General features: G+C 63.1%; 110 protein-coding genes and 1 pseudogene (1 of these 111 cut by a window edge). 51 read left to right on the top strand and 60 right to left on the bottom strand.

The annotated features are described in order from the left end of the window. Positions 1–179: the end of an aldo/keto reductase gene (locus L0U81_RS16580; protein ID WP_233804592.1), read on the top strand. 817 nt of this gene lie to the left of the window's left edge; only the last 179 of its 996 coding nucleotides appear in the window; the start codon falls outside the window, past its left edge; its stop codon occupies positions 177–179. 47 nt (positions 180–226) lie between these two features. On the opposite strand, the gene L0U81_RS16575 is transcribed toward L0U81_RS16580, so the two are convergent. Then, entirely contained in the window at positions 227–793 is a 567-nt protein-coding gene (locus L0U81_RS16575; protein WP_233804590.1) for a YbhB/YbcL family Raf kinase inhibitor-like protein, read from the bottom strand. Positions 794–1,276: 483 nt separating this feature from the next. On the opposite strand from L0U81_RS16575, the pseudogene L0U81_RS16570 reads away from it, so the two are divergent. Both L0U81_RS16570 and L0U81_RS16565 read left to right on the top strand, forming a co-directional pair. Beyond that, a pseudogene (locus L0U81_RS16570) lies at positions 1,277–1,627 on the top strand (type VI secretion system amidase effector protein Tae4); the annotation flags it as partial. Positions 1,628–1,674: 47 nt separating this feature from the next. Further along, positions 1,675–2,085, top strand: coding sequence for a type VI secretion system amidase immunity protein Tai4 (locus L0U81_RS16565; protein WP_267957231.1), 411 nt, complete (start codon positions 1,675–1,677; stop codon positions 2,083–2,085). Between the two features lie 262 nt (positions 2,086–2,347). Here the strand turns inward: L0U81_RS16565 and L0U81_RS16560 are convergent, their stop codons facing one another. The 4 genes from L0U81_RS16560 to L0U81_RS16545 all read right to left on the bottom strand — a co-directional run bounded on the left by L0U81_RS16560 (position 2,348) and on the right by L0U81_RS16545 (position 9,733). Beyond that, entirely contained in the window at positions 2,348–3,172 is an 825-nt protein-coding gene (locus L0U81_RS16560) for an ROK family protein (RefSeq protein WP_233804585.1), read from the bottom strand. 63 nt (positions 3,173–3,235) lie between these two features. Then, positions 3,236–4,855 (bottom strand): glucose-6-phosphate dehydrogenase, encoded by a 1,620-nt coding sequence (zwf, locus tag L0U81_RS16555; RefSeq protein ID WP_233804583.1) that lies wholly within the window; start codon positions 4,853–4,855, stop codon positions 3,236–3,238. A gap of 48 nt (positions 4,856–4,903) precedes the next feature. Beyond that, positions 4,904–7,711, bottom strand: coding sequence for an MGH1-like glycoside hydrolase domain-containing protein (locus L0U81_RS16550; protein ID WP_233804581.1), 2,808 nt, complete (start codon positions 7,709–7,711; stop codon positions 4,904–4,906). A 51-nt stretch (positions 7,712–7,762) separates the two neighbouring features. After that, positions 7,763–9,733: an amylo-alpha-1,6-glucosidase gene (locus tag L0U81_RS16545; protein ID WP_233804579.1), complete on the bottom strand. Its 1,971-nt coding sequence runs from the start codon at positions 9,731–9,733 to the stop codon at positions 7,763–7,765. A gap of 200 nt (positions 9,734–9,933) precedes the next feature. On the opposite strand from L0U81_RS16545, the gene L0U81_RS16540 reads away from it, so the two are divergent. Beyond that, entirely contained in the window at positions 9,934–10,254 is a 321-nt protein-coding gene (locus L0U81_RS16540) for a hypothetical protein (protein WP_233804577.1), read from the top strand. A gap of 99 nt (positions 10,255–10,353) precedes the next feature. Then, positions 10,354–12,501 carry a phosphocholine-specific phospholipase C gene (locus tag L0U81_RS16535; RefSeq protein WP_233804575.1) on the top strand — a complete coding sequence of 716 codons (2,148 nt, stop codon included), beginning with the start codon at positions 10,354–10,356 and terminating at the stop codon, positions 12,499–12,501. Positions 12,502–12,592: 91 nt separating this feature from the next. Here L0U81_RS16535 and L0U81_RS16530 read toward each other — a convergent pair whose 3' ends face one another. From L0U81_RS16530 to L0U81_RS16510, 5 genes are all read right to left on the bottom strand, one after another. Next, on the bottom strand, positions 12,593–13,510 hold the full coding sequence (locus L0U81_RS16530; RefSeq protein WP_233804574.1) for a dihydrodipicolinate synthase family protein: 918 nt from the start codon (positions 13,508–13,510) through the stop codon (positions 12,593–12,595). A 541-nt stretch (positions 13,511–14,051) separates the two neighbouring features. Continuing rightward, positions 14,052–14,507, bottom strand: coding sequence for a CBS domain-containing protein (locus tag L0U81_RS16525; protein WP_233804572.1), 456 nt, complete (start codon positions 14,505–14,507; stop codon positions 14,052–14,054). Positions 14,508–14,761: 254 nt separating this feature from the next. After that, a complete protein-coding gene (locus tag L0U81_RS16520; protein WP_233804570.1) occupies positions 14,762–15,112 on the bottom strand; it encodes a type II toxin-antitoxin system ChpB family toxin in 351 nt (116 codons plus the stop codon). Continuing rightward, on the bottom strand, positions 15,106–15,357 hold the full coding sequence (locus L0U81_RS16515; protein WP_233804568.1) for an AbrB/MazE/SpoVT family DNA-binding domain-containing protein: 252 nt from the start codon (positions 15,355–15,357) through the stop codon (positions 15,106–15,108). Before L0U81_RS16515 ends, L0U81_RS16520 begins: the two co-directional genes overlap by 7 nt. A gap of 411 nt (positions 15,358–15,768) precedes the next feature. Continuing rightward, positions 15,769–16,884 carry a succinylglutamate desuccinylase/aspartoacylase family protein gene (locus tag L0U81_RS16510; RefSeq protein ID WP_233804566.1) on the bottom strand — a complete coding sequence of 372 codons (1,116 nt, stop codon included), beginning with the start codon at positions 16,882–16,884 and terminating at the stop codon, positions 15,769–15,771. Between the two features lie 154 nt (positions 16,885–17,038). On the opposite strand from L0U81_RS16510, the gene L0U81_RS16505 reads away from it, so the two are divergent. Beyond that, positions 17,039–17,959 carry a LysR substrate-binding domain-containing protein gene (locus L0U81_RS16505; RefSeq protein ID WP_233804564.1) on the top strand — a complete coding sequence of 307 codons (921 nt, stop codon included), beginning with the start codon at positions 17,039–17,041 and terminating at the stop codon, positions 17,957–17,959. Between the two features lie 15 nt (positions 17,960–17,974). Here the strand turns inward: L0U81_RS16505 and lysA are convergent, their stop codons facing one another. Continuing rightward, positions 17,975–19,231, bottom strand: a complete 1,257-nt coding sequence (gene lysA / locus L0U81_RS16500) for a diaminopimelate decarboxylase (protein ID WP_233804562.1) — start codon at positions 19,229–19,231, stop codon at positions 17,975–17,977. A gap of 116 nt (positions 19,232–19,347) precedes the next feature. Between lysA and L0U81_RS16495 the strand changes: the two genes are divergently transcribed. Then, the gene (locus L0U81_RS16495; RefSeq protein ID WP_267957006.1) at positions 19,348–20,277 is read left to right on the top strand and encodes a LysR family transcriptional regulator; all 930 of its coding nucleotides are present in this window, start codon (positions 19,348–19,350) and stop codon (positions 20,275–20,277) included. A gap of 23 nt (positions 20,278–20,300) precedes the next feature. Here the strand turns inward: L0U81_RS16495 and L0U81_RS16490 are convergent, their stop codons facing one another. The 6 genes from L0U81_RS16490 to L0U81_RS16470 all read right to left on the bottom strand — a co-directional run bounded on the left by L0U81_RS16490 (position 20,301) and on the right by L0U81_RS16470 (position 25,670). After that, a complete protein-coding gene (locus L0U81_RS16490; protein WP_233804560.1) occupies positions 20,301–20,726 on the bottom strand; it encodes a rubredoxin in 426 nt (141 codons plus the stop codon). 5 nt (positions 20,727–20,731) lie between these two features. Next, entirely contained in the window at positions 20,732–20,857 is a 126-nt protein-coding gene (locus tag L0U81_RS33535) for a hypothetical protein (protein ID WP_267957005.1), read from the bottom strand. Between the two features lie 220 nt (positions 20,858–21,077). After that, positions 21,078–22,328 (bottom strand): aromatic ring-hydroxylating oxygenase subunit alpha, encoded by a 1,251-nt coding sequence (locus L0U81_RS16485; protein ID WP_233804559.1) that lies wholly within the window; start codon positions 22,326–22,328, stop codon positions 21,078–21,080. A 195-nt stretch (positions 22,329–22,523) separates the two neighbouring features. Further along, entirely contained in the window at positions 22,524–23,975 is a 1,452-nt protein-coding gene (locus tag L0U81_RS16480) for a glycosyltransferase family 2 protein (protein ID WP_233804557.1), read from the bottom strand. Then, on the bottom strand, positions 23,972–24,571 hold the full coding sequence (locus tag L0U81_RS16475) for a cytochrome b (RefSeq protein WP_233804556.1): 600 nt from the start codon (positions 24,569–24,571) through the stop codon (positions 23,972–23,974). Before L0U81_RS16475 ends, L0U81_RS16480 begins: the two co-directional genes overlap by 4 nt. A gap of 121 nt (positions 24,572–24,692) precedes the next feature. After that, on the bottom strand, positions 24,693–25,670 hold the full coding sequence (locus L0U81_RS16470; protein WP_233807778.1) for a LysR family transcriptional regulator: 978 nt from the start codon (positions 25,668–25,670) through the stop codon (positions 24,693–24,695). Positions 25,671–25,790: 120 nt separating this feature from the next. On the opposite strand from L0U81_RS16470, the gene L0U81_RS16465 reads away from it, so the two are divergent. Next, positions 25,791–26,774, top strand: a complete 984-nt coding sequence (locus L0U81_RS16465; RefSeq protein WP_233804554.1) for an aldo/keto reductase — start codon at positions 25,791–25,793, stop codon at positions 26,772–26,774. 6 nt (positions 26,775–26,780) lie between these two features. Here L0U81_RS16465 and L0U81_RS16460 read toward each other — a convergent pair whose 3' ends face one another. Next, complete coding sequence (locus L0U81_RS16460) at positions 26,781–27,461, bottom strand: TetR/AcrR family transcriptional regulator (RefSeq protein WP_233804552.1); 681 nt, start codon at positions 27,459–27,461, stop codon at positions 26,781–26,783. Positions 27,462–27,535: 74 nt separating this feature from the next. On the opposite strand from L0U81_RS16460, the gene L0U81_RS16455 reads away from it, so the two are divergent. Further along, positions 27,536–28,180, top strand: a complete 645-nt coding sequence (locus tag L0U81_RS16455) for a glutathione S-transferase C-terminal domain-containing protein (protein WP_233804550.1) — start codon at positions 27,536–27,538, stop codon at positions 28,178–28,180. Positions 28,181–28,189: 9 nt separating this feature from the next. Here the strand turns inward: L0U81_RS16455 and L0U81_RS16450 are convergent, their stop codons facing one another. Next, complete coding sequence (locus tag L0U81_RS16450) at positions 28,190–29,074, bottom strand: LysR family transcriptional regulator (protein WP_233804548.1); 885 nt, start codon at positions 29,072–29,074, stop codon at positions 28,190–28,192. A 122-nt stretch (positions 29,075–29,196) separates the two neighbouring features. Between L0U81_RS16450 and L0U81_RS16445 the strand changes: the two genes are divergently transcribed. Next, on the top strand, positions 29,197–29,481 hold the full coding sequence (locus L0U81_RS16445; RefSeq protein WP_233804547.1) for a hypothetical protein: 285 nt from the start codon (positions 29,197–29,199) through the stop codon (positions 29,479–29,481). Between the two features lie 230 nt (positions 29,482–29,711). Continuing rightward, positions 29,712–30,956, top strand: a complete 1,245-nt coding sequence (locus L0U81_RS16440; protein ID WP_233804545.1) for a multidrug effflux MFS transporter — start codon at positions 29,712–29,714, stop codon at positions 30,954–30,956. 32 nt (positions 30,957–30,988) lie between these two features. Here L0U81_RS16440 and L0U81_RS16435 read toward each other — a convergent pair whose 3' ends face one another. Further along, complete coding sequence (locus L0U81_RS16435; protein ID WP_233804543.1) at positions 30,989–31,708, bottom strand: SDR family oxidoreductase; 720 nt, start codon at positions 31,706–31,708, stop codon at positions 30,989–30,991. An 82-nt stretch (positions 31,709–31,790) separates the two neighbouring features. Between L0U81_RS16435 and L0U81_RS16430 the strand changes: the two genes are divergently transcribed. From L0U81_RS16430 to L0U81_RS16420, 3 genes are all read left to right on the top strand, one after another. Further along, positions 31,791–32,741, top strand: a complete 951-nt coding sequence (locus L0U81_RS16430) for a LysR family transcriptional regulator (protein ID WP_233804541.1) — start codon at positions 31,791–31,793, stop codon at positions 32,739–32,741. 70 nt (positions 32,742–32,811) lie between these two features. Continuing rightward, positions 32,812–33,216: a DUF3224 domain-containing protein gene (locus tag L0U81_RS16425; RefSeq protein ID WP_233804539.1), complete on the top strand. Its 405-nt coding sequence runs from the start codon at positions 32,812–32,814 to the stop codon at positions 33,214–33,216. A 310-nt stretch (positions 33,217–33,526) separates the two neighbouring features. Then, the gene (locus L0U81_RS16420; RefSeq protein WP_233804537.1) at positions 33,527–34,471 is read left to right on the top strand and encodes a cation transporter; all 945 of its coding nucleotides are present in this window, start codon (positions 33,527–33,529) and stop codon (positions 34,469–34,471) included. Here the strand turns inward: L0U81_RS16420 and L0U81_RS16415 are convergent, their stop codons facing one another. The 12 genes from L0U81_RS16415 to L0U81_RS16360 all read right to left on the bottom strand — a co-directional run bounded on the left by L0U81_RS16415 (position 34,472) and on the right by L0U81_RS16360 (position 45,000). Beyond that, on the bottom strand, positions 34,472–35,524 hold the full coding sequence (locus L0U81_RS16415) for a Tad domain-containing protein (protein ID WP_233804535.1): 1,053 nt from the start codon (positions 35,522–35,524) through the stop codon (positions 34,472–34,474). A gap of 8 nt (positions 35,525–35,532) precedes the next feature. After that, positions 35,533–36,006, bottom strand: a complete 474-nt coding sequence (locus L0U81_RS16410; protein WP_267957003.1) for a TadE/TadG family type IV pilus assembly protein — start codon at positions 36,004–36,006, stop codon at positions 35,533–35,535. Beyond that, positions 36,003–36,866, bottom strand: coding sequence for a tetratricopeptide repeat protein (locus tag L0U81_RS16405; RefSeq protein WP_233804534.1), 864 nt, complete (start codon positions 36,864–36,866; stop codon positions 36,003–36,005). Before L0U81_RS16405 ends, L0U81_RS16410 begins: the two co-directional genes overlap by 4 nt. Next, positions 36,863–37,813: a type II secretion system F family protein gene (locus tag L0U81_RS16400; protein ID WP_442793424.1), complete on the bottom strand. Its 951-nt coding sequence runs from the start codon at positions 37,811–37,813 to the stop codon at positions 36,863–36,865. The genes L0U81_RS16405 and L0U81_RS16400 overlap by 4 nt, the downstream gene beginning before the upstream one ends. Beyond that, complete coding sequence (locus tag L0U81_RS16395) at positions 37,810–38,787, bottom strand: type II secretion system F family protein (RefSeq protein ID WP_233804532.1); 978 nt, start codon at positions 38,785–38,787, stop codon at positions 37,810–37,812. Before L0U81_RS16395 ends, L0U81_RS16400 begins: the two co-directional genes overlap by 4 nt. After that, complete coding sequence (locus tag L0U81_RS16390) at positions 38,784–40,160, bottom strand: CpaF family protein (RefSeq protein WP_233804530.1); 1,377 nt, start codon at positions 40,158–40,160, stop codon at positions 38,784–38,786. Before L0U81_RS16390 ends, L0U81_RS16395 begins: the two co-directional genes overlap by 4 nt. Then, on the bottom strand, positions 40,160–41,362 hold the full coding sequence (locus tag L0U81_RS16385; protein ID WP_233804528.1) for an AAA family ATPase: 1,203 nt from the start codon (positions 41,360–41,362) through the stop codon (positions 40,160–40,162). Before L0U81_RS16385 ends, L0U81_RS16390 begins: the two co-directional genes overlap by 1 nt. Positions 41,363–41,385: 23 nt before the next feature. After that, positions 41,386–41,760, bottom strand: a complete 375-nt coding sequence (locus L0U81_RS16380) for a CpaD family pilus assembly lipoprotein (protein WP_233804526.1) — start codon at positions 41,758–41,760, stop codon at positions 41,386–41,388. Between the two features lie 18 nt (positions 41,761–41,778). Beyond that, complete coding sequence (locus L0U81_RS16375; protein ID WP_442793423.1) at positions 41,779–43,143, bottom strand: type II and III secretion system protein family protein; 1,365 nt, start codon at positions 43,141–43,143, stop codon at positions 41,779–41,781. Between the two features lie 49 nt (positions 43,144–43,192). Next, the gene (gene cpaB / locus L0U81_RS16370) at positions 43,193–44,200 is read right to left on the bottom strand and encodes a Flp pilus assembly protein CpaB (RefSeq protein ID WP_233804524.1); all 1,008 of its coding nucleotides are present in this window, start codon (positions 44,198–44,200) and stop codon (positions 43,193–43,195) included. 27 nt (positions 44,201–44,227) lie between these two features. Then, entirely contained in the window at positions 44,228–44,713 is a 486-nt protein-coding gene (locus L0U81_RS16365; protein WP_233804522.1) for an A24 family peptidase, read from the bottom strand. Between the two features lie 98 nt (positions 44,714–44,811). Continuing rightward, a complete protein-coding gene (locus L0U81_RS16360; RefSeq protein WP_233804520.1) occupies positions 44,812–45,000 on the bottom strand; it encodes a Flp family type IVb pilin in 189 nt (62 codons plus the stop codon). Between the two features lie 628 nt (positions 45,001–45,628). Between L0U81_RS16360 and L0U81_RS16355 the strand changes: the two genes are divergently transcribed. After that, positions 45,629–46,114: an adenosine-specific kinase gene (locus L0U81_RS16355; protein ID WP_233804518.1), complete on the top strand. Its 486-nt coding sequence runs from the start codon at positions 45,629–45,631 to the stop codon at positions 46,112–46,114. A gap of 22 nt (positions 46,115–46,136) precedes the next feature. Beyond that, positions 46,137–47,039, top strand: a complete 903-nt coding sequence (locus L0U81_RS16350; RefSeq protein ID WP_233804516.1) for an ATP adenylyltransferase family protein — start codon at positions 46,137–46,139, stop codon at positions 47,037–47,039. Positions 47,040–47,066: 27 nt separating this feature from the next. Here the strand turns inward: L0U81_RS16350 and L0U81_RS16345 are convergent, their stop codons facing one another. Further along, on the bottom strand, positions 47,067–48,719 hold the full coding sequence (locus L0U81_RS16345; RefSeq protein ID WP_233804514.1) for an FAD-dependent oxidoreductase: 1,653 nt from the start codon (positions 48,717–48,719) through the stop codon (positions 47,067–47,069). 260 nt (positions 48,720–48,979) lie between these two features. On the opposite strand from L0U81_RS16345, the gene L0U81_RS16340 reads away from it, so the two are divergent. Further along, positions 48,980–49,669, top strand: coding sequence for a DUF4410 domain-containing protein (locus L0U81_RS16340; protein ID WP_326489833.1), 690 nt, complete (start codon positions 48,980–48,982; stop codon positions 49,667–49,669). 26 nt (positions 49,670–49,695) lie between these two features. On the opposite strand, the gene L0U81_RS16335 is transcribed toward L0U81_RS16340, so the two are convergent. After that, positions 49,696–50,940 (bottom strand): NAD(P)/FAD-dependent oxidoreductase, encoded by a 1,245-nt coding sequence (locus L0U81_RS16335; RefSeq protein WP_233804512.1) that lies wholly within the window; start codon positions 50,938–50,940, stop codon positions 49,696–49,698. Between the two features lie 97 nt (positions 50,941–51,037). Further along, entirely contained in the window at positions 51,038–51,826 is a 789-nt protein-coding gene (locus L0U81_RS16330; RefSeq protein WP_233804510.1) for an ABC transporter substrate-binding protein, read from the bottom strand. Positions 51,827–52,064: 238 nt separating this feature from the next. Between L0U81_RS16330 and L0U81_RS16325 the strand changes: the two genes are divergently transcribed. Together L0U81_RS16325 and L0U81_RS16320 are read left to right on the top strand one after the other, a co-directional pair. Beyond that, positions 52,065–53,036, top strand: a complete 972-nt coding sequence (locus tag L0U81_RS16325; protein ID WP_233804508.1) for an ornithine cyclodeaminase family protein — start codon at positions 52,065–52,067, stop codon at positions 53,034–53,036. A 158-nt stretch (positions 53,037–53,194) separates the two neighbouring features. Then, complete coding sequence (locus L0U81_RS16320) at positions 53,195–53,839, top strand: helix-turn-helix transcriptional regulator (protein ID WP_233804506.1); 645 nt, start codon at positions 53,195–53,197, stop codon at positions 53,837–53,839. 87 nt (positions 53,840–53,926) lie between these two features. On the opposite strand, the gene L0U81_RS16315 is transcribed toward L0U81_RS16320, so the two are convergent. Continuing rightward, a complete protein-coding gene (locus L0U81_RS16315) occupies positions 53,927–56,116 on the bottom strand; it encodes a glycoside hydrolase family 28 protein (RefSeq protein ID WP_233804504.1) in 2,190 nt (729 codons plus the stop codon). A gap of 604 nt (positions 56,117–56,720) precedes the next feature. On the opposite strand from L0U81_RS16315, the gene L0U81_RS16310 reads away from it, so the two are divergent. Beyond that, positions 56,721–57,521 (top strand): helix-turn-helix transcriptional regulator, encoded by an 801-nt coding sequence (locus L0U81_RS16310; protein ID WP_233804502.1) that lies wholly within the window; start codon positions 56,721–56,723, stop codon positions 57,519–57,521. A 207-nt stretch (positions 57,522–57,728) separates the two neighbouring features. Here L0U81_RS16310 and L0U81_RS16305 read toward each other — a convergent pair whose 3' ends face one another. The 4 genes from L0U81_RS16305 to L0U81_RS16290 form a co-directional block, all read right to left on the bottom strand. Then, a complete protein-coding gene (locus L0U81_RS16305; protein ID WP_233804500.1) occupies positions 57,729–58,421 on the bottom strand; it encodes a CBS domain-containing protein in 693 nt (230 codons plus the stop codon). A 567-nt stretch (positions 58,422–58,988) separates the two neighbouring features. Continuing rightward, complete coding sequence (locus tag L0U81_RS16300) at positions 58,989–59,714, bottom strand: hypothetical protein (RefSeq protein WP_233804498.1); 726 nt, start codon at positions 59,712–59,714, stop codon at positions 58,989–58,991. 124 nt (positions 59,715–59,838) lie between these two features. Further along, a complete protein-coding gene (locus L0U81_RS16295) occupies positions 59,839–61,149 on the bottom strand; it encodes an MFS transporter (RefSeq protein ID WP_233804497.1) in 1,311 nt (436 codons plus the stop codon). A 32-nt stretch (positions 61,150–61,181) separates the two neighbouring features. Beyond that, complete coding sequence (locus L0U81_RS16290; RefSeq protein WP_233804495.1) at positions 61,182–62,276, bottom strand: tartrate dehydrogenase; 1,095 nt, start codon at positions 62,274–62,276, stop codon at positions 61,182–61,184. A gap of 124 nt (positions 62,277–62,400) precedes the next feature. Between L0U81_RS16290 and L0U81_RS16285 the strand changes: the two genes are divergently transcribed. From L0U81_RS16285 to L0U81_RS16245, 9 genes are all read left to right on the top strand, one after another. Then, the gene (locus L0U81_RS16285; protein WP_233804494.1) at positions 62,401–63,327 is read left to right on the top strand and encodes a LysR substrate-binding domain-containing protein; all 927 of its coding nucleotides are present in this window, start codon (positions 62,401–62,403) and stop codon (positions 63,325–63,327) included. A gap of 146 nt (positions 63,328–63,473) precedes the next feature. Continuing rightward, positions 63,474–64,772, top strand: a complete 1,299-nt coding sequence (locus tag L0U81_RS16280; RefSeq protein ID WP_233804492.1) for a TAXI family TRAP transporter solute-binding subunit — start codon at positions 63,474–63,476, stop codon at positions 64,770–64,772. A 237-nt stretch (positions 64,773–65,009) separates the two neighbouring features. Further along, positions 65,010–65,213, top strand: a complete 204-nt coding sequence (locus tag L0U81_RS16275) for a DUF3562 domain-containing protein (protein WP_233804490.1) — start codon at positions 65,010–65,012, stop codon at positions 65,211–65,213. Positions 65,214–65,357: 144 nt separating this feature from the next. After that, on the top strand, positions 65,358–65,819 hold the full coding sequence (locus L0U81_RS16270; RefSeq protein WP_233804488.1) for a GNAT family N-acetyltransferase: 462 nt from the start codon (positions 65,358–65,360) through the stop codon (positions 65,817–65,819). Positions 65,820–65,934: 115 nt separating this feature from the next. Continuing rightward, on the top strand, positions 65,935–66,231 hold the full coding sequence (locus L0U81_RS16265; RefSeq protein WP_233804487.1) for a hypothetical protein: 297 nt from the start codon (positions 65,935–65,937) through the stop codon (positions 66,229–66,231). A 103-nt stretch (positions 66,232–66,334) separates the two neighbouring features. Beyond that, positions 66,335–68,047 (top strand): acid phosphatase, encoded by a 1,713-nt coding sequence (locus L0U81_RS16260; RefSeq protein ID WP_233804485.1) that lies wholly within the window; start codon positions 66,335–66,337, stop codon positions 68,045–68,047. 180 nt (positions 68,048–68,227) lie between these two features. Further along, entirely contained in the window at positions 68,228–68,587 is a 360-nt protein-coding gene (locus L0U81_RS16255; RefSeq protein ID WP_233804483.1) for a DUF3564 domain-containing protein, read from the top strand. A gap of 322 nt (positions 68,588–68,909) precedes the next feature. Next, on the top strand, positions 68,910–69,659 hold the full coding sequence (locus tag L0U81_RS16250; RefSeq protein ID WP_233804481.1) for a DNA/RNA non-specific endonuclease: 750 nt from the start codon (positions 68,910–68,912) through the stop codon (positions 69,657–69,659). Then, complete coding sequence (locus L0U81_RS16245; protein ID WP_233804479.1) at positions 69,652–69,912, top strand: hypothetical protein; 261 nt, start codon at positions 69,652–69,654, stop codon at positions 69,910–69,912. Before L0U81_RS16250 ends, L0U81_RS16245 begins: the two co-directional genes overlap by 8 nt. 125 nt (positions 69,913–70,037) lie before the next feature. Here the strand turns inward: L0U81_RS16245 and L0U81_RS16240 are convergent, their stop codons facing one another. Then, positions 70,038–71,903, bottom strand: a complete 1,866-nt coding sequence (locus L0U81_RS16240; RefSeq protein ID WP_442793422.1) for a tannase/feruloyl esterase family alpha/beta hydrolase — start codon at positions 71,901–71,903, stop codon at positions 70,038–70,040. Between the two features lie 238 nt (positions 71,904–72,141). Further along, positions 72,142–72,597 carry a hypothetical protein gene (locus L0U81_RS16235; protein WP_233804477.1) on the bottom strand — a complete coding sequence of 152 codons (456 nt, stop codon included), beginning with the start codon at positions 72,595–72,597 and terminating at the stop codon, positions 72,142–72,144. A gap of 242 nt (positions 72,598–72,839) precedes the next feature. Here L0U81_RS16235 and L0U81_RS16230 point away from each other — a divergent pair, with 242 nt between their 5' ends. The 7 genes from L0U81_RS16230 (at position 72,840) to L0U81_RS16200 (ending at position 78,771) form a co-directional block, all read left to right on the top strand. Continuing rightward, positions 72,840–73,955, top strand: a complete 1,116-nt coding sequence (locus L0U81_RS16230) for a SpoIIE family protein phosphatase (protein WP_233807768.1) — start codon at positions 72,840–72,842, stop codon at positions 73,953–73,955. A gap of 12 nt (positions 73,956–73,967) precedes the next feature. Then, complete coding sequence (locus L0U81_RS16225) at positions 73,968–74,531, top strand: SiaB family protein kinase (protein WP_233804475.1); 564 nt, start codon at positions 73,968–73,970, stop codon at positions 74,529–74,531. A 19-nt stretch (positions 74,532–74,550) separates the two neighbouring features. Next, positions 74,551–74,946, top strand: a complete 396-nt coding sequence (locus L0U81_RS16220; protein WP_233804473.1) for a DUF1987 domain-containing protein — start codon at positions 74,551–74,553, stop codon at positions 74,944–74,946. A gap of 1 nt (position 74,947) precedes the next feature. Further along, positions 74,948–75,673 carry a GGDEF domain-containing protein gene (locus L0U81_RS16215; protein ID WP_233804471.1) on the top strand — a complete coding sequence of 242 codons (726 nt, stop codon included), beginning with the start codon at positions 74,948–74,950 and terminating at the stop codon, positions 75,671–75,673. Positions 75,674–75,684: 11 nt separating this feature from the next. Continuing rightward, positions 75,685–77,679: a putative bifunctional diguanylate cyclase/phosphodiesterase gene (locus tag L0U81_RS16210; RefSeq protein ID WP_233804469.1), complete on the top strand. Its 1,995-nt coding sequence runs from the start codon at positions 75,685–75,687 to the stop codon at positions 77,677–77,679. Between the two features lie 148 nt (positions 77,680–77,827). Next, on the top strand, positions 77,828–78,211 hold the full coding sequence (locus tag L0U81_RS16205) for a hypothetical protein (protein ID WP_233804468.1): 384 nt from the start codon (positions 77,828–77,830) through the stop codon (positions 78,209–78,211). 242 nt (positions 78,212–78,453) lie between these two features. Then, positions 78,454–78,771, top strand: a complete 318-nt coding sequence (locus L0U81_RS16200) for a hypothetical protein (RefSeq protein ID WP_233804466.1) — start codon at positions 78,454–78,456, stop codon at positions 78,769–78,771. On the opposite strand, the gene L0U81_RS16195 is transcribed toward L0U81_RS16200, so the two are convergent. Further along, the gene (locus L0U81_RS16195) at positions 78,768–79,475 is read right to left on the bottom strand and encodes a Crp/Fnr family transcriptional regulator (RefSeq protein ID WP_233804464.1); all 708 of its coding nucleotides are present in this window, start codon (positions 79,473–79,475) and stop codon (positions 78,768–78,770) included. The genes L0U81_RS16200 and L0U81_RS16195 overlap by 4 nt on opposite strands. 100 nt (positions 79,476–79,575) lie before the next feature. On the opposite strand from L0U81_RS16195, the gene L0U81_RS16190 reads away from it, so the two are divergent. Next, positions 79,576–80,115: an Mpo1 family 2-hydroxy fatty acid dioxygenase gene (locus L0U81_RS16190; RefSeq protein ID WP_233804462.1), complete on the top strand. Its 540-nt coding sequence runs from the start codon at positions 79,576–79,578 to the stop codon at positions 80,113–80,115. Positions 80,116–80,129: 14 nt separating this feature from the next. Here the strand turns inward: L0U81_RS16190 and rarD are convergent, their stop codons facing one another. Then, positions 80,130–81,026, bottom strand: coding sequence for an EamA family transporter RarD (gene rarD / locus L0U81_RS16185; RefSeq protein WP_233804461.1), 897 nt, complete (start codon positions 81,024–81,026; stop codon positions 80,130–80,132). A gap of 551 nt (positions 81,027–81,577) precedes the next feature. Here rarD and egtD point away from each other — a divergent pair. Further along, the gene (gene egtD, locus L0U81_RS16180; protein ID WP_233804459.1) at positions 81,578–82,561 is read left to right on the top strand and encodes an L-histidine N(alpha)-methyltransferase; all 984 of its coding nucleotides are present in this window, start codon (positions 81,578–81,580) and stop codon (positions 82,559–82,561) included. Positions 82,562–82,654: 93 nt separating this feature from the next. Here the strand turns inward: egtD and L0U81_RS16175 are convergent, their stop codons facing one another. Further along, positions 82,655–82,948: an acylphosphatase gene (locus L0U81_RS16175; RefSeq protein ID WP_233804458.1), complete on the bottom strand. Its 294-nt coding sequence runs from the start codon at positions 82,946–82,948 to the stop codon at positions 82,655–82,657. Positions 82,949–83,086: 138 nt separating this feature from the next. Here L0U81_RS16175 and hpnA point away from each other — a divergent pair, with 138 nt between their 5' ends. Continuing rightward, a complete protein-coding gene (gene hpnA / locus L0U81_RS16170) occupies positions 83,087–84,097 on the top strand; it encodes a hopanoid-associated sugar epimerase (RefSeq protein WP_233804456.1) in 1,011 nt (336 codons plus the stop codon). Positions 84,098–84,196: 99 nt separating this feature from the next. Then, positions 84,197–84,739: a hypothetical protein gene (locus L0U81_RS16165; protein WP_233804454.1), complete on the top strand. Its 543-nt coding sequence runs from the start codon at positions 84,197–84,199 to the stop codon at positions 84,737–84,739. A gap of 48 nt (positions 84,740–84,787) precedes the next feature. On the opposite strand, the gene L0U81_RS16160 is transcribed toward L0U81_RS16165, so the two are convergent. Beyond that, positions 84,788–85,960 carry a glycosyltransferase gene (locus L0U81_RS16160; RefSeq protein ID WP_233804452.1) on the bottom strand — a complete coding sequence of 391 codons (1,173 nt, stop codon included), beginning with the start codon at positions 85,958–85,960 and terminating at the stop codon, positions 84,788–84,790. Positions 85,961–85,966: 6 nt separating this feature from the next. Continuing rightward, a complete protein-coding gene (locus tag L0U81_RS16155) occupies positions 85,967–86,191 on the bottom strand; it encodes a hypothetical protein (RefSeq protein WP_233804450.1) in 225 nt (74 codons plus the stop codon). Between the two features lie 305 nt (positions 86,192–86,496). On the opposite strand from L0U81_RS16155, the gene ispH reads away from it, so the two are divergent. Together ispH and hpnH are read left to right on the top strand one after the other, a co-directional pair. After that, positions 86,497–87,441: a 4-hydroxy-3-methylbut-2-enyl diphosphate reductase gene (ispH, locus tag L0U81_RS16150; RefSeq protein WP_233804448.1), complete on the top strand. Its 945-nt coding sequence runs from the start codon at positions 86,497–86,499 to the stop codon at positions 87,439–87,441. A gap of 10 nt (positions 87,442–87,451) precedes the next feature. Beyond that, complete coding sequence (gene hpnH / locus L0U81_RS16145) at positions 87,452–88,606, top strand: adenosyl-hopene transferase HpnH (RefSeq protein ID WP_233804446.1); 1,155 nt, start codon at positions 87,452–87,454, stop codon at positions 88,604–88,606. 135 nt (positions 88,607–88,741) lie between these two features. Here the strand turns inward: hpnH and L0U81_RS16140 are convergent, their stop codons facing one another. Next, positions 88,742–89,344 (bottom strand): MlaC/ttg2D family ABC transporter substrate-binding protein, encoded by a 603-nt coding sequence (locus tag L0U81_RS16140; RefSeq protein ID WP_233804444.1) that lies wholly within the window; start codon positions 89,342–89,344, stop codon positions 88,742–88,744. 215 nt (positions 89,345–89,559) lie between these two features. Between L0U81_RS16140 and L0U81_RS16135 the strand changes: the two genes are divergently transcribed. Next, complete coding sequence (locus L0U81_RS16135) at positions 89,560–92,181, top strand: MMPL family transporter (RefSeq protein ID WP_233804443.1); 2,622 nt, start codon at positions 89,560–89,562, stop codon at positions 92,179–92,181. Further along, positions 92,178–93,203, top strand: a complete 1,026-nt coding sequence (locus tag L0U81_RS16130; RefSeq protein WP_233804441.1) for an MlaA family lipoprotein — start codon at positions 92,178–92,180, stop codon at positions 93,201–93,203. Before L0U81_RS16135 ends, L0U81_RS16130 begins: the two co-directional genes overlap by 4 nt. A gap of 145 nt (positions 93,204–93,348) precedes the next feature. Here L0U81_RS16130 and L0U81_RS16125 read toward each other — a convergent pair whose 3' ends face one another. The 8 genes from L0U81_RS16125 to L0U81_RS16090 all read right to left on the bottom strand — a co-directional run bounded on the left by L0U81_RS16125 (position 93,349) and on the right by L0U81_RS16090 (position 101,550). Continuing rightward, positions 93,349–93,849 (bottom strand): DUF3828 domain-containing protein, encoded by a 501-nt coding sequence (locus tag L0U81_RS16125; RefSeq protein ID WP_233804439.1) that lies wholly within the window; start codon positions 93,847–93,849, stop codon positions 93,349–93,351. 582 nt (positions 93,850–94,431) lie between these two features. Further along, on the bottom strand, positions 94,432–95,175 hold the full coding sequence (locus L0U81_RS16120) for a phosphorylase (protein WP_233804437.1): 744 nt from the start codon (positions 95,173–95,175) through the stop codon (positions 94,432–94,434). A 3-nt stretch (positions 95,176–95,178) separates the two neighbouring features. Beyond that, a complete protein-coding gene (gene shc / locus L0U81_RS16115; RefSeq protein ID WP_233804435.1) occupies positions 95,179–97,263 on the bottom strand; it encodes a squalene--hopene cyclase in 2,085 nt (694 codons plus the stop codon). Then, positions 97,260–98,528, bottom strand: a complete 1,269-nt coding sequence (gene hpnE, locus L0U81_RS16110; protein ID WP_233804433.1) for a hydroxysqualene dehydroxylase HpnE — start codon at positions 98,526–98,528, stop codon at positions 97,260–97,262. Before hpnE ends, shc begins: the two co-directional genes overlap by 4 nt. 4 nt (positions 98,529–98,532) lie before the next feature. Then, a complete protein-coding gene (gene hpnD / locus L0U81_RS16105; RefSeq protein ID WP_233804431.1) occupies positions 98,533–99,381 on the bottom strand; it encodes a presqualene diphosphate synthase HpnD in 849 nt (282 codons plus the stop codon). 240 nt (positions 99,382–99,621) lie between these two features. Further along, positions 99,622–100,572, bottom strand: a complete 951-nt coding sequence (locus L0U81_RS16100) for a sensor domain-containing diguanylate cyclase (protein ID WP_233804429.1) — start codon at positions 100,570–100,572, stop codon at positions 99,622–99,624. Continuing rightward, positions 100,569–101,192, bottom strand: coding sequence for a chemotaxis protein CheC (locus L0U81_RS16095; protein ID WP_233804427.1), 624 nt, complete (start codon positions 101,190–101,192; stop codon positions 100,569–100,571). The genes L0U81_RS16100 and L0U81_RS16095 overlap by 4 nt, the downstream gene beginning before the upstream one ends. Continuing rightward, positions 101,185–101,550 carry a response regulator gene (locus L0U81_RS16090; protein ID WP_233807766.1) on the bottom strand — a complete coding sequence of 122 codons (366 nt, stop codon included), beginning with the start codon at positions 101,548–101,550 and terminating at the stop codon, positions 101,185–101,187. The genes L0U81_RS16095 and L0U81_RS16090 overlap by 8 nt, the downstream gene beginning before the upstream one ends. A gap of 540 nt (positions 101,551–102,090) precedes the next feature. Here L0U81_RS16090 and L0U81_RS16085 point away from each other — a divergent pair. Both L0U81_RS16085 and L0U81_RS16080 read left to right on the top strand, forming a co-directional pair. Beyond that, a complete protein-coding gene (locus L0U81_RS16085) occupies positions 102,091–104,385 on the top strand; it encodes a hybrid sensor histidine kinase/response regulator (protein ID WP_233804425.1) in 2,295 nt (764 codons plus the stop codon). A 243-nt stretch (positions 104,386–104,628) separates the two neighbouring features. Then, positions 104,629–105,447, top strand: a complete 819-nt coding sequence (locus L0U81_RS16080) for a hypothetical protein (RefSeq protein WP_233804424.1) — start codon at positions 104,629–104,631, stop codon at positions 105,445–105,447. A 45-nt stretch (positions 105,448–105,492) separates the two neighbouring features. Here the strand turns inward: L0U81_RS16080 and L0U81_RS16075 are convergent, their stop codons facing one another. Together L0U81_RS16075 and L0U81_RS33530 are read right to left on the bottom strand one after the other, a co-directional pair. After that, positions 105,493–106,047 carry an NADPH-dependent FMN reductase gene (locus L0U81_RS16075; RefSeq protein ID WP_233804422.1) on the bottom strand — a complete coding sequence of 185 codons (555 nt, stop codon included), beginning with the start codon at positions 106,045–106,047 and terminating at the stop codon, positions 105,493–105,495. A gap of 350 nt (positions 106,048–106,397) precedes the next feature. Continuing rightward, positions 106,398–106,532, bottom strand: coding sequence for a hypothetical protein (locus tag L0U81_RS33530; protein WP_267957000.1), 135 nt, complete (start codon positions 106,530–106,532; stop codon positions 106,398–106,400). A gap of 440 nt (positions 106,533–106,972) precedes the next feature. Between L0U81_RS33530 and L0U81_RS16070 the strand changes: the two genes are divergently transcribed. From L0U81_RS16070 to L0U81_RS16060, 3 genes are all read left to right on the top strand, one after another. Then, positions 106,973–107,581 (top strand): RNA polymerase factor sigma-70, encoded by a 609-nt coding sequence (locus L0U81_RS16070; RefSeq protein ID WP_233804420.1) that lies wholly within the window; start codon positions 106,973–106,975, stop codon positions 107,579–107,581. Further along, the gene (locus tag L0U81_RS16065; protein ID WP_233804419.1) at positions 107,562–107,774 is read left to right on the top strand and encodes a zf-HC2 domain-containing protein; all 213 of its coding nucleotides are present in this window, start codon (positions 107,562–107,564) and stop codon (positions 107,772–107,774) included. Before L0U81_RS16070 ends, L0U81_RS16065 begins: the two co-directional genes overlap by 20 nt. A gap of 193 nt (positions 107,775–107,967) precedes the next feature. Continuing rightward, the gene (locus L0U81_RS16060) at positions 107,968–108,951 is read left to right on the top strand and encodes a sulfonate ABC transporter substrate-binding protein (protein WP_233804417.1); all 984 of its coding nucleotides are present in this window, start codon (positions 107,968–107,970) and stop codon (positions 108,949–108,951) included. Between the two features lie 54 nt (positions 108,952–109,005). Here the strand turns inward: L0U81_RS16060 and arsC are convergent, their stop codons facing one another. Further along, positions 109,006–109,365 (bottom strand): arsenate reductase (glutaredoxin), encoded by a 360-nt coding sequence (gene arsC, locus L0U81_RS16055; RefSeq protein WP_233804416.1) that lies wholly within the window; start codon positions 109,363–109,365, stop codon positions 109,006–109,008. Positions 109,366–110,082: 717 nt separating this feature from the next. Between arsC and parA the strand changes: the two genes are divergently transcribed. Further along, on the top strand, positions 110,083–110,745 hold the full coding sequence (parA, locus tag L0U81_RS16050) for a ParA family partition ATPase (RefSeq protein WP_013092840.1): 663 nt from the start codon (positions 110,083–110,085) through the stop codon (positions 110,743–110,745). Positions 110,746–110,769: 24 nt separating this feature from the next. Then, complete coding sequence (locus L0U81_RS16045) at positions 110,770–111,825, top strand: ParB/RepB/Spo0J family partition protein (protein ID WP_233804414.1); 1,056 nt, start codon at positions 110,770–110,772, stop codon at positions 111,823–111,825. Positions 111,826–111,883: 58 nt separating this feature from the next. Here the strand turns inward: L0U81_RS16045 and L0U81_RS16040 are convergent. Beyond that, on the bottom strand, positions 111,884–113,233 hold a 1,350-nt coding region (locus L0U81_RS16040), incomplete at its 5' end, for a replication initiation protein (RefSeq protein WP_233804412.1).

Genomic DNA, 113,233 nt, shown 5'->3' with positions numbered 1-113,233 from the left:
AGGTGTCGCTGGCGTGGGTGCTTGCGAATCCGCTGATCACATCCGCGATCATTGGCGCGAGCCGCGCGGAGCAGTTGAGCGATACGCTCGCGGCGGCCGAGTTCACGCTCGATGACGCGATCAAGACGAAGCTCGATGAAGCGAGCGTGCAGTATCGCTGGGGGGATGCGGCGCGCTAGGCGCCTTCCGGCTTGTCACGCGCGGTCGGCGTTCGGCCGCGCCTTTTTCAGCGTCCGTAGCGCAGCACCGTGCTCGTCGCGGCGAGCACGTGATCCTTGATCGCGGCGTGGAACGCGTCGCGCGTCAAGCCGGCCGGCAACGCGTCGGGCGGCAGATCGAGCGCATAGACCTGCGCGACATAGTGATGCGGCACCTCGCCGACCGGCGGACACGGTCCGAAATAGCCGGGACCGCCCGTGCGATTGGTGCCGGCAACGCTGCCCGGCGGCGCGGCCTCGCCCTCGGCGAGTCCGGTCGTGGTGGGTGCGATGCCGTACACGATCCAGTGCACGATGCCGAGGCCTTTCGCACCGTCCGGATCGAAGATCGTCACCGCGAAGCTTTTGGTGCCGGCCGGCGCGTTATGCCATTGCAGCGCCGGAGACGCGTTGCCGCCGCCGCAGTTGTTCGCGCTCGCCGCATGACTCGTGTTCAGCGTACCGCCATCGGCAAGTCCCGGCGACGACACCGCGAAGGCCTCGAGCGCGTATGCATGCGCGCTCGCGTAAGCGAGCAGCGCGCACGCGCTGACGGAGAGCAGGCGCCGCGCGAGGTTCAAGTGGATGCGAGTCATTGGGAGTCTCCGGGTTGGGAACCTTGCTGAGGGGTTAGCAAGGAGCGCGACAGTCACGCTCGCGATTCCTTCATTTAAAACGATTGCTGTATCGACTTCGTGTTTTGATTCATACAATAACTATAACCAGAAGATTGTTTTGAGATAGATCTCAATCGAAAATAGAGCACGACACAAGGCTCGGTTGACTCGCTTCCAAGTGAACCCTTGAAAGCGGACGGATGGGTATATGAACGGACAACTGAATTGTGGGAAAACCACGGCGTGGGCCGAAACTGTCATCGGCAAACGGGCAACAACGATCTTGCTGAAGCCAGAAATCCAGGATAGCAAATGACTCGACCTCATTTCACTGCTACGTGGGCCGCTTCGCAGCGAATTTACGACCCTGCAAATTCAGGTGACACAGTCGCAAAAGTAATTGGCGGGTACGTTGAGAAGAACATCAGAAACCCTGATCCCCAATAACGCTGGAGCAATACCTGCGCAGTACGGATGAGTTACATCTTGAACCACACAGGTTTGATTATTCCGAACATTCCAGGCCAGACAGTCTCAGGAGCAGATAAGCGTCAGTATTTTTTTCGTGTCAATAATCTCATTGCCTTCCTTCAGCAGCGGTGGGGGAAACCTGAAGTCGTCAAGTACCCGCCGTCGGGAGGCGGAACGCTTGCAGGCAGGAAGGGACTGATCCTTTTCGAAGTCTCGGGTTGGTCGGATGCTCAAGGACATGCGACTTTATTCAACGGCCGAGCCTGCTACGACCACTGCTATTTCAACGAACCGGAGGCGAAGTATCGCACTGACCGCGCGAACTTCTGGAGTCTGCCGTGAAGAGGGTTGGGGTTGGCATCCTAACTGCTTTTGCCCTCATCTTCAGTATGTCAGCTTGCTATGCGAAAGGTGATCAACCTGCAACTCCACAAGCTGGAGCACGTACCTATGCACAGAATTACAAAGACATGGTTCTGGCTACTTGTATAGCGAACGCATACGAGAATGACAAGGATGCTGCCATGGATGTTGGAAGCAGCGTCAGTGCATTGCGAGATTGGACTTTGTATGACTTGGAGACGGCTCCAGACGCGATCAAAAACTTGGTGGACAATTATCTGGCGCGAGATTATCAAAACCCGCTGGTCGAATCGGAAACTAAAGGTGTCCGCTTCGATTTCCTGAAGTGCCTGGACCTCTACCACAGTAAGGAATTGGACGAACAGGTCAAGCGATTGGTCATCAACCCCAAGCACACTTACAGGCAGGATAATCCATCGTCAGCAAAGTCGAAGTAAGTATGGGTACGCCCAGCGTTCAAGCGATCTGCTGCGGATCATGGCTCAGGCATCCGGCGGCGCCGTCGATGCGCGCAATGGGACTTCAACGGCACGCGGCCTGTTTCAACTGCTGCGCGCGCAAGTTAGACAAACCACGAAAGCACTGAGCGAGCTAATCAACCCACGCACTGCCTCCGAGTTTGCATCAGCCACTGTGCAAGCATTGCGACGCGACACTAAATCGCTTCGAGTCACCGCAACAGCAAGCTCGTCATCCCCCTCACTTCGGCTTAAACCTCCCCGTCTTCTGCGTCGCCTCCGGATACTGCCGCGTCTCGCGCACCGACAGCGGATGCCACAAGCGCGCGCCGCCCTCGATCCCCGCGTCGTTCGATACGGTCGCCACGTTCGCAGGCAACGCGAACTTGATACGCGCCGCATTGCCGCCGCCGATCCACAGCTTGTCGTAATTGACCAGCGAATCGAGAATGCCGATCACCTTCTCGACGCGCCGGTTCCACCGCTTGTTGCCGATCTGCTCGCGCGCGGCCTCGCCAATGTATTCGTCATAGGCGACGCCCTTCTTGCTGACCGGATGATGCGCGAGCTCCAGATGCGGCATCAACTCGCCATCGCGAAACATCGCGGTGCCCGCGCCGGTGCCGAGCGTCAGCACGAATTCGAGGCCGTGACCCTCGATCGCCGCGAAGCCCTGCACCTCGGCGTCGTTGATCATCCGCACCGGCAGGCCCCCCAGGCGCTGCGCAAGTGAATCCGCGAGCGCAATGTCGTGCCAGCCTTCGATGCCGAAGTGCGGCGCGGTCAGAATGCGGTTATCGCGCACCACACCCGGAAAACCGATCGAGATACAGCCAGGCGGCGCCTCTCCGACGAGCGGCGCAACGAGTTGCGCCAGCGCGTCCACCAACTGGTCCGGCGTGCACGGATGCGGCGTCGCGACGCGTACGCGCCCGGTTTTCATGTGCCCATCGGCGTCGATGATGGCGGCCTTCAGGCCGGTGCCGCCAACGTCGATCGCGAGAATGTTCTCGCTGCCGCCTTTCGGCGCGCTGCGCTTCACTGCGTTCTTCTTGCTGGTTGCCACGATGTCCCCCGATTGTGTTGAGGTGGTTGTGTTGCGCGTCTGCGTGCAGGTTCAAAGGCGCCGCTACGACTTGCTGCCGGGCGCTTTCCGCTGCAACGGCCGCCACGCGTGGCCATGGCGCGCGAGCAGCGCGTCGGCTTCGGCCGGCCCTTCGCTGCCGGCCGCATAACCGTGCACGGCGAGCGCGCCGCCGCTGCTGGGATGCAGCACGTCGTCGACCGCGCACCAGCACGTCTCGATGCTATCGGCGCGCTGGAACAGCGTCGCGTCGCCCAGCATACAGTCGTACAGCAGCGCCTCGTAACCGACGTTCGCGCGTTCCGCGAAGAAGTCGCCGTAGTCGAACGACGACTGCACCGGGCCGACCTCCATCACCGGCCCCGGCGTCTTCACGTTGAAATCGAAGCTCGTGCCGTGCGCGGGATCGATGCAAATGGTCAGCACGTTCGGCGTCAAGGCATCGACTTGCGTGTCGCGGAACAGGAGAAACGGCACCGGCTTCAGTTGCACCGAAATCTCGGTGTGGCGCGCGGCGAGCCGCTTACCGGTGCGTAGATAGAACGGCACACCGGCCCAGCGCCAGTTCTCGACGAACACGCGCGCCGCCGCGTAGGTTTCCGTCTTGCTGCCGGGGGCGACGTTGGGCTCCTCGCGATAGCCCACGCCTGCCGAGCCTTTTTCGTATTGGCCGAACACGACGTCGTCAGGCGTCAACGGCTGGATCGCGTTGAACAGGTCGGCCTTCCGGTTGCGCACGGCTTCGGCGTCGAACGAATTGGGCGGCTCCATCGCGACCACGCCGAGCAGCTGGAACAGGTGGTTCGGCACCATGTCGCGAAACGCGCCGGTCTGCTCGTAGAACTTGCCGCGCCCTTCGACGCCGATCGTTTCCGCCGCCGTGATCTGCACACAGTCGATGTACTCGCGCCGCCAGATCGGCTCGAAGAACGCATTCGCGAAGCGCACCGCGAGAATGCTCTGCACGGTGTCCTTGCCGAGAAAATGATCGATGCGGTACACCTGCGATTCCTGCGCATACGACAGGATGTGCGCGTTCAGATCGCGCGCCGATGCCAGATCGGCGCCGAACGGCTTCTCGATCACGAGGCGGCGAAAGCCGCCGTTTGCGCCGTCGCCTTCCTTCAGCAAGCTGGCCTTGCCGAGTCGCTCGGAGATCGGTTTGAAAAAACGCGCGCCGACCGCGAGGTAGAAAATCGCGTTGCCGTCTTTCGACTGATCGAGCTTCTGCTTCAGTTTCGCGAACGTGTCGTCGGATTCGAACTCGCCCGCCATGTATTCGAGGCGCTGCGCGATCCAGTTCCAGGCGTTGTCGTCGAGCTTGCCGGCGTGGAAGGTGCTGGCCTTGTCGGCGGCGAACTGCTGAAGCGACGTGTGCAGTTCGTCGATCCATTCGCGCGTTTCGCGTTCGCCGTGATTGATGCCGATGATCTTCATGCTGTCGTCGAGCAGGCCATCGACCGCGAGGTTGTAGAGCGCGGGCATCAGCAGACGTTGGGTCAGATCGCCGCCCGCGCCAAAGATCACGAGCGTGCATGGCGGTGCGGGTTTCTTGCCGGCCGGCGACGGCAACGGGTCGTGCGCGCTTGCGCTGACCTTGCAGCTCAGTGCGGGCGCGGCGTTGCGTTGATCGGAAGAAGCAGCAGGGTTCGGTGTAGTCGACATGGGATTCACTTGGACCTTGGTAAGCCGATAGAACGAACGTGGCGAGGCTTACTTCGTTGTGGCCGCGAGCGACGGTACCGGCTCTTTCTCTGCCGGCGACGTTACCGCGGATGCAGAAGCCGCCGCCACCGGAATCGGTGCTGGCGCGGGAGCCGGTTCCCCCGCCAGCGGCAGGTTGCCCGACGCCGCCATCGCGCGCGGCTGCAACAGCAACGCGACGAGCCCGGTCCAGCCGGTCTGATGCGATGCCCCGACCCCGCGCCCGTTGTCGCCATGGAAATACTCGTGAAACAGGATCAGATCCTGCGAATGCGGGTCCGACTGCAGCAGCGGATACGCGCCCATCACGGGCCGCTCGCCATCCTTGTTCTTCAGGAACAGCGTGGTCGCACGACGCGCGAGTTCGTCAGCGATTTCGCTTAACGAGAACTTCTGGCCCGAACCGGTCGGATATTCGACGCGGAAATCGTCGCCGTAGTAGCGATGAAACTCGTACAGCGATTCGATCAGCAGATAGTTGACCGGCATCCACACCGGCCCGCGCCAGTTCGAATTGCCGCCGAACACACGCGTATCGGATTCGGCCGGCAGATACTTCACGCTGAAGCTGTTGCCGTCGTGCTGGAACACGAACGGATGATCGCGATGGAAACGCGACAACGCTCGCACGCCATGATCGGAAAGAAATTCGCTTTCATCGAGCGCGCGCCGTAACAATGCCTTCATCCGGTGCCCGCGCAGCACCGACAGCAGCAGCGCGTTGCCCTTGCCGGGCTCGTTCCAGCGCGACACCAGCTTCGCGAGATCGGGCCGATGCTCGAGAAACCACACGAGGCGCTCGCGCAACGACGGCAGGCCACCGTGCAGACGTTCCTCGAGCACGTGCACGGCGAACAGCGGGATCAGTCCGACGATCGAGCGCACGCGCATCGGCAAGCTGCTGCCGTCGGGCAGGCGCAGCTTGTCGTAGAAAAACTCGTCCTCGCTGTCCCACAGGCCCGTGTCGCAGCCGTCCTCGCAACTGACTGCTTCCGCTATGTACAGGAAGTGCTCGAAGAACTTCACGCCGATATCGACGAACACGTGGTTCGCATACGCAAGTTCGAGCGCCATACGCATCAGGTCCAGCGCATACGCGGCCATCCATGCGGTGCCGTCGGCCTGGTCGATGTGGCCGCCGGTCGGCAGCGGCGACGAGCGATCGAAGATGCCGACGTTGTCGAGCCCGAGAAAGCCGCCCTGAAAAATGTTGTGGCCGTCGGCGTCCTTGCGGTTCACCCACCACGAGAAGTTCAGCAGCAGCTTGTGAAACACGAGTTCGAGGAAATCGCGGTCGGCCTTGCCGGTCAGCGCGCGATCGATCTCGTACACGCGCCACGCGGCCCATGCATGCACGGGCGGGTTCGCGTCGCTCAACGCCCATTCGTAGGCGGGCAACTGGCCGTTCGGATGCTGATAGCGGTCCTTCACGAGCAGCAGCAGTTGCTTCTTCGCGAACGCCGGATCGATCAGCGCGAACGCGGCCGCATGAAACGCGAGATCCCACGACGCGTACCACGGGTACTCCCACTTGTCCGGCATCGACACGATGTCCGCATTGCACAGGTGCCGCCAGTCCGTGTTGCGGCCGTGCTTGCGCGCGGCGGGCGGGCGCGGTTGCAGCGGATCGCCGTCGAGCCAACGCTGCACGTCGTACTGGTAGTACTGCTTTGACCACAGCATGCCGGCGAGCGCCTGACGTTGTACGAGGCGCGCATCGGGATCGGTGATCTCGTGTTGCAACGCACCATAGAATTCGTCGGCCTCGGCGATGCGGCGAGCGAACAGCGCGTCGGCATCGAATGGCGCTTCATCGCTCGCGGATTGTGGGCGCCAGCGCATATAGACGACCGCGTGCCCATGCGGCCCGAGTTCGAGCGCCGCATGCGCGGCGGCCTTGGTGCCCGCGTCGTGACGGATCGCGTTCGCGTCGCCGTGCACGAGGTAATCGTTGAAGCCGTCCTTGAATGGGCCCGCGCCGTCCGTGCCGAACAGCCGCTTCACGTTCGTGTCGTTCTCGCAGAACAGCCACGCGAGTTGCGGCGTGTCCTTCGACCACGCGGTCACGACGATCGGCTCGTGCACATGATGATGGCCAAGCAAACGCACGGCGCCGTCAGGATCGGTGCCTGCGACGAGCTTCGGCTTGTCCTTGTTCTCTTTCCACGACCACGAGTTGCGCGCCCAGATCTGCGGCAGCACGTCAATCGACGCCGCCTCGTCCGCGCGATTTTCGATCGTCACGCGCATCACGATGTCGTCGGGCGTGTGCTTCGCGTATTCGACCCGCACGTCGAAATAGCGCTGATCGTCGAACACGCCGGTGTCGAGTAGTTCGTACTCCGGCATACAGCAGCCGCGGCGCGCGTTTTCGTCGATCAGGTCCTGATAGGGATAGGCAGCATGCGGGTACTTGTACAGCATGCGCATGTACGAATGCGTGGGCGTGCCGTCCAGATAGAAGTACAGCTCCTTCACGTCCTCGCCATGATTGCCCTGCGAGTTGGTCAGGCCGAACAGGCGCTCCTTGATGATCGGATCCTTGCGATTCCACAGCACGAGCGACACGCACCAGCTGAGCCGGTCGTCGCCGAAACCGGCGATGCCGTCTTCGCCCCAGCGGTAGGCGCGGCTGCGCGCATGGTCGTGCGGAAAGGAGTCCCACGCGGTGCCATTGGCGCTGTAGTCCTCACGCACCGTGCCCCATTGGCGTTCGCTCAGATACGGCCCCCAGCGCTGCCAGTGGCCGCAGTCGGCCGAATGCAGCCGGGCACCTTCGATCGTGGCAAGCAGGTTGGCAGCGCGCAGCGGTGGCATGAGAACGTCCTTGCAACAGGCCTGGCGGTGGGACTCACATCGTAGCGCGGTTTACGCGCCGGTGCGCTCGAACCGGGCAAGCAGACTTTCGATGCGCAGCAATTCGCCGAGTGACCATGCCTGAAACGGCGTACCGGCGGGCGCGTGCGGCGCGTCGCCGTCGGCGATCTCGGACAGGTGGTCGAGGCCCGCGTGATCGAGATGCGCATAGAGCGGGCCAAGAAAACGCGCCCGCGCCTGCTTGAGATTATCCGCGCTCGCGCCGTTGACGCGCAGCCACGCTTCGACAAACGGGCCGATCAGCCACAACCACACGGTGCCCTGATGATAGGCGCCGTCGCGTGCGAGCCGCCCGCCGCCATAGTGACCGCGATAGGCTGGATCGGAGGGCGCGAGCGAGCGCAGGCCGAGCGGCGTCAGCAATTGCGCTTCGACCTGGTCCACCACCGCACGCGCCGCCGCGCCTTCGAGCAGCGGAAAAGGCAGCCCGCCGACCGCGAAGACCTGGTTCGGCCGGATCGAGCGATCGACCGTGCCCGGCACATGATCGACGTCGACGTTATCGAACAGCGCCTGCGTGGCCGGATCGACGAAGCGCTGTCGAAACGCGAGTGTCGCGCGCTCGGCAGCCTGCCGCCACTGCGGGTTCCATGCCGACGCGATGCGCAGCGCGTTGATCCACAGCGCCTGCACTTCGACCGGTTTGCCGATGCGCGGCGTGACGACCCAGTCGCCGACTTTCGCGTCCATCCACGTCAGTTGCACGCCGGGGATGCCGGCGCGCAGCAGGCCGTCGTCGGCGCTCGCGCCGATGTTGAAGCGCGTGCCGTTCGTGTAGCCGGTGAGGATCGTCTCAGCGGCTTGCTGCAGATGCGCGCGCGTATGCGCGCTTGCATGCGGCGTCGCCAGATAGTCGTGCACGGCGACGACGAACCATAGCGAGGCGTCGACCGAGTTGTATTCGGGCGCGTCGCCGTAGTCGGGAAAACGGTTCGGCAGCATGCTTTCGGACAGCGTGCCCGACCATTCGAGCAGGATCGCTTCGGCGTCGTCGAGACGGTTCGACGCGATCAGCAGGCCGCGCATCGCGATGAAGGTGTCGCGGCCCCAGTCGGTGAACCAGGGGAAGCCCGCGAGGATCGTGCGGCCTTCGTTGCGCGTGACGACGTAGGCGTCGGCCGAGCGTTGCAGGCGCGAGCCGAGCGCAGTGCGGCGTTGCTGTTCGGTGTGGGCGAGGTCGGTGGCGCGGGCGGCGGTTTGAGGTTTGTCGCACGCGCTTGCCGTTGCTGCCGCGCTCGACGCGCTCAGAATCATCGCCGCTTCGCCTTCAGCGAGATTGAAGCTGAACACGCCGGGCGTCGCGAGGTCTTCGCTGCAATCGAGGCCGCGCTCCTGCTCGCGCACGTAGCAGAAGTTGCGATACCAGTCGGGGGCATGCGTGTATGCGCCGTTCGTCGCCGCCCGCACGACCGGCAATCCGCCATACGGTTGCCAGCTCGCGCACGATTGATCGGCGCTGACCTGTGCGGAGAAGTTGAAGGCCGGATTCTCGTGGTGCAGCGCATGATAATCGCGGCCCGACAGCAGCGGCCTGACCTTCAGCACGGGCGCATCGGCGGCGCCGCCTTCGAGCCGCCAGCGCAACACCGTCTCGCACGTCGATTTGCTGACGAACACTTCAGCTATTACCGCCGCATCTGCATCGAGCTGAACGCGCCAGGTCGGCCACGGCGCGGTGTCGAAATCCGCAAGACGTCCGCGCAGATCCGGATAGATCACGTCGGGCCCATAGCGCTGCATGCTCAACGGGAACCGCTGGCCGCCCGCCTCGATCCACGCCTCGATGCCGTTGACGAGCACCATGCGCCCGCCGGGCGCGCGCGTCGCGGCGAGCAGCAACGCGTGATAGCGGCGCGTGCGCAGCGTGCCGACCGTGCCGGACGCAAAGCCACCGAAGCCGTCCGCTTCGAGCCATTCGTCTTCGAGCCGCGAAATGTCGCCAGGTGATTCGATGCGAGTCATTGAATCGTGCCCATGCGTGAACCATCAAGCAGAGACCATAGCGCAGATGGCATCGCCATGAACGTCGACCTTCCCATGACTTTCCATTTTCTTTCGATCAACTGACGTCTTGTCGAAAGTTATGCCATGCGCAAACGATTCACAATTATTTCTCGAAAGCAATGGAGACTGCATCCGCTTTCATCGAACCGGGTGCAGACATGAGAAGAACCAGGCGCATCGCGAGCGCCACATTGCTGGTGCTCGTCACGATAGCGTTGAACGGTTGCGGCGCGGACGACGCGGTGCCCGCGAGTAACACCTCGGCAACGGACCCCGTCGCGAACGACGCGGCGCCACATCCCGCGACGAAGGCAGCGGTGACTCCCGACGCTTCGGCGGCGTTCACGAATAACGCGGCAAGCGGCGCCGCTGCCACCCCCGACCCGATCACGCAGAACATGCAGACCAGCCTTGCGGCCGACAGCCAGCAGGTCGCGCCGGTCATGCACTATGCGCCCGGCGACAGCGCGAACAACTAGCCGGCGGCCCATCAGCAATCGCAACGCGTAACCGGCAACGAACCACCCCCAGGCGCGTTCACGCGCGCTATTCTTCCCCTCCGCAGAAGGTGATATTCGATGACATCAACTAGCCGTCGCCGTTTCCTGCAGACCGTGGCCTCATCCGCGGGCGCCGCCGCCGCGATGACCGCATTGCCCGAATCGATTCGCAACGCTCTCGCGGTGCCCGCGTTCTCGCGTACCGGCACGATCAGCGATGTCGAGCACATCGTCGTGTTCATGCAGGAGAACCGCTCGTTCGACCACTACTTCGGCCATCTGCGCGGCGTGCGCGGCTACAACGACCGCTTCCCGATTCCGCTGCCGAGCGGGCTGCCGGTGTGGAATCAGCCGTCGAAGGAAGACCCGACCACGCCGGTGCTGCCGTTCCATCTGAACACCGCGACGACGAGCGCGCAATGCGTCGGCGATCTCGATCACACGTGGTACAAGACTCAATACGCGATCGACGGCGGCCGCTACGACCAGTGGCCCGCCAACAAGACCGACATGACGATGGGCTACCACCTGCGTAGCGACATCCCGTTTCACTACGCGCTCGCCGACGCGTTCACGATCTGCGATGCGTACTTCTGCTCGCTGCCGGGACCGACGCACCCGAACCGCTGCTATCTGATGACCGGCACGGTCGACCCGACCGGCACGATGGGCGGTCCGCTGCTCGACAACAACGACTGGGTCGACGGCGACCGTCCGCCAAGCTATCAGCTGCTGTCGTGGACCACGTACCCGGAGCGTCTGCAGGCCGCGGGCATTTCGTGGCAGATCTATCAGCAGGGCACGACGGGCGTCGATCCGCTGAACGGCAATTACGGCACGAACGTGCTGCAGAACTTCACGAACTTCATCAACGCGCAGCCGGGTTCGCCGCTCTACGAGCGCGCGCAAACGGTGCGCACGATCGACGACCTGAAGGCCGACGTGCTCGCGAATCAATTGCCGCAAGTGTCGTGGCTGTGCCCGCCGGCCGCTTACTCGGAACATCCAAGCTACACGCCCGCGTACGGCGCCGAATACACGTCGAAGATTCTCGACGCCCTGACGTCGAACCCCGAGGTGTGGAGCAAGACCGTGCTCTTCGTCATGTACGACGAGAACGATGGATTCTTCGATCACCTGGTGCCCCCGCAACCGCCGACGACCGCCACGCAGGGCAAGTCGACGGTCACGACCGACGGCGAGATCCACAACGTCGTCAATCCGCTGCGCGGCGGCAACTACACCGCCGACGGCTATCCTTACGGCCTCGGCCCGCGCGTACCGATGACGATCGTCTCGCCGTGGACCAAAGGCGGCTTCGTGTGCTCGCAGGTGTTCGATCACACCTCGGTGATCCGCTTCATCGAGACGCGCTTCGGCGTGCATGAGCCGAATATCACGGCATGGCGTCGCGCGGTGTGCGGCGACCTGACCACCGCGTTCGACTTCCGCACGCCGGATGCGAAGATGCCGTCGCTGCCGGACACGAGCAACTACATGAGCATGGCCGATAACCAGTGCGCGACGCAGCCGAAGCCGACCGTCCCGACGACGCCGGTTCCAGTCGACGCGCAGGAAGCGGGCATCCGCTTCGCGCGCGCGTTGCCGTACGAACTGCACGTGAATGGCGCGGCGAACATGGGTAACAACACGTTCGAAATCACGATCGGCAACAGCGGCGAGCAGGGCGCGCACCTCTACGTGTACGCGACGAATCGCACCGATGGTCCGTGGCGCTACACGGTCGAAGCGGGCAAGTCGCTGAGCGATACCTTCGACCTGACTTCGACGAACGGCGGGTACGCGTTCGACGTGTTCGGCCCGAACGGCTTCGTGCGCAAGTTCGCGGGCAATACGCAGGCGAGCACGCAGAATGGGAACGGCGACGGTCACGGCAACGGCAAGCCGGCGCAGCCTGAAGTGACCGTGCAATACGACGTAGCGAATGGCAACGTGTTCCTGAAGTTCAGCAACAGCGGCGGCGGCATTGCGCATCTGACGGTAATCGACAACGCGTACGGCGCGCGCCCGCGCACCGTGCCCGTGCCGGCCCATGCGCATATCGACGAAGGCTGGGTGCTCGCGTCGAGTCATCACTGGTACGACCTGACGGTGACGAGCAGCGACGACGCGAGCTTCTCGCGCCGTTTCGCCGGTCACGTCGAAAACGGCCGGCCGAGTATCAGCGATCCGGCGGCGGTCGCGCCGGTGCTCGCGGCGAGCTGAGGTTGGCGCTTGCGGTTGTTGTCGTGAGACCGGTCTGATTCGGCATCCTGTTTCGCCTACGGGGCGGACAGGATGCCGATGTTGTTTCGGCTTAGAGACCGACGTCCGGCAGCGTCGGACGCGTAGCGAGCGCCTTCTCGACGATGCCTTTGACTTCGGCGAGCGTGTCGCCTTGCAGCGCGAGGCGCGGCGGACGAGTGACGGCGCTGCCGCGGCCGAGCAGTTCCTCGCACAGCTTGATGCATTGCACGAGGTCGGGGCGCGCGTCGAGGTGCAACAGCGGCATGAACCAGCGATACAGCGACAACGCCTCATCGAAACGCTTCTGCGTCGCAAGGCGGAACAGCGTCTCACCTTCCTTCGGGAACGCGTTCGACATGCCCGACACCCAGCCCTCCGCGCCGACCGCGATGCTTTCGACCACGACGTCGTCGAGGCCGGCGAACAGCACGAAACGATCGCCCACCGCGTTGCGCAGATCGATGAAGCGCCGCGTATCGCCCGACGAATCCTTGAAGCAGACGATGTTCTCGCAGTCCTGCAGCGCGATCAGCACGTCCGGCGTGACGTCGTTCTTGTAGATCGGCGGGTTGTTGTAGATCATCACCGGCAGGTCGGTGCTGGTCGCGACCGCGCGGAAATGCGCGGCGGTTTCATGCGGCTTCGCGGAATAGACGAGCGCCGGCATCACCATCACGCCGTCCACGCCGACGCGCGCCGCCTCGCGCACCGTCTGACGCGCGAACTCGGTCGTGAACTCGGCGACGCCCGCGATGACGGGCACCTTGCCACCGGCCGCGTCGCGCGCGGCCTCGATCACCTGCAGTTTCTCCGGCGTGCTCAGTGAGGTGTTCTCGCCGACCGTGCCGCAGACCACCAGACCCGACACGCCGTCCCTGACGAGATTGCTGACCACGCGGTGTGTCGCGTCGATGTCGAGCGAAAAATCCGGTTTGAACTGGGTGCTGACGGCGGGAAACACCCCGCTCCATTGGATAGCCTTGCTCACTTTGTCCGTCTCCTTCTGAAAGCCGGCCGCGCCGACACACGTTGAGTATGACGACGAGTATCGGCCTTTATCCGGGAGCGGGCTTGGGCTTTTTCGTGGCTGAAAGAGATTAAATCTGCACAAGCGGAGGGGCCCCGAAAGGCCGGCTCGGCAGTGATTCCCTATCTTGCGACAAGGCGATTGTGGCACGCGCGACTGACATCGCGCCGGGCTTTGAGGCGGCCTTGGATGCAGAGTCCGGCATAGCGGCGACGCGCACGGTGAGCAGCGTCAGCGCTGCGAAAACCATCAGATCGCGCTACTGAACCGCACCGGGTCCAGCGTCGCCAGTTCGAAGGATTCCCCCGTTTTCCTCTCCATAGCTCTAAAGCACACGCTGAACGGCGCGGGCAGAACTGGTGATGTCCTGGCCGAAGCCGGCCACCGTGTTGCAACCTGTCAACGAAAGCAAAGCGCCCACCATAAGAAACATCACTACACCACGGCCCAACATATTCACCTCACGCCTCATAAGACAATTGAATCCCAACACACGTTTTTCCTAAAGCTTCTCAACTGCACCTGGACCCACATCATTGGATCCCGACCCGTTTAGTACAGCGGCAAAAGCCTTCAGGATGTCGCGCCAACTGACGATCCCAACGGGCTTGAATGCGCTGTCGACAATCGGAATGCAGGAAATCGGATGGCTCAGAAACAACTGAATGGCCTCGGCGATATCTGCATCCGGCGGCAGGGTTATCGGTTTGCGGCTCATTATCTGATGCACACGCTTGCTTAGCGTACTTACGTCCCGATGTGTTTCTACCACGCTGTCAATGAACGGACTCAGAGCGCGCAGCAGATCGCGATCAGATACGACACCTTGCAACTCCCTGCCCTCGACGACGAGCAGGTGATGAAACCCGGCGCCGTTAAAAATCTCCTTGACCGTTTCGAGTGTGTCGTCGAAGCCCACGGTCACCAGGCGCTTCGTCATGATGTCTTCGACTTTCATGTGTGCGCTTTTTCCCTTCTTCAAGATCCGCAGTCGTGCGGAAAACGTCCGTGCAAAGTGCCTTGCGCTTAAAGTAAAGCGCTATCCAGTGCTGGCGAACGGCCCTATGGCCCAAGACAGCATCGCAGAGGTCGAAGACGTAGTCCTCGTCACGCATGCGTTGAACCGTTCTCATGGCCTGCCTCGTTCCCCTTTACTTGGTCCCGGCTTCCGACCGCGCGGGGCGCTTGTGCGCCGGGCTTTTTACGGTTTCCTTACTCGATAATCGTTTGAAGGCGGGCCAGCGCATCTTCGACCACTTCGACCGGTGCGCGCTCGATCTTGCGCGCACCGCGCGCTTCCAGATCGAGTGTGCGCACCATGTTCACGAGGGCAACGCCCTGCGTCTCGGTTCCCGAGCCAGAAAGCGGCACAGCGAATCCAGCGAAGCGCGCGAATTCGCCGCCCTGCGTGATCGGGGCAACCAGAGCCACACCCAAGGCGTTGAACGCGGCCGGAGAGAGCACGAGCGCCGGGCGAAAATCGCCTTGCTGCTCACGCCCAGCAGTCGGATTCAGGCTCACACGCACGATATCGCCACGCTCAAACTTGACCCGCCTCACCATGCCTCACGCCCCACGGGCTTGACTTCGCCCCACGCCGCCATGTCGGCCGGAAAAGGCGCTTTCGTGTCGCATTGGGCAACGAGATCGTCCAATGAATATTTGCGGCGGGCCGGAGTCAGCAAAACGCCATCCGGACGCACGTCCGCGTTCAGCGAACCGCCGACCGACGCATTGATCTGCTCAAGTAGCACGCTGGGAAGACGCACCGCCGCGCTGTTGCCCCATTTCTGAATCTTGAGTTCCATCGCCACCTCCTAATGTATATCCATTGTAGAAACATTTCGCGCGGGCGACAAGTTTTTTGTGTCTACAATGGATCTACTTCATATCACGCCGCGCACGATGAATGTGAGCTGCACCCGCTGAAGTCGCACAAGCGCTCCAGCCATCGCCTCGGCAGTCGGGAATGTCGATCCCGGCGATGCTTTCGGGCAGTTCGCAGCGGGGCGCGTCCAAGGCAAGAAACACGCACCGCGCACGACAGCCCTTCGTGGTGCTCCCTGGTAGCGGGATTTCTTCTCGCCGTGCCCCCGGCTTTGTGAGTACGTGATGGACCTCTAGCCGAGCGCTTTCCGTAACGCGCATGCCGCATGTAATGGCGAGCAACAGGATCAGTGCGTCGCGCTCGGGGAACCGGCTTGTCGCTTCGGTTACGCTCAGGCGCCCAGCAACACACCCGTCCTGATCGACCGCGTGCCCGTCACACGCCCGAGCGGCGCACCAGCCGTCACGAAACGGATCGCGCGCCGCATATACAACACCCCTTCGGTCTTGCTCGCGATGGTGGTCGTCTCGTCGGTCAGCGGATCGACGATATCGAACAGCGGCTGGCCGACCCGAATCGTGTCACCGATCTCCGCGCGGTGCACGAGAATCCCGCTCACCGGCGCATAGAACTGCTCGCTGCCCGCGAGCGGCGTCGCCGGCGACAGCAGCGGCGGCAACGGCTTCGCCTCGCCGCGAATCGCACCACGCCACACCAGGTAATCGACGAGCGCGTCGGCATCCTGCTGTGCGACTTCATACGACACGTCGCGCTGGCCGCGGCATTCGACCGTCACCGCGATCGAACCGTTCGGCACCGGCTTGCTCGCAGGCATCTGCTGCTGCAACGTCCACCACAGCAGGCTGTGCGTTTCGTCGAACGAGCCGCCGCCTGAATCCGTCGCGAGCAACGAAGCCTCTGCGCCGAGGTAGCGCGACAGCGGCTCGAACTCGGCCCACGCGGCCTCGCTCGTGTATACATGCATCGCCGCTTCGAGCGAGCAATGCAGATCGATCACGACGTCCGCGTCGAACGACAACTTCAGCAGCGCCAGTTGCAGCGACTCGAATTCGGTCCGCGGCTTCTGTTGCGCGAGTTCGGCTGCGACCAGTTCCCGCACGATCCGCCGATTTTCGTTCGCGTCGACGCCAAGCGCCTCTTTCGCATTCGCGACGAGCTTCGCGAACTGCACGAAATGCCGGTTGAAGTTCTTGCCGCTGCCGAGATCGAAGCGGCCAATGAACTGACCGAGCACGTACTGACCGAGTCCGATCGGATTCGACACCGGCACGAGCACGATTTCCGCATTCAGCGCGCCCGCTTGTTCGAGCTCCAGCAGGCGCCGCCTCAGCAGTACGGCGGTCAGCATCGCGGGCGTTTCGTCGGCGTGCAGCGACGCCTGGATATAGATCTTCTGCCCGCTATTGGCCGGGCCGAAATGAAACGACACCAACTCGCGGTGCGTGCCGATAGCCGGCGACAGAAGTGGAATCGATTGCCTGTTCATGAATTGAAAGCCGTAAAGATAACGTTGGGAACCTGGGTCAATTGCCGTAAGGATCAAAGTCGAAGTCAGCGGCATCGTAAGCGGCCATAGCGCCTCAAAGAAGTCCCATTCGAACTATCATGATCACTTTTACCGATCACCGGACCCCAAGGTCATGGCGTTGACGATTTCCCAGCTGCGCGCGTTCACGGCGGTCGCCGAGCATGGCAGCATTCGCGCGGCGTCTCGCGCGCTCGGCATCGCGCAGAGCGGCATCACGCAGCAGTTGCAGAACCTCGAAGCGATGCTCGGCGCGACGCTGTTCACGCGCACGAATCGCGGCATCGCGCTGACCGTGCTGGGCCAGCGGCTGCTGCTGCGGGCCGGCGCGATCCTCGGCGAATGCGAGCGCGCCGAAGAGGACGTGCGGCAGCTGCGCGGTGACTACGCTGGCGAGGTCACGTTCGGCATGACGACCGAGCCGCTCATCGACGCGTTCGCGCCGGTGCTGATGGAGTTTCGCGCGCGTTTCGAGCGCGTCGCCGTGCATCTGCGCACGGGCACGTCGCGCATGATGATTTCGTGGATCCGCGAAGGCACGCTCGATTTCGCAGTCGCGCTCGTGTCGAAACAGACCGACACCGCCGATCTGTCCGTCACGCCGCTCTATCCGTCCGACCCGGTGATCGTGTGCCGGCGCGGTCATCCGAAGGCGCACGCGAAATCGCTCGCTGAACTCGTCGATTGCAAGTGGGTGACGACGCGCTCGCCGAATCTGACCGAGGAGCCGCACGTCAACCGCTTGAGCCAGCTATTCGACAGCCATGGTTTGCCGCCGCCGAAGATCGTCGCGACGGTCGAGGGCTTGTACGAGACACTGCATCTGGTTGGCGCGACCGATTGCCTGTCGCTCGAAGCGTCGGTCGTGGCGAAGCGCGGGCCGTTCGCGGACATGCTGACGACGATCCCAGTCCGCGAACGCGCGATGCAGCAGAATGTCTGTCTGCTGCAACGCGCAGCGATTCCGCTGACACCGGCCGCGCAGGAGTTCGCGACGATGACCGCTTCGTATATGCGCACGGTGCGGGCGCGTTGAGCGCTCGCGCGCCGCTCAAGCCGCCGTTTCTTCGAGCTCGAGCAATTCTTCGATGCGCTGCCTGCGCCGGATCAAGCGCGCGTGGCCACGCTCGATCAGCACCTCAGGCGCGAGCGGCCGGCTGTTGTAATTCGATGACATCGACGCGCCGTACGCACCCGCGTCATGAAACACGATCAGGTCGCCCACTTGCGGCGCGGGCATCGATCGGCTCGTGACGACACCGCCTTCGGTCTGCGTGAACACGTCGCCGGCCTCGCACAACGGCCCCGCCACACTGAACGAGCCCACCGGCGCAGCGCTCGGCGTGCCGTCGCGCCGGAGCACGCTGATCTCGTGATGGCTGCCATAGAACGACGGCCGCACGAGATCGTTGAAGCCCGCGTCGAGCAGCGCGAATTGCCGTGACGGCCGCTGGTTCAGCGCGTGCACTTCGGCGACGAGCACGCCCGACTGCGCGACCAGAAAGCGCCCCGGTTCGATTTCGAGCCGCACACGATGTCCGACACGCGCCTCGATGCGCCGTCGCGCATCGTCCCATAGCCGGAAATAATGTGCGGTGTCGACGCTCGGCTCGCCATCGCGATACGGCACCGACAAACCACCGCCTGCGGAAATTGCTTCGATCTCCTGATCTGCTTTCGACACAGCATCGACCATCGCATCGCAGACGCGTGCGAGATGCGCGTAATCGACACCGGAGCCGATATGCATGTGCAGCCCGACGAGCTTCAGCCGATAACGCCGCACCAGTTCCAGCGCGCGTGGCAGGTCGTCACGCCAGATGCCGTGCTTGCTGTGCTCGCCGCCCGTATTGGTCTTGTTGCTGTGGCCGTGACCGAAGCCGGGGTTGATGCGCAGCCACACGCGATGACCTTCGCTCGCATGTCGTCCGAGCCGTTCGAGCATGTCGAGCGAGCCAGCGTTGACCGTGATCCGCCGGTCGAGCACGGTGGCGAGCGTCGCATGGTCTAGCACGTCGGCGGTGAAGACCACGCCTTCGGGCGCGTCGTGCGACGCCGGTCGAGCCGTATAACCCGCAGCGAAACTGCGCGCGAGTTCGCCCAGAGAGACTGCATCGACCATCACGCCTTCGTCGCGCATCAGCTTCAGGATGTGCACGTTCGAACAGGCCTTCTGCGCATAGCGGATCGTGTCGAAGCTGCGCAACTGCGCGACGCGCTGACGGATCGTGTCGGCGTCATAGACCCATAGGGGCGTGCCGTGCTGGCGTGCGAGGTCGGCGAGTTGATGGGGGTTGAATGGCGTCATGGTCGGCTGCAGGTCAAAGCTTTGCGAAAGCGATAGCCGACATGATGAGCCGGATCCGTCATTCAGTAAAATACCAATTTATCGCTCATCCATTCACTTCTGATATAGACCAGATCATGGCGCTCACGCACCGGCACATCGAAGTCTTCCGCGCGCTGATGACGGCCGGCAGCGTCACCAGGGCGGCCGGGATGCTGTTCACGTCGCAGCCCACCGTGAGCCGCGAACTCGCGCGCATGGAGCAAAGCATCGGCTTCGCGTTGTTCGAGCGCGTGCAGGGCCGGCTGCGTCCCACCCAATCCGCGCTGACGCTGTTCGACGAAATCAGGCGCGCATATGTCGGGCTCGAACGGGTCGCGTCGACGGCGGCCGCGCTGCGCGAATTCAAGGGCGGCCAGTTGTCCGTCATCGCGCTGCCGGTGTTTTCGCATTCGATCCTGCCGGGCGCCGTCAAACGCTTTCACGACGCGCAACCGGGCGTCAGCGTGTCGATCGCGACGCAGGAGTCGCCGTTTCTCGAAGAATGGCTGAGCGCGCAGCGCTACGACCTCGGCCTCACCGAGCACGACGCGCCGCCGCCCGGCACGCGGCTCACGCCGCTTGTCGCCGTCGATGAAGTGTGTGTGCTGCCAGATGGCCACCCGCTGTTGGCGAAACGCGTGATCGCGTTGAAGGACTTCGCGGATCAGCCGTTCATCAGCCTGTCAGCGAACGATCCTTACCGGCTCCAGATCGACGAGGCGTTCGCGCGGGCAGGTGTCGCGCGTCGCTTGCTGATCGAAACGCCGACCGCGGTGTCGGTGTGCAGCTTCGTGCGGCAAGGGCTCGGCATCGCGATCGTCAATCCGCTGACCGCCGTCGATTTCGCGGGCCGCAATCTGCATATCCGGCCGCTCGCGTTGTCGCTGCCGTTTCGCGTCAGCGCGATACACCCCGAGCACCGGCCCGCGCATCCGCTCGCAGACGCGTTCGTCGGCGCGCTGCAAAGCGAAGCGGCCGCGCTGCGATTGCAATTGAAACGCCATACCGGCCCGAGAGTGAGGTAATGAGGCGAGCCGCGGCCCGCCCCTTAAAACTCCACCAGCGCAAAATCTTCCTTACCCACATCGCACAACGGGCAGCGCCAGTCAGCCGGCACATCGGCCCAGCGCGTGCCCGGCGCGATGCCCTCTTCCGGCAAGCCGGCGGCTTCGTCGTAGACCCAGCCGCAGATCACACAGACCCATTGCTTGAAGTCGTCCGCCGCGGCGGTATTCGCGGCTGCCGGCGCGTCGGACGAACCAGCATCCACTGCGGACGTGTGCGCCGTCGCGTCGAGGCTCACGACGAGCGGTGCGGCCGTGCCGCCGCCCGTCCCCGCGAGCCGCGCCTGCAGGCTCTCGAGCAGGCGCTGCGCTTCGTCGTGAGTCAGATCGATCCAGTACGGGTCGCCGGCGCCATCGTTGAGTCGCTCAGGGGAAAACTGGATTTCTACGGCTACGCCCTTCTTGTACATGAGCTTCAGCGCGCCTGGACCAGCAGATTCAGCGCGATCGAAGCGATCAGTGCAGCGCCGCCGATGAGGCCGAGGAATTGCAGCAGAGTGAGGGATTTACGTGAGTTGGCGGGGGTTTGTTGCGTGGTCACGGGAGTATCTAGAAGTTCGGAAAAAACGCAATGGTACACGGGAGCGGACGCGACGAATGTCGATTGGCGCAAACTCGCGCGCAATAAAAGTACCGGACGTTATTATCGCCGCTCGCGCGCCGCGCATTGTCTACGGTGGGGAGATGGATTACTTCCCGGCGAGGGGGAAAGCTGCGGCCATACGCCGCGCCCGGCGCCGGTGAAAACATCCGCGCCGCGCTCAGGTCTGCGCGAGCGGATCGCCGGGACGCGAATCCCAGAAGCGGATCACTGCCGTATCGCCGGTGCCCGCGCCGACCACCTGATCAGGCGCACCGCACTCGCGCAGCAGCGCGCGCAGATCGTTGATGACCGGGAACACCTCGTGATTCCAGTCGGCGCCCTGCGAATCGTGTGCGCGCTGCTCTGCCTCGACGATCTCGCGATCCTCCCTGAAAATGCGCTCGGTGAACCACACGAGCAGCGGCCAAGCGAGATTCATCACGCCCGGAATGCCGGGCTTGCGGATCGACAGCAGACCGAACGTTCGGTTGGTGCGCTGCTCGCGGTCGAGCGGCACGTAGACGATCCACAGATCCATCACCAGGGTCCGCTCGACGTTGTGGATCTGCAGGGTCTGATACGGGTATTCGGTGCGGATCGTCATCACGTCTTTATCGTTGAAGCCACCGGTCTTGCGCCTCTCGCCGAACACCATCGCCTCGCCAATCGGCTGCTGGCCCGCCACCCGCGCAAACGTATAGTCGACCTCGACCCAGCCCTCACCGCGCCGCCGCCCGAGCGAACGCGCACGCATGCGCCCCATCTGGCGGCGATGCAGGAACTGGTGATTCATGTCCATCAGGTTCTCGTGCATGAACGAATAGTGACACTTGATCGGGCGGCCGAAGCGGCGCGTCTTGTACTTCGGGTCCGACACCGAGCGAAAGTCCGGCAGCGGACGCCCGGCCGCGAGCGCGGCGTCGCCCGGAAACACGAAGATCAGTCCCTCGACTTCGTGACACGGATATGACCGCACACCGTTCGGCAGACGCTCTCGGCCCAGGTACGGCACGTCGACACACTTGCCCGCGCAGTCGTAGGTCCAGCCGTGATAGCCGCAGCGAATCGATTCGCCATCGACCACCCCCTGGTGCAGCGGCACCTGCCGATGCGCGCAACGATCTTCCAGCGCGAACACCTTGCCGCTCTCGGTACGCGCGAGCACGATCGGATCGCCGGCGAAGGTCACGCCGAGCGTCTTGCCGCGCTTCACTTCATGGGACCACGCAAGCGGATACCAGTGATCCGGATGAATGGCGACGCGGCGCAGGTCGCGCACGGTCACATCGCGAGTAACGTCACCGGGCACGTGCGCGCCGGTCTGCGATGTGGGAGAAGCGCGATCCTGCGACGCCGCCTGAGCAGGCGCCGCGTCGAGCGTTGCGCCGGCGATATCTTGTCCTTGTCCGAGCGGGGGAACGGCATGCATAGGTCAAGCCTCCGTGCACGAGCGGATAGAAGGTTGCCACCTCGCATGGCGAGGCGACATCTTTGCCAGTCTACTTGAAGCGGCCGCCACCTGGGGCTGTCGGCGGCCTGCGCAAAGCGTCGCATCACGCGTTGCGCAGGCGCGCGCGCTACCAAAAATTGGCATCCTCATTGACCCGACTCCAGTGCCGATCTTTCAGCGCTCCTCGCTTGCGATAAGCCCGGAGCGCCGTTGCACACCCCATGCGCGGCCACCGCGCAGAAAGTGCAGCCAGCCGAGCGCCGCGCCCAGGTGGCGCGCGAGCTGGAACGAGAACGGTTCGGCGACGGCCGCGAGCATTGCCATGCCGAGGCTGTTGCCGCTGCGCTCACCAGTCCAGCGCCGGTACAGATGGATGCTCCAGATATAGAACGCCAGATCGATCGCCGTTTTCAGGCCGATCACGCTGAAGATCGACACGACGATCGCGCCGTGTCCGCCGAACAGAAAGCCGAGCAGCAGTGCGAACGCGGTGAGGCCGTAGATCGGCTGCATCGTGTCGACCGCCTTGACCGGCAGCATCAGCATCCCGAGCGTGCCATAGCGCGGATTGCCGGTCATGTCGCGATTCCAGTACTGCGTCTGCAGGAAGCCCGCGAACCAGCGGCGTCGCTGGCGCAGAAAGCTCGCGAGGTTGTCGGGGGCGTCGGTGCGCGCATGCGCTTCGCCGACCACACGCACGTCCCAGCCGAGGTTGTGATCGACCGAATAGCGGCGCAGCCGGTGAATCAGCTCGTAGTCTTCGACGAGACACTGCGGATCGAAGCCGCCGACCGCGACGAGCGCATCGCGCCGGAACGACGCGAACGCGCCCGAGATCAGCAACAGGCTGTCTGCGCGCATCCACGCGAAACGCGCGATGAAGTTGCGCATGTACTCGTAGGTCTGGAACCACTGGAACACCCGACCCGACAACGACTTGCCGCAGACCGGCACGAGAATGCCGGCCGCCGCGACGAGCTTCGGATCGCTCGCGAACGCGACGCGCATTGCGTAGATCGCGTCGTCGTCGAGCAGCGTGTCGGCGTCGACGGTCATCACGGTGTCGGTCGTCATCACGGTGATCGCGGCGTTCAGCGCGCGCGCCTTGCCGCCGTGCGGCACCCGCAGCCAGAACAGGTTCGGATGGAGCGAGCTCGGCGCGCTCAGCACGCCTTCGGCGGCCGGCGTGAGGCCGAAGCGTTGCGTGAGCAGGTCGGCGGTGGTGTCGGTGGAGCCGTCGTCGGCGATCACGATCTGCGCCGGCCCGTGCGTTTGCCGCAGCAGCGCGGCGAGCGTGACGGGCAACACGGCCGCCTCGTTATGCGACGCGACGATGACACCCATGCCCGGCAGATCGCGTCGTTCGTAGTCCGCTTCGAGCGGCGTCGCGCGGCGCATGAGCGGCAACGATTTCCACGTAACGAACGCGAGCAGCAGCGTGTCGTAGATGACATACGCAATCCCGATCGACCAGGCGAGCGCACCGCGCAGAAAAAAAGCGCGCGCGAACAGCAGCGCCCACAGCACGACGACGCTGGAATGGATCAGCGTGCCCGATAGCGTCGCGCGCCGCGGCAAGATGCGTGGCGACGTGAGAGCGAGTGCCTGTTCGAGGGTTTTCTTCACGGCGTCATGCGCCTGAACACCGACTTGCGATCGATCCACTCATGCTTGAGCGCGCCGCCGATATGCATCGCCAGCAACGCATAGAGCGCGTAACCGAGCCACGTGTGCAACGCGCCGAAGCGATCGTGCAACGTCTCTTTCAGTGTCGGATCGAGGTGCATGACATAACCGATGCGCGGCCATTGGAACAGGCCGAACCACTGCATCGGATGCGTGGCCGCGTCTTTCCACGCGGAATCATGCAGCCAGCCGGACAGCGGCAACGCGATCATCAGCAGATACAGCGTGAAGTGCGCGAGGTGGGCGGCAAGCTTTTCCCACGACGGAAACTCGCGCGGCAACGGCGGCGGCTCGTGCGACACGCGCCACAAAATGCGCAGCAGCGCGAGTCCGAGCACCGTGATGCCGATCGATTTGTGCATGTCGATCACCGGACGCACCCAGTCGTCGGGCAGCGAATCAGCGGACAGACCGAGCACGACGTTGACGATCATCAGCACCGCGATCAGCCAGTGCAGCGTCATGGCGGTGCGCGTGTAGCGTTGCGGGCGAGTTGCATCGGTCAAATCGGTCAGAGAGTCCGTCTGGGTAGTCATGGGTGTTCCGTTCGCAAAGGCGATGAATGCCACGAAAGCTGTTTGAAAAATCCGCGCTGCCGGTATCGGGCTAACGCCCAAGTGTGCCGTTTTATTCCGCAAGCCGCTTAACTTGCCTGTTTCAGTTTGTTTCGGACCTTTGACTTCCGGCACCGTCACGTTTCAACGGACGCCGCACGCCCTTGCCTCGCTCATCGCTCAACTGCCGTTCGCCCCACGCGCGCACCGCGTCGGCGAACAAACGCAGCGCGGTCGGCGGATGACGGTTGGCCGGGTAGTAAAGGCACAAGCCCGCGAACGTCGGGCTCCACTCCGGTAGCAAGTGCACGAGCCGGCCGCTCGCGACATGTTCGACCACATGATCGAGCGGAACCCAGGCGATGCCGATGCCGGCCAGCGCCGCTTCGACCATCAGGTTCAGATTGCCGAGCGTCATCGGGCCGTCGACGTCGATGCTCGCGCTCTTGCCGCGATGCGTGAGATCCCAGCGGTACAGCGTGCCGCTTTCGAAGCGAAAGCGGATGCAACGGTGCCGCATGAGATCGTGCGGCGCCTTGGGCGCGGGATGGCGCGCGAGATACTCGGGCGACGCGAGCGCCCCGAAACGCATGTCGCGCCCGAAGCGGATCGCGATCATGTCGCGCGGGACGTCCTCGAGCACGCGGATGCCCGCATCGAGCCCTTCGGCGACGATATCGACGAGCCTCGAATCGACGACGAACTCGACGTGAATCTCCGGATAGCAGGTGAAAAAGTCGGGCAGCACGTGCTGCACGAGCTGCTTCGCCGACGACTCCGAAGCGCTGATGCGGATCGTGCCTGACGGCCTGTTGCGCGCCGCCGTGACTTCCACGACCGCGTCGTCGAGGTCCGCGAGCGCCGGGCGCACGCGCCGTAACAATTGCTCACCGGCTTCCGTCAACGCGACCGAGCGTGTGGTGCGATTGAAGAGCCGCACGTCGAGGCGCGACTCCATGTTGCGCATCGCGTGACTCAGCGCCGACGGCGACAGCCCAAGCACGCGTGCGGCTGCGCTGAAGCTGCGCTGTTCGGCGATCGTAATGAAGGCGGTCAGTTCGGCGAGGCCCGCGCGCGGCAGTCGAGAATTCGTCATTTGTGAATTCGATTCAATACCTCATGCAAGTATAGAGATATTGTTGAGTCGCGCACAGCAACCTAAACTCGCTTTCAGTGCCACGACTTTCAACTGGAGCATCGTATGCAAACACGTCAACTCGGCAAAAGCGGCCTCGAAGTATCGGCGCTCGGCCTCGGCTGCATGGGTCTGAGCTTCGGCTATGGCCCCGCCACGGAAAAATCGGCCGGCATCCAGCTGATCCGCTCGGCCTTCGAGCGCGGCGTCACGTTCTTCGATACCGCGGAAGCCTATGGTCCGTTCGTGAACGAGGAACTGGTCGGTGAGGCGGTCGCGCCGTTTCGCGATCAGGTGGTGATCGCGACCAAGTTCGGCTTTCGGGACGGCGACACCAAAAAGGGGCTCGACAGCCGCCCCGAAAACGTTCGCGCCGTCGCCGATGCAGCGCTCAAGCGCCTGAAAACTGACCGCATCGATCTGTTCTATCAGCATCGGGTTGATCCGAACGTGCCGATCGAAGACGTTGCCGGCGCGGTGAAAGATCTGATCGCCGCGGGCAAGGTCGGGCACTTCGGCCTGTCCGAAGCGAGCGTGGAGTCGATCCGCCGCGCGCACGCGGTTCAGCCCGTCGCGGCGCTGCAAAGCGAGTATTCGCTGTGGTGGCGGGAGCCCGAAGCAAGCGTGCTACCGACCCTCGAAGAACTCGGCATCGGCTTCGTGCCGTTCAGCCCGCTCGGCAAAGGCTTTCTGACCGGCGCGATCGACGAACGCACGACCTTCGACAAAAGCGATTTCCGCAATGTCGTGCCGCGCTTCTCGGAAGAAAACCGCAAGGCCAATGCGGCGCTCGTCGACGTGCTCGGCCGGATCGCGGACAGCAAAGGGATGACGCGCGCGCAGATCGCGCTCGCGTGGCTGCTTGCGCAAAAGCCGTGGATCGTGCCGATTCCGGGCACGACGAAGCTCACGCGCCTCGAGGAGAACGTCGGCGCCGCGAGCGTCGTGCTGACGCCGGCGGATCTCGCCGACATCGAAGCGGCGCTCGAACAGATCAAGGTGGCGGGCGAGCGCTATCCGGCGCAGCTTCAACAGTTCATCAACCGCTAGGCGGTGCTAGATCGCGGCGCTTTTGTCATGAGACTTGCGCCGCGTTTTAGCTGGTGTCCTGGCTGGCGTCCCGCAGATCAACGCGACGCCAGCCTGCGCCGTCGCACGCAGCGACTCGCGCGAGTCGCCCGCACGCGAGCGCAGTGCAAGGCTGTGCAGAATCGCGGATGCGACTTTGGCGAGCAGCGCGGGACTCGCGGCCGCATCGAGCTCGCCTTGCGCTCGCGCGCGTTCGAGCCGTCGCTCGAACTCGGCGTCGAACGTGGCAAGGCCCTGCGCGAGCTTGCCGCGCACTTGCGCATCCCCTCTCGATTCCACCGCTGCCGTCCCGATCAGAAAACATCCGCGCGGCACCTCGTCGGGTGGAAGGTAAAGCGCGAGCGCGCCTTCGTACACGGCCAGCAACGCCTCGGCGAGAGGTCGATCGCCATGCAGCGCGGCTTTCATCGTGTCGCGGCCAAACGCGATATAGCGATCCAGCGTGTCGAGATACAGCGCGTGCTTGTCGCCGAAAGCGCCGTACAGGCTCGGCCGGTTCATGCCGGTCGCCTCGCTCAACGCATCGAGCGACGTGCCCGAGTAGCCGCCATGCCAGAACGCGTCGCGCGCATCGTTCAACGCCTGTTGCGAATCGTAGTTGCGCGGTCGTCCACGGGGGCGCTTTTCCCTTTTTGTACTGGTATGCATAAAATTCTCTGGCGTCATCGATTTTTGTTCACTATAGTACAAAAACACTTTCGCCAACGACCGGAGACATCAGCATGGAGCTTTATTTTTCGCCGCTCGCGTGTTCGCTCGCCACGCGCATTTCGCTTTATGAGGCCGGAGCCGACGCGCGTTTTATCGAAGTCGACACGAAATCGAAGCGGCTGCGCGACGGCTCCGATTTCTATCCGATCAATCCGCTAGGCCAGGTGCCCGTGCTTCGTACCGACGACGGCTGGCTGCTCAGGGAAAACACGGCGGTCCTGCCGTACGTGGCCGACGCATTTCCAGCAGCCGCGCTCGCGCCGCAGCCCGGTACGGCCGAACGCGCGAAATTGCAGGAGTGGCTCGGGTTCATCAGCACGGAGTTGCATAAGGCTCTGTTCGTGCCGCTGCTCGATCCGCTCGCGCCCGCCGACGTTCATAGCTATACGCGCGAAAAGGTGGCGCTGCGGTTGGATCTGCTCGAGCAACACTTGCGCGACCGCGAGTTTGTGCTGGAGCGGTTCTCAGTGGCGGACGCTTATCTGGTTCCTGTGCTGACCTGGGCAAGCTATGCCGGCGTCGAGCTTGCACAGTGGCCATCTGTCCAGCAGTACTACGAACGAATCACGCGCAGGGCTTCTGTTGCAAAAGCGCTGGCGGAAGAGTTCGCGCTCTTTCGCGAGGAGCAGGACAGACGGAAAGCGGCAGCGACGTAGTATGGCTCGCTAGCTCAATCGCAAACTTCGCAATACGTCGAGCACATACTGAGTCGGACGCTCCACCGTCCCCGCGCGATAGGCAAGGCCCAGCTGCCGCCATAGCGCCGGGCGCAGTGCACGGGTGACGATGCGCGCGTCGGCCGGTGCGCGGCTCGCTTCCTGTGGCAGTAGTGCGGCGCCGTATCCCGCGGCCACGAGGCTCTTGATCGCCTCCGTGTAGTTGAGCTGGATGCGCGGCGTGGGGTGCTGCCCCGCCGCGCTGAACCACTCCGTCGTCAAACGGGAAAGCCGCGTGCTGGCGTCGCTCAGGATCAGCGGCTTCGCGGCGATCCATTGCGGCGTGATGCGCGCCGGACACGTCCAGCCCGCCGGCATGAATGCAACGACAGGATCGCGGCGCCATTTTTCGATAGATAGCCCACGTATCGGCGCTTGCGGCAGCGCCACGATGCCCACATCGAGCGATTCCTCCGCGAGTCGCATCAGCGTTTCCTGCGAGGTCTGCACGGCGATTTGCACATCGATTCCGGGATGCTCCGCGGCCAGTCGTTCCAGGGACTGCGGCAGCAGATTCGCGATGGCCGCGGTGGAAGCGCCGAGCCGAACGCGCCCACCGAGCCCTTCCACCTGCCGCCGCACGTCTTCCAATGCCTGCTCGGCACCGGCCAGCAACTGACGTGCATAGGCCACCAGCGTCTCACCGATCGCCGAGGCCCGCACCTGACCGCGTTTGCGCGACAACAGCGGCGCGCCGACGCGGCTCTCCAGATCCGCGATGTGCAGACTGACTGTGGGCGGCGCGAGATGCAGAACGCGAGCGGCCTCGGCGAAGGAGCCGAGGTCGGCAACGACAACGAGAGTGCGCAAGCGGTCGAGACTGATCTCTCTCATCGGAATCGCGTCGGTCAGAAAAGCTGAATCAGGTGGTCAGTAAACTCAACTTTTCCAATCTTACGTGCAGATGGAAGATGGTGGCGCTGGTTTTTTGACGCCGACTATCGGGGGCCATCGGCATGAACTCATCTTCGACACGGGGTTGCCAGTCGCGGCAGGCTTCGGATCGGCTGGACACAATCTCGGACGACGCCAGGTCGTTACTGCTCGGGCTCGTGTTTACGGGTGTCGTGATGGCCTTCGCCGTCATGGCGATGATCTGGACGGCATCTCGCCCCCCGCTGAAGAGCAAGGACTGCTCCGGCCGGATCGCAAACGATGCGCATGCGAGCTTCGTCGCGTTCTTCCAGGATCCGGCGGATCAGGGCGCGTTGCTGCAGTCGATCCAGGACTGCGCGAAATGAGCGAGGTTGATGCGCGTTAGCGGCGGGTTCGCGGCGCGTTCCGCCAATCCGTCGACCCGCGAACCACCCACGCCGGCCCCGCCATTCCACACCCCCACCAGGGAAAATCCCACTTCCCGCCGGACCACGGGCACAATACGCGGCGACAATGTCGCGGCATCCACGCCTTTTCCGTTCGACATCCGAACGCACGGATGCCCGCGCCGCCAGAATTCCCTTTCGATGCACTGATGACCCCCGCTTCCGCCGACTCCGCTCCAAACTCGCCTCGCTTCCTGCTATTCCTGGTCTGCCTATTCGCGTCCGCCGGACAGCTCGCTATCGACATCTACGTGCCCGCGCTGCCCGCGATGGCGCGCTACTTCGGCACTTCGCCGCAAGCGATCCAGACCAGCGTCACCGTCTACATGGTCGCCTACGCGTTCGGCCAGCTGATCTTCGGCCCGATCGCCGACGCGTACGGCCGCAAGCGCGTGCTCGCGTTCGGCCTTAGCGTCTATACGGTCGGTTGCCTGCTGTCGCTCGCGGCGCCCAATCTGGAGACGTTCATCCTTGCCCGCGCGCTGCAGGGCTTCGGCATCGCGAGCACGAACCTGCTCGCGAAGGCGATCATCACCGATTCGTTCGTGGGCCAGTCGTTGCTGCACGCGTTCACGTACATGTCGATCGCGTGGGGGCTCGCGCCGATCGTCGCGCCGGTAATCGGCGCGCATCTGCAAACGGCGTTCAGCTGGCGCGCATGCCTCGTATTCCTGCTGATCTATTCGCTCGTGATGTGGGCGCTGCTGTGGCGTTATCGCGAGACGTTGCCCAAGCCCGTGCATCTCGAACCGCGCACACTGGCCGCGAACGCCCGCAAGGTGTTCGCGAGCCCCGTGTTCCAGAGCTGTTTTCTTGCGCAGGGTCTGTGCTACAGCATCCTGCTCGTCTTCAACATCGTCGGGCCGTTCATGGTGCAGAACACGCTGCACAAGCCGCCGACATTCTTCGGCTACCTCGCGCTCGGCATCGGCATGATGTACTTCCTTGGCGGCCTGTCGAATCGCCTGCACCGTCCGGGGTTGCCTAGCGCCGAGCAACGGCTGCGCATCGGCGCGCGGCTGATGGCGGCCGCGTCGATTGCAATGCTGCTGCTCGCGCTGACGGTCGGCCTGCGGGTGTGGACGCTTGCGACGCCCGTGCTCGTGATGGGCTTCTGCTCCGGCGCAATGTATCCGACGCTGATGGCGAAGGGCAACTCGCTGTTCCCGCACATCGCGGGTCTGACGAGCGCGATTCTCGGCTGCTCACTGCTGCTGGTGTCGTCCGTGATGATGGGACTCGCCGGCTTCGCGTCGGTGCAGGTGCTCACGCCGCTCGCGTTGTTCTTCGTGGCCATCGCGTTCGTCGTCGTCGCGATGGTGACGAAGCTGCTGCGCCATCTCGCGCATGTACAGCCCGCGGGTGCGGTGCCCGCTGGCCGCGAGGCCGCCTGAAAGAGCGGTCGACCCATTCCCGTCCTGGTGCTTCACAGCAGCCGGAGCCCCCCATCACATTCAATCACCGCCCCGGTCATGAACGTGTTCTCCAGCAGAAACTGCAGCGCGTGCGCGACATCAGCGGCCTGGCCGACGCGCCGCACCGGTAGCGTTTCGCTCTGCTGACGAAACAGCTCGCTCTTCACGCTCGCGGGAAACCTGTCCCACCAGGGCGTATCGATCACTCCCGGCGACACCGCGTTCACGCGCAGCGGCGCAAGCTCGCGCGCCAGCGTGCCGATCATGCTTTCGAGCGCGCCGTTGATCGCGCCCAAACCTGCTGTGCCCGGATTCGCGATACGCGCGGAAATCGCGGTCAGAAACGTCAGACTGCCGTCACGACGCAGTGCGGGCAGCGCGCTCTGCGCCGCTTCGAGTTGCGGCCAGAACTTGGCCTCGAAACCGCGCCGCAGCGCCGCCAGATCGAGTTCGGCAAACGGCCCCGCGCCTTCGCCGCCGGACAGCGTCATCACCAGATGATCGATCCGGCCGAGCCCGCCGAAGAAGCGTTCGAGCGCCGGGCGATCAGTGCAATCAAGCGCTTCGCCCGTCACCCGCCCACTGATGCCACCCAACGCACCGTCGATTCTGGCGCGGTCGCGCCCCACCGCGACGACGCTCGCGCCGGCCGCCGCCAGCCGCGTCACCGTCGCCAGCCCGATACCCGACGAGCCACCCAGCACCACGACCTTCTGATTTTGCCAGTCCATGTCATTGCTCCTGAGAGTGAACGGAAGACCCCGTGGCAGTAGAATGCGCGGTACCTGCCTATCACTCAAATCGTTTAGCGTCATGGCCAACATCATTGAAAATGATTTTCGCCGCTTCGACCTGAACCTGCTGCTGACCTTTCGCGCGCTGCTCGAGGAGCGCAGCGTCACGCGTGCCGCGCAGCGGCTTTTTCTCGGGCAACCGGCCGTCAGCGGCGCGCTGAAACGCTTGCGCGAAACATTCGGCGACGAGCTGTTCGTGCGCACGCCGCAAGGCATGACGCCGACGCCGCGCGCGCTCGAACTCGCGCGGCAGATCGAACCGTTCCTGCAGTCGCTGCATCAGGCGCTCACCCAGCCTCCCGTTTTCGATCCGGCACGCGCGCAGCGGGTGTTCCGTATCGGCCTCAGCGATTCGCTCGAACTGCTGTTGATGCCGGACATCATGGCGCGCCTCGCCGACACGGCGCCCGGCGTGAAGCTGATCGCGCGCTCCACCGATTCGACGCGCGCCGCCGCGATGCTCGACGATGGCGCGATCGAACTCGCGGTCGGCGTATTCCGCGAATGCGTGCCGTGGCAGCGACGCATGCCGCTGTTTTCATGGCGCTTCGTGAGCGTCTACAACCCCCAGTTCGTCAGGACGCGCCGCAAGCATCTGTCGATGGACGAGTTTCTGCGTCACCGTCATGTACTGACTTCGTTCAGCGCCGAGCTGCGCGGCTTCATCGATGAACGACTCGAGATGCAGGGACTTAAGCGCGAGGTCGTGTTTTCGAGCCCAAACTTCGCAACGACCCCGTTCATCGTGCAACGCACGTCGGCGATCGCTACGGTGCCAGAGTTCATCGGCCGTGTATGGCGCGATACGCTCGGTCTTGCGCTGAGTCCGCTGCCATTCGAGGTACCGCGCTACGAGGTTTCGCTGATGTGGACGGCGGCTCACGATCGGGACCCGGCGCTCGCATGGTTGAAGCGCGAGTTTGCGGATGCGTTCGGCACGGGTGATCGCACTGCGCATGCAGCGTCCTGACAGCGGCGTGTGCTACGTTTAGGAAACGTCACGCTTCGCCGTTGCCCGTTCAAGCCAGGAGGAAATCCCGATGACTGACCACATTGCAAAAGGCACCTTCATCGTCGCGCTTCAACCGATGCCATTCGAAAACGCCGACGCCGAATCGAAACTCGGCCGCATGTCGATCGACAAACAGATCTCCGGCGATCTCGCGGCGACCACCCAAGGGCAAATGTTGAGCGCGATGACGAGCGTCAAAGGCTCGGCTGGCTATGTCGCGCTCGAACAGGTCACCGGCACGCTCGCGGGCAAGCGCGGCACGTTCGTGCTGCAGCACATCGGCGTGATGAATCGCGGCGCTGCGTCGCTGGCGGTGAGCGTCGTGCCGGATTCGGGCACGGAAGAGCTGAGCGGCATCGAAGGCGAGTTCAGGATAGAACTCGTCGACGGCGCGCATACGTATGAGTTTGCTTATCGTCTGCCCGGCGATTGACTTGCCGATCTTCCGTCGGGCTACGTTTGACGCGATCGCGACTCCGGGCGGGGCATTGGGTGCGCGCGTTCGAGTTCTAAAACGCGCCGCTCTAGAAGATTTATATGCACGCCGCGCACGGGGGGATTTCTTGTTCTGTTGGCCAGCGCCTGGCGCGCTGGCGGGTAGGCGAGCGTTCACTGGAACGCAGTTGTTCACTTAACGCCTGCGCGTCATTTCCCCAACAACTGAACGGGTGAATCATGGATAAAATCGCCCAGAGTGGTAAGTGAGCGGTTCGAGTTGTCCGCTTCGTGAGAAGGAGGGAACAATGAGTCGAGTCGACCGGAAGTTGACGTCGCGTTCCAACGCCTCATCGGAGCGCGCCGGTTTCATTGTTTCGCTCGCGATCACCCTCTTGATGGCCGGCATCGCGCTAACGGTTGCCGTCTTCACCGGATCGCAGGCGATCCTTCTCGATGGCATGTTCAACGCCGTCTTCGCAGTCGCTGCGGCATTCACGCTGCACGTTTCAAAGCTTCTCCGGCAGCCGTCCAATCCCAGCTTTCCTTATGGATATGCCTACTTCGTGCCGCTTGTGAACATGATCAAGAGCCTGCTGATTGCCGGCGTATCACTGATCGCCCTATGGTACGCAATCGCCGCGATGTTATCGGGAGGCAATGACGTCCCCTTCGCCGAAGCGATGGCCTTCGCTGCGTTTTCGGCAGTCGCATGCGCGACGGCGGCCCTGATCATCCGGCGCATACATCGACAAACCCAAAACGAGCTTTTACGGGCCGACCTGACGACGTGGTCAATCAATGCGGCCATATCCGGTTGCCTCGTGCTTTCCTTCGCGGGCGCGCTGATGCTGCAGTCCTTCGGTTTTGCAACAGCCGCGCGCTATGCAGATTCCACCTTTGTGACGCTTCTCGTGCTGCTCTCGATCGGCGTACCGTATTCAATGGGGAAAGACGCGCTTTCAGAGCTTCTGGCAAAGGCTCCCGACGCAGAACAAAGAGCACCGATCGAAACGGCGATTCGCTCCGCTTTACAAGATCTGGGCGACTTTCCTTGCTTGCTCCGTCTGGTTCGCGTCGCTAACCGCTGGGAGATCTTCGTTGAGGTGACGATACCCGCGAGCATAGAGAGCTTCACCGTTGACGACTGCGATAGAGTTCGCGCCCGCGTTGAACGGATCCTCGATGGCCAGGGCGTCACTGGAGAGGCTCACCTCCTGTTTTCGCGGCGCAGCGTCAGGCCGGCAACTTGATCACTGCGCGAGGCGCGGTGGGATGTACGCTCCATAGTTGGGTCCGACTCCGCTCGCCGATGTCGGTATCTTGTAGCCCGCGACGAAATGCCCCTGAATGTATTTGCTGCTGCCTCCAACCGATGCGTCGACGTAGAACGCCGCGAAAGCGACGATCGGAACATACGTCTTGATGTCGATTTGCGTCGCAACGGGAATCACGATCGTGACGTCCGTCGGCACCGACTTGTACAGCGACGCTTTCGCACCGGGTTCGATCCAGATGCTGTCACCGATGCTCAGCGGCGTTGGATTGCCGTTCGCGATCAGCGAGCGAACGGTCGTCACGTTGTTCGCGTTGATCAGGAATGACGTCCATTGGCCAGCAGTACACGATGCTCCATAGGTTTGATAGTTTGTAATCCGGAATTCGTAAGGCAGGCCCGTCGACGGGTCGATCATCGGTTCATTGGTCTGCGAGTTCCAGTACTGGTCGTAAATGCACTGGTCCAGCACGACCGGAAAAAGGCCGCCCGCGCCTACCGTGTCCGGCGCCGTGACCACGGCAACGGCAGTCGCGCTGCCGGGCGTGCTGAGCAGATTCAGCAGCCCCCCAAGTAACAGGTTGATCGCGCCGCCGTTCTGGTTCGCAGCGCGCCTCACCACAACCCGCACTGCGGCTGCATCATCGACGCCCGGCGAAATCGTTGTCGACTGCATACCGGCAGGGCTGCCCGACAGGTTCCAGTATCCGGTTTGAATCGTGCCCGTCGTCAGCTTCTGTTGATCGGATCGGTTTAGCGAGACGCTGTTGCTTGCCAGGGTTTGCGCCTGAGCCCAGTTCGGCCCGTTAGTGCCGGCAGCCCATAGCGAGCCCGCACCGCTCAGCGCCGCAGCGTCAGCCGCATTTTGCAGTTCGTTGCGCACCACGCTGACACGCGCAAGGTCGACCGCGAAGGCGCCGAAGCCCAGCAACGCTACGAGGAACAACACGAAGAAGAGCGCCACGGAGCCACGTTGCCGACTCTGGGGGCGGGACGGCCGATCTCGCGACGGTTTGGCAATGCGCTCCATGTCCGGCATCACTCGTAGTTCATCACAGTGGTGGCCGTCAACGTGACCGGGCCGGTCAGTACACTTAAAGCAGAACCCAGAACAAGGCCCTGATATTTATAGGTCACCGTGACCGACAACGGACTGCCGGAAGACGTGCCGCCTGACTGATCTACCGTAACAGTGGGTGTGGTAGCCGTGCCTCCAGTGACAAGATTCTGCTGCGTGTAATTCAGCGCGACATTGCTGATCTGCGTAACCGTCAACTGTGGAATCCGCACGACCACCCCGGCGCGGGCCGCTTCTCGACTCGCATTGGTAATGATCGCCTTGTCGCATAGCAGCAGGCTCACGTCGATGATGCCGAACAGCACCATCATGAGGAAGGGAAACACCAGAACGAATTCGAGCGCGACCGCTCCGCGCTCGGCGCCGGCACGGGACTCACGCCGTGCCCGGACCGCACGGCGCGACGGGTTGACGGCTTGCCCGCGCGGATTCATTTCGGCGTCTCCGCCTGTTGCGAAACGCTTGCCGCCGTGGCCTTGCCGTCGGTCTGCCGGGTATCTGATGGACGCCCGGCGAACCTGTCGCGCAGCGATTGATAAAAGCGCAGGTTGTCGTCTGCCGAAGACGGCGGCAGATCGACCAGCAGTATCTTCTTCGCCGCCTCCGTGTTGCCGAGCAGCCCGTACGCGAGAGCCAGGTTCTGGCGCGCCTGCAGAGGTGCATCCGGCAGTCCTGCAACGTCGAGCAGCGTGTTGGCGGCCTGACGGGGCTTGTTCTCAAGAATGAGAGACAGGCCCAGGTTGACGCGCAAACCCTGTACCTCCGGGTGCGCCGCGAGCGCACTGTGATAGATCGCCTGAGCGTCCGCGTGACGGCCCTGAAGGTCGAGCACCGTGCCGAGACCCTCGCATAACACCGGATCGTCAGGCTTGGCGGCTAGCAGCGCGCGATATAGAGCGGCCGCATCGTCGAGCCGGCGCTGCCGCAACGCCACGCGTGCGAGACCGAGTTGCGCTGCCGGCTTCGCCGGGGTCTGCTGCGCGGCGAGCTGGTAAAGCGCTCGGGCCCGGTCGAGGTCGCCGGCCAGGTACATCGCGTCGCCCAAACCGAGTTGCGCCTCGGTCGAGTTCGGGTTTGCCGCGAGGGCTTTTTGGAACAGCGTGCTCGCGAGCTCGACATCGCCGGCTTGCAAAGCACTGTCGGCCACGCGCAGATCGCTCATTCCATCGGTGTTGCGCAACGACGAGACGGGGCGCGGGTTAAAACTGCCGCCGCTGGCGCAACCCGTCAGCAAGACGGCGGCAAACGGCAGCGCTAGGGCGAAGGAGCGCAGCAAGGCCGAGGAAATTTTCATTTGAACACCGCTATCAGGCGAATCACTGCGGGGCCCGCCGCGATCAGGCCCACCGTCGGCAGGATGAAGAGCATCATGGGCAAGGTCATCTTGGTTGCAAGCTTCGCGGCCTTTTCTTCGAGCGCCATCATCTGCGCGGTCCGCTCGGCGCGTGACAACATGCGCAGCGAATGGGTGATCGGCGTGCCGTACTGTTGCGACTGAATCAGCGTGGTCACGAGCGCGCGCACCGAGGGCAAACCGATTCGCGCCGCCAGGTTGCGCAAGGCACCCGCACTGTCGCCGCTGACCTGCAACTCGTCGCCGGCTACGGCAAACTCGTCGGCAAGCGGCGGGCAGATCGTCTCCAGTTCGCGCGCGACACGCTTCACACCGACCACCAGACTGTTGCCCGCGTTGGTGCAGATCACCAGCAGGTCGAGCGCGTCGGGCAGACATGAGGCTATCGCCTTTTGACGGCGGCTGATCAGCGCGTTCAGCGCAAGCTCGGGCAATATCATCCCGACGATGAACACGCCGCCCATCATCAGCGCGCGAAACACAAAATACTCGCCGATGCGTGGCACATACGGACCGAGCACGATCGCCGCCAGCGCGAACAACGCGCCGGCCAGCAGCTTGAAGCCGATCATCACCGAAACCGCGCGGCGCTCGCGAAATCCGGCCCGGACCAGTTGCTCGCTCAGCTGGTTGCGCTGCGCCGCACCGCCCACCGGCACCCGCTCGCCGAGCGATGCGAAGCGCTTCAGCAGGCGTTGCCAAAGGTCCGCCACGTGCTCTTCCGCGCGCAATTGGGGATGGGAGTCCACACGTATTGCGGCGCTACGCGCGCGATGCGCGATGCGACGGCGGGTGCTGCGCGGCCGCATCAGCGCAAGCAGGAGCCCGCCGCTTAGCAGGAGCACCAGCGCAAGGTCGCGCACGGCATCGGAGCCGATCAGGTTCATCGCGAGGTATTCAGGTTCGAGATTTTTTGAATCAACGAAAGACCGATGACGAGTAGCACCGCGGCAAGCGTCAGCATCTTGTGGCCAGCGCGCGTGTGAAACAGAAGGTCGACATACGGCCGGTTGATGACGTACAAAAAGCCCATGATGAAGAAGGGCACCGCGGAAATGATCTTGCTCGCGATTCGGCCCTCGGCGGTCAGCGCGCGGGTTTTCAGACGAATGTCCCTGCGGGTGCGGATGATCCCTGACAGGTTCTCCAGCGTTTCCCCCAGATTTCCCCCTGTCTCACGTTGCAGCAGCAGACACACCGCAAAGAACGAAAAGTCGGCGATCTGCAGGCGTGCGACAGCCTTGTCGAGCACTTCTTTCAGGTCCGCACCGAGCCGCAAGCTGTCGCCCATTGTGCGGAACGTCGAGCGAACCGGTTCCTCGGCCTCCTTGCCGGCGGTGCTGATCGCCTGCACGACCGGGATACCGGCACGCACCGCCCGGATGATCAGGTCGAGCGTATCGGGAAATACCAGCAGAAACTGCGCGCGGAAGCGGGCGATCAGAAAGCGATAAGTGAACCTCGTAGCGGCGAGCGGCAAGGCGGCATAAATCAACAGATGCGACCACGCTGGCAGCGGCGCGAGCCGCACGACGATGAACGCGACCACAGCGCCGGCGATGCCACTCGCACAGACGAGACGAATGCCGCCCCCGCCGCTTACCGCCCTGATCCGCTGCACATGTTGCTGGAACCACCTCTGGAACGCGCCGTAGTCCTTCGGACGTTCGAACAATGCGCCGCTCGTGTCTGCTGGCGCAGACCGCTGCCTTGCGACGCGCACCTGCTGAAGCTCTTTCATGCGCTCCTGAATGCGCCGCCGCGGCCGATTGCGTACGAGATCGCGCAGCGACGACACGAACATGCCGGTCAGCACGATTGCAAGGAACGCACCGGCGCCGACGACGTCCGCTGGCGTCATGGCCGCAGTGCCTCCATCAGGGTCGTCTCGAGGCCGTAGTAGGCCGCGCGTGTCGCGAACACCGGACGCAGCGACGACGACTCGAAGGTGCCCCTCACATCTTCGTGATAGGCGCTGGCATCGTAGCGAAACGCGAACAGATCTTGCGTGATGATCACGTCGCCTTCCATGCCGGCCAGCTCGGTTACGCGCGTGACGCGGCGCACGCCGTCGCGCATGCGTTCGATCTGCAGGATCAAATGCACGGCACTCGCAATCTGGCGTCTGATCGCCGTCAGCGGCAGGTTCCCGTTCGCCATCATCACCATGCTTTCGAGCCGGGTGATCGCGTCGCGTGGCGTATTCGCGTGAATGGTCGTCATCGAACCGTCGTGACCGGTGTTCATCGCCTGCAGTACGTCGAAGGCCTCCGGACCACGTGTTTCACCCAGAATGATGCGGTCGGGACGCATCCGCAACGCGTTGCGCACGAGGTCTCTCTGCGTCACGGCACCCAGTCCCTCGCTGTTCTCAGGGCGCGTTTCGAGGCTGACGACGTGCGGTTGCTGCAATTGCAGTTCCGCCGCGTCCTCGATGGTCACGACACGTTCGTGTTCGTCGATGTGATGCGACAGAGCATTGAGCAACGTCGTCTTGCCCGACCCGGTACCGCCCGAGATGATGATGTTCAGACGGCACGCCCCGGCGATCTTCAGCACGCGGACCATCTCCGGCGAGATGTTGCCTTGCTGTGCCATCCTTGCAAGCGTGATATTGCGCCGCGAGAACTTCCGGATCGAGATCGATGCGCCGCGTAACGCGATCGGCGGCAGCACGACATTGACGCGGCTTCCGTCGGCCAGTCGCGCGTCGACCATCGGGCTGCTTTCGTCGACGCGTCGGCCCACCGCGGCTGCAATGCGCTGCGCGACGTTAGTCACATGCGCGTTGTCGCGGAACTTCAGCGGCGTCAGTTCCAGCCGGCCGTGCCGCTCGGCGTAGACCTGATCCGGACCGTTGACGAGGATATCCGTCACCGCATCATCGGCGAGCAGCGGTTCGATCGGCCCGACACCAAACATGTCATTGAGGATTTCGCCGACGATCTGGGCCTGCTCGGCAGGCGTGATGTGCAGCTGTTCACGTACCACCGCGTCGGCAGCGATTTCCTCGATGCCTGCGCGTACCTGGTCGCGCGTTTTCATCAGCGCGGCAGACATGTTCATCGACGCAAAAACCACCGCGCGGATTTTCCTGAAGTTGTCCGAGCGAATCACGGTCTCGTAGCCGTCAGGCGGCGTGCGCGGATGCACAGGCGCGGGCGCCACGGGCTGCACGGTTTCTGTGTCGGCGAGCGGCACAGGCTGCGGGGACTGTTTTTTGACGCCGAACATCAGCCAGTTCTCCGCACTTTGAATAACCGCGCGTGCCAGGGAGCGGGTGCCGGAGACTCACGGCCCGTGAGGCTGCTTGCAACGCGTTCGATAGCGGCGGCGAACCCCTGAGGCTTCCCGCTAGCCCCGACCGGTTCGCCGAGGTTTTCGGCCCGCGCGAGCGGTTTTGGATCGTATGGCAATTCGTGCACCACGGCGCGACCGATCGCGCGCTTGAAGTCCAGCGGCTGGACGCGGTCCGCGACGGGTTCGTGCGGATTGTTCAGCAGCACCGAGATCACCGCTTCGCCCGGGCGATCTTCGGTGAAGCGGAGCAGGCGCATGCACTCGCGTGCCGCATACACGGAGGGATCCGCCACGATGCAGACGACCTGTGATGCGTCGAGCGCCTCTTCGACGCTGCGGCCGCTGCGGGCCGGCAGATCGAGCAGCACATAATGGAAGCGGCGCTTGAGCGTGCTGATCAGCTCCGCAAACGCGCCCGGAAGCACGGCAAACTCCGTTTCATACGGAAGCTCGGACGACAGCGTGAAGAGCCGTTCGCCGGCTGCCACCACCGCGCGATCGAGTGCCTGCGGATCGATGTTGCGCGTGTCCTGCAACAGATCGGTCAGCCCGTTGCCTGACGGGAGCCCTAGCATCGAAACCGCCGCCCCACCATGCAGATTGAGGTCGACGTACACCACATGCCTGAGCGTCTCATCCGCCAGATGACGCGCCAGCGAGACGGCGATCGTCGTCATGCCTGCGCCACCCCTTGCGCCAATGAAGCTGATCACCTTACCGGTGCGCACCTGGGCGGACGGATCACGCGCCGACAGTGCACGCAGCAGCAGTTCGACCGTCACAGGCTTCACGAGATAGTCCTGGATGCCGATCTCGAGCAGGCTGCGATACAGACCGACATCGTTGCGATCGCCGATCACGACGACGGCGACCGACGGCGCGCACACGTCGGCCAGTCGAGCCAGGTCCGACAATGGCATGTCGGAGCCGGATACATCGACCAGCAATTGGCGCGGCGGCCGCGGGAGATTCTGCAGCAGACGGATTGCGTCGTCGATGTTGCCGATCTGCGCGTGCGCATTCGGGATCGCCTGATCGACAATCAGACTCTTCGCGGCATCGACGCTGGTTGCGTCAGAGAAGACCGCAAGCAGATCCACCGCGTGCGCTGCGGCCGAACTGAAGGGACGAAGCATGTCGATCGCGTTCATGGGGGGCGTCAGTGTGTCGATGAAGTCGTCGTCGACGTGGCGTTCGGCTGCTTCACGCGGCCTTCTTCAAAGCGGCGCACCGCGCCTGCGGCCGACGTTGCGTCGCTGCCGGCGTAGGGCAGCGGAGCGATGAGATCCTCCGGCCGCGCGAGCATCACCGCGAGATTCGTCAACGTCGCACAGCCGAACGGGATGCCGGGGCGCGCATGGCCCGCATCGATCAGATGCGACGGCTGCACCAGCGTCGCGCAGTCCGGCGCGATCGCGTAGCGGCCGTCGAAGCCGACCATCGATGTATCGGGAAGCCCGAGTGGCGGGGTTGCGGACATGCAGCCGGACAGCAGGAGCGGCACCAGTCCAATACCAATCAGTCGAAGGAGCATGGCGTGTTTCCCGATAGCTCAGTAGACGAAGCCCGCAGCCCCGACGAGGCGCGGCACGTTGCCCGACAGCGGATCGAGCCCGAGCCTGCTCTGCAGCACAAACTCGATGTCGCTGCTCGGATGCACGATGGTGTCGATCGGTTGCCGCAGACGACCGGGTTCAGCGGGCTGCACGATATAAGGCGTCACGATGACCACCACTTCGGACTTGTTGTTCAGATAGTTCTTCGACGAGAACAGCTTGCCGAGGACCGGAAGCTTGCCGAGGCCCGGCAACTCCGCGAGGACGTCGCTGGTATTGCTCTGCAGCAGTCCGCCAATGGCGAAGCTTTGTCCGCTCGACAATTCAACGGTGGTTTCGACGCGGCGCACGGTTAGCGCGGGCACCTTGATGCTGTCGATCGTTACACCGTTGGTCGAATCGAGTTCGCTGACTTCAGGGCGCACCTTGAGGCTGATCCGGTTATCCGCCAGCACCGTGGGCGTGAAGTCGAGCGACACGCCGTAGGGTTTGAACTCGATCGTGATCGAATTGGTCTGGCCTTGCGGAACCGGGATCGGAAACTCGCCGCCCGCGAGGAAGCTGGCGGTTTCGCCGGACATTGCAGTGAGGTTCGGTTCGGCGAGCATCGTGATCAGGCCTTCCTGATCGAGCGCGTCGAGCACCCCGTCGATCGCCCATTTGCCGGCCTGAAACGCCCCAAGGATAGAGAATGCGCCAGTCGACGAAAGCGTCGTCGTGGCTGAACCCGCCCGGCCGTTGAAGAGGCCGCCGATGAAGTTCCCGCTTTGGCCGAGTGCGTTCCAGTTGATGCCCAGCTGCTGCGTCACGTTGCGGTCCACTTCCGTGATGCGCACGCGCAGGTGCACCTGGATTGGCCGCGTCAACGTCAGCCGGTTGACCAGCGTCTCCTTGTCGTGCAGAAAGGGGGTAAGGGACTGCATCACGGCGTCCGCAGCCGCCGCGTCGGGCACATGCCCGGCCACCATCAGCGAACCGGGCGCTGCGGTCAGGATCAGCTGAAATTGCGGGAAGCGGGCGTCGAGCATACGCTGTATCGAAGACGTATCCGCGCTGACCACGACGGTTTCGCGCAGGATCGTGCGATTGTGGGCGCCGAGCGCGAACAAGGTCGTGGTGCCTGCCTTCTTGCCGAGCACGAATACCGTTTGAGGCGTCGGCACATGCACGTCCGCGACATCCGGATCGGCGACGAACACCGCGACCGCTGATTCTGGCAGGTGCAGCATTTCGCCCCCGCCTGCCGGGACCGCCAGCGACGGATCGCTGCTCGCGGCGAGTGCGCCATGCATCAGTGCGATCGCCAGTCCGAATCCGGCAATCCACCGCACGTGCACTGCCGAATAGACACGATGCAACATGAATCCTTCCTGTTAATGTCCGGTCTCACCGCCTGGGCAAGCCGAAGGGTCAGCGTTGTGTCGTGGGCTGTTCCGGCGACGGATTCTGCCCGGCAACCGTCGTCGGCGGGTTCGCCGGCAGGGGTGGCAGACCCGCTGCACCGGTACTGCCTTGCAGTCTTGTCTCCCCGGCCGCATCCGATACCTTGGAGCCGCGGTAGACGATCACCGCGTGCGTGGCATCCGGGGCCGGCCCGGCCGCGCTGCGCGCCGATACGCGTACTGTCGACAAGGCACGCGAGACGTCGCCGGCCCACACGGGCGGTGATTGCGGCAGCGTCTCATTGCCGGTGATGGGCGGAGTGCGATCGCTGGTCGCGAAACTGCGCAGCGCGAGCGATAGCGAACCGAGGTGCGTTGCGACGGCGATCACCTGCGCGGTATGAGGCGTCACCTCGAACGTCACGGTTCGCGCCCGCGTATTCGCGTCCGGGGTATCTGACTTGGGCCGCTGGAACAGCGAGCCGACCGCGAGCACGCGAACCCGGTTGACCACCGTCTCGCTTTCCACGGAGCGAGCGGTGTTCTGCGGCGCATGCGCCGGCCCGTCGAGTTGCTGCGTGAGCAGCACGTCGACGTAGTCACCCGGCTGGATCAGGCCGGCGTTGCCCGAGACGTCGTCGATGGCAACTGAAGTTGCCCGCATGCCGGGCTTCAATGCGGCAGCGAGAAATCCCGGTGCATTGGGCGCAATGACATCCGCAGTGCCGAGCATCGTGCCGGCTGTCACCGCGTGGCGCAGCACATCGCCTTTCAGGTCCGTCGCATCCGCGCTGTCAGCGTCGCTCTTTACCAGCGCGCCCGGCAGGACCTGCTTGTGAGGCACCTCTTTCCAGGCAAGATCACTTTCGCGCAGCAACATCCCTTCCGGCAGATCCGCGGCTGCTACGCGCACCCGATCCATCGCCGGCGGCCGCGCCGGGCCCGGCTGCGATGCGGCGACGAACACCGCGCGGAAAACGATCGCGCCGACCGAGGCGAGTATCACGAGGATGACGATCTTTAGAATTCTGGGCATGGGCGTGACGATCGGCTTTCAGATCGGCTACAGCAAGTTCAGGACGGGTAGCCACACGGCCGCGATGCCGCCGAGCGCGAGAGGGACGCCGTAGGGCACGCCGCGCGGTGATGCAAGCTGCGTGAAGGCCAGGGAGGAATGCGTCACACGTCTGCGGAAGAGACCCATGATGAGCGCCGTCAAGCCGAGGACCAGGCCGGCGCAAGAGACGATGAAAAACACCGGCCATGCGTAAGCCGGACCCGCCCACAGGAAAACAGCGGCCGCCAGCTTGACGTCGCCTCCGCCCATCCAGCCGCAGCGGAACAGGAGCGCAAACAGCGCAAAGGCAATGGCGGCAGCACCGAGGTGAGCCGCGAGCGACGCGATATTGACCCCGGCAACGGCGGCATCGATCCCGTAAAGACAGGCCACGAGCAACACGGCACGCGTGGGCAAGCGGCGCGAACGGATATCGTGCACCGCGAGCGATGCCAATACCAGACAAGCCGCTGATTTCGCTGCGTAAAGCATGGTTGGCTTTTCCTTGTTTGCAGCTGTGCCCGAGACGCCCGGCGCCCCTTCGGGAAGCCGGGCTGGCCCGTTGGTCCCACCGTGCCGGGAGATATCGATTAGGTGCCGTTCTGTGCGTTCGTAACCTTCGTGACCATGTTCTGGAACAGCGCAGGCAGACCGCCAGTGCCACTGAAAATTGCGCCGGCCGCCACGACCGCGATGACCACGATGCCGGCGAGCACCGCATACTCGAGTGCGCTAACGCCGCGCTCGTCGCGCGACAGAGACTTGATGAATTGCAGCATGAGGACTCCGTAAGGTTGACTTTTGTATGGATGCCGAAAGAATGAAGCAGCGTTAAAACGCAATGCGACCGGCTTCTGCTTCACTTGTTGAAGGGCTGACCTGTCAGAACCAGGAGCGGAAAGAACGCACGAGTTGCAAGCTTGCAATTCAATTGCAAACGTTTGCGCACGCGCCGACTGCAGACAGCATCCGGAGCCTCCAACGCTGCAGAGGATACTGTTGACCTCACACCGGCAAACTGATGAACAGAGGCTAGAAATCCTCGTAATTCATTTTTTTGGCCGGATGAGTACAGGACCGTTATTTCAGCCAGGCCGAGACCGCACCAAAGGGGTGCTCCATGCGCGGTCGAGCTTGCCATGGGTGACGCTCCAGGGGTTTTCCATGAAAGACTAGGGAAGGCAGGCGGCGCCGGTCTTCGCATGACCACCGGGCACGCAATCGGGCAACCGCAAGGCGCTCGCGCGTTCGGCCAAAACTTGATGTCGCTTTCGCTCACGCCCAGTTGGGACTAGGCTAGAAGCCGGATCGACGAAGACCGGCCGACGCGCGAACCATCGGCAGCTGCGCTGGCCCGTCTTCGACGTGTTTTCATCGGCGTCTTGCCGCAATGGAGCGAGGTCCAAGATGCAATTGTCCGCCGTCAAGGTCGTCAAGCCCGATGCGACCAACTTCATTCTCGGGCAAAGCCACTTCATCAAATCGGTCGAGGATATTCACGAAGCGATGGTCGGCACGGTACCCGGCATCAAGTTCGGCCTCGCGTTTTGCGAGGCCTCCGGCAAGCGCCTCGTGCGGCACTCCGGCACGGACGAGAGCCTCGTCGAGATGGCATGCCAGAACGCAACCAACGTCGGCGCGGGCCATAGCTTTTTCGTGTTTCTGGGCGACGGCTTTTTCCCCGTCAACGTGCTGAACCCGATCAAGGCCGTGCCCGAGGTCTGCCGCATCTTCTGCGCAACAGCGAACCCCGTCGAAGTGCTGATCGCTGAAACGGATCAAGGCCGAGGCATCGTCGGCGTAATCGATGGCTTTTCGCCGGTCGGCATCGAAAGCGCTGAAGACATTCAATGGCGCAAGGATCTGTTGCGCACGATAGGGTACAAGCTGTAGCGGCCACGCCTGCCTACATCACATGGAACAACCACGACGCCTCGTTCCGGGCACGCTGTGGCCCGCCATTCTGCGACAGACCGAACATGCGCTGAGTTGCGGCGCGCTGCAACCGATTGACACGCAACAGTCGGTGATCGAAAGCGGCGGCATCCGCTTTCTCGTGCGTCAGGTGTCGAGCCTGACGCGCAAGGAACAGCAGCGCGCGCAAGCGCGAAAGCTTCCGACGGAAAAGCGCCCTCGCGCGAACCCATTTCTTCCCTACGAGCCGGATCTGTTCGTCGCCGATATCTCCGACACGCATCTCGCGTTGCTGAACAAGTTCAACGTGATCGATCATCATCTGCTGATCGTCACGCGCGAGTTCGAACGGCAGGAAGCGCTGCTCGATCTTGCCGATTTCGAAGCGCTGATGACGTGCATGGTCGAGTTCGACGGCATCGGCTTTTACAACGCGGGCACGGAGGCCGGGGCGAGCCAGCCGCACAAGCACCTGCAGATCGCGCCGCTGCCGCTCGGGGAAACCGATCCGCCCGTGCCTATCGAGCCCTTGCTCAGTGTGGAGAAACGCCTGGCCGGCCTGCCGTTTCGGCATGCGTTCGCACGCTTTAACGCAGATGAGTTGATTCGCGCAGATGCGGCGAAGCAGGCGCTTTCCCGCTATCGCACGCTGCTCGAAGCGGCGGGTGTCGGCGCGGTCGAGATCGACCGTGCATCCTGTCATGCGACGCCCTATAACCTGCTCGTCACACGGCGCTGGATGCTGCTCGTGCCGAGATCGCAAGAGCGTGTCGAAGGTGTGTCGGTGAACGCGCTCGGGTTTGCGGGTTCGCTCTTCGTGCGTGACGCGGCGCAGCTGGATGTGATCGAAAGACTCGGCCCGATGACGGTATTGGAACGCGTCGCGCTGCCTGCGAATATGTAGAGACCGCGTAGCGATCGCGCGACAGACTCACGCACCGTCCGACTGCAAATACTTGTGCGCGAAAGCAATCGCCATGCTGCCCTCGCCCACGGCTGAAGCGACGCGCTTCACAGGGCTCAGCCTCACATCCCCGCACGCGAATACGCCAGGGACGCTGGATTCGAGCAGGTAAGGATCGCGCTTGTGCGACCAGCGTCCCGCCTTGACGACGTCATCGCCGGTCAGAACGTAGCCGCGCACATCGCGCGCAATTTCGGGCGGCAGCCACTCCGTCTGCGCATCCGCTCCGATGAAGACGAACAGACCGCCGCAGTCGTATCGGCTCACTATGTCGCTCGTCGATTCACGAACGTCAATTGCCGTCAGATGCGTATCGCCATACGCGCCGACCACTTCCGAGCGCAACTGCACCGCCACATTCGACTTGCCCGCAAGCTGTTCGATCAGATAGCGCGACATGCTCTTTTCGAGCGAATCGCCGCGCACGACGAGCGTCACGCGGCGCGCATGATTGGCGAAGAACAACGCCGCCTGGCCGGCCGAATTGCCGCCGCCGATCAGATGGACATCGAGCCCGTGCGTCGCGCTTGCTTCGCTGCGCGCCGCGCCGTAGTAAATCCCCTTGCCGATGAAGCGGTCGAAGCCGTCGATTGCAAGCCGCCGCCACGTGACGCCTGTCGCGAGAATGATCGTTCGAGCGCGCACGGCGTCGCCGCCATCGAGATGAATCTTCCGCGTTTCTACATCGATGCGCTCGACCGAGCGCGTCACGAGGATCTCCGCGCCGAGCCGCCGTGCCTGTTGCAGCGCGCGGCTCGCGAGTTCATCGCCGGAAACACCGTTGGGAAAGCCGAGATAATTCTCGATGCGCGAGGAGGTGCCCGCCTGTCCGCCCGGCGCCTCGCGCTCCAGCACCAGTGTGCGCAGACCTTCCGATGCGCCGTACACCGCGGCAGCAAGCCCCGCAGGCCCGCCACCGATGACCACCGTGTCATATTCTGGAAGACGCGGCTGCGTCTGAAGGCCGAGGAGTCCCGCAAGCTCGCGTGTCGCGGGCCGACTCAGCACCGTGCCGTCGGCGAGGCGCAACGCGGGGCACTCGCCTTCCGTTGGACACGTGCCAGGCCAGCGCGCAGCCAGTTCGGGCGCATCCGGCGCCATCCAGTCGTGGCTGATCTGATTGCGCGCGAGGAACTGACGCAGCAGCGTGCACGCATTGTCCCAACGGCTGCCGACGATGGTCACACGCGCCTTCGGCTGCTCGGCGGAAAGGTTTTGCAGCCCGCCGATGCGCTCGCGCGCCAACGCGCCCATCCTGAACGCCACGTCGGGCGATGCCGCCGCGAGCGCGTAGTATTGCGGCGCATCGACGCGCATCACGCGCGAAGGCTCGGCCGCTCGATACGCGCCCGGAAACGGCGAACTCAGCGCAAGCGGCACTTCGCCGAAGATCGTGCCGGGCAGACGCCAGCCCAACGTTCGCTCGATGCCGTCGAAAGTCTTGATGACTTCCATCTTGCCCGACAGGACGGCGTATAGCGCACGTTCGCCGCCTTCATGAACCGCGAACTCGCCCGCGCACAGATGCAGGTCGGCGGACGTGTGCGCGAGATTCTCCAGTACGCTGTCGGGGAGGGTCGAGAACAACGGCACAGCGCGGATGTCGTCGATCGTGAGCATGGCTTCGTTCTCCGTCCTGTCAGGCAGATGACGTGACGCGCGGCCCACCCGGTTTCAGAGGCGTCATGTCCGATGATTGGGTTCGCGCAAAGGCATACACAGACGAGGCACGAAGTCGACAACAGCACGGACCCAGTATAGGAGTTTAAGATCGCGAAAGACCCGAGATTGGGGGTATGGGCCGTGGCGTGAATGCCATATTTCATTACTGCCATGCGACCGGTACGTAGCAAGGAGCACAATGAGTGCGGAGGTGCGCGATGGTCTTTCGATGGATGCGAATGGTCTGTCTGGTGACGTGTGTATGTGCCGGCGCCGACCGATGTCTGGCCGCGGATTCGTCCGCATCGCCTTCGGCTCCTGTCGCGCCGCCGGTCGTATATGTCTCCGATTTCGATCTCGACGCCGCAAATGTCACCCCTGACAGCGGGCCAGGCCACCGCGCTCGAGGCATCATGGGCAATCTGGTGCCTGAAGGCCCGCTGCGCCAGCAGCAGGATCCCCAGGCGCGGGCGCGAGAGATCGTTGCGCTGATGGCGCAATCTCTCACGGACGATCTGAAGAAGGCCGGAGTAGACGCGCGCCGGGTCACACCGGGTGAACCGCTGCCCCACAGCGGCTGGCAGGTGCGTGGCGTTTTTCTCAGTGTCGACGAGGGTAACCGGTTGCGTCGCGCGATGGTGGGTATGGGCGCAGGTCAAAGCCAGTTTCAGGTCGCGGTTTCCTGCGATAACCTGGCTACGCCGGAGTTGCCGCCGCTCTATGAAAGTGTCGAAGAGGGCGCGAGCAGGAATATGCCGGGCGCTGTGGTCAAGCTCAATCCGTACGTGATCGCTGCGAAGGTCGTTCTCTCAGGCCACGATGAAAAGGTGGCAGTCAAGAAAAGCGCAGAGCAGATAGCTGATGCGCTCGCACAACGGCTTCAAGTTGATCGTAGGCCACCCAACTAGATCTTTAGAGCCGGCTATTTCAGTCTCTAACTACGAAACCGTTCAACGCGAAACGGACGCGCATCCGCACAGGTCGGTGTCCCGGTCATCATCTCCGCCAGCAGCCGCCCGGTCACGGGACCCAGGGTCAAGCCATGGTGGTTGTGACCGAATGCAAACCACAACCCGGGATGGCGCGGCGCGCGCCCAATGACGGGCCGCATGTCGGGTGTGCAAGGACGCAGGCCGAGCCACGGACTCGCATCGAGTCGCTCACCCAGACCGAAGCTCGGCCGCGCGGTGCGCTCCGCGCGTTCGAGCTGGATGCCCGTCGGCCTGGCGTCGCGCCGCGCGATCTCGACCCCCGTGGTCAGCCGCAAGCGCCCTTCCATCGGTGCCACCACGTAGCCCTGCTCCGCGTCGACGAACGGCATCGACAATATCTGCCGAGTCGGACGATAGTGCATGTGGTAACCGCGCTTCGCGCGCAAAGGAATGCGGTAGCCAAGCGGCGCGAAAACGCGGTCAGACCATGGACCGAGCGCCACCACGACTTCTTTTGCGCTGATCAGGCCCGACGATGTCTGAACCGTCCACGCCTCCGCTTGCGCCGTTAGCGTGGTGGCGTCGCCGGTGAACACCGTCCCGCCGCCTGCTTCGAAAAGACCTGCATAACCTTTGGTCAGTGCCCCGGGATTGACGATGCTCTTCGGGTCCTGCCAATGCAACGCGCCACAAAAGCCGTCCGCGAGGCCCGGCTCGCGCGCGGCTAGCGCCGCCGAATCCAGCACCGCGACCCGCAAGCCATAGGTGTTCGCAGTGATCGCGGCGGCGGCCGCCTGCCGCGAAAATTCCGCTGGGGTACGGAAGGCGTCGATCCAGCCGCTGTCGCGAGCGAGATGACCGAGTTGCGCGCGCTCGATGAGCCGATCATGTTCCGCGACGCTTTGCTGGATCAACGGCAACATGTCGCGCGCTGCGGCCATCAATCGCTCGGCGGACGATTCCCACCAGAAGCGCGCCAGCCAGCTCGCAAAGTGCGGCAACGCCCGATAGTCCCAGTACAGGTCGGTCGAACGATTCTTTGCATAGCGCAGCAACGTGCCGAAATCGCGCGGAAAACCGTAGGGGACGACTGAAGAGCTTTCAATCAGACCCGCGTTACCGAAGCTGGTCTCTTCGCCCGGAGCGCGCCGGTCCACCAGCGCCACCCGGCGGCCGCGATCCTGCAACTGCAGTGCGGACGATACGCCGACGATCCCGGCGCCCAGCACGATGACATCGAAATCCATAAACTCGCTTCGCTATTTCTGTCGGCACTGGACGCCGGGCTGCCACGGATTGCGCAGCAAGCCGGTGCGAAACCTCTCGCGCCGGCTCGTGGTTCCGTTACTTCGCGATGATGTCGCGGTTGAAATACTTCTGCGAAAGACTGCTCAACGTGCCGTCTTTCTTCAGCGCGTCGAGCGCGGCATCGACCTTTGCGACCAACGCCTTGTCGCCCTTGCGCAAGCCCCAGCCGGTGCCCTCGCCGAGCGTCGCCGGATCGCTGAGCGGCTTGCCGACGATCGCATACTCGTGGCCCGCGGGCTTGCCGAGGAAACCTTCCTCAGCAGTTTGCGCTTCCTGAACGGCGCCGTCGAGGCGGCCGGCAACCAGGTCGGCGTAGACCTGATCCTGGTCCTGGTACGAGACGACCGTTACGCCGGCATTCGCCCAGTGAAGTTTGAGGAAGTCCTCCTGCGACGACCCCTGCAACACGCCCACCCGTTTGCCGTGCAGACTTTTCACGTCGGGCAACAGGCCGGAGCCACGCCGGGCCACCATCACGATCGGCACGACATAGATCGCCTTCGTGAATTCAATCGATTGCTTGCGCTTGTCCGTGATGTTCATCGCGGAATTGATCACGTCGAATTTGCGGGCTTCCAACGCGGGAATCAGTCCGTCGAACGCATTTTCGACCCACACGCACTTCACACCCAGCTTCGTGCAAACCGCATTGCCGACGTCGATGTCGAAACCCTGCAATTGCCCGCTCGGCGACTTGCTTTCGAACGGCGGGTAGGCGGCCTCGATGCCGAAGCGCAAGGTGTCCTGAGCCTGCGCGCCGACGGTCCCGAGCGAGCCCACCAATGCAGCAGCGACGAAAAGTGAAAGTTGAAGCTTCCGAAACATAAGAGGTTCCCTGTGTGTTTGGGCGACGACGATTGAGGGCATGCACGACGGTTGACCGACCCGCTCCGAGACATCGCATGAGGCGGCTGACGCCCCAGCCTCACTCCTGCCCTGGATTGACAGTCTATTCTGGACAGATATAAAAGCAAGTCATTTCAAAAATAAATGTCCAGACTGGACAGTCTGGCTTAAAATCGCCTTACCGCCGAACCCCGGCAACGTTGTGGAGCGCAGTTCAATGAGCCAGTCAGAAAACGCATTGCCCCTGATCGTCGACCAGCAAGGCGTTCGCGAGGCGCTACCTCACCTCGACGTGCGCAGCGTGTTGTCGCAGATGTTTCGCGCGCTGGGAAGCCACATGGCCGTGCAACCGCCGCAGACGCTGACTCTTTTTCCGCAGGGCGCAGGCGACTTCATCACGTATCTGGGCGTGATGGCGGACGCGAAGGTGTTCGGCGCGAAGATGTCGCCGTACATCGTCACGCAGGCGAAGCCGATCATTACCGCATGGACGGCATTGATGTCGATGGAAACGGGACAACCGCTGATGTGGTGTGATTCAGGTCTGCTGACGATCGAGCGCACCGCTGGGGCGACCGCACTCGCGGTGGAGCAACTCGCCCCTACTCATGCGAGCCGGCTCGCGATTGTCGGCGCGGGTGCGGTGGGACAGGCTCATTTGCGCCACCTGGCGTCGGTGCGGCCGTGGCAATCGATTCGGGTGTTTTCGCCCGGGCTTGCGAACGACACCGCGAAACGTGCGCAGCTCGCGGCGCTCGATGAAAGAGTCTCCATTTGCACAAGGATCGAAGACTGCGTCGCCGACGCCGACGTCGTTGCGCTGTGTACCTCGTCGGGCACCCCGGTACTGCACGAAAACATGCTCGGCAAGCCAGCGCTCATCACGTCTATCAGCACCAACGTGGCGAACGCTCACGAGATTCCGCCCGCGTGGCTTGCCGACATGGACGTCTATTGCGACTACCGCCGCACTACCCCAGCCAGTGCGGGCGAGATGAAGCTGGCTGCGGAACACCATGGCTGGCGTCCCGAAGCCGTGCTGGGCGATCTCGCCGAACTCATGTGTGGCGAAGCGATCAGGCCATCCTATCGAAAGCATGCGTTTTTCCGCTCGATCGGGCTGGGTCTTGAAGACGTGGCGATTGCGTATGAACTGTTCAAATATGTGAGTGCTCGAGCGCGCATGTAAGTGATCGCCACGCGGTTGTTCGCGCTGAATGCCGCGGGCCGTCGTGCTATCGAGCAGTAGTACCCTGTCGTTCATGGCAAAATGCGGGACATTTTCGGACCTGCAATACCGCCCGCCCACCCGAGTGGACTTTCAGTAAGCTGCAAGCACCCATCCCTATGCGAAAGCCCAAGACAACGGCCGCACGTCGGCTACTTCTGGATCGGTACAGCCGTGTCGCCGATGGCATTGCGCTGCTGTTTTTCCCGTACGTCGAGATCGTCATTCACGACCTGCAAAGTCAGACGATCGCCTATATCGCCAATAATCTGTCGAAGCGCGAACTCGGCGACGACTCCGCGTTGGAAGAGATCGACCATTCCGCGGAGTCAGGTACGGTCGGGCCGTATGAAAAAATCAATTGGGATGGCAGGCGGATGCGGTGCGTCAGCACAGTACTGTTCGACGATGCCGGTAGCGCTGTCGGCGTGATGTGCGTGAACTACAACATCGCCGTGTTCGAAGACATCAAACATGTGATCGATCGTGTGATCACCGGCGCCGGCGTGGTTAAACAGCCCGAAGAGCTGTTCAAGGACGACTGGCAGGAACGCATCAACACGTTCCTTCACACGTGGCTCCAGGAACGTCAGTTGGCGCTGAATTCGCTGACTCGCGACCATCGTCGCGAGATCGTCGAAGCGCTGTGGGCCGAAGGGGCGTTCAAGGGGAAGAGCGCTGCCAACTACGTCGCGAATGTGTTGGGGATGGGACGTGCCACCGTCTATCAGCACATTAGAGATTTGCGAGGCGCGGCGGCCTGATACGGGACAAACAACGCCGACATGCACACGATGTCACCGCGGTTACCGCGCACAAGGACGCGGTAACCGCGTCCTTGTGCGTCGGCATCAGGTCGCCGGTGCGGTCAGCGACGTGTTGTACGTGGTGCCCGCGATCACCACGTTGTTCAGCTTAATACCGCTCACGTTGCTCACGAAGACCGGACCCGGCGCGGATTGCGCAGACGTCGAAGGCGTCGTTGGAAATGCACCCGTGCACACCGGGTTGCCGAGGTTGCAGTTCGAGATAGTCACGCCGCTGATCGGACTCACGGTCGGCACCGGCACCGGACCGTTGTAGTCAACCGCCTCGGGGCCCTGCATGACGAGCGCCTGGAAGCACGAGTTCGTGCCGGCGGTGAAGCCCGAAGGCATCGAGTAAGACACCGGGCCCGATACGTTGCTCGCGTTCACGTTCGTGATGTTGATGTTGCTGATCACCGACGGACTCCAGCGTACCGCATCGCCGGACGGGCTGTAATCGCAGTCGAACGTGATCAATCCGCCTTGGCCGGTCGAAGGATTCGGTGCGAGGCCGGTCGTGCCCGAACCGGTGATCTTGTACTGTGAGCCATGCGAGCTCAGCGAGCCGCCGCCGTACTTTCCCGCCAGATTCACGCCGTTGGCGAGCGTCACGCCGTCGATCCAGACGTTGCTGATGAACCCGCCGCGGTTCATGTTGGTCTTGAACCGCAGCGCGATGTTCAGCGGATTGCTCGCCCAGTTCTCGTTTTGCATCGTCAGATTTCGCGCGTAGACATTTTGCACGCCCGCGCTCATTTCGCTGCCGATCGTCAGGCCGCCGTGGCCGCTTTGCATCGTGCAGTTCTGTACGACGATGTTCTGCATCGGACCGTACTCGGTGTCGAGATACTTGCCGGACTTCATCGCGATGCAGTCGTCGCCGGTGTTGAACTGAACGTTCTGCACCAGCACGTAGTTGCACGCGTCCGGATCGAAGCCGTCGTTGTTCGGTCCGACGCTGTCGGCGAACACGCCGTCGATCACCACATTCGTGCAGTCGGTCGGGTGGTGCTGCCAGAACGGCGTGTTCTGCGTGTGGTAGTTCTGCAGGAACACGTTCGTGCACCCGATGAACTCGATCATGCACGGACGCAGGTAGTGCCCGTTGCCGAACACGCGGTTCAGAACCGGCACGCCGAGTTCGGACAGCGCCGGCAGGTAGTTCTGGTCCTGATTCCAGCCCGTGCCCGTGAGCAGCGCCATGAGCGAACTCGTCACACCGTACTGATTCGTAAAAGTAACGTTTGCCTGCGGATTCTGGATTTGGGAAGGGGGGAGGCTCGTCAGTGGAACGTTGTTCGGATTCACATACACCTGCGACGGCGTCGACGATCCCGCACAGCCGTAGGTGTTGCTGCTTCCCTTGTACGTCCACCAGCACGAGGTCGGCGGCTGGGTGCTCAGCTGCATCGGCGTCATGGCCTGACCGTTCAGCACGCAGGTGTTGTCGTCGGCGGTCAGGGCAATGTTGGTCTGGCCGAACGCATAGATGGGCGAGCCGAAATTCAGGCAATCGTTCGCCTGCCAGCGCGTGTGGTACAGATTGCCGTTCGCCGTGGTGTACGGGCCGTTCTTCGCGTAGTCAGCCGGGTCCGGGCTGAAATAGATCGTGCAGCCCGACGACAGATGGAAGTTCACATGGCTCAGGAGCACGATCGGACCGCCGCAATACCAGTTGCCCGCCGGCACCACCACTCGGCCGCCGCCGGCGCGATTCGCGTCGACGATTGCGGCATTGAACGCGGCGCAGGAATCGTACTGCGTGCCCGTGTAGTCGCACGGCACCATCTCGTTCGAGCCGGGGCTTTGCCGGTCGTTGGACGGAAAATCGGTCGCTTCCGTACCGTTCACCCATGGAATCGTGCCGCCCGGCCACGCGGTCGACCCAATCAACGCGGAGGCGGGGAGCGTGCGCGCCCCGTAGCTCATCACGTGAAAGGTGCCGGTCTGGGCGAACATCGAGGGATTGACATGGGTAAGTCTCTTCAGGATGGCCGTGGCCTGTCCGTCCGGGCCCCAAATCGGGTCGGCGCCGGGCTGTGCCGGAGGTTGACCTCCAGGATTGGCAGGAATTGGAAGCATTGATTCTGCTGCTGCCGCCGCGCGGTTGGCCCCAAGGAGGGTTGCTCCAGCCGACACGCCGGCAAAGGCTATGAACGCGCGCCGGCCGGGGGAAGCGGGCGCATTGGTGCGGGCTTCGGTGAGCGGGGGAACGTCCTTGTCATGCGTCTCCATTTGATTCGTTCTCCTGTTTTTATCGCTGAGAGGTGTTTGAACTCCGACTGAACTCCGACGGCCGGTGGGCCGCGTGGTGATGCAAGTGCGAACGGAAGATGCACAGTTACAGCGAAGAGATCGATCAGGAGCGGCTGGCTCGATCACCTGCGATATTGTTGTTTGACGACATCAAGACCGTCAATCGCATTTAACTAGGTGATGTCCCTTGTCCCTTGCCGCGCATTGCTACAGGTAGCTTACGGTACGGGTGATTTGTAAGACGAGCCGGGTAAGCTTCACTGCGATGCCCTCACGACCGCCGCCGTGCGAACGGTCCTCATGAAGCGCTTACGTTTCGTCGAGTTGCGTGTTACAACGCTGTGGATGCATCTGGTCGATAAGCGCCGCACCCTGCGCCTGCGCGCCCGGGATTGCGCTAGCGCCGAGCGCCGTGTAGATGCTCGGCCGGTCGGGGCGATCAAAACCGGATGGCCACGCGTGGACCCTGCATTCGGCAAACGAACGCCGCGCCCAACGAACAGGGCTTCCACACGAAGGCCCTTGTCAGGCGAGGCCAAGATCACCGAAGATCGGTGATCCGCCCATTCTTCTTGGGGACGACATGCATCCATTCGCGAATTCCGCCAATCCGGCGGTCCACGATGACGTCTTTGCACTCTGGGATCGGCTGGCCGAGTTCTCCGCAGGCGAAGGCGATGCCGCGCTGACCCATTTGCTAACCACGCTCTGTGCGATGGTCACGGCACAGAATGCGCTTTGGTCCGTAGTTGTGCGATTGCCTTCGCCCGCGCCAAAGGATCCTTTGTTCGGCTGGCGTCCACGCCTGGTTCGGCTCCTGCATCCGGTACCCGCAATGGTAGCTTCCGTGCAGGAGCAGTTCGAAACGCTCTGGTCCGGCAACGTCGACTCGTCACATGTCGTGGCCACGTCGGGGAACGAACCGTTCTGCGCCAACCTGCTCTTCGAGGCGATGCCCGCTGAATGGTTTGAAGGCGAGCACTATCGCCGCCACTACCTCGAAGTCGGTCACGGCGACAGCATCCAGGTGCGTTGCTCGCTCAACGACGATGTGCGGATTCATCTCTTCGTGTTTCGCGATGTGCAGGCACCCCGCTTCTCGGCGCCGGATCTCGAGCTTCTGGGCTTCGTGATGCATGGGCTGAGATGGTACTACCGGCAGCAACTGCTCAGCCACGGCCTGCTTATCGCCGACGCTCCCCTGACGTCGGCCGAGCGAAGGGTGCTGCTGGAGCTGCTCGACGGACTCACGGAAAAGCAGATCGCGCAGAAGCTCGACCAGAGTCCGAACACGACGCATGTCCATATCAAGTCGATCTACACCAAATTCAACGTTGGGAGTCGCTCCACGCTCACCGCGCTGTGGCTCGGCAAGTTGAGATAGCGAACTGCAGGCGCTGGCGGTACAGGCAACGATGCCGAGCCGCCGTCTGCTCGATGCGCCATCGCGCGAAGCGGAGGCTGGAGCGGCACCGCGTTGGATCCGATCGACACCCGTCGATACGTCGCCCCCGGGTTGGACGTGACTGTCACGATCGCAATCGTTATTCACCCCGGACGAATCTGCACGCGTCTTGCGACCGTGTGCGGACTACAGCGCCGGAATCACGTTTGGAAATTCAAGGTGGTACTCCACACGCTTGACACCCGGCACGCTCTCGGCCGCAATGCGGATGGCCTGCTTTTCCTCCATGGATTCGATCACCCCCCATAGATGCGCGACACCGTCCTTGACGCGCACGGCTTGTTTGGGCAACCCCCAGCTCTGCCCGTGCATTTTCAGGACTATCGCGTCGCGCAGGCTCGCATCATCGCCCGAGGCTGATTCCACGACCGGAGCAACCCGCGCGAGTGCGCGAATCAGGTTCGAGCGACTCACATTTCCGATCAGCTTGCCGCCCTTCAGCACTGGCACGCTGTCGAGACGTCGACGTTCCATGAGGTCCGCGATCTGCTGGAGCGGCGTATCCCCCGAAATCCAAATCACCTCTTCGCACATCACGTCGCCGACGACGCGCCCGTGCTCCTTCAGATACCTCGCGGCCTGAGCGCGGGGGGACGACAACAGGAGTTCGAGCCACCACTGGCGCTTCCTGTGGCAGGTACCGTTCTCTACTCGATGCAGAAGATCGCGTTCGCCGACGATACCGACAATCTGACCGTTCCCGTCGACGACCGGCATGCTACCGATATGGTTTTCGACCAACAGTGTTGCCGCGTCTTGGATCGCCATGTCCGGTGTGGCGGTGACGACGGACGCAGTCATGATGTCGTGTGCGCGCATAGTTGCTCCTCCAGCGTGTTCGCGACGGGTCCTCATCTGGTGCTCCCATCGTGCGGCTTTGGCAGACCGCCCCGAGCGGATCGCTCGGTGCTGAGGCGCCTTGGTTTCACAACCTGATTCAATTCCGGATTGGGGCATCGCTCCGTGGGCAAAGACCCGCCTTGAATGGGCTTGTCTTATCGTTGAGCGTTGCTCATCAATAGCTTGAGTAGTGACTCCCCTTGCGCATAACACCCCCGGCTTCTACTTTTTTCTGTGGCGACGGAAGCCGCGCAGACTGCCCTGTGAGGAGGACGAAATCGCCCTCACCCTCAGCGCATCACGATCTCATCGTAGGTCATTCGCTGACGCCCGAACATAACCTGAATAGGTGATCGCGTAAGCCCTCCAGCAAAGTGGGCAACAACCGCCGACAACCGATGATCGCGTCAAGGGCGGGTTGGCCTGCGGATTCAACCGGTGGATGCAACACAATCGAAGCTGCGTGCGCAGCGTGGGTGTTGCAGATGAAGTACAGAACCCGGATCTATTCCAGCGAGTTCTCGAACGAAACGGGGAAAGCACCCCTCACTCTTGCACCAACCTCCCCACCCTCCTGACCTGCCTCGGCAAAACAACATACATCCCCCACGCCACGACAAGAATCGCGCGCAGCACATCCGCCGCATGATCGGGCAGCGAAATCGGAACATCCGCAATCGCGAGGCTTCCAGGCACCTCCCAGAGATACGTCGTGAGCCCGAGCATCAGTGCGTGCCAGAAGCCAAAATGTTCAGGGTGAGGAAAAGCATGCGCCATCAAGCCGCTGCGGACCATATATCCGGCAACGGGCAAGCTCACCAGCAGGTAGATCACAACCGCCACAATCGCCGGCATCGCAGCAATCACAGCCGACCATGCCGGTGAACTCCTCGCGACTTCAGGTGCAATCAGATGCTCCGAAAATTTCATCAATGGCACTGCCGTGCGCGGCACCAGAAAGTGAAACGCAATGACAGCGACGATGAAAAGCAGCGTACTCGCGAGCCACTGACGCCACGCGCATGACCACCACACATACAGGCGTCGCCCGAAACTTATTTCGCGTCCAACGCTGAACAACGCGCCCTTATCCCTCCGCGCCGCGAAGCCCACCAGCACAACGAACAACACTGCCGCCAGAACCAGCGCAGAAGGACTCCATATGAATGCACCCGCATGCTGTAATCCCGATGACGACGTTGAAAAGTTCTGCAAGTGGTGCGCAATGTAGTCCGAGGGATCGAGCGTCTGCGAAGAATCGTGCGTTGCCATCTCGTCTCCGTATCCCGTGAGCTCACGGTGCCAGAAAGCCGTCAATGGATTACGTCCTTCAGCATAGACGCTACGCAGGCGATTTGTTCTACGTTTTCGCCGCGCGATCGGCTACACGCCTCGCTCAATGCCCGTGCCGTTCGCTCACCGCGACCGGCGCACGCTTCGTCTGCCGGCTCAACATCAGCGTCACGACCGCCGACACCGCCAACGTTGCGCCGACCACATACAGTCCCGCCGTATAGCCGCCCGTCACGTTCTTGAGCCAGCCAATCGCAAATGGCCCGACGAAGCCGCCGAGATTGCCGACCGAGTTGATCATCGCAATCCCCGCCGCGGCCCCGGCGCCCGACAGGAACATGCTCGGCATCGCCCACAGCGGTGCCTTCGCGGCACTGATCCCGACATTCACGACCACCAGCGCAAGCACGATCATCAACGCCGTGGTCGCATTGCCGGCGAACACGAAGCCGACACACGCGAGCGTGCACGGAATCACGACGTGCCACGTGCGTTCCCCGGTACGATCCGAGTTCTTCGCCCACAGCACCATCGCGATCACCGCGAGCACGCTCGGCACAGCGGCAAGCAGCCCCGTTTCGAACGAGCCGAAACCGTATTGGCGGATGATCAGCGGCGCCCACAAGCCGAGCGTATAAAGTCCCGCCGACGTGCCGAAGTAGATCAACGCGAGCGCGAGCACGCGTGGATCGCGCAATGCACTGAGCGCGCCCGCGGTATGGCCCGCATGCGCGCGCCGCGCGTCGGCTTCGAGCTTCAGCTTCGCGATTAGCCAGTCACGCTCTTCGGGCTGCAACCATTCGGCTTGCGCGGGCTTGTCGGTCAGATACTTGAGCACGCAGAAACCGAGGATGATCGCGGGCAATGCTTCGAGTACATAGAGCATCTGCCAGTCGGCGAGTCCGGCAATGGGCGGCAGCTTCATGATCGCGCCGGAAATCGGCGAGCCGATCGCGGTCGAGATCGGCGCGGCGGCCATGAACCACGCCGCCGCGACCGCGCGCTGGCGCGCCGGAAACCACAGGCTCAGATACAGGATGATGCCGGGAAAGAAGCCCGCCTCCGCGACGCCGAGAATGAAGCGCAGCGCGTAGAAACTGTTCGGCCCGACGACGAACGCGGATGCGAGCGACACGAGCCCCCACGACACCATCACGCGAGCAATCCAGCGACGCGCGCCGACCTTGTGCAAGATCAGGTTCGACGGCACTTCGAACAGAAAATAGCCGATAAAAAAGAGCCCGCCACCGAGGCCGAAAGCGGTCGGCGAAAGACCGATCGCCTTGTTCATCGACAACGCGGCAAAGCCCACATTCACGCGATCGAGAAAGCTCACGAAGTACAGCAGCATCACGAACGGGACGATCCGCAGCATCAGCTTGCGGGACACCCGGTTTTCGAGTTCCGAAGTCATTGTCTCCTCCTGCGGCGCGCGGCCGTGGGAACTCAAGCCGCGTTCGCCGCGGGCGTCGCCGCCTGTTCGATGAACGCGCAAACAGCCGCCGTCACCTGCGCGGTCGTGGCCGCGCCGCCGAGGTCGCGCGTATGCAGCGCTTTGTTCGCGGTGACGGCCTCGACAGCCTGCATCACGCGCCTGGCCGCGTCGAATTCGCCGAGGTGTTCGAGCAGCATCACGACCGACCAGAACGTGCCGACCGGATTCGCGAGGCCCTTGCCCATGATGTCGAACGCGGAGCCGTGGATCGGCTCGAACATCGACGGATAGCGGCGCTCCGGATCGATGTTGCCGGTCGGCGCGATGCCGAGGCTGCCCGCTAGCGCGGCCGCGAGGTCGCTGAGAATATCCGCGTGCAGATTGGTGGCGACGATCGTGTCGAGCGTCGCGGGACGATTGACCATGCGCGCCGTTGCCGCATCGACGAGTTCCTTGTCCCACGTGACGTCCGGGAACTCCTTCGAGATTGCGAGCGCGATCTCGTCCCACATCACCATCGCGTGACGCTGCGCGTTGCTCTTCGTGATCACGGTCAACAGCTTGCGCGGACGCGACTGCGCGAGGCGGAACGCGAAGCGCATGATGCGCTCGACGCCGGCGCGCGTGAGGATCGACACATCGGTCGCGGCTTCGATCGGATGGCCCTGATGCACGCGGCCGCCGACGCCCGAATATTCGCCCTCCGAGTTTTCACGGACGATTACCCAATTCAGGTCCTCGGGCTTGCAGTACTTCAGAGGCGCATCGATGCCCGGCAGGATGCGCGTAGGGCGCACGTTCGCGTATTGATCGAAGCCCTGGCAGATTTTCAGCCGCAGGCCCCACAGCGTGATGTGATCGGGAATGTCCTTGTCGCCCGCCGAGCCGAACAGGATCGCGTCCTTGTCGCGGATCGCGTCGAGCCCATTCGCCGGCATCATCGCGCCGTGCTGGCGATAGTAGTCGCCGCCCCAGTCGAAGTTCTCGAACTCGAACGCGAAGGCGCGCGTGGTCTTTGCGAGCGCGTCGAGCACCTGCGCGCCGGCCGGCACGACCTCCTTGCCGATGCCGTCGCCGGGGATGGTTGCGATGCGATAGGTTTTCATGTCTCCGTCCTGGGCTTTGTGAAAAATGTGAATGCACTCTAGCGCGATCGCGCAGCTAAAAACCGGTGCTAAACTCAAAGCATCATTAACTTGCATTCACAAATGTAAAGGTGCTGAACAGGCGATGCGCGACACCGTCCAGCCGTCGGATCTGAGCTTTTTCTCGACGCTCGCCGCAAGCGGCAGCCTGAGCGCGGCCGCGCGCGAACTGGGGTTGACGGCAGCCGCCGTCAGCAAGCGCCTCACGCAGATGGAGCAGCGCGCGGGCGTCGCGCTCGTGAACCGCACGACGCGCCGCATGATGCTGACGCCCGAAGGCGAGCTATACCTCGAACATGCGCGGCGGATTCTCGACGAGATCGACGAGCTGGCCGAACTGCTCGGCTCGGCCAGGAAGACGCCGAAGGGTTTGCTGCGCGTGAACGCAACGCTCGGCTTCGGGCGCAGTCATGTCGGACCGGCGATCTCGCGCTTCGTCGCGCGGTATCCGCAGGTGTCGGTTCAACTGCAGCTGTCGGTCACGCCGCCACCGCTTACCGACGACAGCTTCGACGTCTGCATCCGCTTCGGCGAGCCGCCGGATACGCGCGTGGTCGCGCGCCGTCTTGCGCCGAACCGGCGCCTGCTGTGCGCGGCGCCGTCGTATCTCGCGGCGCACGGCATACCGCTCACGGCGCACGATCTGACACGCCACAACTGCATCGGCATCCGTCAGGGCGACGAAGCGTACGGCGTGTGGCGACTGACTTCGGGACGCGGCGCCGCGCGCAAAACGGAGGCAGTGCGCATCAAGGGCACGCTGACCACCAACGACGGCGAGATCGCCGTCAAGTGGGCGCTCGAAGGGCACGGCATCCTGATGCGCGCCGAGTGGGACATCAGGCAGTATCTCGCGGATGGGTCGCTCGTCCAGTTGCTACCCGATCACGACACACCGAACGCGGACATCTTCGCGGTGTATTCGCCGCGACATCAGATGTCGAACCGGATTCGCGCGTTTGTCGAGTTTATTGCGCGGGAGTTGGAGGGTGAGGTGGGGGTGGCTGCGTAGCGCTGTCGAATAAAGCGCGCCGATATCGTAAAGTTGAAGTACCACAAGCCGAGTCCGACACGTCGCTCACCGACGGCAGACCTGACCAAACCCGGGTAACGATGCCGAGACGTAACCCCGCGCTGCACCGCAGCCAGAGAACCCCGATGACGCGGCGACGCCGGCGTCTTCTGATCATCGGTGGGATCGTGCTCGTCGCCGCGTTCGGCTGGATGCTCGCGCTCGTCCTCGAGCCCGCATTCCAGCGCACGATCGTCATCACCTCCGGCGCGGACGGCGGCATCTATCGCGGCTTTGCCGACCGCTACGCGCCGCTGCTCAAACGCGAAGGCATCAAGCTCGACATCCGCCGTTCGTCGGGCTCGGTCGAAAATTATCAGCGGCTCGCGGACCCCGACAGCGCGTATGAAGTCGGCTTCATCCAGTCGGGCACGACCACCCCGAAAGACACCGACAATCTGCAAACCATCGCCGCCGTGTCGTACGAACCGATCTGGGTGTTCTATCGCGGCGACGCGACGATCGACCGGCTGTCGCAACTTCGCGGCAAGCGCATTTCGATCGGCGTACCGGGCAGCGGGCTGCTTAACGTCTCGCAGGTGCTGCTCGGCTATAGCGGCATCACGGCTCAGAACGCGACGCTGCTGCAGATGGACGCGAACGCGGCATATCAAGGACTCGAAAGCGGTCGGGTCGACGCGGCGTTTTTCATCGGCCGGCCCGACGCCGACATGCAACGCACGCTGCTCACGAGCAACCTGAAGCTGATGAGCTTCGCGCAGGCCGATGCACTGGTGCAAAAATTCCCGTCGCTGTCGAAGATCGTATTGCCGCGCGGATCGACGAGCGTCGCCGACGATCTGCCGCGCAGCGACGTCACGCTGCTCGCCGCGACGGCGCTACTGGTGTCGAAAGACAGGCTGCATCCGGCGTTCGTCTATCTGCTGCTCGACGCGGCGCGCACGGTGCACGGCGGCGAGGACTACTTCACGCCGCTCGGCACGTTCCCGAACCTGAACACTGAAGAATTCCCGATCTCCGACGAAAGCGTGCGTTACTTCAAATCGGGCCGGCCGTTTCTGTATCGCTACCTGCCGTTCTGGCTCGCGAGTCTGATCGAACGGCGGCTGGTGATCCTGGTGCCGTTCCTCGCGCTGCTGATCGGCCTCGTGCAGGCGCTGCCACGCATGCTCGAAGCACGTATGAAGAAACGGCTCGTGGTGTGGTATCGCGAGATCAAGGCGCTCGAGGACGACGTCTGGAAGAACTCCACGCCGTCTCGTGCGCAGATTGCGCAATGGAGTGAGGAGATTGAAAGCATCGACGCGCACGCGAGTCAGATCCGCATTCCGTATCGCTACTTTCAGGACGTTTACGCGCTGAAGCAGGCGATCGGCGTCGTCCGCGACCGGATCGCGCATGTGGCGCAGAAGATGGAGCACTAGAGCCGTAGTTCGCTTATCCCTGAGCGTTTTCCGGGTATTCACCACCGCCCTGCCCGTTGATTTTCCGCGCGGCCCCATCAGACGGTCGCCTATTGCGGCGCAAGAAAAAAAATCTCAGCGAAATGACTCGCGCGATAGGCCGATTCAATTGGCGCGCTCGCGGTCCGCATCCTGTAATGCACTCCTGCCGTTCGCATTCCGTTCATCCAGCCCGCCGCCCTATCCGGAGAGACCCTTATGTCGCAGCCCGAGCCGAATGTAGACGACGTAGTCCGAAGCATCGCCGAAGAAACCGGCATGCCGACCGAAACGGTGTCCCGCATGTACGCCGATACGCTCGCTGAATTCCGGCACGAGGCGCGCGTGTTCGACTACGTGCCGCTGTTCGCTGCGAAGAAGGTCCGCAACGAGCTTCGCGACAAACTTCAACGCAAGCACTGACTTCGCGCTACCCGGTGATGCATCCAGTCACCGCCCAGTCGCACGCGCCCGTGGCTCCAGATTTCGCGCATGGAGTGGAGCTAACAATCGCGCCGCAAATTTTCTATGCTGGCGGTTCCACAGAGTGTCAAAGGAGCCGCCCACATGTCCGCCCCGCTGCAGATTCGCGCCGTCACCCGTGACGATTTTGGTGCATGGCTACCGCTATGGGACGCGTACAACGCGTTTTACGGCCGCTCGGGCGAGACCGCGTTGCCACGCGAGATCACGCAGATCACGTGGAACCGCTTTTTCGACGGCTACGAGCCGATGCATGCGTTCGTCGCGGAACGCGCCGGGCAGTTGCAAGGCATCGTGCACTTCCTCTATCACCGCCACACGACGATGGCGGGACCGATCTGCTATCTCCAGGACCTGTACACGCTCGATAGCGAACGCGGCAAGGGCGTCGGCCGCGCGCTGATCGAGGCCGTCTATGCGCGCGCCAAAGCCGACGGTGCGCAACGCGTCTACTGGCAGACCCACGAGACAAATCACACTGCGATGCAGCTTTACGACAAGGTCGCGGACAGGTCGGGGTTCGTCGTGTATCGCAAGGCGTTGTAACTAGCGCGACACATGCGGCAAATCGGACACGCGGTGCTATGCTTTGATCCGGTCCAGCGGCCTTGGTGTATCCCAGCCGCGCGCTCGCGCCGCCCAAGCGTATGGAGGCCACGCCATGCCCAACGCGATCCAGATTCAGGTTGCCGACTCGCATCTTTATCCGGGCTGCGCGGTGCGCATCGCGGATCTGCCCGAAGCGGCCGGGGCGCCACACCTCGCCGAGGCGCTCGTCGAGTTTGCGGATGGCTCGGGCGCGCACGCCACCTGCCATCGTCGCACGCATGACGAACTCGAATTGACCGTCGACCGTTATGCGACGCGAAAGCGTCATCCAATCGACGCACGGCACTGGCTACTATTGGCCGTCGATGCCACGCATCACAGCTGGCGCGTGAAGCGCCGGCTGCCGTAAAACCGCGAGGCCAGCCGGCCTCGGCCGACCCATAACCGGTGTCTCGCGCGCGCCGCTTCGAGCGGCGCTTTTGCGAGCGTCACGTCTCCTTCGGAACTCACCGATGACCGACCACGATCCTCACCTGCCGCCGAAACTGGACAACCCCGATTCAATCGATAACTCCAACGACGCTCCCGACGATCCCGAACGCCGCCGCGTCCTGACCGGTCTCGCGGCGGTCGGCCTCGGCCTCGCGTTGACCGGCTGCAAAACGGGTGAGGGACTCGCGGGCAACGGCCCGCCGCGCAGCGCCGCCGACTTGCGGCTCGACGCTGCGCTGCACGATCAGGTGAAGAACATCGTGGTGATTTACGCGGAGAATCGCAGCTTCGCGAACCTGTACGGCAACTACCCGGGCGTCCAGCATCCGCTCGACGCGGTCACCGCCGAGCGCTACGTCCAGCTCGATCGCGACGGCAAGACGCCGCTGCCGCGTTTGCCGGCGATCTGGGGCGGTCTCGTGCCGCAGGCGCAGGAAGTGGACGGCAAGCGCTACATGATTGGCGAAAAGGATCTCGACCATCTGCGCAACCAGCCGTTCCGCATCGTCGATGCGCACGGCGCGCCGCTGCCGACCGGGGTGATTACGCGCGACCTCGTGCATCGTTTCTATCAGAACCAGATGCAGATCAACGCGGGGCGCAACAACCAGTTCGCCGCATGGGGGGACTCCGGCGGCCTCGTGATGGGGCACTACCGCAATTCCGCCGACACGCTTCGTCTATGGAATCTCGCGCAGCAGTACACGCTGTGCGACAACTTCTTCATGGCCGCTTTCGGCGGCTCGTGGCTTAACCACATTTTCCTGATTTCGGCGCAGGCGCCGTACTATCCGGACATCCATAACAGTCCGGCAAAGAAGATGGTGTCGGTCGTGGAGGGCGACGATCCGACCGGCACCCGTTTGAAGCTCGCACCCAATTCGCCTGCGTCGGCGCTCGACGGTCCGCCGAAGTTCGTCAATGACGGCGCTTTCACCGCCGACGGCTACGCGGTCAACACGATGGCGCCGCCGTATCAGCCGAGCAGCGTGCGTCCGGCCGAAGGCGGCGACCCGGCCTTCGCGGATCCGTCGGACCCGCGCGTGATGCCGCCGCTGCGTTACGCGACGATCGGCGAGCGGCTGACCGACAAGGGTGTCGACTGGGCGTGGTACAGCGGCGCGTGGCAATTCGCGCTCGATCATCGTGATACGGGGGCAATGCCCGACTTCCAGTACCACCATCAGCCGTTCAACTACTTCGCCAATTACGCGCCGGGCACCGCCGCGCGCCGCCGCTATCTGCGCGACGGCGGCATGGGCAATGACGCGTCGACCAATCGCCTGATCGCCGACATCGATGCGGGACGTCTGCCGGCCGTCACGTTCTACAAGCCGCAAGGCGACCTGAACATGCACGCAGGCTACGCCGACGTTGCGTCGGGCGACCTTCACATCGCGACGCTGATCGAGCACATTCAGCGCGGCCCGCAATGGCAGAACACGGTCGTGATCGTCACCGTCGACGAAAACGGCGGCTGGTGGGATCACGTCGCGCCGCCGGTCGGCGATCGCTGGGGTCCGGGTTCGCGGGTTCCCGCGCTCGTGATCTCGCCGCTCGCGAAGAAGGGTTACGTCGATCACACTGTGTATGACACCAACTCGATTCTGCGTTTCATTAGCCGCGTGCATGGTCTCGCGCCGCTCGATGGCGTGGTCGCACGCGACAAGGCGTTCGCCAGCAACGGACTCGCGCCACTCGGCGATCTGAGCGCTTCGCTCGATCTCGCCTGAGCGCCGGCCGGCCGCGTCGAATCGCCGCGGCTCGCGATGTGCGTGGGGCCGCTGCGGCATACGCCGTACGTCGCCACGCTGTTTCGTGGAATTGTCTCCACTCACGTGTCATGCCTTTGACTTGCATTAAGCAGAGCGCCGCCTAGACTGATAAAGCACTTCGCAAATTACGGAACTGATATGCGACTGACCATTCTGATCAACGGTTCCGATCCCACCGTAAACCATGATTACGCCGTGCTCTGGCTCGATACCGATGAACATCGGTGGTCGCGAGAGGCGCATCAAGGGATCGACCTGCCCCCGTGGGGCGAACTGCGCGACGAGAACGGCGTAACCACGCTGTGCGCGCCGAGCGCCGACGCGCCGCTGTGTACGCTGCGCGGTCTTCACGTCGATCGCAAGGAGCGAGTGAGCGCCGCGCAAGGCGCCGCCGCATGGACTGCGCTGCGAACACACAAAGCGACTAGCGGCTTCTGGCGTTTGCAGGCGGTGGATCGTCAAAAATTCCACGCTGAAAATAGCGTGTTCGGCAATTAATATCTTGCGCGATGCGTCGCGCTTCCTCTTTTCCGGTCGAAACTTCCGGCTCGTACGCGAACAAGATATTCACTCGCAAATCCGTTTGCGCGCCAGCGAACATAACGGATAACGCAATATCGCAACGCTTAAGATCTTCTTAAGATTGCGTGCGTACAGTCGGAAGTCCACGCATTCGGGTCGCTGCAAAGCGGCCCACTTTTTTGCCCGGCGCACGCCGCTTCTTCCCTTTCCGTCTCCCTCTCCTCGATTCGCATTGTGCTGTCGCTCGATGCGGGCCGCGACGCTATACTTTCGCCCCCATCCATCGAACCACCGACCTATGAATAAGTGGCTTGCCTGTCTGTTGTTCGCCGTGGCCGCTCACGCGAGCGCGGCGTCTTCCTGCACCCAGTTCACGCCGAATGCGCAATGGCCCGTCCTGACCAATCAGAAGATGGCGCCGAAAACGCGCCTGCTTTGCTATAGCGATTTCGCGGTGCTGCATTCGGGTATCACGCACGGGCCGCTGTGGTCGGCCGAGCATCTGACGCGCGAGCACATCGAGGAAGCGAAGGACATGGTGCGCACCAACAAGTTCTTCGAAGACGCGCGTCTGCCCGAAGGCGAAGGCGCGACACTCGCCGACTACAAGCGCAGCGGCTTCGACCGCGGTCATATGAGTCCAGCGGGTAATCGCTGGAACGATGAGGCGATGGCGCAATCGTTCTCGCTCGCGAACGTCGTTCGGCAAGACCGTCAGAACAACCAGCGATTGTGGGCACGCATAGAATCCGCGGTGCGCAAGATCGCGCTCGCCGACGACGACACGTACGTCGTCACCGGACCGCTATTCACCGGCCAGCAGTTGCAGACAATCGGACCGACGCGCGTCTTCGTGCCGACCCAGTTGTACAAGGTCGTCTATGTGCCGTCGCGTCAACTGGCATTCGCAGTCGTGGTTGATAATGTATCGACCAACCGCTACGACATGCGCACGATTCACGAACTCGAAGCGATCTCGGGCATCCGTTTTCCGGGCATTCCGGATCACCTCAAGGACCAGCGGCCAGGAGGACTCAAAGGTGTTTAAGCCCTATGCGAACGATGATGACGTGCTCAACATTCAGGGCGATGCGCTCACGCTCAGCAACGGCACCACCCGTGTCGTGCTGAACGGCACGCTCGAATTGACGCGCGATCAGCGCGGATTGAAGGCGGCGCTCGCACTCAAGGAAGCGCTCGATGCGATTGTCGCGAGTCTGCAGGCGCAAGCGGATTTGCCGGTGAAGGTGAAGGACGAGCCGAACGAAAAGCCGGGTGTCGTGCGAAACCCGTTTCAATAGTCGGGCTCGCCGGCGTTGCATTTGCACAACCTGCCTCATTTTCCTGCGCCTGAATTAAATGCGCCGATCTCCTCAGGATCGGCGCATGTGCAGCAGGAACTGCAGTCAGTCTTGCAAAAGCCGCTTTACTTGCCAGCGTCGTCGCCCCAGTGGCTAGAGACCTTGCGGTAGTCGCTCCAGTTGTTGCCGCCCTTGCAGATCAGCTCCGAGCCCTGGGCCTGGCACCAGGCCTCGTAACCCGGCGAGTAGAGCCACTCTCCGATCCAGTGCTGATTGACGTGCGGGTCGTAGCTCGGCATATCGGCAACGAAGTTGGCGGCGTCGTCCGTGCTGCCCGACCCCGTGTAACGTGCCACGGCCGGATACGGGAACACCGGGCGCGTCCGTGTCGTCTGACCGCTCGAGTCAATGATCGATGCGACGATCTTGCCCGGCTTCGTGCCAGTCTCCGTCCACGCCATCACCGACGTCACGATGTCGAACGTGTTCGGGCCATCGCCGCCGCCGCAGTGCGCGACGCCAGGGAACAGATAGAGACGCGTGAATTGGTCGACCTTTTCGGTGCCCATCACGTTTTTCATCTGCTCGTAGTACTCGATCGTGCCCTCCGGCGTGATGTGCTGGTCTTCGAGGCCATGCCACAGGATCAGCTTGCCGCCACGACGGGAGAATGGGCTCAGATCCGGATCGGTTGCGGCGAGATAGCTCGACGTCGGTATAGTCTTCATGAAACCGTCGATCGTGAACTTGAGGTCGCTCAGTGTTGCGGTAGGCGTCGAGCCGTTGAAATAGTCGAGGTACTTGAGGAACGGCAGAACAAAGTTGATGGATCCGCTCGGCCCCGCATCGGTCGCCGGCACAAACAGGCTCCAGTTCAGCTCCCCGCCCCATTCGCGTGAGATCGGCTGCTCGAGATGAACACCGTTCGAATCGATCGCCCCGTCGTGGATCGCGCGCACGACGCCCACTTCCGCTGGAGAGAGGCAAGTGGATGAAGCCTGGCCTTTCGCACACAACATCGTCGCCGGATCGAAGTGGCAGACTCGCGGATTGTCGATCACACCATCGGTCACACCATCGAGGCTGTCGCACGCGTTCAATACTGCGGCGTGGATCAGCGGCAGCTTGCTCGCCAGCAGAATGTACTTGCCGGTGTTCGGATCGACGTTCATCGCGGCGGGCCAGCCGTGATGGATCGTGTTCTGGACAATGAGGTCGTTGGCCGGCGCGCCGGCGACGATGCCGTCGAAGTCGTCCGGAAAACGTTGCGCTTCCATCAACGCCTCGCGGCCGCCATCCGAGCAGCCGTCGAAGTACGAGTACTTCGCTGGCCGCGCGTAGAACTTGTTGATGATCGCTTTGGACACCTGCGCAGTGGCGTGCTCGCCGCGATACGCGAAGTCGATCTTGGCCTGCGGATTCAGCGCCCACGAGCCGTCGTTCCCGCCTTCATGACCCATGTCGGTCGCGGCCATCGCGATTTGCCCGTCAGTGACCGGTACGCACGTCGAAGCCATCGGCGCATTGATTGACAGGTTGCCGCACAGGCCGCCACAGCCGGCCTGCAGGTAGCGCTGCGTCCAGCCTTGCGTCGGCAACTGCAACTCGAACGACGACGCGCCGGGCCCGATCGTGCCCTTCACGTCGCACACGGCTGAAGGCAGTGTGTTTTTTCCTACAACGGTCCCTGCCGGAAGCACCGTCGCGGATGTAATCGTGACCGTACCGTCGGTCACGCCACTGAGATCCATGCTCAGCACCGCGGCGCAGTTCATTGCAGGCATAACTGCCGGGAGGTTGGCCAACCCGCCAGCGTTGGCCGCACTTGTATTGAACGGCACACCGATCATCATCATCAGAGCGGCAGCTCCGATCAGTTCGGCCAATGATCGACCACCCGTGGCCCACTGAACGCACTTCGCATTTCGCAAGGCTCGCTTCGCGAATCGCAAACCTCGTGTCACCCATCCTGTTGCGAAAAGTACAGGCATCTTTGTCTCCTGTCGTTGTCGTTGTCGTCGATTGGATGCGGGCGGACACTGTCATCGCCGCAGGAAGTGGGACCGCGAAAAACGCATCGCAATCGACCTCGATGCGCGCGTTCCAATATAGGCGGCAAGCCTGCGAGAAAGAAGGAGCAGCACCGTTGACACGGCATAACTAACCATCAGCTATCCGAAACTTTTCATGTGCCTCGTCAAATTGCGGATCGGACACGAGCCTCACCATTCATTTACAAAAGATATAAAAATCAATGGTGTAGATTGATTTTTCCGACGAATCGCCGAGGCGGACCGAGCGATGCTGCGGTTGCCGCTGCATGTCAAGGCGATAAGAAAAATAGATTGGATTGCTCAACTTTCGCAACCGATGACCATCCGAAATGTGCGCGTTCCCATTCATCTCATAGGCGACTGCCACGGTCCCGTGGCGGAGCTTGCCTGCGCCGTCAATGCGGCAAATCGCGGCGGCGCGCGGATCAAAGGCGCGCGACTCGGCGGCATGCGCTCCATTCTTCGATGGTTCATCGCGATTGGACCAACAAGCGGATTTGCCGTCGAAATTGAAGAACGAGCCGGATGCCGAACCGGGGGTCGTGCAGAATCCGTTCCAATAATCGGGCTCGCCGGCGTTGCATTTGCGCAACCTGGCGAATCCCCGTTTTTCCTCAAATTGGTCACGCAAACCTTTGCGTGACCGCCTGTTTTCCAATCCCACGCCAATAGAGCGGATCGCCCTCCCTCTGTCACATAATGTTCATGGAGAAACCTTAGCGTGCGAGGTTTCTTCATACATCGACTGGCGTCGCCATGCATCCAGCGTTCTCGAGGTTTCACCGTTCTTCGGCACAGGGGAATCCACGCACTGCCGGAGATTTGTGCCAGGAGGTTCCATCGGTAGACGTTGAGGATCCCAACTCGGTGGTCATGGAGATCTTTACAGCGCGCCGCGACATGCAGAGTCTCGCTGTCATCGATGATCACCGTCCCATCGGCCTGATCAACCGCGATATTTTCATGTCGCAAATGAGCAGGCCTTTTCATCGAGAGCTTTACGACAAGAAAAGCTGCATCGCGTTCATGGACAAGGAGCCGCTCATCGTCGATGCCGACGTGAGCATCGAAGCGCTGACGTTCAGGACTGTCGAGGCGGGAGAAAAGGCGCTGGTCGATGGTTTCATCGTGACACGTGAGGGACGCTTCTCGGGCCTGGGCAGCGGTCTTCAGCTCATCAGCGCGGTGGCGGAAATGCAGGCGGAGAAGAACCGCCAGATCATGCAGAGCATCGAGTACGCCAGCGTGATACAGCGCGCCATGTTGCGTGCTTCCAGCGAGACGTTGTCGATGAAGCTGCGCGACGCGGCGATGGTCTGGGAACCTCGCGACGTCGTCGGCGGCGATTTCTATCATTTCGCGGCGTTTCCGAGCGGCTGGTTTGGCGCCGTCGCCGATTGCACCGGGCATGGCGTTCCCGGCGCCTTCATGACCTTGCTTGCTTCGGCGTCACTGTCGAAGGCGCTCGAACAGATCGGTCCGCGCGACCCGGCCGCTCTCCTCGCGGCCGTCAATCGAAACGTCAAGGGCCTGTTGGGACAAGTGAACGGTGCCGGCGAAGGTACCCAATCCAACGATGGTCTGGATACAGCACTCTTCTGGTTCGATGCCAGCGAGAGCGTGTTGCACTTTGCCGGCGCGAGGATCGCAATGCACATCCTGTCGCCCGACGCCGCACAGTTCGAAACCATCGGAGCCGACCGGATGGGTGTCGGCTATGTGGACAGCCGCGCCGACTATGCATGGAACCTGCGCTCGATTCCGGTCACGGCGGGTAGCCTGCTCTTTATCTACACCGATGGGCTCGCCGATCAGATCGGCGGCCCGCGCAACATTTCTTTCGGCCGGCGCCGTGCGCTCGAGCTGATCGTCGAACACCGCGCCGGAACCCCGGCGACGATCTGCGAGCGCGTCCGGCTCGCGCTTGCGCAATGGCAAGGCAATCAATCACGCCGTGACGACGTCACGCTTTTCTGTGCCCGCATTTAGTGAACTCCCAGAATGTCCCAACTACTCGAACAAGACAGCGCCTTTTTCGAACTCGCGCAGCGACGCAACGTGCTCTTCTATCACAAGGGCTACTTCTCCCATAACATCGTCGCATCCATGGGCGAGGTCGTGAAGCTGCAGCTGGAGGTCGCGGGCGTGAGCGGTCCTACCCGCCGAAAGCTTTTCTCATCCTTTATCGAGCTGTCGCAGAACATCGTTCACTACTCGGCAAATGCTTTGGAGCCCGGCGGCGAAGCGGCAGGCGCGATACGCGAGGGCGCGGTATGCATCTCGAGGCACGGCGAGCATCACATGATGTTGTGCGTGAATCCCATCGCAACTGCCGAGGTCGAAGGTCTGCGCAGCAAGCTGGAGCCCCTGCGCAACATGTCTCTCGAAGAAATCAAACAGGCGTACAAGGTGACATTGCGCGCCGACGCTCCGAAAGACAGCAAAGGCGCCGGCCTCGGCTTCCTGACGATGGCGCGCGATGCGAGCGCGCCACTTGAATTCGCTTTTCATCCGCGTGCCGACGAACCCGAAACCACGCTGTTTTGCCTCATGGCCATCATCTGAGCAGGAAGGCGCACGAACTATGGAAAACCTATACATCCCCGCGACGACCACGTCGCCTGAAGTCGATTTTCGCTTCGACCAGCACGCGTTGTTGATCAAGGGTGAGTCTTACCCTGAAAACGCAGCCGCCTTTTACGCACCGATCATCGAGCAGATGCGCAGATACCTCGCCGATAACGCTGGGGCCGAGATCACCATCGACGTCGCGCTGACGTATTTCAATAGCTCGAGCACCAAGATGCTGTTCAGCATCTTCGACGCACTGGATCAGGCGGCGCAATCCGGAAGCCGCGTGTTGATGAACTGGTATCGCGACGAGGAAGACGAAACCATTGCCGAATTCGGCGAAGAGCTGAAAGCCGACTTCCGCGCGATCGAGTTCACCGATCGTCCCATCACGCAGCAGGGACGATAAGGTGCGCTCGACATCTTCCCGTGACGTGTCCCCGGGGGGCGCGCCCGATCTCTTCCAGAACGAAAGCTCGGCGCTGGACAAAGCTCGCGCCATGCATTCGATCATCGATGCCGATGCTCAGGAGTATCGCGAGTCGTTGGGCGAACTGATCGAGCACTTCCAGCGCCTGATGCGCGAAACACGGCGGCTGATCGGCCGTAGCGACCGCGCCGAACGCGAGATGCAGGCGCTGGCCCAGCAGCTGGCGTATCGCGCATCGCACGACGCGTTGACCGGCGTACTGAACCGTAGTGCAGTGATCGAGCGGACCACAAAAGTCTTGCGCACGAGCAGCGCGGTCATGATCATCCTGGACATCGACGAGTTCAAACGGATCAACGACGACTACGGCCACCCCACTGGAGACGCGGTCATTCTGGGTGTCGTCGATTGCCTGCGGAGAATCGTGGGCGAACAAGGCTTCATCGGACGAGTGGGTGGCGAGGAGTTCACCGTGCTGCTGCCCGGTCATGATCCGGCCAGTGGCGCCCTTCTCGCCGAGCGTATGCGCGAGGCGATCAGCGACTCGCTGGTCGTTGCGCCGGTCGATCGCCGCATCACGGCCAGCTTTGGAGCCAGCATCAACGAAATCGGAACCGGCTTCGACACCGCATATGGCCTCGCCGATGCGGCTCTTTACCGCGCCAAGCGAGGCGGGCGCAACCGCGTGGAATTTGCCGATCGATAGGCGGACGACCCTTGGGACAGGAAGCAACGCGCAAAGCCGGTACGGTCATAGCCGTGATGGCCATTCTCGCCGTGATAGCGACGAGTACCTTCCTCGCAATCCGCCAGAGCAGCGAGCAGGACAGTTCGCTTCGAACGATCCAGGCTTCCGGGCGCCTGCGTCACGACCTCGATCAGGTTCAGCAAGTCATGCTCGACGAGCATGCGACTCTCTACACCTCGATAGCAACGGTGCCATTCTACAAACGCGCCGGCTATCGCTTTCCGATGCTGGAGCTGCTCGCATTGACGCGGGATGCACGCGAAAGTTGCAGCGAGAATCAGGAATGTGTCTCACGACTGTCGGACCTGGACGACATGATCGGCAGACTTAGCGAGCTGAGCTTTGGGCTTGCGCGCAGGATTGACGAACAACCCGGCAGCGTGGCAGTGGGCGACCCCCGACTCGAGGAAATCGACGCGTATTTCTATAGCGTTCTCGAGCGAGTCATCGACGTACGACTTGCGGCCGACGCCAAGGTCGCATCAGTCGTCAGCAAATCCTCGCTCGATGCCAAGTGGTTCACGCGCATGCTGCTGAGCTGCGGCGTCGCATCGGCCTTGCTGCTGCTTTCGCTGATTCACTGGAATGGGCGGATTGGAGCGCATCTTCGTCGCTCGCTCAGAAGTCTGGAGCATCAAGCCAGATACGATGCCTTGACTGATCTGCCGAACCGGGTGCTGCTCGACGAACGTCTTTCAGAATCGCTAGTACGCGCAGCAGCTACCGGCCAGAACGTGTCTGTCCTCTTCCTGGATCTCGATCGCTTCAAGGACGTCAACGACTCGCTTGGACACCGCATTGGCGATCTGCTGCTAAAGGCCGTGGCGCGCAGGCTTCAGCGTCTGATGCACGCAACGGATTTCGTCGCGCGCTACGGGGGCGACGAATTCGTTATCGTCGCCGAACGGGCCGACGCGAGGGAACTCACCGAGATGCTCGACAGGCTCATTCACGAGATGAGCGAGCCGTATAGCATCGGCGAGCACGAGCTTTACCTTGAAGCAAGCATCGGTGTCAGCACGTTTCCACAAGATGGAGCCAAGCCGGATCTGCTGACGCGAAACGCGGATGCGGCGTTGTACGTGGCCAAATCGCGCGGGCGAAACGGATACCAGTACTACGAACCGGAACTGAGCCGCGCCGCAGCCGAGAAGTTGCGGCTCACGACGCGACTGCGGCGCGCGGCGAAAGCCAATGAGTTGTATCTGGCGTATCAGCCGCAGGTCGACATGCAAACCGGACGCATCGTCGGTGCCGAGGCACTGTTACGGTGGCACGACGAGGAACTCGGTGAGGTCTCGCCGGCCGTATTCATTCCGCTTGCAGAAGAAACCGGTCTGATCCAGAACATCGGCACGTGGGTATTGCGGCAGGCGTGCCTGCAGGCGAGCGCATGGGTACGCTCAGGCCTTCCCCCGGTGCGCATATCGGTCAACGTTTCGCCACTTCAACTCGAGCGCGCGGACCTTCCAGGCGTAGTGCGCTCAGCGCTTCATGATGCCGATTGGCCCGCCGAACTGCTGGAACTCGAAGTCACCGAGGGCACGTTGATGCGCAACGCGGAAGAAGCGCAACGGGCTTTTCGCGAACTGCGCGAGCTTGGTGTATCGATCGCTATCGACGATTTCGGCACGGGTTATTCGAGCCTGAGCTATCTGAAACGCTTTAGCGTCGACCGCATCAAGATCGATCGCGCGTTCGTCTGCGAAATCGGCAGAGACACGGAACTCGAAGCGCTCTCGCTGGCCATCATCGCGATTGCTGAAACGCTGAGCTTCGATGTCGTCGCCGAAGGCGTAGAGCTCGATGTCCAGCGCGAGTTTCTGGTCCGCCACGGATGCACGGTCGCTCAAGGGTTCCTGTTTAGCCGGCCGGTCTCGCCCGAAGCTTTAGCGCAAATTCTTGGGAAGACCGCGGTCGAGCCGTCATTGAGCGTGGCGCCCATCCGGGGCTTTGCATTTTGAGTTCCGACATGTATCCGCGCTGACGCACTAGTTACGTTTTGTCACCAGCGCAGCGTCAACTTCTGTATTCCGCCTCACGTTAAACCGGCAGCGCTGAAATAATTCAGCCGCGACAAACGAATCCACCGATTCAACAAGGAGTCACACCATGAAGACGCTTTTCGCCGCTGTTGCTTCCGCTCTGCTCGTGTCGACCGCATTTGCCCAAACGGCCGCACCGACTGCCGCACAACCTGCACAACCCGCGCAAGCCACGCAGATGCCGGCCGCCGGCCAAGCGAATCTGAAGGCGAACACCGCGGTACAAGCTGGCGCGACGAAGGACAGCGCGACCACGAAAGCGCCTGCCGAAGCCACCAAGCAGAAGCACGTGAAGAAGATCTCCGCCCATACGAAGAAGACCCACAAGTCCGCCAGCAAAAACGCCGTCGAAACGAGCGCCGCGAAGTCTAAAACGGAGAGCGCGAAAGAGGCCAGCACGACCCCGGCTAAAGCCGACGGCGCACAAACCGACACGACCAAAACGCAATAACACGTGATCGGTTCCGGCGCTGACCGGCCCTGCAGGTGCTATTCAAATAGAAGTTGATCGAAGCCGGGTTGTGCCGTTCGGGAGGGCGAGTCTTGTGACTCGCCTTTTTTTCTGCGCGGCAAGTACTTCCCTGGCGTATCTTTTTGCCGACATGTACGCGAATTTTTGCACCGTCTTTACTCGCGGGCGTTTACTCTGGAATCGTTCCAATTCACCATCGCGTCACAGCAACGCCACATCACATGGCTCTCACGCAATCGCTCGACAAGCTTTCGCCGCAACCGGCCAGCAGACAGGTTCAACGCAACAACGTCATTCCGTTTCCGTCAGCGCGCGCGCTTCTGCTCGTGACGCTGCCGCACGCCCAGCTGCGCGCACTGCTTCGTTCGCCGCTCGGCGTCTATGTCGTCAACACGCAAGCCGTGCGCGAAGAAGTTCGCGTACAGCTCGACATCGCGCGCGAAGATCTCGACTTTACGTTGCATACGTTGCTCGCGACGTTACCCGTCGGGACGATCGGCCCGTTGAAGCGCCGCATCAGCCACGCAAGCGCGCACTAATCGCGCTCGGCCAGCGCCTCTTCACGCAGCTTGTCCGCATCGACGATTTCGATCTCCGCATAGCGCAGCTTCAACGCGCCCTGGATCTCGAAGTGCTTGAGCACCTGGTTGATCGTCTGCCGCGACAACGCGAGCATCATCGCGAGATCTTCCTGCGGCACCTTCAGCACGCTTCGCAATGCGCCGGGTTCGCCATAGCCGCCCGCCATCAGTAACAGGCGCCGCGCGACACGCGGCGCGGCGGGCAGGAGCGCGGCTTCCTCGATCGCCTCGAACGCGAGACGCAGCTTGTGCGTGAGCAGCAGACCGAACGCATGCCAGTAAGCCGGCGTGCGCTCGAGCAACGCGGCGAGCGCCGCGCGCGGCACATGAAACAGCGCGCAATCGCGTTCGGCATAGGCGTCGTGGGTTCGCGAACGATTGTCGAACAGCGTGATCTCACCGAACCAGTTCACCGGCTCGATCACCGCGAGCAATACTTCCTTGCCCGTCGAACTCGCCGCGCCGATTCTGACGAGACCGTCGAGCACACAGTAGAGACCGTCGTCGGCATCGCCTCGCGTGAAAAGCCGCTGCCCGGCCGCGAGACATTCGACGCGCCCCGCGTCGAGCAACTGCATCCGCAGATCGGCCGGAGCAGCGCGAAACCACGCGCTGCGTGCGAGCAGCGCGGCCAGCTCATTCGATGAAAAACGCTCTGTCATGGAAGGCATTCGTGCGCGATCGTCGCTGATTGTCGGCTACCCGATGGTTTGAAAATCCGTTGTCCGCGATTATGCTGACTTTGAAACAGGAGCGGCATTGATGAGAACGCTGACCCAGCAACTGACGCAATACGCGGCCTACCATCGCGACCGGCGCAATATCGCCACGCACTTCGTGGGAATTCCGATGATTGTGCTGGCGCTGGCGGTGTTGCTGAGCCGCCCGTCGTTTGGCGCCGCGACGTTTCCGGTCACGTTGTCGCCAGCGTGGCTGTTGTTCGTCGCGGCGACCGTCTACTACCTCGCGCTCGACGTGCCGCTCGGCGTGATGATGGCCTGCGTCTCGGCGCTATGCGTCGCGTTCGGCGAGTGGATCGCCGCGCAAGCGACGCTCGTGTGGCTCGCGACCGGCATTGGGCTCTTCGTGGTCGGCTGGGTGTTCCAGTTCATCGGTCACGTCGCGTACGAACACCGCAAACCAGCCTTCGTCGACGACGTGATCGGCCTGTTGATCGGCCCGCTATTCGTGCTCGCCGAAGCGCTATTCGGTATCGGCTGGCGCCCCGAACTGCGCAATGCGATCGATGCGCAAGTGGGGCCGACGCGCATCAATCCACAGCGAACCGAAGCGCATCGCTGAGCGAGCGCCGCCGCTCAATTCGACGCGAACCGAACGAAGCGCACGCTGTGCAGCGCGGTCAGCGCGACGGCGATCCAGATCGGCACATAGGTAGCGAGTTGCGCGGCACTCAGCGTTTCACGCAGCAGCGTGATCGACACGAACACGAGCAGCACCGGCTCGACGTAGCCGAGAATGCCGAACAGCGCGACCGGCAGCAGACGGCTCGCCTTCAGATACGAAGCGAGTGCGAGCGTGCTCAACGCGCCGAGGCCCGGCAACAGCAACCACCACATTTGCGCGCGTCCGGCGATCGCTTGCAGCGAACCGCCGCTGAGAATGCACACGACGGCCACCGGCAGCAGCAGCACCATTTCGACGGTGAACATCGCGAGCGAATCCTGGTTGATCCGACGACGCAGCACGAAATAAGGCGGATAGCCGAGCGCGACGACGAGCGTTGGCCACGAGAACGCGCCCGTCACCCACAGCTCGTGACCGACACCAGACGCCGCACACGCGACCGCGAGCCACTGCAACCCGTCGAGTCGCTCGTGATAGTGGAAGCGCCCGACCAGCACCATTACGAGCGGCAGCAGGAAGTAGCCGAGCGACACTTCGAGCATGCGCCCATGCAGCGGCGCCCACAGAAACAGCCATAGCTGCACGCCGAGCAGGCCCGCAGACATGACCATCGCGGCGGCGAGCTTCGGCTGCGTCATCATTTGGACAACGAGCGTGCGCAGAATCGGCAGACGCCTGCGTACGGCGACGAGCAGCAGCGCGCCGGGCACGGTCCACACGATGCGCCACGCGAAGATGTCGAGTCCCGTGAGCGGCTTGAGCAGAGTCGCGTAAGCGGACAGTAACGCGAACATCGCCGACGCACCGACCGACAAGGCGATGCCGCGCCTGAAGTCGTGGTGGTTCATTGCGCGCTCCGCGATCGGCGCGACGTCTGGGCTTGCAGCGCGCGACCCAGGCTCGCGGCGTTCGTTATCTTCATGAATGTGATGGCTCGTGAGCAGGCGGGCAAGGAGGCAGACGCTGCGTATGGGTTCTGAGGCGGCGGCACAAACGGGGGAAATCGGGCATTCTAGACGGGATATTCGCAAACCGGTCTGCGCTTTTTCGTCGATCGGCTGCAATTAGTCGTGCGCATCGCGCGTCGATGCACTAGAACATAACTTCATGTGCCGCGGCCGGCGAATCCCGTTCTGGTTCGTCATCGCCTCGTGCGCGAATCTTGCTACGAAGCTTTGCCCGCTGTGGCCGCATCACTCGCGACAACGACAGCCACAGTGGCACGAAACGAGCAGTACCCCCGAGCCGGGTCGGCGAATGAAGCTCTGAGCGTAGTCTTGGAGGCCACCATTAACCGACGCCCGCGCATCTCGCCCACGGCATGCCTGGACCGCGTTTTATCGCGCATGCCACCGCCCGGCAGCAATCCCGCTCATCGAATGTGACTACTGGAGCAAGCATGACCCAGCCAGCTCTATCGCTCAGCAACTCGCCTTCCGAACTGCGCCGCGCCTTCGCCGCCGAAGTGTCCGCCGGCCTCACCCACACGCCACAAAAAGAGCTGCCGTCGAAGTATCTGTATGACGAGGTCGGCTCCGCTCTTTTTGAAGTGATTACCGTATTGCCCGAATACGGCGTCACGCGCGCCGAAGAACGGCTGCTCGCGAAGCATGCGGCCGAAATCGTCGAGCATCTGCCGCATGACGTGACGGTCGCCGAACTCGGCAGCGGCAGCGGCCGTAAAACGCGGCGCATTCTCGAAGCGCTGTGTAAAAAGCGCCCTACTTCCTATTGCCCGATTGAAATTTCGCGCAGCGCATTGCAGTTGTGCCGACGCGAACTCGGCGACATCGAGCGGATTTCGATCGTCGGTTATGAGCGCGACTATCTGGCCGGTCTCGCCGAAGTGAGCCGGCAGCGTGCGCCCGGCGACCGCTTGCTCGTGCTGTTTCTCGGCAGCACGATCGGCAACTTCGGGCGGCTCGCGGCAACGCGCTTTCTGCGCGACATCCGCAACATGCTCGCGCCCGGCGACGCGTTGCTGCTCGGCACCGATCTGATCAAACCGACGCCGGTGCTGATCGCCGCCTACGACGATGCGGTCGGCGTGACCGCATCGTTCAACCTGAACCTGCTCGCGCGGATCAACCGCGAGCTCGACGGCGACTTTCCGCTCGAAGCGTTTGAGCACGTCGCGCGCTTCAATCCGGACGCGCGCAGCATCGAGATGCATCTGCGCGCGAAGCGCGATATCACCGCGCACGTGCGCGCCGCGCAACTGACGGTGTCGCTCAAGGAAGGCGAGACGATCTGGACCGAAAGCAGCCACAAGTATCGCGCGGAGGAATTGCCCGCGATCGCCGGCGATGCCGGTTTCGTGTGCAGCCATCAGTGGATCGAGGATGATTGGGGATTCGCGGAGAGTTTGCTGGTGGCGCGGTAAGCGCTGAGAACGCAGCCAATGCGGCTTCAACGACAAAGCGGCGCGCCTTCCTCTGGATGGCGCGCCGCTTTCTTTAACTCGCGTGGTTCAAGCTCAATGCTGCTCGAACCGTTCGTACCGCTTTTCTGTCGCGCGCTCCTCGCCGCTCACCTCGGTCACGCGCGCCGCCGGGGGTCCGTGACGCAGCCACGACAGCATCCGGTCGATCTGATTGGCCGGTCCCTGCAACATCGCTTCGACGGAACCGTCGTCGCGATTCGCGACCCATCCCTTGATGCCCAGCGCGTGCGCCTGGCGTACCGTCGCGTGGCGAAAGCCGACGCCCTGCACAATGCCGCGCACCCGCGCGTAATACGTTTCGATCCGCTCGTCCAGATCCGGGGCCATGCCACTACCTCCTCTTGATGCCTCACAGTCTTTCAAGCCGGCATTCTAGTCGCGTCGCGGCGAGCGTGCTCGACAACGCCCATCCGTTGCGCGCGCCACGTACAATCCGTCGACCTTCATGCAGGAAATGGACACAGAATGACCGAACAGAATCGCGATCTCGTGCTCGTGACCGGCGCGTCCGGCTTCGTGGGCTCGTCGGTGGCGCGCATCGCGCAGAACAAGGGATTCCGCGTGCGCGTGCTGGTGCGCGCGACGAGTCCGCGCAAGAACGTCGAGTCGCTCGATGCGGAAATCGTCGTCGGCGACATGCGCGACGAAGCGTCGATGCGCAACGCGCTGAGCGGCGTACGCTATCTGCTGCACGTGGCCGCCGATTATCGGTTGTGGGCACCGGACCCCGGCGAAATCGAGCGCGCGAATCTCGAAGGCACCGAGGCGACGATGCGCGCGGCGCTGAAGGAAGGCGTCGAGCGCATCGTATACACGAGCAGCGTCGCGACGCTGAAGGTGACGAACTCCGGCCAGTCCGCCGACGAAACCTCGCCGCTTCGCGCCGACCAGGCAATCGGCGTCTACAAGCGCAGCAAGGTGCTCGCCGAGCGCGCGGTCGAGCGCATGATCGCCGAAGACGGCCTGCCCGCGGTGATCGTCAATCCGTCAACACCGATCGGCCCGCGCGACGTGAAGCCGACGCCGACCGGGCGCATCATTCTCGAGGCGGCGCTCGGCAAGATCCCCGCATTCGTCGATACGGGCCTGAACCTCGTCCATGTCGACGACGTCGCCGCCGGCCATTTCCTCGCACTCGAACGCGGCAAGATCGGCGAGCGCTATATTCTCGGCGGCGAAAATCTGCCGCTGCAGCAGATGCTCGCCGATATCGCCGCGCTGACCGGCCGCAAGGCGCCCACGCTGAGTCTGCCGCGCTGGCCTTTGTATCCGCTCGCAATGGGTGCGGAAGCGCTCGCCAAGTTCACGAAGCGCGAACCGTTCGTCACCGTCGACGGACTGAAGATGTCGAAAAACAAGATGTATTTCACGTCGGCGAAGGCTGAGCGCGAGCTCGGATATCGCGCGCGGCCTTATCGTGAGGGTCTCGCCGATGCGCTCGAATGGTTCCGTCAGGCGGGCTATCTGAAGGGCTGAACAGCGGCCGTAAGCATTTTGTTACAAGTCCTGGGCCGCCGACGGGTCCACGCCAGCGCGCAGCAGGTAAAATCGCGGGTCCTACCAGAGAAACCTCGCATGAATCTTCACGAACAGCTCGGCGCGCTGGAAATGGGCGTCGATCAGCTCATTCAGGCTGTCGTGGCCACGCAGGCCGAAAACAAACCCGAGACAAGCACTGACGCGGCGACATCGCCCGCAACGGTGGAGCATGCCGCGCATGACGCAGCGGCAGACGCGGCGGCGCAAGCGCACGCGAACACCGAAACGAACGTTGCGCCGGCCGCCCAGCAATTCCAGCCGACGCTCCAGATCGATCGCCCCGCGCGCGACGAAATCACGATGACGATCGGCAACCAGACCGTCGCGCTGCGCCCGGAACAGATCAGCCGGCTGGTCGAGGAACTGTCGAACGCGCGTGCTTCGATGACGCCGGAGCAGCCGCAGGGCATCCCCCCGGGCTGGCAATTCGTATCGACGAAGAATCCGATGATGGCCGTGCAGAAGCAGTCGAACGGCGACCGCCTGCTCGTGATGCGCCACACCGGTCATGGCTGGGTGCCGTTCACGTTCTCGCCCGACATCGTGATCCAGATGTACATGATGCTGACGAATGCGTGATGTAAAGCGCGTGATGTAAAAAAAGCGGCGTACAGCCGCTTTTTTGTTTCAACGCTCCTGCACCGGCGCTTGCACGCGCGCCTTCCACTGCCCGCCCTTGCCACGCCAGTAACGCACCGCCGACGCGAACGTCGCGCCGACATAGAACAACGCAACGAGCGGCAAAAACGGCGCCCACAGCGGCGAGCGCCGGTAGTAGACGAGCATCGGCGCATACGCGCAGCACATCGCCGCCCATGCGAGCCAGGCCGGCCAGCCGAGCGGCCCGAGAATCAAGGCCGCGACCGGCGGCAGCAGATAGATGATCGCCATGCCTAGAAGCGTGCCCGCGAGCAGCAGCGGCGAGTAGCGCAGCTGCGTGAACGCTGTGCGCGCAATCATGTTCCAGATATCGCGCCAGCTATCGTAGGGACGCAGCGACACGCTCTTCGCCGCCACGTCGAGCCGGATCGGATGACGCCCGGTGCCGCGATGCTTGATGCGCGCGGCGAGGCTGCAATCGTCGATCAGCTCGGCGCGGATCGACTCGATGCCGCCCGCTTCCTCGAGCGCCGCGCGGCGCACCAGCATGCAGCCGCCCGCCGCGGCCGCGGTGCGATTGCGTGGATTGTTGACCCACGCAAACGGATACAGCTTCGCGAAGAAGAACACGAACGCAGGAATCAGCGCCTTTTCCCAGAACGAATCGCAGCGCAGCCGCACCATCAGCGAGACGAGGTCACGCTTTTCGGCATCCGCGCGAACGACCAGCTGCGCGAGCGCATCGGCGGGATGGCCGATGTCGGCATCGGTCAGCAACAGGAACCCGGCGGGCAGATCAAGCGTGCGCACCGCCTCGATACCCTGCGACTGCGCCCACACCTTGCCGGACCAGCCCGGCGGCAACGGCTTTGCGCTTAGCACCGTCAGACGCTCAGGGCATTGCAGCTGTAACGCGGCGGTACGCGCGGCGTCGGCGGTGCCGTCGGTGCTGTGATCGTCGACGACGATCACATGGAACGCGCCCGGATAGTCCTGCTTGAGCAGCGACGTGACCGCCTCGGCGATCACGTCGACTTCATCGCGCGCCGGCACGACGGCCGCGACGGCCGGCCATACTTCGCGCGACGCGATGGTGAGAGGCGCGGCGGGACGCGCACGCCAGAAGCCGCCGCGCGCGAACAGCAGCACGCACCAGATCAGCAGGGAAACACAGGAAAGAACGAACAGAACCGCCGCCATTAAGCATTACCCTCGATTGAGCGCGCCGCCACACCGACGCGTCTGGATAGTTGCATTGTCAGGGTGCGCGCCGCCACCACGCACCAGTCGAACAGATTGAGTACAGTCGCCTTCACCTGTGATATCAGCCGCAGTGCGCACTACCTGGTAGATAATATTGGCAGACTCGCGCAGCGCCTTCGGCAGCAACACGCTCGGGATTGGAAATTTTTCATGCTGATCGATATCCATCCAGCGAGCCTCGAAACCATTCTGTAATACAGCGCGCTGTGCACGCAGCAAGGATCGGTAGTTTAAGGGTTCCGCCGTGACGGTGCAGCCGCGGTCCTCTGCAAGGCTCAGCGGCTACGGCGGCCACCCCAGACAAGGGCCGGGCCAAAAAGCAAAGCGGCCCCGATAGCGTTAGAATGCGCGTTTAGTTTTGCTGTACCGGCCCGTCGCCGGGGCTCAAGACGTCAACTAATCAAGATGTGCGCGGCGATAAAGTCGGTTTCACGACTTCTTCGATACCCGCGTTAGTCGGAGTTCGCCTACTTATGCGAGTCATCCTTGCTCAGCCCCGCGGCTTTTGTGCGGGCGTTGTCCGCGCAATCGAAATTGTCGATCGTGCGTTACAGCAGCACGGCGCGCCCGTGTATGTCCGCCACGAGATTGTTCACAATCGGCACGTGGTCGACAATTTGCGCCAGAAGGGAGCGCGTTTCGTCGAGGAGCTCGATGAAGTGCCGCAAGGTGCCGTGGCGATATTCAGCGCGCATGGCGTCGCGCAAACCGTCGAGCTTGACGCGCAAGCGCGCGGCCTCGACGTGCTCGACGCGACCTGCCCGCTCGTGACCAAGGTGCACGTGCAGGGACGTCAGTACGTGGCCGCCGGCCGCACGCTGATCCTGATCGGCCACGCCGGCCATCCTGAAGTGGAAGGCACGATCGGCCAGATTCCCGGCGCGGTGCTGCTCGTGCAAAGCGAGACCGAGGTGGCGAAGCTCGACCTCGCGGTCGACACGCCGCTTGCCTACGTGACGCAAACCACGCTGTCGGTCGATGACACCCGCGGGATCATCGACGCGCTGCTGCACCGCTTCACTGACATCGTGGGCCCGGACACGCGCGACATCTGCTACGCGACGCAGAACCGCCAGGCGGCCGTGCGCGAATTGAGCAAGGAGGTCGACGTGCTGCTGGTCGTCGGCGCGACCAACAGCTCGAACTCGAACCGGCTGCGCGAAATCGGCACCGAGAGCGGCGTGGCAAGCTACCTCGTCGCCGACGGCTCCGAAGTAAAGCCGGAATGGTTCGCCAACGTGCGGACGGTCGGCATCACGGCCGGTGCGTCGGCACCGGAAGAGATGGTCGAAAACGTAATCGATGCGCTGCGCGCATTGGGGCCCGTCGATGTCACGACGATGGCGGGCCGTGAAGAGAAAGTCGAATTCAAGTTGCCATCGAAACTGATGCAACCACTCGCTGCACGCGAAGTTTAAGGAGGACGCCTTGTCTATTCCGCTGCTACAGAAAGTCCGCGTCGGCGCATACATCATGCGCCAGCATCTCTCCGGCAACAAACGCTACCCGCTCGCACTGATGCTGGAGCCGCTGTTTCGCTGCAATCTCGCCTGCAATGGCTGCGGCAAGATCGACTATCCGGATCCGATCCTGAATCAGCGCCTGTCGCTGGAAGAATGCCTGCAGGCCGTCGACGAATGCGGCGCACCGGTCGTGTCGATCGCGGGCGGCGAGCCGCTCCTGCACAAGGAAATGCCGCAGATCGTCAAGGGCATCATGGCGCGCAAGAAGTTCGTGTACCTGTGCACGAACGCGCTCCTGATGGAAAAGAAGATGGACGACTACGAGCCGAATCCGTACTTCGTCTGGTCGGTTCACCTCGACGGCGACAAGGAAGCGCACGATCACTCGGTCTCGCAGGAAGGCGTGTACGAGAAGGCCGTGGCCGCGATCCGCGAAGCGAAACGCCGCGGCTTCCGCGTGAACATCAACTGCACGCTGTTCAACGACGCGCAGCCGGAGCGTGTGGCGAAGTTCTTCGACACGCTGGGCCCGATGGGCGTCGACGGCATCACGGTGTCGCCGGGTTATGCCTATGAGCGCGCGCCGGACCAGCAGCACTTCCTGAACCGCGACAAGACCAAGCAGCTGTTCCGCGAAATCTTCAAGCGCGGCAACAACGGCAAGAACTGGTCGTTCAGCCAGTCGGCGATGTTCCTCGACTTCCTCGCGGGCAACCAGACCTACGAATGCACGCCGTGGGGCAACCCGGCGCGTACCGTATTCGGCTGGCAGAAACCTTGCTATCTGGTCGGCGAAGGCTACGTGAAGACCTTCAAGGAACTGATGGAAACCACGGACTGGGACAAGTACGGCACCGGCAACTACGAGAAGTGCGCGGACTGCATGGTCCACTGCGGTTTCGAAGCGACGGCCGTGATGGACACGGTTGCGCATCCGCTGAAGGCACTGAAGGTCAGCCTGCGTGGTCCTAAGACCACCGGCGCGTTCGCTCAGGACATCCCGCTCGACAAGCAACGTCCCGCCGAGTACGTGTTCTCGCGTCACGTCGAGATCAAGCTCGAAGAAATCACGCGCGCCGGCAAGGGCAAGAAGGTGGAGACCGCCACGGCGGCGCACTGATCGGTTTGACAGGATGGCGGCGCATGCCGCCTCTGCATTGCGCATCGTGGCTAGCGCGTGCGACATGAAAAAAGCGCGGTGGCCAATCAAGGCCACCGCGCTTTTTTTTGCCGATTAAGAGTTCTGTCGACCCGCTTACGCGCCGCGCGCATTGTGTTCGGTCAGGAATTTGATCAACCCATCGATGCCGCCTTTGTTGATCTGGTCAGCGAACTGCGTCTGATACACCTGGATCAGCCATGCGCCCATCATGTTGATGTCATAGATCTTCCAGCCGGACGGACCCTTGGTGAGCCGATAGTCGATCGCATCGTCGCCGCCTGTGCTGATGACGTGCGATTGCACGACGGCGTCGGTAGCGCCACTCGGCACGTTGGCCGGCGCGATCTGGAACCTCACGTCCTGGTCGCGCAGTTGTGAGAGCGATGCAGCATAGGTGCGCGTAAGCAGCAGCGTAAACTGCTCGTACAGCTGCTTCTGCTGCTCAGGTGTTGCGGTCGCCCAAGGCTTGCCGACCGCGATACGCGTGGTGCGCTGGAAGTCGGTGGAGGGTAGGAAATGCGTCTGGACGACCTGGGTGATCTTCGCCATGTCGCCGCCACGCGCCTGCGGATCGGCCTTCATTGCAGCCACTGTGCCCTGGACCGCACTTTTTACCACCGCGTCGGGCGCACTCTGAGCAAACGCCGCCGTGGAAACTACGGCCGCAGCCAGAAAAGCAGACAGATATCGTTTCATACGCTTGTCGTGATCTGAAAGAAGTAGTGCCGGCAGACCGCAGCCCCACGGCTAATCAGGAATAGACCAGTATAGCGGGGATTGCGTTCCCATCCGGGCCGGACGGACGGTCAGGAGCCGTACTTGCTACCGAAGTCGGGCTTGCTTGCCCGGCCTCTATATACTTATGCACCTTCGTCAAAAACAACACTCGTGATAAGGCCACGTCTGCCTAAATGCTGAAGCCATTTATCGTCCGTCTCGTCGCGTACTCGGTGCGTCATCCGCTGAGGATCATCGCGCTGTCGATCGTGCTCGCTGTCCTGAGCGGCGTCTACGTCGCGCATAACTTCAAGATCAACACGGACATCAGCCGTCTCATCGAGACCGACAAGCGATGGTCGGCACTCTCGAACGCGATCGACGCCGCCTTCCCCGAGCGCGGCGGCACTGTGCTGGTGGTGGTCGAGGCGCGCGCGCCCGAATTCGCCGACGCCGCGGCCAACGCGCTGACGGCCGCGCTCAAAGCCGATCCGAAGGAGTTCACCTCGGTCTCGCAGCCCTCCGGCGGACCGTTCTTCGAACACAACGGCCTGCTGTTTCCGTCCACCGACGAGGTGATGACCACCACGTCGCAACTCGTGCAGTCGCGCCCGCTAGTCAACACCCTTGCGCATGATCCGAGCCTGACCGGCCTCGCCGGCACGCTGACCACGACCCTGCTGCTACCGCTGCAACTCGGCCAGGTCAAACTCGCCGACATGAGCCGGCTGCTTGCGCAAAGCGCGAACACGCTCGATCGCGTGCTGGCCGGCCAGCACGCCGCGTTCTCATGGCGCGCGCTGGTCGACAAGGGCGTCGCCACCGATCCGGCGCGCGCGTTCATCGTCGTGCAGCCGGTCGTCAACTACGACGCCCTGGAGCCGGGCGCGAGCGCATCGAGGGCGATTCGCGCGACCGCGGTCTCGCTGAATCTCGAATCGCGCTACGGCGCGACGATCCGCCTGACCGGCGAGCAGCCGCTCGCGGACGAAGAGTTCGCGTCGGTACAGGACGGCGCGGTACTGAACGGCATCGGCACGTTCATCGTCGTGCTGGTCATTCTGTGGCTCGCGCTGCGCTCGGGCCGCATGATCGCGGCCGTGTTCATCACGCTGTTCGTCGGTCTCGCAATCACGGCCGCGCTCGGCCTGATGATGGTCGGCGCGCTCAACATGATTTCGGTTGCGTTCATGGTGCTGTTCGTGGGGCTCGGCGTCGATTTCGGCGTGCAGTTCGGCGTCAAGTATCGCGAGGAGCGCAACCGCGACGACCGGCTATCGGCCGCGCTGATGCACACCGCGCACAGCATCGGCGTGCCGCTCACGCTCGCGGCCGTTGCCGTCGCCCTGAGCTTCTTCTCGTTTCTGCCTACCGCGTATCGCGGTGTGTCGGAGCTTGGCCAGATCGCGGGCGTCGGCATGTTCGTCGCCTACTTCACGAACATGACGCTGCTGCCGGCGCTGCTGAAGGTCTTCAATCCGCCGGGCGAAGTCGCTTCCCCAGGTTTCAAGCAACTCGCACCCGTCGACGACTTCCTCGACCGCCATCGCAAGCCGGTACTGATCGGCACGCTGGTCGTCGTGCTCGGTGCAGTGCCGCTGCTCACGCACCTGCGTTTCGACTTCAATCCGCTGCATCTGAAGGATCCGCATACGGAGTCGTTGTCGACGTTGTTATCGCTGAAGGATTCGCCCGAAGCCGCGGTCAACAACGTGCAGGTGCTGGCGCCGTCGCTTGCCGACGCCGACAAGATCGCCGAGCGTCTGCGTAAGCTGCCCGAAGTGGGCAGCGTCAACACGCTGAGCACCTTCGTGCCGGCCGACCAGCAGCAAAAGATGATGCTGATCGCGAGCGCCGCGCAGCAGCTGCTGCCTGCGCTGCAACAGCAGCCGGCGCCGCAGGCCACCGACGACGTGCGCGTCGCCGCATTGAAGCGTGCGGCGAATCAGTTGTCGCTCGCCGCCGAAGACCATCCCGGACCGGGTGCGGCGGAAGCGCAGCACCTGTCGGCAACCTTGCAAAAGCTCGCCGCCGCCGACGCCGCCACGCGCAACCGCGCCGAAGTCGCGATGTCCGACACGCTGCGCATCGCGTTGAAGCAACTGGAGAACCTGCTGCAGCCGACGCAAATCACCCAGGACAACCTGCCCCCGGCCATCACCGCGCTGTGGATCGGCAAGGGCGGCCACGCGCTCGTCGATATCGCGCCGAAGGTGCCGCCCGGCGTCGATCCGAATGACGACCAGATGCTCGCCCGCTTCGCGCACGCGGTGAAGAACGCCGAGCCCGGCGCGATCGGCGGACCGATCTCGATCCTGCATTCGGCCGACACGATCATCAAGGCGTTCCTGCAATCAGCCGTCTACGCGATGCTGTCGATCTCGGTGCTGCTGTGGATCGCACTGCGCCGCATCAGCGACGTGCTGCGCACGCTGGTGCCCCTGCTCGTCTCCGCGCTCGTCACGCTCGAGCTGTGCGTGGTGTTCGGCATGCCGCTGAACTTCGCGAACATCATCGCACTGCCGCTGATGCTCGGCGTCGGTGTCGCGTTCAAGATCTACTTCGTAATGGCGTGGCGGCACGGCCAGACCGGCCTGTTGCAGTCGAGCCTCACGCACGCGGTACTGTTCAGCGCTGCGACAACGGCCACCGCGTTTGGTAGCCTGTGGCTGTCGCACCATCCGGGCACGTCCAGCATGGGTAAGCTGCTTGCGCTTTCGCTGGTCTGCACGCTGATCGGCGCGGTGGTTTTCCAGCCGGTGCTAATGGGCAAGCCGCGTCAACGTCTCGGGAAGCAAAAAGGAATTCGAGCATGAACCTGCGTAACACCGCGCTGGCGCTCACCGCCGCGGGTCTTGTTTCCGGTTGCGCGACTGCTCCCGATCGCAAGCCGGGCGATCCGTTCGAGCCGGTGAATCGGGTGATCTTCAATTTCAACGACGGAGTCGACCGCTATATCGCCACGCCGGTCGCGAAGGGCTACCAGAAAGTGACGCCCCAGCCGCTGCGCACGGCCGTGAGCAATTTCTTCTCGAATCTCGGCGACCTCACCAACGCCGCGAATGCGCTGCTGCAGCTGAAGATCACCGATGCGACCGAAGACATCATGCGCTTCGCGTTGAACTCGGTGTTTGGCATTGGCGGCCTGCTCGATTGGGCGACTCCGGCCGGGCTTCCCAAACATCATCAGGACTTCGGTCTGACGCTCGGGCATTGGGGCATTCCGTCGGGTCCGTATCTGGTGCTGCCGCTGTTCGGGCCGAGCACGGTGCGCGACGGCATGGGGATGGTGGTCGACGTGAAGTTCAACCCGCTGAACTACGTCGAACCCGCGACGCGCAATCCGTTGTACGTGCTGCAGTTCGTGAGCACGCGTTCGGATCTGCTCGGCGCGACCGACCTGTTGCAGCAGGCCGCGCTCGACAAATACTCGTTCGTCCGCGATGCCTATACGCAGCAGCGCCTCGCACGTTTGCGCGGCACGAGCAATGTCCCCGCGCCGCTGCCGAATTACGAAGATCAGGACGATCACGGCGCGCCGGGCCCGGGTGCGCCCGCGCCCGGTGCGCCGGCGGGTGGGCTGCCGAACTATTCCGATCCGGGTGATGCGGGCGAAGCGCCGAATGGCGCTTCGGGAGCGGGCGGCGCGGCGAAGGGTGCGCCGGGTGCGCTGCCGAATTACAACGATCCGGGTGAGTCCGCGCCGGCGCCCACCGGGGCTTCCGGCGACGCGCAAAACGCGCCCAGCGGGGATCTGCCGAACTACACCGATCCGGGCGACAGTGGTGCGGGCGCGACGCCAGCCGCGCCTGCTGTGCCGGCATCAGCCCCGCAATAGCACTCCAATCAGTCCGCCCTGAATAAGTTGTTTTGTCCGTCGTCGGCGTCAGACGACGGGCATTGTCAGATCGACAAAAACGATCAATGCGACAAGGACCAGGGCGGAAAAAAGCCCGCACTGGGCGGGCCGGTTCAGGAGGTCCCTAGTCTTTCGGGTCGTACTGGTGAAATCCCAAATACGCTTCTGTATCCTCCACCTTGACGATTCGCCAATGCCCGTTTTCCCTGGCGACGAACACCACGAGGTTCTGCCTGTCCTGTGGCTTCACTCCAAATGTCACCGCTATGACGGCTACCCCGTCGAGCATGATCGACGGATGCACGGTCAGGGTTTTGAGCCATATCTGTGGATCGAGGTCCTGGACGCGCGTAAAGTAATCGGTGTCTCCTGGCAAACGATTGTGCCTATAGTCGTCCCTCAGCGTATCTACCGTGTTTTTCGACACATAGCCGTAAATCGTGTCGTCCGTTAACTGAAAGTATCGAGAGTTTCGTGCATCCTGTTTTCCGACGTACCATGTGTAAAACGACTTGACGACCGCTTCAGGGGTGTTGGGCCCTGCTGCCAATGCAGGCCGCGTCACACCCAATGCGATAGCCAGCGTGGCGAATGCCAGTAAAAGGAATTTTTTCATTTCAGTCATGCCGGTACATTTTGTAGGCGGGTCGGTTCGCCCGATTTTCGGGACCGGGGTAAAAGCCGTGCATCTGCCTGAAGTCAGATATCCATATCCTCCCGTCAAACGTCGCCATATGTCCGGATGTGTGCGTGCCGGTTGCCTGAATGACCACAACATCACCAGCGTGCGGTTCGTCGGGCACCTCGTAGAAACCGGCACGAACAAGCGATGAACCATAATCTTTGGCCAGCCTGGTACGCGTTAGGTATATACCGCCCGCCTGAATGGCTTCTCGCGTGTACTGCGCGCATGCACTAATGCTGGTTGACCGTGCGTGCGATTGAAGGAAACGCACTGCAGCAACTTTGTCCCATGCCATGTTTATCAAACTCCGTAATACGGGGTTTGATCTTTATCGGCATCGTAAAAAGAAGTCGATTTTTGGTATGGGATTTGACCAAAATTTACATCGCGCGATCTCGCTTTATACAGATAGCATAATCCGCCCGTTCACCCCGATTCGCGCACGCCGCCTGCTGAATGACCGCCCGGCGCAATTGATTGCGCTGGGGCGGGGGTCTACGGGAGTTGGTGAGGGCTGGAGACTCAGGCAACGGCTTTCATCCGCAGCGCGCCGCCCTTCCCCAAGGCCCCGCGCGCCTGGACCAGCGTGGTCCGCGCGGCGCGCGCGTCGGCGGCGAGGCGCAGCAACGCGCCGAGTTGCGACGGCTGCCGCAGCAATTCGCGCAGAATCGGCGCGAGCGCGGTGCTGCCGTCGTCGCGCAAACCCGCCGTCGCGGCCGGTGGCAACGTGCGCCAGGCCGGATCGACGACCGCGCGACACACGGCGAACGGCAATCCGTGCGCGGCAGCAGTCGCGCCGGCGATGTGCGATTCCATGTCCACCGCGAGCGCACCGGTCGATTCATGCAGCGCACGTTTGTCTTCGGCGGTAACCAGCGGCGCGGCGACCGCCGCCATCGCGCCGCGATGCAGACGCGCCGCGAGCCCTTCGGCCGTTACGGCGGCGGCAATCCGCTCCGCCCATTGCCGATCGGTGTCGATGCGTCCGAACGGCCCGTGCACCGCATCTGCGACGATCAACGCCCCCGGCTCCAGGTCCGGCGCGAGCCCACCCGCCGTCCCGAAACTGACGATCCCCGCCGCGCCGCGAGCGACCGCCGCGTTCAACGCCCGCTCGAGCAGATCGGCGCGCGCCGCGTACACGACCTCGACGCGCTCGCTGCCGTCGCCGCGCGCGATGCGCGCCTCGAACGCCATGCCCGTCACGACGATCACCGGCAAGCTGCTATCGCCCGTCCCCACGGACGGCGTCATCGACACAGCCATCCGTCACATCCCGACCGTAACGCGCGTGAGCCCATTGCGCTTCAGATGACGGAAGCGTGCGAGCGCCCACAGCGGGAAGAACTTGCGATAGCCGTGGTAGCGCAGATAAAACACGCGCGGAAAGCCGGTCGCGCTAAAGCGCGTTTCGTCCCACAGCCCGTGCTCGCGCTGCTCAAGCTGCAGATAGTCGATACCGCGCGCCACCGCCTCGTGATTGACCTCGCCAGCCGCCATCAGCCCGAGCAGCGCCCACGCGGTCTGCGACGCGGTACTCGGCGCGCGCTCGTAGCCGCGATAGTCGAGCTTGTAGCTCTCGCCGCCCTCGCCCCAACCACCGTCGTCGTTCTGGATCGACACGAGCCATTGCACCGCGCGCCGCATGCGCGGGTCGTCGTGCGGCATGCCGGCCGCGTTCAGCGAGCACAGCGCGGTCCACGTGCCGTAGATGTAGTTCAGGCCCCAGCGGCCGTACCAGCTGCCGTCCGACTCCTGCTCCTGCAGCATGTAGTCCAGCGCGCGCCGCGCCGGCTCGCTGCTTTGCGGCAGCTCGCCGATCTGCGCGAACATCGACAGACAGCGGCCCGATACGTCCGCGGTCGGCGGATCGAGCAGCGCGCCGTGATCGGAGAACGGGATGTTGTTCAGGTAGTACTGCGTGTTTTCCGGCTCGAACGCGCCCCAGCCGCCGTCGCTGCTCTGCATGCCGACCACCCATTCGCGCGCGCGGGCAATCGCTTCGCGATCCACATCGGACTGCGTGAGCGCCGCCGAGCGATGCATCGCCATCGCGACCACCGCGGTATCGTCGACGTCCGGGTAGTGCGCGTTGTTGTACTGGAACGCCCAGCCGCCCGGCCGCACGTTCGGACGGCGCGAAATCCAGTCGCCGCGCACGTCGAGAATCTGCAGCGGACGCAGCCACGCGAGCCCGCGTTCGGCCGCCTGTTCGGCGCGCGCCTCGCCGGTTTCGAGCAAGGCGTGCGCGGCGAGCGACGTATCCCACACCGGCGACAGACACGGCTGGCAATACGCTTCGTCATCCTTGATGATGAGCAGCTTGTCGAGCGACTTGCGAGCGATCGCGCGATGCGGATGATCGGCCGGATAGCCGAGCACGTCGTACATCATCACCGAGTTGGCCATCGCCGGGAAAATCGCGCCGAGGCCGTCCTCGCCGTTCAGCCGTTCGTCGACGAACGCGACCGCCGCGCGGATCGCGCGTTCGCGCGTCGCCTTCGGCAAAAGGCCATCGACCGCGCGCAGCAACGTATCGACACAACGGAAGAAGCCGAACCAGCCCGCATGCTGATGCGGTGCGCGCTGGTTCATGCCGGTGTTCACCGGCGCGCCGCGGAACAGCTCGTCGATGCGCACCTTGCGCGGATTGCGCGCGAGCGGCCGCTTCGCGTTGAGCACGAGCAGCGGCACGATCACCGTACGCGCCCAGTACGACACCTTCGACAGATGGAACGGGAACCACATCGGCAGCAACATGATCTCGACCGGCATCATCGGCACCGCGCGCCATGACACCACGCCGAACAGCGCGAGCAGGATGCGCGTGAACACGTTCGCGTGTTCCGCGCCGCCGTGCGCGAGGATCGCCTCGCGCGCGCGCACCATGTGCTCGGCGTCGACCGGGTCGCCGATCATCTTCAGCGCGAAGTACGCCTTCACGCTCGCGCTGATGTCGAGCGCGCCATCGGTGAAAAGCGGCCAGCCGCCATTCGGCAACTGGATACGGCGCAGATAACGCGCGATCTTCTGTTCGAGTTCGAGGTTCGGCGTTTCGCCGAGATAGTGGACCAGCAGCACGTATTCGGCCGGAATCGTCGCGTCGGCTTCAAGTTCGTAGACCCAATGCCCGTCGGGCCGCTGCGCGGCGAGGATCGCGTCGGTCGCGCGCGTGATCGACGCGTCGAGCGCGCTCGGGGACGCGGCTTGCACGGGCGCCGGTGTAGCGGTGGCCGATGCCTCCTCCACGGCAGGCGCGTCGGCAACCACGCCAGCTTCGGCCGGGTTCAGCGCCGCGTCGGCGGCTTCGGGCAGCACCGCGTCGGGTGGCTGGGTCTGAGATAAGTCGTTCATCTGCGTTCCATCGGTTGATTCAATAGCGTATCCGCGGCCTTCTGGCCGGAGCGGATCGCGCCTTCGAGCATCGCGGGCAGGCCGGTGGCCGTCCAGTCGCCCGCGAGCAGCAAATTGTGCCAGCGAGTGCGCGTGCCCGGCCGCAGTGTCTCCTGCGCGGGCAGCGCGGCAAACGTCGCGCGCGGTTCCATCACCACCTGCCAGCGCGGCACCGGCGCGAGCGGCAGCTTGACCGCCCGCGCGACCTCGGCCCAGACGGTCGCCACGAGCGCGTCATGCGGCGTGTCGAGCAGCCGCTCGGCGACGTCGAGCGTCACCGACAGGCGGTCGTCGAACGCAAACAGCCATTCGGCCGTTCCGTTCAGCAGCGCGGTGACCTGCGGCAAGCCGAACGGCGGCTCGACCGCGAAGTGCACGTTGAGCGCGGCCGCGAAGCGTGTCGGTGCGCGCAGCCCCGGCACGAGCGCCGCTGCGGCGTCGGGCGGCAGTGCGAGAATCACCGCCTCGTTCGCGCCGAGCGCGATGCTGTCGTCGGCGAAATGCAGCGCCTGCACGCGCACCGGGTCTGCTGCAAACGTCATGTCGCGCAGACGCGAACCAAGCCGGATGGTCGCGCCGCCATGCTGCAGGAGCCGCAGCGCCGGATCGACGAACGCGCTGCCAAGACCGTTACGCGCGACGAGCGGCCGGCACGCGAGCCCGCCCGCGAGCAGCGTCTCGCGCACGAGCGCGCCAGTCAGCTCGGCCGACGCGTCGCGCGGATCCAGATTCAGCAGCGCATGCAGCAACGGCCGCAGCAGCCGGTCCCACAGCGGACCGTCGCAGCGCATCGTCTGCGCGACGCTTCGGCCCGGCTTCGCGAACAGCAGCGGCACGAGCGACAGGTAATCGGTCGGCCCCGTATTCGGCACGCGCGCGTGCGCATCGAAAATCCACCACGGCAAACGTCCCGGCGACAGACGGACGGTCCAACGCGACAGCGTGGCCAGATCGACGAACGGATACTCGGGCTGCGCGGGACCAACCAGTTCGTCGGCGGCGCCGATCGCGCGCGTGTAGTTCAGCGTCGCGGCATTGGCGGACAGCACGATGTGGTTGCCGCTGTCGAGCGTCGCGCCGAGCTTCGCATCGTAGTACGACCGGCAGCGCCCGCCCGCGTGATCCTGCGCTTCATGCAGCACGACCCGCGCGCCGCGCCGCTGCAACTGCACAGCGGCGGCGAGCCCGGCCACGCCCGCGCCGACCACGTGGACGAGCTTCGGCATCAGCTCAGAAAAGCGCGTAACGCGCGACGATCCAAAGCAGGCGCAGCTTCGGCTTGCTGACCTTCTCGCGCGGAACGTCGAAGCCACGCACGAGCGTGCGCTCGAGCAGCACGCGATAGACGCCCGACATGATGCGCGGCGCGCGCACCTGGCCGCGCGGCTCTCGATCCATGATCGCGTCGGACTCGGCGAAGTGCTGCTTCGCGCGCTCGGCGAGCGTCGCGCACACGCGCGGCAGCGTCGGATCGTCGGCAATCTGCCGCGGGTTCGCAGCCGCGATGCCTTCGCGCGCGAGCAGCTCGAGCGGTAGATAGCAGCGGTTGATACCGGCGTCTTCGTCGATATCGCGCAGGATGTTGGTGAGTTGCAGCGCGCGGCCGAGATGGTGCGCGAGCAGCCGGCCCGGCTCGTCGCGCATCCCGAATATCCTCACCGACAGACGGCCCGCCGCACTCGCGACGCGGTCGCAGTAGAGGTCGAGCGTGGCGTCGTCGGGCGCGCAGATGTCGGCGGCGGCGTCCATCGCCATGCCGTCGATCATCGCGTGAAAATCCTCGCGTTGCAGGTGAAACGTGTGAATGTGTCGCGTCAGCGCGCGCAGCGAGGCGCGCGGCTGACCGGCATAGCACGCGTCGATGTCGGCACGCCATTGCTCGAGCCCGGCCGCGCGTTCGGCACGCGGCAGGTCGCTGTCGGCGATGTCGTCGACGGCGCGGCAGAAGGCGTAGACCTGATACATCGCATCGCGCTGCTCCGCCGGCAGGATGCGCATGGCGAGATAGAACGAGCTGCCGGACGTGGCGGCAGCGGCGTCGATTTCAGTATCGTCCACGACAGGATTGGAAACAGCCAAGACGATCTCCGCTGGAGGCGCCCGCTGAAAGGCGTTCAAAGAAGTTTTTCAAGCCGACCCGCAGGGCAGTGGGCCCGCGCGCGCGGACACGCGCGAAACATCCGGCCAGGCAGCCGGAAACGGCGAAAAGTATAGCAATCTTTGCCGGTGACCGCAGATTGGCCGGCCAATAGGGGCCGGAAGCGATGGCCGTCGGACCGTGGCGCGGCGGGTTCGAACCGCGCCGCCTTCGCCGGCGAATCAGGTCCCCGCGAGCCGGAACGCGACCGCGCAGTTACGGCCCTGGCGCTTGGCGCGATACAGCGCCGCGTCGGCTTCGTTGATCAGCACGTCGTAGGCGGGCACGCCGTCACGCGCCGCCGCGCCGCCAAGGCTCGCCGTGACCGGCACGCTGGTGCCGATCAGTTCGACCGGCGTTTCCTCGATCACGCAACGAATTTTCTCCGCCACGAGCATCGCGTCGTCGAGCGGCGTGCACGGCAGCAGCAGCGCGAACTCCTCGCCGCCGAAGCGCCCGAACGTATCCTGCGCGCGGACAACGCCGTTGACACGCTGCGCCATCACGCGCAGCACCGTATCGCCGACGCCGTGACCGAACTGGTCGTTGATCTTCTTGAAGTGATCGAGGTCGAACAGCAGCATCGACATGTCACCGCCATAGCGCTGCCAGCGCGTGAATTCGTCGCGCAACCGCGCTTCGAAAAAGCGCCGGTTCGCGATGCCGGTCAGCCCGTCGCGATTCGCATACTCCTGCAGCTTCGCGACCGCCTCTTCGCGTTCGCGCTGCACGATGCTCACATGGGTGACGTCGGAAATGGTCACGCACACGGCGACCACTTCGCGTCCGCGCATCAGCGGCATGAAGGTGCAGTCCTGCTGCATGAAGTCGACCCCGCCGGTGATCGGCCGGTCGTGATCGAATTTGAACAGATACGGGCGCTGCTCCCACGAGCTGAACGCGAAGCTGCCGAGCTGGAACACGCTCTCGATCTTGCGCGACAGCCACACGCGCGGCAGTTCCGGAAAGTTCAGGAAGATCGAGCGGCCGACCACCTGCTCCGCCGACAGGCCGCTATGGTCCTGCATGAAGCGATTCCACATCAGCACGTTCAGGTCTCGGTCGAGCACGAAAATGCCGAAACCGACCCGCTCGACCACGAGGTCGCTCAAGGATTCAACGGGGACATTCATAAACTGGACAGCAGCGCGTCGAGCGCTTCATTCATATGGCGGATCGAGTCTTCGGCCATCAGCATCACCAGATGGGCGCGAAAGCTCTGATGTTCGAGCGCGAAATTCACTTCGACGAGCAGCGCCACCTGCCATTGCAGCACGCCGGGCTGAAACACTTCGTCGAGCGTCAGCGTCTCGCCGAGCAGGCCCGGCGCGGAAAACACGGGCGTGCGGCCGAGCTGGTCGAGGATCGACGACACACATGCGCCGGACAGCAGGTTCGCGACGTCGAGCATCAGCTCCCGCTCACCGATCGCCTCGTAGCTCGAGCGCGCGTACGGATCGTCGACGAGCGAGCACAGCTGCGTGATGCTGTCGCTGCGACAGATCACCAGCACCTCACCCTTGATGTCCGAGCGAAAGCCCTGACGCACCGCGCTGACCGTGTCGTCGATGCGGGTCATCTCGCGCAACGTGCGCGCAGCGTCGCTCACCGCGACCATCTTCACGCGCGGCACCGACAGCTCGATGAACGAATCGAGCAGTCGCGCGAGCCGCGTCGCGGCCTGGCCCATCGCGAGGTTGGCGATTTCCTGCAGCGCGTCGCGCTGGTCTTCGTTGAGGGCGGGCTCAGACATACAAGCCGTACTCCTTGAGGATGGGCAGGACCGCCTCGGGCGTCACCGGCTTTTCGATGAACGCGATCGCGCCGAGCTCACGCACGCGCTGCTGGGCAAGTGGCTGCACGTCGGCGGAAACGACGATCACGAAAGTATTGAGGTCCTCATGCTGCAGCGCTTCGAGAACCTGGTAGCCGGTCATGTCCGGCATCGTCAGATCGAGGAACATCACCGATGCCTTGCCCTCGCGATACAGCGTGAGCGCCTCGCACCCGTTCGCTGCGTAGGACACGTCGACGTCCCAGTCCGGCGGCAGTGCTCGGGTGAGCAGCTTGCGGGCGAGCAGGGAATCGTCGGCGATCACAATGGGCAGCATGGCAACGGCGGGTCGGTTGTTTGGGCAGGTGTCGGGTAAAGGAATCGGCTCTTTCATCCTGGCGTCATGCCGACCGCCGCGCCACCAGGTACAGTGGCGCCTATCGAATTGCAGTTGCCTTGGCGAGAGGGGTGCGAGTGCTGCAGGACGCCTTTGGCGGACCTTGACGATCCAGCCCACAGACGTGAAGGCGGCCCTTTTTATCGTGAAGAGGATTGTCGAAGCAAATTCGCATAAAGGCAACTCGCCAGAATTGCCATCGATAACGATCTGTTTCCGTGTCACGCTAATTTGAGAAATTATTCTCTCATCTGAGCGGACACTCTTTTATGTTTATACTTTTGTGTACGTTTGCGCTTCCCGATTCGTCGCTGTTTTAACGCCGCTTTTAAAGAACGGCCAGCACGGCGAATGCCCTTCCTCCACGCTTTGCGGCAAATTTTTCCGCGCTGCGTCTATGCTTGTTCTGAAGGCGGCATGGTGCCGGCAACGGCCCGATCCGGGGCTGCCAGTTTCGAACGACTTTTCCCATCAACGACAATGACTTCAGACCGGGTCGACTCCGCGCGCGCGGGCCGCCTTCCGCGTCGTCCTGCCCGCGAGCAGGACGACGCGTTGTTTCCCGCCGTGCCGGAACAGAATTTCCAGGTACGTCGCATCACGCTGATCGCGCTGCTGGTCGCGGCGATCGTGCTGCCGTTCGTCTACGTCGCAGCGATGGCATTTGCCGATTTGCGCTCGCGCGAGGCCGACGCGACCGATCTGACGCTGCGCACGGTGCGCGTCGCCGAAGAACATGCGTTGAAGGTGTTCGACATGAACGAGACGCTGAACTCGCGCATCGTCGATCTGACCGCGGGCCTCGACGACGACGGCATCCGCGCGCGCGAACACACGATTCACGACAAGCTGCGCACGATGGGCGGCGGCTATCCGCAGGTGGCCTCGGTGTCGATCTACGGTGAGGAGGGTGCGCTGCTCGCGAGCAGCCGCCTCTATCCGTCGCCGGCGATTTCGTCCGGTCAGCGCGACGACTTCGTCGGCATCCGCGCCGGCAACGAGCTCGAACACGTGTCGAAAGTGATAGCGGGGTACGTGACCGGCGAACAGGTGTTCAACATGGGCGTCGAGCGCCAGGCGCCGGATGGCTCGTTCGGGGGCGTCGTGTCGATTGCGCTGCGGCCAAGCTATTTCGACGCGTTCTATCGCGAGCTGCTCGGCAGCAGCGACAACACGCCGATCATCATGAGCCTCGTGCGCACCGACGGCGCGGTGCTCGCGCATTTCCCGCGTGGCCCGCACGAGCCGACCGCGCTGTCAGCCGATTCGCCGTTCGCCGAAGCGGTCAGACAGGGGCAGCGCTCGGGTGTCGTGCGGATGCAATCGAGCTTCGCCGGAGGCACCGTGATCGTCGCGTTCCGGCACGTCGGCTCGTATCCGGTCTACGTGCTGTGCGGCTATCGCACGTCGGCCATCTGGACCGGCTGGTACCAGCACCTGAGTGTTCTGATCCTGTCGATGTTCACGCCGTCGATCGCGCTGTGGTGCGTGATCTGGCTGTCGCTGCGCCGCCTCGGCGCCGAAGAGGAAGCGTGGGAGCGCTGGCAGGCCGAGGCGTCGATGCGCCGCTCGATCGAATCCGCATACCGCCAGTCGCGCAAGATGGAAGCGCTCGGCACGCTGGTCGGCAGCGTCGCGCACGACTTCAACAACCTGCTGATGATCCTGTCGGCCAATGTTCAGATCGTGCGGCGGCGCGGCGTTGGCGGGCTGGAGCGCGAACTGGCCGCGATGGAGCGCGCGTTGAAGAGCGGCCAGTCGCTGACGCGGCAGCTGCTCGGCGTCGCGCGCAAACAGCCGCTGCGCACCGAAACGCTGTCGCTCGAACGCTGGCTGCCGTCGTGCCGCGAGCTGCTGCGTGCGTCGCTCGGCGCGAAGGTGTCGCTCGTGATGGATAGCGGCGTCGAGACGTGGCCGGTGCGCGTCGACGTCGCCGAACTCGAACTCGCGCTCATCAACGTCGCGGTCAACGCGCGCGACGCGATGCCCAACGGCGGGCGCTTCACCGTGCGCGCGAGCAACGTCGTGTTCCGTCACGAGGATGGCTTTCCGCTGACCGGCGAATTCGTGCAACTGTCGCTCGAAGACACCGGCGGCGGCATGGCGCCCGAAGTGCTCGCGCGCGCATTCGAGCCGCTCTTCACGACCAAGCCCAAAGGCATGGGCACGGGGCTCGGGCTGCCGCAGGTGTTTGCGTTCTGCGAGAGCTCGGGCGGGCTCGCGGCGATCGACAGCGCGATCGGCGCGGGCACCTCGGTGCGGCTCTATCTGCCGCGCGCGTCGGCCGAGCCGCAGACGAGCGGACCGGCCGACGCGCTTGCACCCGAGTCCGGCGCGCCGCAGGGTCTGCGCGTGCTGCTCGTCGAGGACAACGAAGAAGTCGCCGCCGGCACCGAGGCGCTGCTGCAGATGATGGGTCACCAGGTCACCTGCGTGTTCAATGCCGACACGGCGCTGCGCGTGCTCGAGGACGCCTGCGCGAAGCGCGCGAGCACCGGCGAGCGGCTGCCGTTCGATCTGGTGCTGTCGGACATTCACATGCCCGGCAAGATGAACGGCATCGATCTGGCCGAAGCGGTGCTCGCGTTCGACACGCAGCTGCCGGTCATTCTCGTGACCGGCTATGCGGAGGAGCTCGACCGCGCCCGGCACGTGAACGTGCGCGTGCTGTCCAAGCCGTTCGATATCGGCCTGCTCGAAAAGCTGCTCGAAACGATCCAGCGCGACGTCGCGCAAGCGGGCACCGATGCGGCCACGCATCCGGCCGATACCTGAGATCGATCGCTCGGCGGCATCCAGGCGTCATTTACCAGACTTTGTAAAAAGCGCGGCGGCCACACGTCGCGCTTTTTGCGTTGCGAGCCCGCGTCATGCGCAGTACAACGGGCGTCGCGGCCGCGCATAGGGCGCAGCGCCGACGCGGTGGTGCGAGGGCATGAACGTTGCATGCCGAAACACGGGAAGGGGGACGGCGCCCCTCGCGCCGCCCGTTCCAGCAGGACATGCCGGGAGACAACCATGCAACATACCGTGATTGGTTTATTCGACACCTACATGCAGGCTGAAGCCGCCCGCGACACGCTTGTGCGTACCGGTTTTGCGCGCGAGAAGATCGATTTGCAGGCGAGCGCCGAACCGTCCGTCGGCTCGGCCACCAGCGAAGTCGCCAACGCGGGCGTGCTTGCCAATATCGAACGCTTTCTCGCCAGTCTGTTCTCGAGCGGCCCGCGCTCGTCGGACACCGCGCGCTTTGCAGAAGCAATGCGGCGCGGCGCGGTACTCGTGTGCGTTCACGCGGCGAGCGAATCGCACGCGGAGCTCGCGCGCAATACACTCGTGCGGCTCGGCGCAACCGATATCGGCGACCGCCCGCCAGAGCCGCACACGCCGGCCGGCCGCGACCGTGATCACTCGGTGCTCGACGAGCTGGGGATCGGCGCGGTGATGCCGGGTACGCCCCGCACGTCGAGCGTGACGACCGAGGCGGGCGCGAAGCCGGTGACCCAGCCGTCCGACATCGTCCCCGAAGGCGGGCAGCCGGGCACCGGTCCCGGCGCGCAGATGCCGAATGAATATCTGGAGTACGAAGAAGATTTCCGCACGCACCACGACGAGCAGCATGCGGCTGCGGATGTGCCCTACGAAGACTACGAGCCCGCCTATCGCTATGGCGCGGAGATCGGCCGCGACGCGCGCTTCCGCGATCGTCCGTGGGAAGAAATCGAGCCCGAAGCACGGCGCTACTGGGAAGCCACGTCGCCGGACACCACGTGGGAGCGCTTCAAGCTCGCGGTGCGTCATGGATGGGAGCGGGTGACCGGGCATCACCACGTGTAGGCGCGATGCGGGCGGTCCGATCGGCGTCAGCCGCGCCAGCTCCCGCTACACGGCCCCATGCCGCTTGACCCATTCGACGTAGCGGTCCATGAACGTCTGCAGGAACTTGCGCGTGCCGTCGTTGACGATCTCGCCTTTTTCGTTGATCACCGACGGATCGTGCTTGATGAAGACCTCGGGCTGCCCCATGGTCGCGACGTCGAGATAGGCGAGCACGTTGCGCAGATGCTGCTGCGCAAGCGCCGTGCCGGTTGCGCCGAGCGAGATACCGATCACCGCGCCGGCCTTGTTGGCCCAGGAGTTCGTGCCCCATGGCCGCGAGCCCCAGTCGAGCGCGTTTTTCAGCACGCCCGGGATCGAGCGGTTGTATTCGGGCGTCACGAACAGCAGGCCGTTCGCGGCTTGCACGCGCTCCTTGAGCTTTTTGCCGGCTTCGGGATAGTCGGCGTCGTACTCCTGGGAGTACAGCGGCAAGGAGCCGATATCGATGTATTCGAACGTGAAATCGGATGGAGCGAGGGAAATCACCGCCTTTGCCAGCTGGCGATTGAACGAGTCCCGCCGCAGGCTGCCGACGACCACTGCAATGTGATAAGGCATGGTTCGCTTCCTCGGGTTAGGCGCTCGACGCGCAATGGGTACGGACTGTCCATCATAGGTAAAAGTCGCGCGAGACGCCGAAGCCCTGGCGGATCGGGAGGGGTTCTTGTGACACCCTTCGGTGGATAACCTCGCGGGCCGAGAAGTTATCCACAAAATCACTGAATAACCTTGTGGATAAGTGGAACTTTCGCCTTGTCAATCAAGCATGCCTTCGGGCCTGGCGAATTTGAGGCAAGGCGACGCAATTGACATTCTGGACGGTGCCTCCATCCGCGTTGAATGCGAAAAGGGCGCCGTTGCCGGCGCCCTTTTCTCTTGCTGCTTTGCTGTGTATTCCGACGTGCCGATCAGTTGCCGAAAAATACGTTGCAGTACGACGCCGGGCCGTTGCAGGTCGAAGCCGGAGCGGCGGCGTGAGCGACACCCGAAGCAGCGGCGAACAGTGCGGCCGAAGCAATCAGGGCGGAGAAAATGCGTTTCATCGTATGGGTCCTCGTTAGCGTATGGTTGCGCGATCTGTTGCGATCGGTCGCGTGGAGAATAGCGAGCCGGCCCGCGCCCATAAACAGCGAAGATGAGAAGATATTTTTTCATAAATTGAAATAGTCGCCGTTGCCTGACCGCGCTGGATCGGTGGTCGATCGGCATGCTGTGACGGGGCAATGAGGCAGTTCATAGACCTTCTCGCGCACAAGCTTGAGCTTTCAAGTCTCGCAATAATTGAGTTCCACTGTCATAAGCCGCCGCGCCGCACGACCAAGCTCATTGGGTCATCGATTGCCGGAGGCATATGTTCAATACCGATTCGCTTAGGCAGGAACGTGAGGGAGAATGGCGCACGCATCCGCAGACTCTCCGAGGACGATCATCCGCTCATGAATCCCGACGTTTCTGGGCAACACCCGCATCGTCGGAGCACGCCGTGACGCAGCCACGCGGCGCCTCGTTTGACGATCCCATCTATCTCGCGCAATTGCGGCGCGACCTCGTGCGCTTCGCCCGTCTCCAATTGCGCGACGTCGCGGCCGCCGAGGACGCCGTGCAGGAAGCGTTGACCGCCGCGTGGACACAGGCCGGGCGCTTCGCCGCGCAGTCGGAGCACAAGACCTGGGTGTTCGGCATCCTGCGCCACAAGCTCGTCGACACGCTGCGCGCGCGACAGCGCACGGTCAATCTGTCGGCGCTCGAAGCCGAACTCGACGGCGAGTCGCTGCTCGATCGGGAGCTCTTCAAGGAGAACGGCCACTGGTCGCGCGAGACCAAACCGCGTCCGTGGCCGACGCCCGAAACCGCGTTGCGTCAGCAGCAGTTCTGGGCGCTGTTCGAGATGTGCCTCGAGCATCTGCCCGAGCACATTGGACGCGTGTTCATGATGCGCGAGTTTCTCGACCTCGACATCGCGGTGATCTGCGCCGAACTGCACATCAACGCGAATCATTGCAGCGTGCTGATCTATCGCGCGCGGCTGCGGCTGCGCACGTGCCTGAGCGAGAAAGGCCTATCCAGCGAGGATGCGAATGGGGAAGTGTAAGGACATCACGCGGCTGCTATCCGATGCGCTCGACCGGTCGCTGTCGACAGGCGAATGGCTCGCGATCCGGCTGCATCTGCCGACTTGCAGCGGATGCCGGAACTATCGAAAACAGATCCGCTTGCTGCGGGTCGCCGCGCATGTGGCGAGCGGAGTGGCGGACGTGGATGGAGCGGCGAAGAGCGACGAGTGACGCGTCGAGGCGGCGGTTTGACTGATCGATTGTAGCGGGAGGGGTCGGTCGGGCGTTGGGCAATGCTTCGTTACGCCAGCATGATTTGCTTATGCGAATTTATCGGTTCGTCCAGGTCGGCAGACGAATTATCGTCGAAGCCAATCGGACCATCTTCTGGCGTCCGTCATATTCTTTTTCGACGAGTATTCTCATGTCCCGTGATCCGCTGCTTACACGCCGCGCGTTTCTTGCCGGCGTAGGCGCAACGCTGGCCGCTGTCGCGTTGCCCGGTTTCTCCACCACCGCAGTTGCCGCCGATGAACATGCAAAAGAACTTCGCATCGGATATCAGAAAGCCGCGAGCACGCTGGTTTTGCTAAAAGCGCACGGCACGCTCGAAAAGCGGTTCGCGCCACTCGGCATTGCAGTCAAATGGACCGAGTTTCCGGCTGGGCCGCAATTGCTGGAAGGGCTCAACGTCGGAGCGATCGACTTTGGCTATGTTGGCGAAGCGCCGCCCGTGTTCGCGCAGGCCGCGGGGGCAAATTTCGTCTATACCGCGTATGAAATTCCGACTCCGCACGCCGAAGGCATCCTCGTGCATCCGGACGCGCCAATCAGGACATTGGCCGATCTGAGGGGAAAGAAAATTGCGCTGAACAAGGGCTCGGATGTGCACTGGTTTCTCGTCGCCGCGTTGCAGAAGAATGGCGTGAAGTTCAGCGAGGTCCAACCCGTGTACCTGCCGCCCGCCGATGCGCGCGCGGCCTTCGAGCGCGGTGCGGTCGATGCCTGGGCGATCTGGGATCCCTTCCTCGAAGCTGCGAAGCGGCAAACGAACGCGCGACTGCTTGCCGATGCCGACGGTATCGTGAGTCACCATCAGTTTTTTCTGAGCGCACGGCCATTCGCGCAACAGAACAGCGAAGTGCTCGCGATCGTGATCGATGAAGTCAGCAAGGAAGGGGAGTGGGTACGCGGCCATTACAGCGAGGCCGCCGCACAACTCGCGCCAATTCAGGGGCTTGATGCTAGCGTGATCGAATCAGGCCTGCGCCATTACGCGCATATCTACAAGCCCGTCGACGCGAACGTGCTTGCGGAACAACAGCGCATCGCGGATGCGTTTGCCGAACTGCACCTGATCCCGACGAATATCGTCGCGAGGGATGCTGCGCTGTCGGGCAAGGCCTAGCGCAGTACTTTGAGTTTGCCTTGCGCGTCTCGCTCTAGTTCGAGAGTCGCCCGGTCATGCGAACAGCGAGGCGACATTTTCCGGCGGGCGGCCGATGACTGCACGCCCGTCTCTGACGACGATCGGACGTTGCAGCAGTATCGGGTGCTTCGCCAATGCATCGTAGAGCTGGGAGTCCGTCAGCGCCGGATCGGCCAGATTGAGTTCTTTATATTCGGCTTCGGTGTCGCGGATCATTTCGCGGACAGCACAGCCAAGTTGCGCGTTGAGAGTCTTGAGCTCTGCGACGCTGAGCGGCTTCTTCAGATATTCGACGATTACCGTCGTTTCGTTTGCCAGGTTGTAGGTGCTCGCGACGAGTTCGCAAGCGGCGCGCGATTTGGAGCAGCGGGGGTTGTGATAGATGGTGATCATTGCTGGGTCAGGAAGTGTGCCGTTGAAGGCTGTCGTGGTGGTGATGCGGGTTGGGGAATTCTAGCGGGTGACGCGATGGCGTGGCGTCCGATGTCTGTACGGCACGCTCGTCGTTTGAACGATCGGTTGGGTGTGTCAGTTTATGCGCATAAACCGAGGTTGCTTTCGAGGCGAACCGGAATCGCTTGACGCTGGTGGACTGAGTTCTAGCGGCGGTTGTGATTCGCTCGCGCGGGGAAGACACAGACAAGCGCTCATGCGCAAGTCGGTTAGGCGCAGGCGGCACGCTTGCCGATCGCCGCCCGGCTTGACGAGCAGCGGGCGCGGACGAGTCCGTGGCGAATGCCCTCTCTGCGCCGGCTACGACGCGAACTTTATGCGCATAAAGTCGGGCCGCCTTGATCTCTCAGATGCGCTCACTCCTTTTTGACAGCGGATCAGCCGGAGATTCGCAAACAGTCGCTGGCGACTGAACACGCGGTCCGCGACCACGTCATACCTCTCCCTTCTACCGTTGACACGCAGCGATTAGCAACGGTTAAGCCCCGTTCCGCACTTCCTCGCGCGTCGCGCAGGACCATTGGTCCCCTCCGACGCCTCTTTATGCGCATAAACCCTTTGCCGAATGGCTAATTCAGAAATTCACTTACGTAAATCATTTGAAATAGCAATTCATCCAGGTAAAATCCATTTGCGTCTAAAAAGAGGAGGTGAAATTTGGCGGCAGAAATCATCGCGGTAACACAGCAGAAAGGCGGAGTCGGGAAGAGCACCATCGCGATGCATCTCGGCGCTGCATTTCACGAGAAAGGCAAACGCGTTCTCGTCGTCGACGCGGATGGCCAGAACACCCTGATTCATTGGGCCAGCGCTGCTTCCGACGGCGACATCGGCATTCCATTCGCAGTCGTCAACCTGTCAGAAGCAGGCAGCCAGATCCATCGCGAGATCAAGAAGTTCGTGGCTGACTACGACATCATCGTCGTCGACTGCCCTCCCTCCATCACCGAAAAAGTCTCCGGCGTTGTCCTGCTCGCAGCGAGCGTCGCGGTGATTCCAACGTCGTCGTCCCCAGCCGATTACTGGTCGAGCATCGGTCTCGTCAAGCTGGTGCAGCAAGCCCAGGTCATGAACGAAGACCTGCGCGCGGTGTTCCTGCTCAACAAGACTGAAGAGAAGCGGATGCTCACGCGCGAGCTGAAGCGCGCGCTGGAGGAACTCGGCTTCCCTCTACTCAAAACCCAGATTCCTACTCGAGAAGCCTACAAACAGGCGATGGCGTTAGGACAAACGGTGCTTCAGATGAACGATCGCGGCGCGAAGCTCGCCGCGCTCGAAGTACGGGCGTGCGCCAACGAGATCGCCGCCTTGCTCCCGTGAATTTATGCGCATAAAGGACCCTGAATGAAACCGTCCCAGTTCGCCAAAGGCTTTCAAGCACGTCCTGACACGACCAGCAGCGAAAAGCGCACGGCGCTTGACCGTCTCAATGCGATTGACGGTCTGGTCAGAAACGAAGCAAATACGGCCCCTATCGCCGCGCGTACGATTCAGGCCGTCGTGCCGTCGCGTCTGCAGGACGCCGAGATTCCTGATCCGGCCGACGAATCCGCAGCCTACCGCGCATGGCGGCTCGAGCATGGCTATCGTCCCGGCCAGGTCATCGAGCTGGCGCTCAAAACCATCAAGCCGAGCCCGTTCAATCCACGGTACTTCTATGTGAAGTCGTCGATTGCCGAGCTCGCCGTCAATCTCGCGAAGCAGGGCCAGCAGCAGGCGATTCACGTCATTCCCGACTATGACAACCCGGGCACCTACTTCGTCAGTGACGGCGGCCGACGAGTGCGTGCGCTGAAAGAAGCGAACAAGGAGTCGGTGAAAGCGATCGTCATCGATCTGCCGATCGGCATCCAGAGCTACAAGCTCGGCTACGACCTCAACGTGCAGCGCGATTCGCAGACGGTGTTCGATAACGCGGTCGTCTGGCGACGCTTTCTCGACGAGCGGCATTTCCAGAGCCAGAAGGAACTGGCCGAACATCTCGGGCTGGACGAATCGACGGTCGCGGTCGCGCTGTCCATCGCCAAGCTGCCGGAAGCCGTGATGCAGGAGATGGTCGCGCGACCCGACCGCTTCGGCTCGAACATGGCCTATCAGGTGGGCCGCTATCACACGGCTCGCGGCGCGGACGCGACGCTGCGGCTGATCAACCGGATTCTCTCCGACGATCTGAGCACACGCCAGGTCGCCGACATCGTCAAAGGCCGCGCGGGTGCGCAGGAAACCGCCAAACCGGCGGGCCGGCAGCGCTACGCGCAACGTCTGGAAATCAAGCTTGGCGGTGTATCGGTGGGTGACCTGAAGTCGTATGGGGACGACCGGCTCGAGTTGCGCCTCAAAGGTCTCACGCGCGAAAAGCGCGACGAAATCCTGCGACAGATTGAGAAGATGCTGAAGTAAGACGTGAGGGGCGGTGCGCGTGCGCCGCCCCTTTGATTTTAAAGACCGCCACCGATCGTCAGGCCGCGCGCGGGTTGTTCAGCGTAAAGGCGAGCAGATCACCATCGGTCGGTTCGCCCCAGGTCCTGCGCGCGAGCCAGTCGAAGAAAGCCGTTTCGACGATCTTCGAGTCGAGCCCGCGGCGCCGCCAGTCGTCGCGCATGTGCGTGCCGAGCCCCGGCAATTCCTCTTCCTCGAACGACAGCCGCGCAATATCGCGCTCCGACTCGCCCTGTTCGTTGTACAGCTCGTAGGCCTGCTTGCGACGGTAAGCCGAGTATTCGCCGAGCAGACGCGCCTTCAGATCATCGGCCGGCGCAGCTGCGGCCTTGCTGGCGCCACCACCCGATGGCAACGCCTCGACCGGCGGCGCATAACCCTTCTTCAACGCGTCCTTGAACAACGCCGGCGCGCTGCGCACCGGCGGCAGCGACGTGCTGCGCATGCGCTGCTCGGTCATCTGCAGCGCGGCGCGGATCCGGTTCTCCTCGCTGTCCGCGTAAAGCGTCTGCGCTTCCTTGAGCGGAATGCCGATCTTCACCATCCGGTCGACGAGCGTGCTGTCAAACACGTTCGGATGTTCGTCGAGCGCGAGCATCGGCTGCTTGCGCTCGGTCACGCGGAACTGGATTTCGGCGACGCGCCGACCCTCACGATGCTCGATCAGCTCGACAAAAATGTTCGTGACCGCGTTGACCTCGGCGATCGCCGGGCGCAGGTAATCGCGCTTGAAATACTTGTACTCGCGCTTCGCTTCGTCGCCGGCTTCGGTATCCGGCGTGCCTGACAGAATCGGCCGCCACCATTCCCAGGTCTCGCGCATCGTCAAATGGCTCGGGTTGGTCAGGTAGCGCACGCAGATCTCGTAGAGCGCGAGGCCCGCGCTGCTGCGCAACTGACTCTGGAACTGCAAACTGAGCCGCGCATACTGGACCGGATCGAGCAGCTTCTTCTTGATCTTCGGCGCAAACGAAAACTCGACCCAGACGCGGCGCGTGTTCGGATCTTCGAGAATTTCCGCGTCCGCGATCAGCGTCGATATACCCCATTTGCGGCCGGGCTTCTGACTCGACGTCCCGCTGCTCCATTCGACCTGCACCGACACCATGCGGCGCAGGTGCTCCTTGACGAGCGCGGTGTCGTTGGAATCGAATGCGGAATTGGCGACGATGTCGGACAGCAACGCCCGATACGTGTCGCCCGACTCATCGGCCTGCTGGGCCACCGCGAGCAACACGTTAAAAAGCTTACGCGTGAGCAGCGTGATCTTGCCGCTCTTGGGCTGGATCGCGATCGCCTCGACGGCTTTGCGCAGCTCAGCCGAGCTCTGGCTGACAACATCGGTCTTTTTCGCGCGCTTCGTGGCCAT

This window comes from Paraburkholderia sp. HP33-1 (assembly GCF_021390595.1).
Lineage (GTDB): Bacteria > Pseudomonadota > Gammaproteobacteria > Burkholderiales > Burkholderiaceae > Paraburkholderia.
Note: the sequence above shows the minus strand (reverse complement) of the source record. Positions and strands in the feature narration are given on the sequence as shown.

What these genes read in the sequence shown, in the direction of transcription:
- L0U81_RS16160 (WP_233804452.1), bottom strand. Translation starts at nt 85,960, where the DNA reads ATGGCGGCGGTTCTGTTCGTTCTTTCCTGTGTTTCCCTGCTGATCTGG.
- L0U81_RS16430 (WP_233804541.1), top strand. Translation starts at nt 31,791, where the DNA reads ATGGCCAACATCATTGAAAATGATTTTCGCCGCTTCGACCTGAACCTG.
- L0U81_RS16405 (WP_233804534.1), bottom strand. Translation starts at nt 36,866, where the DNA reads ATGAAAATTTCCTCGGCCTTGCTGCGCTCCTTCGCCCTAGCGCTGCCG.
- L0U81_RS16325 (WP_233804508.1), top strand. Translation starts at nt 52,065, where the DNA reads ATGAGCCAGTCAGAAAACGCATTGCCCCTGATCGTCGACCAGCAAGGC.
- L0U81_RS16065 (WP_233804419.1), top strand. Translation starts at nt 107,562, where the DNA reads ATGCGAATGGGGAAGTGTAAGGACATCACGCGGCTGCTATCCGATGCG.
- shc (WP_233804435.1), bottom strand. Translation starts at nt 97,263, where the DNA reads ATGAACGACTTATCTCAGACCCAGCCACCCGACGCGGTGCTGCCCGAA.
- arsC (WP_233804416.1), bottom strand. Translation starts at nt 109,365, where the DNA reads ATGATCACCATCTATCACAACCCCCGCTGCTCCAAATCGCGCGCCGCT.
- L0U81_RS16375 (WP_442793423.1), bottom strand. Translation starts at nt 43,143, where the DNA reads ATGTTGCATCGTGTCTATTCGGCAGTGCACGTGCGGTGGATTGCCGGA.
- hpnA (WP_233804456.1), top strand. Translation starts at nt 83,087, where the DNA reads ATGACCGAACAGAATCGCGATCTCGTGCTCGTGACCGGCGCGTCCGGC.
- L0U81_RS16075 (WP_233804422.1), bottom strand. Translation starts at nt 106,047, where the DNA reads ATGCCTTATCACATTGCAGTGGTCGTCGGCAGCCTGCGGCGGGACTCG.
- L0U81_RS16345 (WP_233804514.1), bottom strand. Translation starts at nt 48,719, where the DNA reads ATGCTCACGATCGACGACATCCGCGCTGTGCCGTTGTTCTCGACCCTC.
- L0U81_RS16230 (WP_233807768.1), top strand. Translation starts at nt 72,840, where the DNA reads ATGGAGATCTTTACAGCGCGCCGCGACATGCAGAGTCTCGCTGTCATC.
- ispH (WP_233804448.1), top strand. Translation starts at nt 86,497, where the DNA reads ATGCGAGTCATCCTTGCTCAGCCCCGCGGCTTTTGTGCGGGCGTTGTC.
- L0U81_RS16200 (WP_233804466.1), top strand. Translation starts at nt 78,454, where the DNA reads ATGGCTCTCACGCAATCGCTCGACAAGCTTTCGCCGCAACCGGCCAGC.
- L0U81_RS16545 (WP_233804579.1), bottom strand. Translation starts at nt 9,733, where the DNA reads ATGACTCGCATCGAATCACCTGGCGACATTTCGCGGCTCGAAGACGAA.
- L0U81_RS16465 (WP_233804554.1), top strand. Translation starts at nt 25,791, where the DNA reads ATGCAAACACGTCAACTCGGCAAAAGCGGCCTCGAAGTATCGGCGCTC.
- L0U81_RS16155 (WP_233804450.1), bottom strand. Translation starts at nt 86,191, where the DNA reads ATGGATATCGATCAGCATGAAAAATTTCCAATCCCGAGCGTGTTGCTG.
- L0U81_RS16260 (WP_233804485.1), top strand. Translation starts at nt 66,335, where the DNA reads ATGACCGACCACGATCCTCACCTGCCGCCGAAACTGGACAACCCCGAT.
- L0U81_RS16240 (WP_442793422.1), bottom strand. Translation starts at nt 71,903, where the DNA reads ATGCCTGTACTTTTCGCAACAGGATGGGTGACACGAGGTTTGCGATTC.
- rarD (WP_233804461.1), bottom strand. Translation starts at nt 81,026, where the DNA reads ATGAACCACCACGACTTCAGGCGCGGCATCGCCTTGTCGGTCGGTGCG.
- L0U81_RS16320 (WP_233804506.1), top strand. Translation starts at nt 53,195, where the DNA reads ATGCGAAAGCCCAAGACAACGGCCGCACGTCGGCTACTTCTGGATCGG.
- L0U81_RS16080 (WP_233804424.1), top strand. Translation starts at nt 104,629, where the DNA reads ATGCAACATACCGTGATTGGTTTATTCGACACCTACATGCAGGCTGAA.
- L0U81_RS16420 (WP_233804537.1), top strand. Translation starts at nt 33,527, where the DNA reads ATGAGTCGAGTCGACCGGAAGTTGACGTCGCGTTCCAACGCCTCATCG.
- L0U81_RS33530 (WP_267957000.1), bottom strand. Translation starts at nt 106,532, where the DNA reads ATGAAACGCATTTTCTCCGCCCTGATTGCTTCGGCCGCACTGTTCGCC.
- L0U81_RS16130 (WP_233804441.1), top strand. Translation starts at nt 92,178, where the DNA reads ATGAACCTGCGTAACACCGCGCTGGCGCTCACCGCCGCGGGTCTTGTT.
- L0U81_RS16365 (WP_233804522.1), bottom strand. Translation starts at nt 44,713, where the DNA reads ATGCTTTACGCAGCGAAATCAGCGGCTTGTCTGGTATTGGCATCGCTC.
- L0U81_RS16085 (WP_233804425.1), top strand. Translation starts at nt 102,091, where the DNA reads ATGACTTCAGACCGGGTCGACTCCGCGCGCGCGGGCCGCCTTCCGCGT.
- L0U81_RS16415 (WP_233804535.1), bottom strand. Translation starts at nt 35,524, where the DNA reads ATGGAGCGCATTGCCAAACCGTCGCGAGATCGGCCGTCCCGCCCCCAG.
- L0U81_RS16445 (WP_233804547.1), top strand. Translation starts at nt 29,197, where the DNA reads ATGAACTCATCTTCGACACGGGGTTGCCAGTCGCGGCAGGCTTCGGAT.
- L0U81_RS16440 (WP_233804545.1), top strand. Translation starts at nt 29,712, where the DNA reads ATGACCCCCGCTTCCGCCGACTCCGCTCCAAACTCGCCTCGCTTCCTG.
- cpaB (WP_233804524.1), bottom strand. Translation starts at nt 44,200, where the DNA reads ATGCCCAGAATTCTAAAGATCGTCATCCTCGTGATACTCGCCTCGGTC.
- L0U81_RS16120 (WP_233804437.1), bottom strand. Translation starts at nt 95,175, where the DNA reads ATGGCTGTGTCGATGACGCCGTCCGTGGGGACGGGCGATAGCAGCTTG.
- L0U81_RS16310 (WP_233804502.1), top strand. Translation starts at nt 56,721, where the DNA reads ATGCATCCATTCGCGAATTCCGCCAATCCGGCGGTCCACGATGACGTC.
- L0U81_RS16550 (WP_233804581.1), bottom strand. Translation starts at nt 7,711, where the DNA reads ATGCCACCGCTGCGCGCTGCCAACCTGCTTGCCACGATCGAAGGTGCC.
- L0U81_RS16490 (WP_233804560.1), bottom strand. Translation starts at nt 20,726, where the DNA reads ATGTACAAGAAGGGCGTAGCCGTAGAAATCCAGTTTTCCCCTGAGCGA.
- L0U81_RS16205 (WP_233804468.1), top strand. Translation starts at nt 77,828, where the DNA reads ATGAAGACGCTTTTCGCCGCTGTTGCTTCCGCTCTGCTCGTGTCGACC.
- L0U81_RS16335 (WP_233804512.1), bottom strand. Translation starts at nt 50,940, where the DNA reads ATGGATTTCGATGTCATCGTGCTGGGCGCCGGGATCGTCGGCGTATCG.
- L0U81_RS16400 (WP_442793424.1), bottom strand. Translation starts at nt 37,813, where the DNA reads ATGAACCTGATCGGCTCCGATGCCGTGCGCGACCTTGCGCTGGTGCTC.
- L0U81_RS16575 (WP_233804590.1), bottom strand. Translation starts at nt 793, where the DNA reads ATGACTCGCATCCACTTGAACCTCGCGCGGCGCCTGCTCTCCGTCAGC.
- L0U81_RS16275 (WP_233804490.1), top strand. Translation starts at nt 65,010, where the DNA reads ATGTCGCAGCCCGAGCCGAATGTAGACGACGTAGTCCGAAGCATCGCC.
- L0U81_RS16100 (WP_233804429.1), bottom strand. Translation starts at nt 100,572, where the DNA reads ATGAATGTCCCCGTTGAATCCTTGAGCGACCTCGTGGTCGAGCGGGTC.
- zwf (WP_233804583.1), bottom strand. Translation starts at nt 4,855, where the DNA reads ATGTCGACTACACCGAACCCTGCTGCTTCTTCCGATCAACGCAACGCC.
- L0U81_RS16330 (WP_233804510.1), bottom strand. Translation starts at nt 51,826, where the DNA reads ATGTTTCGGAAGCTTCAACTTTCACTTTTCGTCGCTGCTGCATTGGTG.
- L0U81_RS16095 (WP_233804427.1), bottom strand. Translation starts at nt 101,192, where the DNA reads ATGTCTGAGCCCGCCCTCAACGAAGACCAGCGCGACGCGCTGCAGGAA.
- L0U81_RS16450 (WP_233804548.1), bottom strand. Translation starts at nt 29,074, where the DNA reads ATGAGAGAGATCAGTCTCGACCGCTTGCGCACTCTCGTTGTCGTTGCC.
- L0U81_RS16280 (WP_233804492.1), top strand. Translation starts at nt 63,474, where the DNA reads ATGACGCGGCGACGCCGGCGTCTTCTGATCATCGGTGGGATCGTGCTC.
- L0U81_RS16045 (WP_233804414.1), top strand. Translation starts at nt 110,770, where the DNA reads ATGAAACCGTCCCAGTTCGCCAAAGGCTTTCAAGCACGTCCTGACACG.
- lysA (WP_233804562.1), bottom strand. Translation starts at nt 19,231, where the DNA reads ATGACGCCATTCAACCCCCATCAACTCGCCGACCTCGCACGCCAGCAC.
- L0U81_RS16295 (WP_233804497.1), bottom strand. Translation starts at nt 61,149, where the DNA reads ATGACTTCGGAACTCGAAAACCGGGTGTCCCGCAAGCTGATGCTGCGG.
- L0U81_RS16425 (WP_233804539.1), top strand. Translation starts at nt 32,812, where the DNA reads ATGACTGACCACATTGCAAAAGGCACCTTCATCGTCGCGCTTCAACCG.
- L0U81_RS16435 (WP_233804543.1), bottom strand. Translation starts at nt 31,708, where the DNA reads ATGGACTGGCAAAATCAGAAGGTCGTGGTGCTGGGTGGCTCGTCGGGT.
- L0U81_RS16285 (WP_233804494.1), top strand. Translation starts at nt 62,401, where the DNA reads ATGCGCGACACCGTCCAGCCGTCGGATCTGAGCTTTTTCTCGACGCTC.
- L0U81_RS16410 (WP_267957003.1), bottom strand. Translation starts at nt 36,006, where the DNA reads ATGAATCCGCGCGGGCAAGCCGTCAACCCGTCGCGCCGTGCGGTCCGG.
- L0U81_RS16510 (WP_233804566.1), bottom strand. Translation starts at nt 16,884, where the DNA reads ATGAACAGGCAATCGATTCCACTTCTGTCGCCGGCTATCGGCACGCAC.
- L0U81_RS16380 (WP_233804526.1), bottom strand. Translation starts at nt 41,760, where the DNA reads ATGCTCCTTCGACTGATTGGTATTGGACTGGTGCCGCTCCTGCTGTCC.
- L0U81_RS16565 (WP_267957231.1), top strand. Translation starts at nt 1,675, where the DNA reads ATGTCAGCTTGCTATGCGAAAGGTGATCAACCTGCAACTCCACAAGCT.
- egtD (WP_233804459.1), top strand. Translation starts at nt 81,578, where the DNA reads ATGACCCAGCCAGCTCTATCGCTCAGCAACTCGCCTTCCGAACTGCGC.
- L0U81_RS16090 (WP_233807766.1), bottom strand. Translation starts at nt 101,550, where the DNA reads ATGCTGCCCATTGTGATCGCCGACGATTCCCTGCTCGCCCGCAAGCTG.
- L0U81_RS16140 (WP_233804444.1), bottom strand. Translation starts at nt 89,344, where the DNA reads ATGAAACGATATCTGTCTGCTTTTCTGGCTGCGGCCGTAGTTTCCACG.
- L0U81_RS16525 (WP_233804572.1), bottom strand. Translation starts at nt 14,507, where the DNA reads ATGAAAGTCGAAGACATCATGACGAAGCGCCTGGTGACCGTGGGCTTC.
- L0U81_RS16315 (WP_233804504.1), bottom strand. Translation starts at nt 56,116, where the DNA reads ATGGAGACGCATGACAAGGACGTTCCCCCGCTCACCGAAGCCCGCACC.
- L0U81_RS16485 (WP_233804559.1), bottom strand. Translation starts at nt 22,328, where the DNA reads ATGCATGCCGTTCCCCCGCTCGGACAAGGACAAGATATCGCCGGCGCA.
- L0U81_RS16265 (WP_233804487.1), top strand. Translation starts at nt 65,935, where the DNA reads ATGCCCAACGCGATCCAGATTCAGGTTGCCGACTCGCATCTTTATCCG.
- L0U81_RS16515 (WP_233804568.1), bottom strand. Translation starts at nt 15,357, where the DNA reads ATGGAACTCAAGATTCAGAAATGGGGCAACAGCGCGGCGGTGCGTCTT.
- L0U81_RS16535 (WP_233804575.1), top strand. Translation starts at nt 10,354, where the DNA reads ATGACATCAACTAGCCGTCGCCGTTTCCTGCAGACCGTGGCCTCATCC.
- L0U81_RS16395 (WP_233804532.1), bottom strand. Translation starts at nt 38,787, where the DNA reads ATGACGCCAGCGGACGTCGTCGGCGCCGGTGCGTTCCTTGCAATCGTG.
- L0U81_RS16125 (WP_233804439.1), bottom strand. Translation starts at nt 93,849, where the DNA reads ATGACTGAAATGAAAAAATTCCTTTTACTGGCATTCGCCACGCTGGCT.
- L0U81_RS16165 (WP_233804454.1), top strand. Translation starts at nt 84,197, where the DNA reads ATGAATCTTCACGAACAGCTCGGCGCGCTGGAAATGGGCGTCGATCAG.
- L0U81_RS16475 (WP_233804556.1), bottom strand. Translation starts at nt 24,571, where the DNA reads ATGACTACCCAGACGGACTCTCTGACCGATTTGACCGATGCAACTCGC.
- L0U81_RS16190 (WP_233804462.1), top strand. Translation starts at nt 79,576, where the DNA reads ATGAGAACGCTGACCCAGCAACTGACGCAATACGCGGCCTACCATCGC.
- L0U81_RS16135 (WP_233804443.1), top strand. Translation starts at nt 89,560, where the DNA reads ATGCTGAAGCCATTTATCGTCCGTCTCGTCGCGTACTCGGTGCGTCAT.
- L0U81_RS16270 (WP_233804488.1), top strand. Translation starts at nt 65,358, where the DNA reads ATGTCCGCCCCGCTGCAGATTCGCGCCGTCACCCGTGACGATTTTGGT.
- L0U81_RS16340 (WP_326489833.1), top strand. Translation starts at nt 48,980, where the DNA reads ATGGTCTTTCGATGGATGCGAATGGTCTGTCTGGTGACGTGTGTATGT.
- L0U81_RS16175 (WP_233804458.1), bottom strand. Translation starts at nt 82,948, where the DNA reads ATGGCCCCGGATCTGGACGAGCGGATCGAAACGTATTACGCGCGGGTG.
- L0U81_RS16355 (WP_233804518.1), top strand. Translation starts at nt 45,629, where the DNA reads ATGCAATTGTCCGCCGTCAAGGTCGTCAAGCCCGATGCGACCAACTTC.
- L0U81_RS16385 (WP_233804528.1), bottom strand. Translation starts at nt 41,362, where the DNA reads ATGCTTCGTCCCTTCAGTTCGGCCGCAGCGCACGCGGTGGATCTGCTT.
- L0U81_RS16305 (WP_233804500.1), bottom strand. Translation starts at nt 58,421, where the DNA reads ATGCGCGCACACGACATCATGACTGCGTCCGTCGTCACCGCCACACCG.
- L0U81_RS16495 (WP_267957006.1), top strand. Translation starts at nt 19,348, where the DNA reads ATGGCGCTCACGCACCGGCACATCGAAGTCTTCCGCGCGCTGATGACG.
- L0U81_RS16225 (WP_233804475.1), top strand. Translation starts at nt 73,968, where the DNA reads ATGTCCCAACTACTCGAACAAGACAGCGCCTTTTTCGAACTCGCGCAG.
- L0U81_RS16520 (WP_233804570.1), bottom strand. Translation starts at nt 15,112, where the DNA reads ATGGTGAGGCGGGTCAAGTTTGAGCGTGGCGATATCGTGCGTGTGAGC.
- L0U81_RS16060 (WP_233804417.1), top strand. Translation starts at nt 107,968, where the DNA reads ATGTCCCGTGATCCGCTGCTTACACGCCGCGCGTTTCTTGCCGGCGTA.
- L0U81_RS16350 (WP_233804516.1), top strand. Translation starts at nt 46,137, where the DNA reads ATGGAACAACCACGACGCCTCGTTCCGGGCACGCTGTGGCCCGCCATT.
- L0U81_RS16195 (WP_233804464.1), bottom strand. Translation starts at nt 79,475, where the DNA reads ATGACAGAGCGTTTTTCATCGAATGAGCTGGCCGCGCTGCTCGCACGC.
- L0U81_RS16505 (WP_233804564.1), top strand. Translation starts at nt 17,039, where the DNA reads ATGGCGTTGACGATTTCCCAGCTGCGCGCGTTCACGGCGGTCGCCGAG.
- L0U81_RS16220 (WP_233804473.1), top strand. Translation starts at nt 74,551, where the DNA reads ATGGAAAACCTATACATCCCCGCGACGACCACGTCGCCTGAAGTCGAT.
- L0U81_RS16250 (WP_233804481.1), top strand. Translation starts at nt 68,910, where the DNA reads ATGAATAAGTGGCTTGCCTGTCTGTTGTTCGCCGTGGCCGCTCACGCG.
- L0U81_RS16255 (WP_233804483.1), top strand. Translation starts at nt 68,228, where the DNA reads ATGCGACTGACCATTCTGATCAACGGTTCCGATCCCACCGTAAACCAT.
- L0U81_RS16360 (WP_233804520.1), bottom strand. Translation starts at nt 45,000, where the DNA reads ATGCTGCAATTCATCAAGTCTCTGTCGCGCGACGAGCGCGGCGTTAGC.
- L0U81_RS16460 (WP_233804552.1), bottom strand. Translation starts at nt 27,461, where the DNA reads ATGCATACCAGTACAAAAAGGGAAAAGCGCCCCCGTGGACGACCGCGC.
- L0U81_RS16540 (WP_233804577.1), top strand. Translation starts at nt 9,934, where the DNA reads ATGAGAAGAACCAGGCGCATCGCGAGCGCCACATTGCTGGTGCTCGTC.
- L0U81_RS16290 (WP_233804495.1), bottom strand. Translation starts at nt 62,276, where the DNA reads ATGAAAACCTATCGCATCGCAACCATCCCCGGCGACGGCATCGGCAAG.
- L0U81_RS16390 (WP_233804530.1), bottom strand. Translation starts at nt 40,160, where the DNA reads ATGTTCGGCGTCAAAAAACAGTCCCCGCAGCCTGTGCCGCTCGCCGAC.
- hpnE (WP_233804433.1), bottom strand. Translation starts at nt 98,528, where the DNA reads ATGCCGAAGCTCGTCCACGTGGTCGGCGCGGGCGTGGCCGGGCTCGCC.
- L0U81_RS16300 (WP_233804498.1), bottom strand. Translation starts at nt 59,714, where the DNA reads ATGGCAACGCACGATTCTTCGCAGACGCTCGATCCCTCGGACTACATT.
- L0U81_RS16455 (WP_233804550.1), top strand. Translation starts at nt 27,536, where the DNA reads ATGGAGCTTTATTTTTCGCCGCTCGCGTGTTCGCTCGCCACGCGCATT.